Annotated in this window: 72 protein-coding genes (2 of these 72 only partly in view); 23 read left to right on the forward strand and 49 right to left on the reverse strand. The window is 43.6% G+C overall.

Annotated elements, in window-relative coordinates:
- From dnm_RS11410 to dnm_RS11455, 10 genes are all read right to left on the reverse strand, one after another.
- A protein-coding gene (locus dnm_RS11410) for an enoyl-CoA hydratase-related protein (protein ID WP_207682773.1) crosses the window boundary here: on the reverse strand, nucleotides 1-62 show its beginning. It extends 721 nt beyond the left edge of the window; 62 of the gene's 783 nt are visible here — the first part of the coding sequence; its start codon is at nucleotides 60-62; its stop codon lies off the left edge, out of view.
- 75 nt (nucleotides 63-137) lie between these two features.
- Nucleotides 138-1820 (reverse strand): AMP-binding protein, encoded by a 1683-nt coding sequence (locus tag dnm_RS11415; RefSeq protein ID WP_207682774.1) that lies wholly within the window; start codon nucleotides 1818-1820, stop codon nucleotides 138-140.
- Between the two features lie 90 nt (nucleotides 1821-1910).
- Nucleotides 1911-3059, reverse strand: coding sequence for an acyl-CoA dehydrogenase family protein (locus tag dnm_RS11420; protein WP_207682775.1), 1149 nt, complete (start codon nucleotides 3057-3059; stop codon nucleotides 1911-1913).
- Between the two features lie 910 nt (nucleotides 3060-3969).
- Nucleotides 3970-4560, reverse strand: coding sequence for a TetR/AcrR family transcriptional regulator (locus tag dnm_RS11425; RefSeq protein ID WP_207682776.1), 591 nt, complete (start codon nucleotides 4558-4560; stop codon nucleotides 3970-3972).
- A 300-nt stretch (nucleotides 4561-4860) separates the two neighbouring features.
- Complete coding sequence (locus tag dnm_RS11430; RefSeq protein ID WP_207682777.1) at nucleotides 4861-6180, reverse strand: histone deacetylase family protein; 1320 nt, start codon at nucleotides 6178-6180, stop codon at nucleotides 4861-4863.
- A gap of 316 nt (nucleotides 6181-6496) precedes the next feature.
- Nucleotides 6497-7750: a PAS domain-containing protein gene (locus dnm_RS11435; protein ID WP_207682778.1), complete on the reverse strand. Its 1254-nt coding sequence runs from the start codon at nucleotides 7748-7750 to the stop codon at nucleotides 6497-6499.
- Between the two features lie 924 nt (nucleotides 7751-8674).
- A complete protein-coding gene (locus dnm_RS11440; protein ID WP_207682779.1) occupies nucleotides 8675-9943 on the reverse strand; it encodes a response regulator in 1269 nt (422 codons plus the stop codon).
- A 17-nt stretch (nucleotides 9944-9960) separates the two neighbouring features.
- Nucleotides 9961-12675: a 7TM diverse intracellular signaling domain-containing protein gene (locus dnm_RS11445; protein WP_207682780.1), complete on the reverse strand. Its 2715-nt coding sequence runs from the start codon at nucleotides 12673-12675 to the stop codon at nucleotides 9961-9963.
- A gap of 324 nt (nucleotides 12676-12999) precedes the next feature.
- The gene (locus dnm_RS11450) at nucleotides 13000-17070 is read right to left on the reverse strand and encodes a response regulator (protein ID WP_207682781.1); all 4071 of its coding nucleotides are present in this window, start codon (nucleotides 17068-17070) and stop codon (nucleotides 13000-13002) included.
- Nucleotides 17057-18523, reverse strand: coding sequence for an ABC transporter substrate-binding protein (locus tag dnm_RS11455; RefSeq protein ID WP_207682782.1), 1467 nt, complete (start codon nucleotides 18521-18523; stop codon nucleotides 17057-17059). Before dnm_RS11455 ends, dnm_RS11450 begins: the two co-directional genes overlap by 14 nt.
- Before the next feature lie 899 nt (nucleotides 18524-19422).
- On the opposite strand from dnm_RS11455, the gene mobB reads away from it, so the two are divergent.
- A complete protein-coding gene (mobB, locus tag dnm_RS11460) occupies nucleotides 19423-19911 on the forward strand; it encodes a molybdopterin-guanine dinucleotide biosynthesis protein B (RefSeq protein ID WP_207682783.1) in 489 nt (162 codons plus the stop codon).
- A gap of 1013 nt (nucleotides 19912-20924) precedes the next feature.
- Nucleotides 20925-21605 (forward strand): Crp/Fnr family transcriptional regulator, encoded by a 681-nt coding sequence (locus dnm_RS11465; RefSeq protein WP_207682784.1) that lies wholly within the window; start codon nucleotides 20925-20927, stop codon nucleotides 21603-21605.
- A gap of 268 nt (nucleotides 21606-21873) precedes the next feature.
- Here dnm_RS11465 and dnm_RS11470 read toward each other — a convergent pair whose 3' ends face one another.
- The 7 genes from dnm_RS11470 to gmhB all read right to left on the reverse strand — a co-directional run bounded on the left by dnm_RS11470 (nucleotide 21874) and on the right by gmhB (nucleotide 31386).
- The gene (locus dnm_RS11470) at nucleotides 21874-23349 is read right to left on the reverse strand and encodes an IS4 family transposase (RefSeq protein ID WP_207679109.1); all 1476 of its coding nucleotides are present in this window, start codon (nucleotides 23347-23349) and stop codon (nucleotides 21874-21876) included.
- A 520-nt stretch (nucleotides 23350-23869) separates the two neighbouring features.
- Nucleotides 23870-26773 (reverse strand): PKD domain-containing protein, encoded by a 2904-nt coding sequence (locus dnm_RS11475; protein WP_207682785.1) that lies wholly within the window; start codon nucleotides 26771-26773, stop codon nucleotides 23870-23872.
- 45 nt (nucleotides 26774-26818) lie between these two features.
- Entirely contained in the window at nucleotides 26819-26944 is a 126-nt protein-coding gene (locus dnm_RS31250) for a hypothetical protein (protein WP_276571876.1), read from the reverse strand.
- 212 nt (nucleotides 26945-27156) lie between these two features.
- Nucleotides 27157-27330 (reverse strand): hypothetical protein, encoded by a 174-nt coding sequence (locus tag dnm_RS11480; protein WP_207682786.1) that lies wholly within the window; start codon nucleotides 27328-27330, stop codon nucleotides 27157-27159.
- 126 nt (nucleotides 27331-27456) lie between these two features.
- A complete protein-coding gene (locus dnm_RS11485) occupies nucleotides 27457-28704 on the reverse strand; it encodes a PKD domain-containing protein (protein ID WP_207682787.1) in 1248 nt (415 codons plus the stop codon).
- A 623-nt stretch (nucleotides 28705-29327) separates the two neighbouring features.
- Nucleotides 29328-30494 carry a radical SAM protein gene (locus dnm_RS11490; protein ID WP_207682788.1) on the reverse strand — a complete coding sequence of 389 codons (1167 nt, stop codon included), beginning with the start codon at nucleotides 30492-30494 and terminating at the stop codon, nucleotides 29328-29330.
- A 322-nt stretch (nucleotides 30495-30816) separates the two neighbouring features.
- The gene (gmhB, locus tag dnm_RS11495; RefSeq protein ID WP_337833604.1) at nucleotides 30817-31386 is read right to left on the reverse strand and encodes a D-glycero-beta-D-manno-heptose 1,7-bisphosphate 7-phosphatase; all 570 of its coding nucleotides are present in this window, start codon (nucleotides 31384-31386) and stop codon (nucleotides 30817-30819) included.
- A gap of 902 nt (nucleotides 31387-32288) precedes the next feature.
- Here gmhB and dnm_RS11500 point away from each other — a divergent pair.
- Nucleotides 32289-36290, forward strand: a complete 4002-nt coding sequence (locus tag dnm_RS11500; RefSeq protein WP_207682789.1) for a two-partner secretion domain-containing protein — start codon at nucleotides 32289-32291, stop codon at nucleotides 36288-36290.
- 57 nt (nucleotides 36291-36347) lie between these two features.
- Here the strand turns inward: dnm_RS11500 and dnm_RS11505 are convergent, their stop codons facing one another.
- The 4 genes from dnm_RS11505 to dnm_RS11520 form a co-directional block, all read right to left on the reverse strand.
- The gene (locus dnm_RS11505; RefSeq protein ID WP_207682790.1) at nucleotides 36348-37175 is read right to left on the reverse strand and encodes a septal ring lytic transglycosylase RlpA family protein; all 828 of its coding nucleotides are present in this window, start codon (nucleotides 37173-37175) and stop codon (nucleotides 36348-36350) included.
- 219 nt (nucleotides 37176-37394) lie between these two features.
- On the reverse strand, nucleotides 37395-39743 hold the full coding sequence (lon, locus tag dnm_RS11510; protein WP_207682791.1) for an endopeptidase La: 2349 nt from the start codon (nucleotides 39741-39743) through the stop codon (nucleotides 37395-37397).
- Nucleotides 39744-39796: 53 nt separating this feature from the next.
- The gene (locus dnm_RS11515) at nucleotides 39797-40243 is read right to left on the reverse strand and encodes an Hsp20/alpha crystallin family protein (RefSeq protein ID WP_207682792.1); all 447 of its coding nucleotides are present in this window, start codon (nucleotides 40241-40243) and stop codon (nucleotides 39797-39799) included.
- Nucleotides 40244-40366: 123 nt separating this feature from the next.
- Nucleotides 40367-40507: a hypothetical protein gene (locus tag dnm_RS11520; RefSeq protein WP_207682793.1), complete on the reverse strand. Its 141-nt coding sequence runs from the start codon at nucleotides 40505-40507 to the stop codon at nucleotides 40367-40369.
- Nucleotides 40508-40942: 435 nt separating this feature from the next.
- Between dnm_RS11520 and dnm_RS11525 the strand changes: the two genes are divergently transcribed.
- Nucleotides 40943-41851, forward strand: coding sequence for a M14 family zinc carboxypeptidase (locus dnm_RS11525; protein ID WP_207682794.1), 909 nt, complete (start codon nucleotides 40943-40945; stop codon nucleotides 41849-41851).
- Nucleotides 41852-42041: 190 nt separating this feature from the next.
- On the opposite strand, the gene dnm_RS11530 is transcribed toward dnm_RS11525, so the two are convergent.
- From dnm_RS11530 to dnm_RS11550, 5 genes are all read right to left on the reverse strand, one after another.
- Nucleotides 42042-42323, reverse strand: a complete 282-nt coding sequence (locus tag dnm_RS11530; RefSeq protein ID WP_207682795.1) for a hypothetical protein — start codon at nucleotides 42321-42323, stop codon at nucleotides 42042-42044.
- A gap of 102 nt (nucleotides 42324-42425) precedes the next feature.
- Nucleotides 42426-44063 (reverse strand): hypothetical protein, encoded by a 1638-nt coding sequence (locus tag dnm_RS11535; protein ID WP_207678195.1) that lies wholly within the window; start codon nucleotides 44061-44063, stop codon nucleotides 42426-42428.
- A gap of 132 nt (nucleotides 44064-44195) precedes the next feature.
- The gene (locus dnm_RS11540; protein ID WP_207682796.1) at nucleotides 44196-45116 is read right to left on the reverse strand and encodes a hypothetical protein; all 921 of its coding nucleotides are present in this window, start codon (nucleotides 45114-45116) and stop codon (nucleotides 44196-44198) included.
- A gap of 66 nt (nucleotides 45117-45182) precedes the next feature.
- Nucleotides 45183-46283, reverse strand: coding sequence for a transposase (locus tag dnm_RS11545; protein ID WP_207677902.1), 1101 nt, complete (start codon nucleotides 46281-46283; stop codon nucleotides 45183-45185).
- A gap of 198 nt (nucleotides 46284-46481) precedes the next feature.
- Nucleotides 46482-46979 (reverse strand): hypothetical protein, encoded by a 498-nt coding sequence (locus tag dnm_RS11550; RefSeq protein WP_207682797.1) that lies wholly within the window; start codon nucleotides 46977-46979, stop codon nucleotides 46482-46484.
- Nucleotides 46980-47227: 248 nt separating this feature from the next.
- On the opposite strand from dnm_RS11550, the gene dnm_RS11555 reads away from it, so the two are divergent.
- The 15 genes from dnm_RS11555 (at nucleotide 47228) to dnm_RS11625 (ending at nucleotide 66783) form a co-directional block, all read left to right on the forward strand.
- Nucleotides 47228-49012: a DUF2817 domain-containing protein gene (locus dnm_RS11555; RefSeq protein ID WP_207682798.1), complete on the forward strand. Its 1785-nt coding sequence runs from the start codon at nucleotides 47228-47230 to the stop codon at nucleotides 49010-49012.
- Between the two features lie 671 nt (nucleotides 49013-49683).
- A complete protein-coding gene (locus tag dnm_RS11560) occupies nucleotides 49684-50925 on the forward strand; it encodes an ISAzo13 family transposase (RefSeq protein ID WP_246555998.1) in 1242 nt (413 codons plus the stop codon).
- Between the two features lie 516 nt (nucleotides 50926-51441).
- The gene (locus dnm_RS11565) at nucleotides 51442-54012 is read left to right on the forward strand and encodes a methyl-accepting chemotaxis protein (protein WP_207682799.1); all 2571 of its coding nucleotides are present in this window, start codon (nucleotides 51442-51444) and stop codon (nucleotides 54010-54012) included.
- 14 nt (nucleotides 54013-54026) lie between these two features.
- A complete protein-coding gene (locus dnm_RS11570; protein WP_207682800.1) occupies nucleotides 54027-54173 on the forward strand; it encodes a hypothetical protein in 147 nt (48 codons plus the stop codon).
- Between the two features lie 87 nt (nucleotides 54174-54260).
- Entirely contained in the window at nucleotides 54261-55016 is a 756-nt protein-coding gene (locus tag dnm_RS11575) for a substrate-binding periplasmic protein (RefSeq protein ID WP_207682801.1), read from the forward strand.
- A 377-nt stretch (nucleotides 55017-55393) separates the two neighbouring features.
- The gene (locus tag dnm_RS11580; protein WP_207682802.1) at nucleotides 55394-56617 is read left to right on the forward strand and encodes an ABC transporter substrate-binding protein; all 1224 of its coding nucleotides are present in this window, start codon (nucleotides 55394-55396) and stop codon (nucleotides 56615-56617) included.
- 206 nt (nucleotides 56618-56823) lie between these two features.
- A complete protein-coding gene (locus dnm_RS11585) occupies nucleotides 56824-59400 on the forward strand; it encodes a methyl-accepting chemotaxis protein (RefSeq protein ID WP_207682803.1) in 2577 nt (858 codons plus the stop codon).
- Nucleotides 59401-59911: 511 nt separating this feature from the next.
- Nucleotides 59912-60709: a 2-amino-3,7-dideoxy-D-threo-hept-6-ulosonate synthase gene (locus dnm_RS11590; RefSeq protein ID WP_207682804.1), complete on the forward strand. Its 798-nt coding sequence runs from the start codon at nucleotides 59912-59914 to the stop codon at nucleotides 60707-60709.
- 210 nt (nucleotides 60710-60919) lie between these two features.
- The gene (locus tag dnm_RS11595) at nucleotides 60920-61915 is read left to right on the forward strand and encodes a 3-dehydroquinate synthase II (RefSeq protein ID WP_207682805.1); all 996 of its coding nucleotides are present in this window, start codon (nucleotides 60920-60922) and stop codon (nucleotides 61913-61915) included.
- Between the two features lie 6 nt (nucleotides 61916-61921).
- Nucleotides 61922-63043 (forward strand): prephenate dehydratase, encoded by a 1122-nt coding sequence (pheA, locus tag dnm_RS11600; protein WP_207682806.1) that lies wholly within the window; start codon nucleotides 61922-61924, stop codon nucleotides 63041-63043.
- Between the two features lie 222 nt (nucleotides 63044-63265).
- Nucleotides 63266-64081: a shikimate dehydrogenase gene (locus tag dnm_RS11605; protein ID WP_207682807.1), complete on the forward strand. Its 816-nt coding sequence runs from the start codon at nucleotides 63266-63268 to the stop codon at nucleotides 64079-64081.
- A gap of 441 nt (nucleotides 64082-64522) precedes the next feature.
- Nucleotides 64523-64711 (forward strand): hypothetical protein, encoded by a 189-nt coding sequence (locus dnm_RS11610; protein WP_207682808.1) that lies wholly within the window; start codon nucleotides 64523-64525, stop codon nucleotides 64709-64711.
- A 57-nt stretch (nucleotides 64712-64768) separates the two neighbouring features.
- Entirely contained in the window at nucleotides 64769-65362 is a 594-nt protein-coding gene (locus dnm_RS11615; protein WP_207682809.1) for a hypothetical protein, read from the forward strand.
- Nucleotides 65363-65718: 356 nt separating this feature from the next.
- Nucleotides 65719-66255 carry a bifunctional pyr operon transcriptional regulator/uracil phosphoribosyltransferase PyrR gene (gene pyrR / locus dnm_RS11620; RefSeq protein ID WP_276571877.1) on the forward strand — a complete coding sequence of 179 codons (537 nt, stop codon included), beginning with the start codon at nucleotides 65719-65721 and terminating at the stop codon, nucleotides 66253-66255.
- Nucleotides 66256-66276: 21 nt separating this feature from the next.
- Entirely contained in the window at nucleotides 66277-66783 is a 507-nt protein-coding gene (locus dnm_RS11625; RefSeq protein WP_207682810.1) for a MogA/MoaB family molybdenum cofactor biosynthesis protein, read from the forward strand.
- Between the two features lie 395 nt (nucleotides 66784-67178).
- On the opposite strand, the gene dnm_RS11630 is transcribed toward dnm_RS11625, so the two are convergent.
- From dnm_RS11630 to dnm_RS11640, 3 genes are all read right to left on the reverse strand, one after another.
- Nucleotides 67179-68159 (reverse strand): adenylate/guanylate cyclase domain-containing protein, encoded by a 981-nt coding sequence (locus dnm_RS11630; RefSeq protein ID WP_207682811.1) that lies wholly within the window; start codon nucleotides 68157-68159, stop codon nucleotides 67179-67181.
- Between the two features lie 121 nt (nucleotides 68160-68280).
- On the reverse strand, nucleotides 68281-68673 hold the full coding sequence (locus tag dnm_RS11635; protein ID WP_207682812.1) for a DUF1987 domain-containing protein: 393 nt from the start codon (nucleotides 68671-68673) through the stop codon (nucleotides 68281-68283).
- A gap of 12 nt (nucleotides 68674-68685) precedes the next feature.
- On the reverse strand, nucleotides 68686-69213 hold the full coding sequence (locus dnm_RS11640; RefSeq protein WP_207682813.1) for a SiaB family protein kinase: 528 nt from the start codon (nucleotides 69211-69213) through the stop codon (nucleotides 68686-68688).
- 1029 nt (nucleotides 69214-70242) lie between these two features.
- Between dnm_RS11640 and dnm_RS11645 the strand changes: the two genes are divergently transcribed.
- Nucleotides 70243-71202 (forward strand): SH3 domain-containing protein, encoded by a 960-nt coding sequence (locus tag dnm_RS11645; RefSeq protein WP_207682814.1) that lies wholly within the window; start codon nucleotides 70243-70245, stop codon nucleotides 71200-71202.
- A 60-nt stretch (nucleotides 71203-71262) separates the two neighbouring features.
- On the opposite strand, the gene dnm_RS11650 is transcribed toward dnm_RS11645, so the two are convergent.
- From dnm_RS11650 to dnm_RS11690, 9 genes are all read right to left on the reverse strand, one after another.
- The gene (locus dnm_RS11650; protein WP_207682815.1) at nucleotides 71263-73641 is read right to left on the reverse strand and encodes a protein kinase domain-containing protein; all 2379 of its coding nucleotides are present in this window, start codon (nucleotides 73639-73641) and stop codon (nucleotides 71263-71265) included.
- Nucleotides 73642-73816: 175 nt separating this feature from the next.
- On the reverse strand, nucleotides 73817-75280 hold the full coding sequence (locus tag dnm_RS31255) for a tail fiber domain-containing protein (protein ID WP_207682816.1): 1464 nt from the start codon (nucleotides 75278-75280) through the stop codon (nucleotides 73817-73819).
- A gap of 814 nt (nucleotides 75281-76094) precedes the next feature.
- Nucleotides 76095-78161: a peptidase U32 family protein gene (locus dnm_RS11660; protein WP_207682817.1), complete on the reverse strand. Its 2067-nt coding sequence runs from the start codon at nucleotides 78159-78161 to the stop codon at nucleotides 76095-76097.
- 465 nt (nucleotides 78162-78626) lie between these two features.
- Nucleotides 78627-79025, reverse strand: a complete 399-nt coding sequence (locus dnm_RS11665) for a hypothetical protein (protein ID WP_207682818.1) — start codon at nucleotides 79023-79025, stop codon at nucleotides 78627-78629.
- A gap of 102 nt (nucleotides 79026-79127) precedes the next feature.
- A complete protein-coding gene (locus dnm_RS11670) occupies nucleotides 79128-79880 on the reverse strand; it encodes a TIGR04219 family outer membrane beta-barrel protein (RefSeq protein WP_207682819.1) in 753 nt (250 codons plus the stop codon).
- Nucleotides 79881-80625: 745 nt separating this feature from the next.
- Complete coding sequence (locus tag dnm_RS11675; protein ID WP_207682820.1) at nucleotides 80626-81120, reverse strand: universal stress protein; 495 nt, start codon at nucleotides 81118-81120, stop codon at nucleotides 80626-80628.
- Between the two features lie 255 nt (nucleotides 81121-81375).
- A complete protein-coding gene (locus dnm_RS11680; protein WP_207682821.1) occupies nucleotides 81376-83430 on the reverse strand; it encodes a TRAP transporter permease in 2055 nt (684 codons plus the stop codon).
- Between the two features lie 574 nt (nucleotides 83431-84004).
- Nucleotides 84005-85000, reverse strand: a complete 996-nt coding sequence (locus tag dnm_RS11685) for a TAXI family TRAP transporter solute-binding subunit (RefSeq protein ID WP_207682822.1) — start codon at nucleotides 84998-85000, stop codon at nucleotides 84005-84007.
- A gap of 370 nt (nucleotides 85001-85370) precedes the next feature.
- Nucleotides 85371-85856: an Lcl domain-containing protein gene (locus tag dnm_RS11690; protein WP_207682823.1), complete on the reverse strand. Its 486-nt coding sequence runs from the start codon at nucleotides 85854-85856 to the stop codon at nucleotides 85371-85373.
- 722 nt (nucleotides 85857-86578) lie between these two features.
- Here dnm_RS11690 and dnm_RS11695 point away from each other — a divergent pair.
- Entirely contained in the window at nucleotides 86579-87445 is an 867-nt protein-coding gene (locus tag dnm_RS11695) for a glycosyltransferase family 2 protein (RefSeq protein WP_207682824.1), read from the forward strand.
- A 397-nt stretch (nucleotides 87446-87842) separates the two neighbouring features.
- Here dnm_RS11695 and dnm_RS11700 read toward each other — a convergent pair whose 3' ends face one another.
- The 6 genes from dnm_RS11700 to dnm_RS11725 form a co-directional block, all read right to left on the reverse strand.
- Nucleotides 87843-88661, reverse strand: a complete 819-nt coding sequence (locus dnm_RS11700; RefSeq protein WP_207682825.1) for a PEP-CTERM sorting domain-containing protein — start codon at nucleotides 88659-88661, stop codon at nucleotides 87843-87845.
- Between the two features lie 948 nt (nucleotides 88662-89609).
- Nucleotides 89610-90590, reverse strand: coding sequence for a PEP-CTERM sorting domain-containing protein (locus dnm_RS11705; protein ID WP_207682826.1), 981 nt, complete (start codon nucleotides 90588-90590; stop codon nucleotides 89610-89612).
- A gap of 470 nt (nucleotides 90591-91060) precedes the next feature.
- Nucleotides 91061-93193, reverse strand: a complete 2133-nt coding sequence (locus dnm_RS11710; protein ID WP_207682827.1) for a sigma 54-interacting transcriptional regulator — start codon at nucleotides 93191-93193, stop codon at nucleotides 91061-91063.
- Nucleotides 93194-93526: 333 nt separating this feature from the next.
- Nucleotides 93527-94189, reverse strand: a complete 663-nt coding sequence (locus tag dnm_RS11715; RefSeq protein ID WP_207682828.1) for a PEP-CTERM sorting domain-containing protein — start codon at nucleotides 94187-94189, stop codon at nucleotides 93527-93529.
- A gap of 1043 nt (nucleotides 94190-95232) precedes the next feature.
- Nucleotides 95233-96264 carry a sigma 54-interacting transcriptional regulator gene (locus dnm_RS11720; protein WP_207682829.1) on the reverse strand — a complete coding sequence of 344 codons (1032 nt, stop codon included), beginning with the start codon at nucleotides 96262-96264 and terminating at the stop codon, nucleotides 95233-95235.
- A gap of 203 nt (nucleotides 96265-96467) precedes the next feature.
- Nucleotides 96468-100784, reverse strand: coding sequence for a DUF3418 domain-containing protein (locus dnm_RS11725; protein WP_207682830.1), 4317 nt, complete (start codon nucleotides 100782-100784; stop codon nucleotides 96468-96470).
- A 550-nt stretch (nucleotides 100785-101334) separates the two neighbouring features.
- Here dnm_RS11725 and dnm_RS11730 point away from each other — a divergent pair.
- Nucleotides 101335-102867: a class I adenylate-forming enzyme family protein gene (locus dnm_RS11730; protein ID WP_207682831.1), complete on the forward strand. Its 1533-nt coding sequence runs from the start codon at nucleotides 101335-101337 to the stop codon at nucleotides 102865-102867.
- A 107-nt stretch (nucleotides 102868-102974) separates the two neighbouring features.
- Here the strand turns inward: dnm_RS11730 and dnm_RS11735 are convergent, their stop codons facing one another.
- The 3 genes from dnm_RS11735 to dnm_RS11745 form a co-directional block, all read right to left on the reverse strand.
- A complete protein-coding gene (locus tag dnm_RS11735) occupies nucleotides 102975-104204 on the reverse strand; it encodes an alginate O-acetyltransferase AlgX-related protein (RefSeq protein WP_207682832.1) in 1230 nt (409 codons plus the stop codon).
- Nucleotides 104205-104694: 490 nt separating this feature from the next.
- Nucleotides 104695-106047 (reverse strand): MBOAT family O-acyltransferase, encoded by a 1353-nt coding sequence (locus tag dnm_RS11740; protein WP_207682833.1) that lies wholly within the window; start codon nucleotides 106045-106047, stop codon nucleotides 104695-104697.
- A 137-nt stretch (nucleotides 106048-106184) separates the two neighbouring features.
- Nucleotides 106185-107498: a GNAT family N-acetyltransferase gene (locus dnm_RS11745; RefSeq protein WP_207682834.1), complete on the reverse strand. Its 1314-nt coding sequence runs from the start codon at nucleotides 107496-107498 to the stop codon at nucleotides 106185-106187.
- Between the two features lie 1084 nt (nucleotides 107499-108582).
- On the opposite strand from dnm_RS11745, the gene dnm_RS11750 reads away from it, so the two are divergent.
- Nucleotides 108583-109917: an FAD-dependent oxidoreductase gene (locus tag dnm_RS11750; RefSeq protein WP_207682835.1), complete on the forward strand. Its 1335-nt coding sequence runs from the start codon at nucleotides 108583-108585 to the stop codon at nucleotides 109915-109917.
- A gap of 665 nt (nucleotides 109918-110582) precedes the next feature.
- On the opposite strand, the gene dnm_RS11755 is transcribed toward dnm_RS11750, so the two are convergent.
- Nucleotides 110583-112694: an ABC transporter substrate-binding protein gene (locus dnm_RS11755; protein WP_207682836.1), complete on the reverse strand. Its 2112-nt coding sequence runs from the start codon at nucleotides 112692-112694 to the stop codon at nucleotides 110583-110585.
- Nucleotides 112691-115343: the 3' portion of a mechanosensitive ion channel domain-containing protein gene (locus dnm_RS11760; RefSeq protein WP_207682837.1), read on the reverse strand. 1253 nt of this gene lie beyond the right edge of the window; 2653 of the gene's 3906 nt are visible here — the last part of the coding sequence; its start codon lies off the right edge, out of view — the gene reads right to left on this strand; the stop codon is at nucleotides 112691-112693. Before dnm_RS11760 ends, dnm_RS11755 begins: the two co-directional genes overlap by 4 nt.

Below are 115343 nucleotides of genomic sequence, written 5' to 3' on the forward strand. Positions count from 1 at the left end.
CGATTGAGCGTGAGCGTCACCACGCTGTCCTGCTCTTCTACCAGCAAAATATCATCCTTCATTCATATTCTCCTTATAAAATTAATTGAGAATTGAAAATTGATAATTCTCAATTCTCAATTCTCAATTCTCAATTATTATGCTGTTTGGATTTTTGCATCTTCTTCTCTGCCCAGTCGCTCGGTTGCGTCCTTGCGCAGCTTATATTTCTGAATTTTTCCGCTGGCAGTGGTGGGATATTCATCAACAAAAATGAAAAAAGTCGGAATCTTATGGAATGCGATCCTGTCCTTGCAGAAGGTTCTCATTTCTTCGTCGCTGGAAATTTCACCGGATTTCAGCTGGATATACGCGGCCACTTCTTCCCCGTATTTTTTACTGGGAACACCGACCACCTGAACATCCTTGACCTGGGGGTGTGTGTAAAGAAATTCTTCGATTTCCCTGGGATAGATATTTTCACCGCCCCGAATGATCATATCTTTTATTCTTCCGGTAATCTTACAGTAACCATCTTCATCCATAACCGCCAAGTCGCCGGTATGGAGCCAGTTGTCTTTGTCAATGGCGTTTACCGTGGCTTCGGGCATTTTGTAGTAGCCCTTCATGATATGGTATCCGCGGGTGCAGAGTTCGCCCTGGGTATTTCTGGAAACTTCCTCATTAGTCGAGGGATCAACGATTTTTACCTCCACATTCGGCAGTGCGCGGCCCACCGTGCTGACTCGGAGTTCCAGAGAATCTTCACGACGGGTCTGGGTGATTCCCGGGGAAGCCTCGGTTTGTCCATATACAATGGTCATCTCGCTCGCGCCCATGTCGTTGACCACCTGCTTCATAATCTCAATGGGGCAGGGGGAGCCGGCCATGATACCTGTCCGCAAATGAGAGGTATCATACGATTTTTTCTTCATTTCTTCCAGTTCTGCAATAAACATGGTGGGCACACCGTGCAGGGCGGTGCAATCGAATCTTTGAACGGTTTTAAGTACCGTGTCCGGTTTGAAAGCAACCACCGGTGCCATGGCCGTTGCCGAAACTACACAGGTGAGTGTTCCCAGCACACAGCCAAAACAATGAAAAAAAGGCACGGGAATACACATGGTGTCATCTGAGGAAAGATTCATACATTCGCCCAGGCTTTTTGCATTACCAATCAAATTTGTATGGGTCAGCATAACGCCCTTGGGAAATCCGGTGGTTCCCGAAGTATATTGCATATTGATGACATCGTCCGGTTTCAGGGAATCCTGTCGGGCCTTCAGGTCTTCGTCACTGATATTCTTACCCAATTCCAGGATATCGTCCCAATTGAACATTCCGGGATATTTTTCTTTTCCAAGAAACACGACATTTTTCAGCATGGGCAGTTTGGCACACCGGAGCTTGCCCGGGTCGCTGTCTTTAAGTTCGGGACATACCTCATGGATCACCTTGAGATATTCATCTGCTTCCCTGACCCCGCCGATCAGAAGCAGCGTAGTAGCGTCTGACTGCTTCATCAGGTATTCCAGTTCAAAGCTGCGGTAACTGGTGTTCACCGTGACCATTACCGCACCCATCTTTCCGGTGCTGAACTGGGTATATAACCATTCCGGAACATTATTGGCCCACACAGCGAGGTGTTCACCTTTTTCAATACCAAGCGCCATGAAGCCTTTTGCGACATCATTGCATAAGTCTCTGAATTGACGGTAATTCAGATCGATGTTCTGTTCATCATAAAGTACGGCTTTGCTGTCACTGAAGTGTTCCGCCACCAGGTCAACCAGCTGACCCATTGTGGTTTTTCCGACTTCAAACTGTGGTATTTGTCCCATAGATATTTCTCCTTAATTTATTCTGAAATGTCTGAATGTTTTTCTGTCATCTGAAGATTAAACATTCAGACATTTAACCTCCCTAATATTCTAACATCCGATGTATCGTGAAATAACGATTCTCTGAACTTCTGATGTTCCTTCGCCGATATCCAGAAGTTTCTGGTCCCGATAGAATCTTTCCACATTGTATTCTTTCATCAGGCCGTAACCACCGTGAATTTGCACAGCATGGTTCGCCACTCTTCCCATCAGTTCCGAACAGTACAATTTGCCCATGGCAGCTTCTCTTTCAAAGGGCCTTTTGTTATCTCTCAGCCAACATGCCTTATATAAGAGATTTCTGGCGCATTCGATTTCCATGGCGCTGTCCGCCAGTTTGAAGCCTACGGCCTGAAATTTACTGATGGGCTGCCCGAACTGCTCCCGTTTTTTGGCATACTTCAAAGCTGCTTCATAAGCTCCCTGCGCACCGCCCAGGCCCATGGCTCCGATAGAGAGCCTGCCGCCGTCAAGGGTCTGGAGCATCTGATGAAAACCGTCCCCTTTTTTGCCAAGGACATTTTCACTCGGGATTCTGACATCATCAAAATAAAGTTCTGCTGTATTCGAAGCCCGCCACATCATTTTCTTGTGCATGGCAACAGACTTAAACCCTTTCATTCCGGGTTCCACAATAAAGCAGGTGTATTCCGGCTTTCCATTAGGTCTTGTGCCGGTGATGGCCTGGACAGTTACGCCCAGGGTGAGTTCACAGGCTCCATTGGTGATGAAAATTTTCGATCCGTTCAGTATCCATTCATCGCCGTCCTGCACAGCAGTTGTTTTGCTTCCGCCTGCATCGGATCCCGCTGTCGGTTCGGTAAGACCAAATCCCCATAAGGCTTCGCCTGAACAGAGTTTCGGGAGATATTTCTTTTTTTGCGCTTCTGTTCCAAAATAATAAAGGGGACCGATTCCCAGAGAGTTACCGGCTGCAATGGTTGCGGCCTGGGATCCGTCCACCCTTGCAACCTCCTCAACCGCAATGATGTAGGAAACATAGTCCATCCCCTGGCCTTCGTATTCTTCGGACACGAACATGCCGAACAGACCAATTTCTCCCATTTTTTGGGTGAGTTCCACGGAAAACTCCTCTTTTTCATCCAACTCCGCAGCAACAGGGGCAATTTCACTCTGGGCAAATTTTCGGACTTCCTTCCGGATCATTTCCTGTTCTTTTGTTAAGTCAAAATCCAACGGTAAACCTCCTTTCCAAAAAGCTGATCAAACGGTTAGTTAACTCAGGTTGCCGCAGACGCGGCAACTGAAAATCAGGCAATCACATTATACTCAGAAGCTGCCGGAACAAAAAATCAGTAAGTTATGTTTACAGGCGGCAACCCGGGTGATTATTCTTGTTATCATAATAATTCGGACAAATTTTATAACCTGCTGTTTTCATAAAATTTACACATTTTCATTCCGAAAGCTTAAATTTTATAATTCCAAGGCGTTATAATTTTATATTTCGCCATTCTTCACTGAAACTGAAAAGCAGTTCACAGTTTTTTCGATCTGTGGAACAATTTTGCAAATTGTTCTGTGGCAAAAAGTGAACTGACAAATGAAGGATTCCACAATTATTCATATTTTTAAGCCATAGTAAATGAAAAAAACACTTAATAACGACAAACATGATTTATATGAAAGTGTCAGGTGTCAGGTGTTAAGTGTCAGGTGTTAGATGTTAGGTGTTAAGTGTTAGGAAAAACAGCAAAATTTTTGTCATTCGTTGTGACTGGCAGGTCATGCCCGTTTATTTGAAAGTGATAATCAGCAAATCAAAAGCGTTCTGAGTTCCGCTTTCAGACGGTCTGTTTTTTCCCGGATTTTTTACGAAATATTTTTTTCAGTTCAATAGATGTATTAGGGTAATGCCAATAAAATGAATCCCGTTCATTTATAAAGTGTATATAACCTCCTGTTTTTTATATTACATAAACAGAATGAAAATCTGATATCTGTCCTGTATGAATGATAACTCCGGGCGAAGCGTTTGTAAAACACTGCAGAATTATTGAATATTAGTGGAAAAAGAGCCAGATACCGGAATCATTGATATTTGAAAATTCAGAGAATGCACGAGAGTGTTTTGCTTTGGTATGTATTACGTCGCCCCGGACCAAACCTGCCCCTGTTTCAGTCCGTTGATGATAAATTTTTCATAGATAGCAGCAATTTCATCCACAGTAAGACGTCCGGTCGGTTTGAACCATGATGCTCCGGACGTACATAAGGTTAAAATCGCATAAGACAGGATTTTTACATCGTCTTTGACAAATATTCCCTGTTCCCCGCCCTTTTGGATAATATTTTGAAAAATACGCTCATACTCGTAGCGTTTCTTCACAATGATCCGGTAATGATCCTGAGTCAGCCCGCGCAATTCGCTGTTGGCAATAAAGTTTTCTTTCTGCCGATCAAGATGGAATCGCACATGGCTCTGAACTGCTGTCCGCATTTGTTCTTCCACGTTTCTGATGCCTGAGATACTGTTTTTCAAATAAGCTGTCACATCATCCATTGTTGATTTGAGAATGCTGAAGAGCAATTCTTCCTTGCTTGGATAATGATAATACATGCTCGCTTTCTGAATACCGCTTCCCCGGGCAATATCGCTGACACTGGTGGCAAAATATCCTTTCTTGAAGAACAGGTCAATTGAAACGTATTTAATCTTTTCTTTCATATTGCCCATTATCAGATAACTCCTTGCTTACGATCTGAGAAAATAATTTTACCGACCGGTCGTTAGATTTCAGATGATCTTGTTGTCATAAAGCAGAAAGATTGTCAAGATAAAATTTGTATGCTTATTGATTAAACGAAATAAAGGAATACCAAATAAGATAAGGTAGTACCTGACCGCAGTGAATCTGACGGATGACAGACTCCCGATATTTTTAAAACCTCGGAACTCTTCGGCAGCCCGAACCGTCATAATCAATGCGGTCGGGTATTACTTTGGAATCAGAACAGCCCTTTACTGATACAGTCTTTATTTAAATTTACGGCAAAGATATTTATCCTCTGTCCGATCCTGAAGAAAGACCATATCAAAACCCTTTGCATCTGCGGACTCATACCATTGATAACCGGTTTCCCTGCAATCTTTACAGGCATTAATGGGAATATGCACACCGAGTATATGATATCCCTGGTCTGTTGACGAGTCAATCCGTATTGTCCCGCCGCAGTCATGACAAATACGAACAGTCTCTTTCTGGGTTTCGATGATATTATCTGTATCATAAAAAATTCTCCGGGGGCGCTCATCAAATTTCTTTATCCCCTGAAGTTCCTCTTTTATCTGCTCCCTTTGCTGCCACATCGTCAGCACTTTTTCAGCGGTTTTTTCAATATAACGGGTCACATCCTGTGTCTGCCGGATACGGTCCGCATTATATTTAGGTTCTTTTACTTTGCCATAATCAAGGCCGGCCATTGCGAGAATAATTCCCAGATTGACATAAGGAAGGGCACCCTCAATAGAGTATCCCCCTTCAAGAACAGCGATATCGGGTTTCAACAGCGACGTCAGCTCTGCATAGCCCTGGGCGGAAAAATTCATATTGGTTATAGGGTCTGAATAATGGTTATCCTGCCCCGCGGAGTTTATGATAATGTCCGGTTTGAAATCATCCAAAATCGGCAGGACAATGTTTTTAATGGCATATAAAAACCCCTCTTCGGAAGTATTCGGCGGAAGCGGGATATTGACCGTTGTTCCTGCCGCATTCGGTCCCCCCAGTTCATTTCTGAATCCTGACCCGGGATAAAGGGTCCGTCCGTCCTGATGGATGGATATAAACAGCGTATTCGGATCATGCCAATAGATATCCTGTGTGCCATCACCATGATGACAGTCCGTGTCAACAATAGCAACTTTTCCGATGTTATACGCAGCGCGAAGAAATTCAATCATTATGGCTTCAATATTGACATTACAAAAACCTCTTGCCCCGTGAACAACACGCATGGCATGATGCCCCGGGGGCCTTACAAGCGCGAACCCTCTGTCTATTTCCTTTTCGAGTACGGCCATACCCGTAGTTTTTGCACCGCCGGCGCTGATGAAATGAGATTCTGTTGTGACATTCCACACATCCGGGACACAGAAATGAACACGCTCCACGTCCTGAACTCTTACAAGGTCGGGTTTGAGTTCCGTAATTCCCTCAATATCAAAAAGTCCTTCTTCAAAAACCTGATCCTGGGTGTAAAGAAGGCGTTCTTCCCGTTCAGGATGAGTAGGGCTTATGGCCCAGTCAAACGCAGGAAAAAAAACAAGTCCGGTTTTTTTTTTGGCAGTTAGCATGATAAGTTGCTCCGATTTTGAATAATTTTTTCAAAATAATTTGATAATTATCAATTATCAATTATCAATTATCAATTATCAATTATCAATTATCAATTATCAATTATCAATTATCAATTATCAATTATCAATTATCAATTATCAATTATCAATTATCAATTATCAATTATCAATTATCAATTATCAATTATCAATTATCAATTATCAATTATCAATTATCAATTATCAATTATCAATTATCAATTATCAATTATCAATTATCAATTATCAATTATCAATTATCAATTATCAATTATCAATTATCAATTATCAATTATCAATTTTTTTGTTCTATCTTTTGGACAAGCCTGTTTAACGTTTCCCTGGCATCGTCAAAATTGTAGGTATCAGCCTGTTGTATCAGTTCCTGAAACAACGCGCCGGTTTCCGGGTCGAAGCGATCAGGGGAAAAACAGGATTTGATTTCCGCAAGGCAGCATTCTGATTCGACCGGATCAGATTCCTGAAGGCTTTTTCGAAGTTTTCGAAAAAAAACAGAGAGATTTGATATATCAAATACTTTATTTCCGATTTCAGCGGATTTGGTAATATCATCTTCAGTGTGAGTTAAAACAGGTATCTTTTTACAAGACACCATTACCTGTTCAAGGGCTTTTTCCACCGGGTATAATAAATCCAGTATTTGTTCTGTATTTTTATTGCGACATGCCTCCTCCAGAATTTTTGCGGCCTTGCAGAGTTCCGTTGCCGAAATAGTAGCGGCGGACCCTTTCAAAGCGTGAGCTTTTATTAAAGCAGTCTCAAATTCCTTTTTTTCAATGAGGTTGCGAAAATCTCGGACAAAATTTTTTCTATCCTTGCAAAAAAATGAAAGAATATCCAAATAGAGTTCCCAAGAACCATCGAGTCGTTTCAGGCCCTTACGAATATCCAGACCTGGCAGGGAATCCGGAATTTGTAATTCCGGGTGTCTTAAAAAGTCAGCCGGAATTTGGATATCATTTTTTGCTTCATATTCCGTACGCCGCTCATACTCAGAATTTTCTTTTTTTCGAAATTTTTCTTCCGTATTAATTTTATTTGTAATATTGATTGCAACTCCTCCGAGAAGAAAAGGCTTTCCATGCTTGAAAATGGGAAATTTAGAGGTAAGATAATGTTGTATTTCATCTTTGACAGTTAAAACTTCCACGGTATTTAAAGCTTTTCCTTTTGACATCACAATGTTATCATTACCTTTCAAACGTTTTGCTAATTCCGGGGGCCAGAGTTCTTCATCTGTTTTGCCAATGCAATCAGCCGGATAAACATTAAGCATTTTTTTATGGGCTTCATTGCAATAAAGATAACGTCCGCTATGATCCTTCATAAAGGCCAGGGCAGGCAGATATTTCATAAATGAATAAAAAATTTTCCTGCACTCATGCAGTACCAGCTCAGTCCGTCTGCGTCTGGCGGTCTCTTCTCTTAATTCTTTCTTTAGCTTCGCCTGTTCAGCGGACTGCTTATCAAGTTGTTTCTTTAAATCAGCTATCCAAAGATGTAGCTGGTTGTTCCCAACATTATTCATTATTTTGTCCTCACCTGAATATTGATCAGAGATATTTTTTTCAAGTAAGCCGCAAAAATCAACAGATCAGATTGTTCAGGGCTTTTTCGGATTTAAGCCGGTAATGACAGGAGAAGCATCGTCAGGTGCGGAACCCGATACCTGTTTTTTGTATTTGTTCTGTCAATTCTTAATTTTCAATTGATTTTTTTTGTAATTGCTGATTTCTTCGGATATTTCAATTCTGGTTCAGGACTGTCTGAGGCAAAGTTGAGCCTGATTTTTTTAAGACAGCCCTCCTGATTATTATAAGGGAGTAAAGCTTATGAGGCATTTGTTCGGCTTTTCAATCCGTTTGCATGTTATTTTCTGTTTCCGTCATAACGAAATTGATATGCAAATTTGTCATTTTTTGAAATGATCATAATTTAATATATGTTACTTTTCTTTGAAATTAAAATCAAGCCATTCTTTTTATTCGATGATCAAGTTTTTTGACCCGATTCGGACGAAAAGCCTGTCATTCCTGCAAAAGCAGGAATCCGTTTTCCGCAGATTTTACGAATCCGGAGACAGTGGATTCCTGTTTTCGCAGGCTTCGGCGTAAGTTCAGACCTCGACGAGTTTAGTCAGGTCGTCGAACGGAATGACAGAAAAAAATTTGATTATCGAGTTTGAGGAAGCAAAATTAACACTTTTCCGGTCTTATCAAAAATCGTAATCTCTGATCTGCACTTTCATCAATTTGGATTCAGAAACATCAGAGGTAAAGCAGACTCTGATATTTTTACAGCAAGATTTCGATTCCGTCGGTTCGAAGTCCTTATGTCATTTTACAAAATTTTAAAACAGCTCGCTGACATATTTTGAAAAACATCTCCGAGTGTCCCATAGTTTCAAGTTTCAAGTTCCGAGTTTCAAGTTTCGAGTTTCAAGTTTCAAGTTTCAAGTTTCAAATCTTTGAGAAATTTTGCTTAATGTGTGCCTGGCATCGTCAAAATTATAATCTTTAATCAGCTTTTCCAAATCGTCCCATTCTGTTTCACAGCTGCCTGATGTGAAACAGGCACTGATCTTTTTAAAACAGTGTTCCGATTCTACAGGATCAAAGTCCTCAAGGTATTTGTCTAGCTCCTGAAGCATTTCCCGGATATCTTTGTGGGAGACCTCTTTTACTGGCACTTGCTTGCTGCTCTCAGTTTTGACAGCATTCGCAGAATCCTTTTCGGTCACGGAAAAAACAGATATTTTTTCAAAAGCTTCTCTCACTTGTAAAAGAGCATCTTTCACAGGTGGCAGTTTTTTAAGTATTATTTCTCTGTCCTCAGCTTTGCATGCCTCTTCCAGCACTTTTGCGACAGTTCTGAGGTTGATAGCTGAGACATTGCCTGCTGCTCCTTTTAAACCATGGGCTTTCAGTCTGGCATTTTCAAAATCTTTTTTCTCAATAAGCTTGTGAAACTCTTGGATAAAGTTTTTATGTATATTACAAAAATCACTGAGAATGTCCGCATAAATCTCCCATGCCCCTCCGAGCCGGTCCACGCCTTCTTTGATATCAATACCGGGAAAGATCGGAAATTGGAAGTCGGAAGCCGGAAGCCGGATATCAGATTTTTTGTTTATTTCAACATTTCTCAATTGTGGAATATTTCTTCTCAGTACAGCAAACAATTCTTTGTGATCAATAGGTTTTGCGATATAATCATTCATTCCGGCTTTAAGACATTTTTCCCGGTCCCCGGTCATAGCATGGGCTGTCATGGCGATAATAGGAATAGGAAGCCTTTTGAAACTTGAAACTTGAAACTGGTTCCGAGTTCCGAGTTCCGAGTTCCCAGCTTCCTCTTCCCACTTCCGAATTGCTTTTGTGGCTTTTATTCCGTCCATTTCAGGCATTTGGATATCCATAAACACGGCATCATAATTTTTCTTTTTGACGGCTTCCACAGCTTCAAGACCGTTGAGTGCCGTATCTGCTGAAATACCAGACAGTTTCAGAATTTCAATGGCGACTCTCCGGTTCACAGGATGATCTTCAGCAAGCAGGATATGAATATCTGAAAAGGCTTCAAAACTGATGTCGCCGGTATTGATTCTGGCGCTGACTTCCTGGTAAGCGGCAATTTTGTATCCGAATATTTCCATAATGCTGTCAAAAAGTAATGATCGTTTGACAGGTTTGATCAGACAGTTTTCAACACCGATTTCCATAGCCCGCTGAATCTCTTTTACTCCGCTAAAAGCGCTGATAATAATAATAGGGGGGGATTGACAGTTTTTTTAATTTTTTCCGAAGCAGTAAGGCCGTCCATGCCGGGAAGTCTCACATCCATGATAATGAGACTGAACGGCTCGTTATTCAGAGAGGTTTCGTACAAATGCAGACCTTCTTCGGCGGACCGAGCTGTTTGTGCCCGGAATCCGAAGGATTCAAGAGATCGTTTTAGAATTTGCAGGACAGTCAGATTATCATCAACAACAAGAACCTTTCTGTTTTTCAATTCGCATGGGACAAAGGGGTCATAAACAGATGTATCGGAAACCGATTTAAATTTGGCTGTAAAATAAAAGGAACTGCCGGTTCCCGGCTCGCTTTCCACCCATATGTCACCATCCATCATATTAATAATTCTTTTGCATATCGCCAGACCAAGTCCTGTTCCGCCATATTTTCTCGTGACGGACCCGTCACCCTGAATAAAAGCGTCAAAAAGCTCATTCTGAATTTTCGGAGCAATACCGATACCGGTGTCCCGAACACAAAAGAGCAAATCAATTGTATCATGGGCAGAATATGATTTCTCTGACACCTGATTTTTTTTTTGAACTGAGATACATATTTCCCCCTTATCTGTAAATTTTAATGCATTGGATGTCAAATTTACCAGTATCTGCCGCAGGCGCAATGGATCGGCAATCACCTGAAGGGGAACATCCAACGCCACATCCACGATCAGTTCAAGGTTTTTGACTGAAACTTCTCCGATAAACAAATCGCCAACCTCTTCGATAACATCCCTGATCAGAAACGGAATGGCTTCGAATTCGAGTTTGCCTGCTTCAATTTTGGAAAAATCAAGAATATCATTGATAAGTCTGAGCAGGGCTCTGGCAGAAGTACGGATAATATTCAGGTATTCCATTTGTTTGCTGTTTGGCATGGCTCCTATGGCCAGTTCACAGGCACCGATAATACCGTTCATGGGGGTACGAATCTCGTGGCTCACATTGGCAAGAAATTCACTCTTTGTCTCACTCGCGGCTTCGGCTGTTTCTTTGGCAGTTTTCAGTTCTTCTTCTGAACGCTTTCTCAGTGTGACATCTCTTGCAATGCCTTGAAACCCGAACACATTTCCCTCATTATCCTTCATTAGGGATATTGAGATGTCAACCTGCCTTTTTGTGCCGTCCTTTCTTATCACCTTAAAATCAATGTTGGCGGACTTGCCCGTGATATAGACTTTATGAAAGGTTTTATATATTTTTTCAGCATCCTCACGATCCATGTATTTCTGATTATTCATTCCCATCAGCTCTTCCCTGGAAAATCCGGTGAGATCGCACATCGAATTATTGAAAAAAATCAGGTTACCCGAGATATCAACCTCATAGTAGCTGTCATTGATATTGTTAAGAATGGTTCGATATCTTTTTTCACTTTTACGCAACGCAGAAGTCCTTTCCAGAACCCTTGTCTCCAACTCCTGTTTGGACTTTCTTAATGCTTTAAGTGCGTTATTTTTCGCATGCTGTATGCTGCCGATCTTATCCATGATTCCCAGGGAAAGAGGGAATATCAGTATTAAAAAGCCGATCTGATAGCCCCATTCAGTGAAAAAATGATACGGTGTTATTGCATAAAATCTGAACACAAACAGCATCGTTCCGATAAGAAAAACAGTCCACGAAACAGTATAAAAAAAAGCTGAAGGAAATCTTTTATATAAGGAAATTATGTTGCTCAGAATCATCATGGCGCATGAGATACCGATAAGGAAGAGAGAAACCCGGACCACATAAAAGTAATCTGTGAGAAAAGCTGCGACCATACCTAAGACATTGAGGCAGATCAGATATTGCATTATTTTATCAATATGCGGAAAAGAGTGTTTCGTATTCAGAAGGGCACGCGTAAACACAAGCGCCCATGCAATACATAAAAATACAAAAAAAGGATAACTTTTGTTGGCCCACCATACCGAATCCGGCCAGAGAAACTGCACAGCCATTCCGTTTTGAACCAGTGAAAACAGAAAAAAGCTTGATATGAACAATATCATATACAGGTATGTTTTATCACGCAGGGAGAAAAAAATAAACGTATGGTAAAAGATAAGTGTGAACATTATACCATAGCAAAGCCATAACATCGCCAGTTCATTCTCTTTTTTTTTGTCAAAAACTTTGGGCGCCCATCCTGTCAGCGGCATTACCAGAGAACCGTCGGACCTGATCTTCAGATAGTAAGTATGCGTTCCCGGCGGCTGATGTATGGGAAAGACAAATGTTCGGTAATTTAAAGCGCGTTTATGAAAAGGATGATGATCCCCTGTCTCAGTTATACAATATCCCTTTTCCGAAGGGATATACAATGTCAGATAATCCACAGACGGATAACCATATTCAAGGTACCATAATATACAATGGTCGCTGTTATTTATGGTTTTTAATCTGAGCCAGTATGCTGACCGGCTGAATCCGAAATTGAGTTTGCCACTATTGGAATTTAAAAACATCGGCTCATATTTTTCAGAAGCGATTTGCTCAATATTAAGGGAATTGCTTTTATCTTCATAGTAATCCACATATTTTTCAAGCCGTTTTTTGGCAAAGTTGTCACTAATGGCAAGCTGATTTGCGGCACCAGAGGAGACAATAGGAAATATCATAAGATAAAAAATAAGAATAAGGGTAGCATAAATGATTTTATAGTATTGTGCCATGTTTTTTCAAAATCTCATCATAAATATTATTATGCTCTGATTTGGATTTTTCCAAGCAAATTTTTTGTAAAAAACTGTCAGAAACCCCAAATTAGCCCTTCCGGCCGAAAAATTGGCCGAGACTGCTCCGGTTATGTGTTGCTTTAGCTAACAGGCAATTTTTATGCCAGAAAAAAACCTGAATCGGAACACCATAATTTCGTATTATTCATAGCTTGCTGCTATAAGAAGCCAAATTTTTCAACGTAGTTTTTCCGTTGTCCGGGGACCTGTAAAATTAAAGTTTAAAAACAGAAGATTATAAATATTCTGATTTCCCATTTTTCAGCCCTGATGTCTAATTTTGCTTAATATCCTTATTGCGTTATCAAAATTATAAGCACTGATCTGATGTTCCAGATCATCCAGTTCTGCCTTGAAACCCTCAGAGGAAACACAGGCTTTAATTTTTCTGAGGCAGAATTCTGATTCCACCGGATCGGATTTCTGAAGTGTTTTGTCAAGCTTTTTAAATAGTTCAGGGAGATGTGCCTGTGATATCTCCGGATCCGGTTCCTGTTGATCTGTTTTGGCTTCGACGGATTTTGGGCCGTCATCTTCTGTCCGCAATAATATATACATTTTTTTAAAGGATTCTGTTACCTCTGAAAGTGCATCTTCCACAGGCACCAGCAAAGTCCGTATATGATCTTTGTCATTGGTGGCACACGCATTTTCCAGCACTTTTGCCGCAATTCTGAGCTTTATGGCGGAAACATTACCAGCAGCGCCTTTTAAAGCATGCGCTTTTATTTTGGCAGCTTTAAAATCTTTGTTTTCAATAAGTTCAAAAAATTCAGAGGCAAAATGCTTCTGGAAATTGCAAAAATCCTTGAGAATATCCGCATACAAACCCCAGGAGCCTCCCATGCGTTCCAAACCTTCTCCTGTATTCAGGCCGGGAAGCTTGGGAAGCTTGAAACTTGAAGCTTGAAGCTTGAAACTTGAATTTTCCTTGCCCTGTGTTTCACGGGCTTCATCCTTTATTTGAAGGTTTCTTCTCAGTGCGGCGAACAGCTCCTTGCGGTCAATGGGTTTGGATACATAATCATTCATTCCGGCTTTCAGACATCTTTCCCGGTCACCGGACATGGCGTGGGCAGTCATGGCAATGATAGGAGTTTGAAACTTGAAACTTGAAACTTGAGACTGGCTCTGGGTTTGAAACTTGAAACTTGAAACTGGAAACTGGCTCTGGGTTTGAAACTTGAAACTTGAAACTGGAAACTGGCTCTGGGTTTGAAACTTGAAACTTGAAACTGGAAACTGGCTCTGAGTTTCGAATTTCGAGTTCCGAGTTCCGAGTTCCGAGTTCCGAGTTCCGAGTTCCGAGTTCCGAGTTTCGAGTTCCGAGTTCCGAGTTCCGAGTTTCGAGTTTCGAGTTTCGAGTTTCGAGTTTCGAGTTTCGAGTTTCGAGTTTCGAGTTTCGAGTTTCGAGTTTCGAGTTTCCCAGTTTCGAATGATCTTCGTGGCTTCAATTCCGTTCATCTCAGGCATTTGGACATCCATAAAAATGGCATCGTAGTTTTTTTTTCTGACAGCTTCTGTGGCTTCAAGACCGTTGACCGCCGTATCTACCAAAATGCCGCTCGCTTCCAGTATCTCGGTGGCAACTCTCCGATTAATCGGATGATCCTCGACGAGCAGAACACTGACACCTGAAAACTCTTCGGGACTGATAATATCCCTGTCGGTTTTCCGGGAAGAAACAGACGGGTATCCGAATATTTCCAAAATTGTCTCAAAAAGCAGAGATTGCTTAATGGGCTTGGTCAGATAGCTTTCAATGCCGACTTCTCCGGCACGTTGAATATCTTTCTTTCGGATGTAGCCGCTGATAATGATAATAGGCGGGGCTTTGATACGCGCATTCTGTTTGATTTTTTCCGAAGCGGCGATGCCATCCATCCCGGGAAGTTTGAAATCTATAAGAATCAGACCAAAATGTTCCCCGTCAATACTTTTTTCATACATAACCAGGGCCTCTTCGGCCGACTCTGCTGTTTCTGTCCGGCAGCCAAAGGATTTCAGAAACTGCTGTATGACCACCCGGGCGGCTGAATTATCCTCAACCAAAAGCACTTTAAGATTTTTCAATTCATTCGGAACAACCGATTTATGAGCAGGCTCAGTGTATGTCCGCCTGACTTTGGCGGTAAAATAAAAGCAGCTGCCCGTGCCAGGAGTACTTTCCACCCATATTTTTCCGTCCATCAGTTTGACAATTTTTTTACATATTGCCAGACCCAGCCCTGTTCCGCCGTATTTCCTGCTGATGGAACCGTCCGCCTGAATAAACGCGTCAAAAAGTTTGTCCTTAATTTCCGGTGCAATGCCGATACCAGTGTCCTGAACTGAAAAGAGAAGTTCAATCGTCTCCGTATCGCTGCCGTCTTTCTGGGACAAAGGCTGATAACGGGAGGATGCTGCAAAGCGGTTTCGAATGGAAATACATATTTCACCCTTATCGGTAAATTTAAACGCGTTGGATGTCAGATTCACCAGAACCTGGCGCAGGCGAAAGGGATCAGCAATAATCTGCTTTGGCACATCTGAAGCGATATTTACAATCAGCTCTGTGTCTTTTTCAGATATCTTCTCAAAAAAAATGTCGCAGACCTCCTCGACAACATCTCTGATAAAAAAAGGAACACGCTCAAAAGTGAGTTTTCCAGCTTCAATTTTTGAAAAATCAAGAATATCATTGATAAGCCCCAGAAGAGACCTGGCAGAGGTACGGATAATATTCAGATATTCCCGCTGCTTACGGTTCGGATTGGTGCTGAACAGCAAATCACAGGTCCCCATAATGCCGTTCATGGGGGTGCGAATTTCATGGCTCATATTGGCGAGAAATTCACTCTTGGAAATGTTCGCAGCTTCGGCATCCCTGGCCAGTTTCTGAACATTTTTGATAGATTCTTCCAACTGGTGATTCACGGATTCAAGCTGGGCAGTCCGTTCGATCACCCGCTGTTCGAGTTCTTCATTCAGTTTGCGGATCTCTTCCTCAGCTTTGTATTTTTCAGTTGTATCCCGGATGGACTCAATTGCTCCCCAGATATTGCCTCGCTCGTCATAGAGTGCCGAAGCTGTCGCTGACAGCAGACGATTTTCACCTTTTACTGTGGGGCACCATGCCGACCCCTTGAGAATATCCCCATGCCCTTTGATGCTTACATATTTATGATTGTAGTTTTGAGAAATACCTTTTAATCCTTTCTCAAAGGCAATATCAATTAAAATAAAGCGATTTTTACCATAAAAAGGAAAAGCATATTGCATTCCCCCTTTTCCGATCATCTCCGTTCTCGGACACCCGGTCATTTTTTCCATGGCTTTGTTCCAAAAGACAACTTTTTTATCTTTGTCAACAATAAATGTCGCATCAGGCAAAAATTCAATGATCGTTTCCAGTTTTCTGGTATTTTCCTGTAATTGTTCAATATGACGTTTCAGACGCTGTCGCATGGCTTCGAAAGTTGTCGCCAGCACCTTGGCCTCTCCCCAGCCTTTTATGCTGATTTTTTGTGACATATCTCCGGCGACCATTTCCCGGGCGGTTTCGGTAACATACTTTAATGGCTTGATAATGATTTCCAGAATCACATAAATGATAATCAGAGCAACAGCAATGCCTCCGGCATTCCATACAATATTAAAAACCAGAACTTTCCGGGCATTGTCCATGAATTGTCTGACAGGAATCTGGTATTCATAAATGACGCCTCCTATTTGTTTGCCGCTTATCTCATTATATATGGGGAAAACGTCGGTGACGAGGGATTCCTGGGAAACCGGGTCGGGATAACTTGGTAAAGAAAAATTTTTATGCGTTTCAGATGCTGACAATTTTTCGAAATAGGGTGTCCCGCTGAAATCAAAAAATTCCGGGGCAACTTTTCCGTTTTCCATTCTTATAAGTTCCTTGCCTTTTATGGAAACAATGGAAAGCGTCTGATAAGAAGAAAGCTGTAAATTTTTCATGTAATTTTCCAGATAAATCTGAATATCTTTTTTAAGAAAAGATGCCTCCTCTTCAAGATCAAGTCTGATATCCACAAGATACATGCGTAAGGAAGGGAGGTGTGCAATAAAGGTGATATCTGTTCTTCTTTTAATAATATGGTCATAAATTCTGTTTCTGGCGTTCTCCTTTGCCATAATATAATTGAACAGCACTGCAATGATGCCTGATATGATAAAAGCAGGGATGATCCAAACCATAATCAGCGGTTTTAATCCCCAATTGCTCAGTCTTTTTTTCAGATATGAAAAAAGTCTTTTTTTTTCAGGAGCGTTATATGGATCATCTCTGCAAAAAGAGGCATTTTCTGTTTTTTTATGGTGTTCCATTAAATCTGATCTCCTTTAAATTCAAAAGATAACCGCTTGCCGAAAGCGGACTCCCGGCAACGCGTTTATGAACAGCTATAATTGTGGGGCGAATGTAAATCGGCATCATGTAATACTGATGATAAAGATATTTCTCCATCTCTTTCAGTGACTGCTCCGTCATTTTCAAATTTTTCTGTTTTGCAGCCAGAAAGAACATTTCATCGGCTTTGGGGTCCGGCAATATCCAGCGATATCCTCCCCGAGAAACAAAATTTTCTCCGAAGTGAGTTGCCACGGAGTTGGTGTAAATTCCGGAATGCATGATATTGATGTCCCAGATTTCGTTTTCCATGGGCTTTTCCGGCCCCCTGCCCTGTTTAATAAAGTGTTTATAAAATTCATAACGGCTGCGATATTCCTGAAAGTGCGCCCTGACCCCACCCTCTTCAAGCATGGCACCAATGGCGTAGGCCATTTTTTTTTCGCTGGCAAAATATCCGATGGTGATGGAAAGCGAATGATTGGTGTCATAGCCCGCGGCGCGAAGCAATTCTTTGGCGTTTTCAGGCTCATAAGGATAAGGCTGAAGATTTTCTTCTTTGTCGAATAATGGAAAAATAAAGGGCGTCATCCGGGCCGTTTGGTGAGAGATGTATTTTAAAAGTGTTCTCCGATCTATAAGCAGATTAAGGGCTTTGCGAATTCTGATGTCCCGCAGCGGGCTGTTCGGTTTTCTCATGTTGAACACGGAATTAAAGCAACTGAGAGGCCTTTTGACAGCCATATGAATATCAGAGGATTGTGCCATAATATGGATCATTGAAGGCATTACCGCGTCAAATATATCTGCCTGGCCCTGTTTCATAAGATGATGCGCGGCTATAGTATCATATTTTTTAGCGCCGTACATTATGACAGTGTTTATTCCCGGTCGGTCTTCCTGCCAGTATGAAGGATTTTTCTCAAGAATAGCGGTTCCGGTCTCTTCCGATAGCTGTCTGAGTATATACGGACCGGTTCCCCAGGGGCCCGCCTTCAGCATGTTGCCTTGGTTTCCAGGAGGATAGATCCCTTTTGAATGCTTAAAATAACCCTTTGAATATATGTAAAAAGAGCGCAGATAAACAAGAATCAGACCCGTCAGACCGTTATCTTTAAATTGTATTTTCAGATGATAAGGGGACATTGCTTCTATATTTTTAACCCCCATACGCATATCTATCGTGAAATAGGGGCTGGCAGTGCGCTGATAAGCATCCCAGTTCATAATGACTGATGAAGCGTCGAAACAGGTTCCGTCCTGGAACACAACGTTTTTTCTGAGATACACATCCATATAAGTATCATATATCTGATAAGATTCAGCCAGGCAGGGAATAAAGTTGTTTTGGTTATCCACATAAATCAGCGGTTCAACAACCTGATTGCCTATCACCCAGGGCATGGCAACATGGCAGATAACCCTTAGCATGTCCGATTCGGCTCCCCATAAGATCGCAGGAAAATTTATAAGAAAGATTCCCAAAAAAAGCAGCTTTTTTTTCCAAAATAATACGGTAAATGGATGCATGAATATTATTTTTTTATTAATACAGTAAATTATAAAATTCTTAACCTTGCTGTCACTTGCCAGGCTACTTTCCCTTGTTTTCAAATCCTGATGTGGGAACATACCTGCTTATCCCCTTGTTTTCCATTGGCCTTCTTGTTCACAAACTCCGATCTGAAATATATTTTCATTGCTTATACTCGATTTGTCCGAATCGGATCAGAAAACTTGATCATCGAGTTATAATCGGCTAAAATTATAACAAATGAATATCATTTATTCAAGTTGGAATGCTCAGAAAACATATTAACGCTTAAAAAAAAAGAATATACAACAGACTTTAAAAGATATGCTCACGGACTTTATACATAAAAAAAATATACACCTTCCTCATTTACTTGACAACACTGTTTTTGTGATTTAGATTTCTCAGATTCGTAATATAAAACAAGTTATGGTTTACGAATCATCCTGATATTCCCTCATCTGAGTAATCGGCTGTCAGATTTCAGCTATATGGTCTCAGAATAAGTACTTAACCATAAGTTTTCGATATTAGCCTGGGAAAGAAACCCGGCTTTTTTCCGGAATGATCAGCCTCCGCTGAAGGAAAAAGCCGGGTTTCTCCGCGGTTCACGGAAAAAAGATGTATCAAAAACTTTTGATCAGGTACTTATCATGACAGAGCAGTGTTTCGCCCAGGAAGTGGGAGAATGAAAGCTGTGGAAATATGTATCCGATAACTATTAAAATTGAAGGATATTTTTAGGTATTCGTAAACTGTTTGTTCTTAAAACGTAAACTTAACAGAGGTAATTTAAATGCCGCCGATTATTTCCATTGTGGGGAAATCCCAGTCAGGTAAGACCACGCTCATTGAAAAACTGATTCCCGAATTAAAGAAGCGAGGATACGGGATTGGTATTATAAAACATGCTTCTCATAAATTTGATATTGACAAGAAAGGGAAAGACAGTTGGCGTCATAAGGCAGCCGGGGCAGATACAGTCATTGTCGCTTCCCCCGGTGCCATTGCAATGGTAAAGGATCATCATTCCGAAAGTCTGGAACACCTTGAAATGTATTTTCAGGATATGGACATTGTTATCACCGAAGGGTATAAAAAAAAAGACAAACCTAAAATAGAGGTTTTTCGTGCGGCCGCACATAAAGAACTCCTCTGTAGGAATGATAAAACGCTGGTCGCCCTTGTTACAGATACAGACGCTGATCTGAATGTGCCGCGCTTCAGACTGGAAGAAATTGAAAAATTGGCTGACTTTATAGAAAAAGAATATATTAAGGGTTAAGTGTCAGGTGATTTTTGGAAGAGAAAATACCGTCTTTTCCATCTGATCGCAGACTGATAAATTCGGAGTGCAAAAATTTTATTTTTGCGTTCCCATCTGTTCGTAGATTTATAAATCCGGAGTGCAAAAATTTTATTTTTGCGTTCCCATCTGTTCGTAGATTTATAAATCCGGAGTGCAAAAATTTTATTTTTGCGTTCCCATCTGTTCGTAGATTTATAAATCCGGAGTGCAAAAATTTTATTTTTGCGTTCCCATCTGTTCGTAGATTTATAAATCCGGAGTGCAAAAATTTTATTTTTGCGTTCCTATCCGGTCGTAGATTTATAAATCCGGAGTGCAAAAATTTTATTTTTGCGTTCCCATCTGTTCGTAGATTTATAAATCCGGAGTGCAAAAATTTTATTTTTGCGTTCCCATCTGTTCGTAGATTTATAAATCCGGAGTGCAAAAATTTTATTTTTGCGTTCCCATCTGTTCGTAGATTTATAAATCCGGAGTGCAAAAATTTTATTTTTGCGTTCCCATCTGTTCGTAGATTTATAAATCCGGAGTGCAAAAATTGGCATCCTTCATATTTGCCCAAAAGTACTTTACACTTTTGGTGATTTGAAAAAAAGTCCATTTTTTTTCAATCTACAAATTTTGTAGCTAAATAAAAGTAATATTTACAAATAGATATTGTAAAATCTACAAATTTTGTAGTTTTTTACACACTTCAAACATGATTAGCTAAAATTAACTACAAAATTTGTAGTTTTTTTTGTAATAGGTTGTTTATATTATAAAAATAATCAAAATTATCATGAATTAAAAAAAACATAAAAAATTCATTTTAGCTGAAAGTGTAAACTACTAAATGAAGGATGCCCAAAAATTTTATTTTTGCGTTCCCATCTGTTCGTAGATTTATAAATCCGGAGTGCAAAAATTTTATTTTTGCATTTCCATCTGTTCGGAAAAAATTTTAAAATCTGCTGATTCCGGATAAAAACAGCAATTATCGAAATTTTATGAGGAAAGTTTTTCATATAATATCACATATCCCTCTTTTTGAAGGGCTTCCTGAAAACCAGTTGCAGGAAATCGAAAAAATTGCTGTTGACAGGTACTTCAAGAAAGGTGAAATCATATTTTCAGAAGGCGATGAAGGCAGCGGTTTTTTTGTTGTTGCTGACGGTAAAGTAAAAATTTTCAAAGTTTCTTCGGAAGGAAAAGAACAGATTCTCCATATCTTCGGTGCAGGAGAGCCTTTTGGCGAAGTCCCGGTTTTTAGCGGGCAGTCCTTTCCGGCAAATGCGGAAGCCATCGCAAAAACGCATCTTGTCTTTTTTCCCAGAACTGCTTTTACCGAGCTTATCATTAATAACCCGTCGCTCGCTCTGAATATGCTTGCGGTTTTGTCAATGCGGCTTCGCCAGTTTACGATTCAGATAGAAAATCTTTCCTTAAAAGAGGTTCCGAATCGTCTCGCTGCTTATCTTGTGTATCTTGCAGATGAACAGGGGACTCCGGATGCTGTGACTTTAAATATTTCAAAAGGACAACTGGCAAGTCTTTTAGGCACAATTCCGGAAACCCTGTCACGAACTTTCGCAAAAATGACAGATCAGGAGCTGATTGAAGTCAATGGCCGCAATATCAGGCTGACCCGTCGAAAAAATCTGGAAGCGCTTGCAGAACAAGGAACCTGAGCATTTTTGATCTGCCTCATGTCAGTCGGAGAAAACAACAAAACAATAAAGCTGGTAAAATGTGGGGTTTCACAATATCTTTATTTCCTTATACACTTTCTCATTTTTTATGGCATTTGCTGTTTCATTTGCGAGATAAGTACCCGGTCAAAAATTTTTTATACATCTCTGCCCCGGATTTTTTCTGATCTCATTTGCCTGACCGGCGATGTTGTTTTTTACCTATTCCGGGGTGAAAGCCCATAGGTGTAAAGTTAAGGATACTTAACTAACCTGCTAACGGTATGATTTCAAAAAATAAATTCACATTTATCAGATTGAAAAGACGGAAAGACAGAGGCATGCCTTTACCCGGCTGCCCGAGTTCCGAGAGGTTTACCTTTACATATTTATAGTTTTCAAGAACTGCTCCGTCGATAAGTACATCAAGGGAGTTTTTTCTGCTTTTCTGCCTCTCTTTCCGGCATGTGTCAGTTATTTTTGCTATCATTTTCCTGACATGTTTTGCCGCTTTGTCAGCAGAATCCGAAAGCAGCACTGTCAGACCGGCTATGTTTCTTCTGAAATATTTCACTGTCTTGTCAATACTTACCTCTTCGCCGAGTATCCGCCATGCCTCTGATCTGGCATTCGAATAACAGTAGGATATGAACATCACAACTATCGCTTTTCCCAATACTTCGCACCTGAGCCTGTCCTCATTGTTTCTTACTTCTGTTTTATGAATGTTCAATACCGATTTAAACTGTTTGAAAAATAATTCCACAGACCATCTGATCGGATAAAATGCAAGGATGGTTCTCACATCCTCCGTTTTCTCAGCAGGAATATTTGTCATCATAAAGTTCCACTCACACAGTCGCAGTGATTCTTTCTTGGGGGTTCTTCCTTTCTTTTTGGCATTCTGACACATTTTTCTCCGTTTTTTGTTTGCAACTTCTTCCGGAACTCTGACTGCGAAAAAGCGTATCTTTATCTTTTTCTCTTTGTTTCCCGTATAACATTCGAATTCAAATATTGTCTCATTGCCGTTCAGCTTTTTCAATATCTCCGAGATTCCGATTCTCTCATATTCTTCCCCTTTCTTTATATACAGACCGATTCCGGAATAATTAAAACGGGATATGAAAAAGGCTTCTTTGTCATCAGTTATTTTCAGCATGTCCGCAATTGAATATCCCAGATCGAAAATAAGCAGATCATCCGCGCTGATCTGATCGCCCAGTGTCTTCGAATAACTCTGATCGTTACACGTTTGTTTTTTTATATCAAACAGCTGAATCACTCCGGTTTTGTAATCATACATTAACTGAACTTTGCAACCCGCAATGTTATATCCCGGAAATGCGGATTTCAGGCCCGGGGGCAGCTCCCATGACGAACTGTCAATAATATTCACTCTGCCGAACTGATTTAATACGTCAATATTGATATTATGTCCGTTTTCAGTCGCCGTTCTGAAAAAAAATGAAAAAACTTCTGTCAGAAAATCAATGGCATACTGATTAAAACGGTCATTTATTCCCGCCCTTGAAATACATTCGGACAGATTTTCCGCTATGGCACCCAGAGTTATTGTGGTCGTTGTCAGCGAACCGAAAGTCAGCGATATGAAAAATTCGAATGCGTCCAATTTCCGTTTTCTCTTTATGAAACCGGTTTTTTCAGCTATTTTTCTGATCTTTCCTTTTTTGAAAAACTTTTTAACTGTTCTGACATCAATTTTAATCTGTTTATTTATCATTGCACAGTCCTCCCAAATATGATCTTATGAGATTGTCGGATATTTTGTTTTTTTCACACAGTCCGGAATATCAGCATGTGCTGAGAGATGCAATGAAAAAGTAATTTGCGACACGGCATTTCTTGCATTTTATTTAAACAACAACCATATGTTATAAAAGGATATTTTTACAATTCAGCAGTTCCTTAACTTTACACCTATGGGTGAAAGCCTCCCCAAATTTTTTTTCAATCATTTCATACTCTCCTGTTACAGTTTTGTCAGAAATTGCAAAAAAGGCTCACAGAGCCTTTGAGACCGAAGGGTAAAAATACCATATAACACCATGAAGAGGCAAGGTAAAAGAGTTTTTCAGCAGATGTTGTCTTAATCCAAACGGGCCGTGATTAGAGCCATCTGACAAAAAAAGGAGTGCTAAACTTACAGATTGGCAACTTTTGCTAAAATGTAATTTCAGCACTCCTTTTCTTCATCTAATCCAAGATTGCTAAAATGTAATTTCAGCACTCCTTTCCTTCATCTAATCCAAACGGGTTATGATTACGGCAATGCCCAAGAAAAATATGGCAACTAAACCGGAAACAGGAGAAAAATCCTGCGAGCTGTGACCTGCCGTGTCAACAAAACAACTGCTGCCACTGTCATCGTCATCATCGTCATCAACTGTTTCATTCTGATCGGTTTCGTCTGAAGGCGGTGCGGTCACGTCATTTACATTAACGACACTGTTATCTGTAGCCTGCAACCCGGCCTCATCCGTGACAGTGAGGCGAAAAGTCAGGGGGTCTCCGGCTGTTTCCACGTCCGGGACTGTGAAGCTCGGCTGAATAACCGAGGAGTCGGACAGTTCCGCAACCGTTCCATCAGTCTGTTCCCAAAGGTAGCTCAGTGCATCGCCGTCGGGATCATAGGAAGCGGAAGCATCAAGTGTGACCGTGTCCCCCTCGTCGGCTGTCTGATCAGAACCGGCATCGGCAACAGGCGGGGAGTTCAGCCCGGCGATGCTGACAACTGAGGTGGCCGCGGCCTGCGAGCCTGCCTCGTCCGTGACCGTCACACGGAATGTCAGCGTTTCTCCGGCCACGTCCACATCCGGTGCGGTGAAATTCGGACGGACAGCGGCCGCATCGGAGAGACTGACCTCCGTTCCGCCGGTCTGCTCCCAAAGATAACTGAGCGTCCCGCCGTCGGGATCATAGGAAGCGGAAGCATCAAGTGTGACCGTGTCTCCCTCGTCGGCTGTCTGATCAGAACCGGCATCGGCAACAGGCGGGGAGTTCAGCCCGGCGATGCTGACAACTGAGGTGGCCGCGGCCTGCGAGCCTGCCTCGTCCGTGACCGTCACACGGAATGTCAGCGTTTCTCCGGCCACGTCCACATCCGGTGCGGTGAAATTCGGACGGACAGCGGCCGCATCGGAGAGACTGACCTCCGTTCCGCCGGTCTGCTCCCAAAGATAATTGACCGTCCCGCCGTCGGGATCATAGGAAGCGGAAGCGTCCAGTGTGACCGTGTCCCCCTCGTCGGCAGTCTGGTCCGAACCGGCATCGGCAACAGGCGGGGAGTTCAGCCCGGCGATGCTGACAACTGAGGTGGCCGCGGCCTGCGAGCCTGCCTCGTCCGTGACCGTCACACGGAATGTCAGCGTTTCTCCGGCGATTCCCACGTCCGGGGCGGTGAAACTCGGACGGACAGCGGCCGCATCGGAGAGACTGACCTCCGTTCCGCCGGTCTGCTCCCAAAGATAACTGAGCGTCCCGCCGTCGGGATCGTAGGAACCGGAAGCGTCCAGTGTGACCGTGTCCCCCTCGTCGGCAGTCTGGTCCGAACCGGCATCGGCAACAGGCGGGGAGTTCAGCCCGGCGATGCTGACAACTGAGGTGGCCGCGGCCTGCGAGCCTGCCTCGTCCGTGACCGTCACACGGAATGTCAGCGTTTCTCCGGCGATTCCCACGTCCGGGGCTGTGAAACTCGGGTGAACAAGCGAGGGGTCAGACAGTTCCACGGAGATACCGCCGGTCTGTTCCCAAAAATAGCTGAGACTTCCGTCATTGGGATCATAAGAACCAGAAGCATCGAGCGTGACCGTGGCTCCTTCGTCAGCCACCTGATCCGAGCCGGCATCTGCAATGGGAGGTTCCTCCTTCTCTGTCACGGTGATATTGACAGATGCAGTCACAGTATCTCCATTCGTGTCTGCGACAGTCACTTTAACAGCATATGTGCCTGGATCAGAATAGGTGTAGGTCAGACTTTCGCCGTCACCAGGTATTGATCCGTCATCAAAATCCCATGTATAAATGTAAGGTTCAGCTCCGCCGCTTGCAGTGGCTGTAAAATCAACATTCAGCGGTGCATAACCCGTGGTCTGAATTACGGAAAGAGAAATCGTCAGCGGGGCTGCGATATCTGTCTGAACGCTGTCCGAGTAAAGCGTGTCACCATTTGTTCTGACGACAGTGAGGCGGTAATAGGAGGTTCCCGTAAGCGGTGTTTCATCATTGTAGTTTGTGACGGTTACATCATCCTCACTCCATATATCCTCATCATCCGGGTACTCAGGAGCTGGCGAGGTATTTCTGAGAAGTATGTAGGATTCAAAAGATGTTCCTGTATATTGAGACCAATTTAAAGAAACGCTTCCGTCCGCATTCATCGCAGCGGACAGCATGGGAGCCTCATCACTACAGGTCATAATTTCCCATTCCCAATTGCCCATGCCTCCGATATCATAGACATCGGTAAAACCTTTGGCATCGAGGAACTCAGCAGCCAGGGAACTCCGCCTTCCGGTTCTGCAAATGACAAGAATACCGGTGTCACCGGGCAGTTCCTGATACTTTTCCTGAAACACTCCCGAATCCCAGGGATAGTTAAGAGAATCAGGAATATGGCCGTATTCACCGCACAACTCATCCGGTTCCCTCACGTCAACAAGCATCAGGTTTTCATTCGTATCAATCATGTCTTTTGCTTCCTGCGGCGTAAGACGGGTAACACCTGATGTATGAGTAATATTGACAACACATTCGTCCGTGGATTGCAGTCCCTCCTGGTCTGTGACCGTCAGCTTAAAAGTCAGTGAATCTCCATCCGGAGATACATCCGGGGCAGTAAAAAAAGGCTGAACAGCCCCCGCGTCCGAAAGCATTACCGGAATGCCAAAAGTCTGAGTCCATTCATAAGAGACAATATTCTTATCCGGATCATCGGATTCGGAGCCGTCCAAAGTAACAATATCGCCTTCACCGACCACCAGATCATGCCCCGCGTCAGCTTCGGGAGAGGCGTTTTCATAAGTTACACTTGTAATAGAATAGTTGCTCTCTTGCAGCGCACTTCTCATTTGTTCGACATTCGTTATCGCATCGTCAAAAACTACGTCAGCAGTAAGATTCCTTGTGTTAATAACCGCATCTGTCACGCCATTAATACCCTCAAGGATAGACCTTATCCTGGTTGATGCTCCTCAGCCGCCGCATTCGGGAATAACAAGATGTACTGTTCTCTCGGCTGCCAATGCTGACTCCCAGGCAATAAGGCAGAAAAAAACTGTGAGCAGAAAAAGCAACAATGTCCTTGATTTGTTCATCATATTACCTCCGTGTTGTTTATTTAAAAATTTCTGATTATAACGGATTTGGGGGAGGCCGGTCAAGCCCTGTAAGGGCGGCATATTTGTAGCAGCAGGTTTGCAAGCCCCCGCCAAGCCCCGTGGGTGCGGCATATTCACCTGGTTGCTACAAATATGCCGCCCCCACGGGGCTTGAACGGCCCGGCATGATGAATGCTACAAATATGACGCCCCTACGGGGCTTGGCCAGCCTCCCCCAAATCCGTTATAATCAGAATTTCTTCAATCCCGCTCTTCCCGTCGCTCTTTACATCTTCATCAATGAAAATATCATCGGCATCCCCTTCTGCCAAAATCTGGTTTCTCCATCTCTGGTTCAGGACAAATTTGGCGGGAGATTCATTCATTGATGATAAAAAAACTTAAAGCCTGAGCCGCCGTGGTTGTGGTTGTGGTTGTGGTAAATTCCGCGGAGCGGTTCGGATTTATCATTCGAACCAGGCCTGCTACAGATCACTCGGATTTGGGACAGCCTACCATTCAGCGGTCTTAATAAAGCACCAGCCCGTTCCCTTTTCAACTCTGATGACACAGGTATCTGTATCTTTCAGATTGTTTTTATTGGTAACTGTCAGTTCAAAAGTGAGCGATTCGTCATCATCCTCGTCATCAATATATGGGGCAGTAAACGTGGGCTTATCTGTATCTGATTCTGACAGCGATACCGACGTTCCTGCGGTTTGTCTCCATTTGTAAGTCAGCTCATCCCCGACAGAGCCGGACCCGTCCAGCGTGACAGTATTCCCTTCATCCACTGTTTTATCCGGGCCTGCATCTGCTGTGGGAGTGTCCTGTCCTTTCACTTTGACAACACAGGTATCAGTATCTTCCAAACTGTTTTTGTCTGTAACCGTCAGCTCAAACGTAAGCGATTTTTCCTCATCATCACCGATGTCCGGGGCAGTAAAACTGGGCGTATCACTATTTAGGTCGGACAAGGTTACAGAGAGTCCGGCAGTCTGCCGCCATTGATATGTAATCTCATTCCCTGTGGAATCAGACCCGTCCAGCGTGACGGTCTCTTCCTCATTTATTGTTTTATCAGGCCCGGCATTTGCATGGGGGGGATTTTTGATAATTTTGATGGCACATACATCCGTATCTGTCAGACCATCTTTATCGGTAATTGTTAATTGGAAAATAAGGGATTCTTCTTCAGCCTCATCAATATACGGCGAAGTAAACGTGGCGTTAGCTTCATTTGGATTTGACAGGATAACCGGCTCTCCGTCAATCTGAGTCCATTCATAAGTAATCTCATTTCCAGTGGAACGGGAACCGTCCAGCGTAACCGTGGTCCCCTCGTACACAGTCTGATCTGATCCGGCATTGGCATTAGGAATAATTTTTTTCACAACCTCAATGATGCATGTATCCTTTTTTGTCAGATCAGTGTTATCAGTAATTCTTAACTGGAAAATAAGAGATTCTTCATCATCATCAATGTCCGGAGCAGTAAATATCGGGCGTTCGGCATTCGGGTCTGACAGGCCTGCCATCTCTCCGTCAATCTGAGTCCACTGGTAAGTAATCTCATTTCCGGTTGAGCCGGACCCGTCCAGTGTGACCTCATCGCCTTCATACACTTTCTGATCATCTCCGGCATCTGCTTTAAGGGTGATCTGTGTATCACCCTGGGCATACAAAATGAGTGGAAATGATATCACCAAAAATGCTGACAAACAAAAAATAAACTGAAGCACGGTCTTTTTTTTGAGCATGTTTTTCCTTTCTGTTTTTCTCCGGCTTGCTTCCGGATAAAATTAAGTCCCTGTCCATATTTTCCCCGTATCACAGAAAAATTTTCAGGTTGAAAAATTCCGAATACTGAGAAGTTTTCGAACTGCTGAATATGTTTGTTTCAATTCCCCGGACACAGATGTGTCCACAGGTGAAAGAGGGTGATGGAATCCTTTTTCCTTGGATTAACAGATATAAATTTAGCTGTAACTGATTTGATATATTTCCTGATGATAACGGATTTAGGGGAGGCTGGCAAAGGCATATTCGCAGCATGATTTACTACAAATATGCCGCCCCTGCGGGGCTTGGAGGGGCAGGCAAACCTGCTGCTGCAAATAAGTATCTAACCATAAGTTTCCGATATCTTCCCGGGGAAGAAACCCGGCTTTTTTACCGGAAGGATCCGCGGACCGTGACGGAAAAACCCGGGTTTCTCCGCAGTTCGCAAAAAAAAAGATATATAAAAAACTTTTGATCGGGTACTTATGCCGCCCTTACAGGCATGGTCACAGCCCGCCTCCAAATCTGTTATCATCAGAATATTATAAGTTACACCCCGGACAATAAGGGAAGGGAAACGGTCATACACAGATTCTGAAAATCATACAAACCGGTTCATCAGCTCATCTGTAACCGCGTCAACATTCTCCTCTGTGATTTGAAGCTCGTCGCAGGTCTTTTCCGCTCTTCTGAGCCGTGCGGGGTCTTCCATATCCCTGATACCGGAGAAAACCCCGATCCGCCGCCCAATCTGATACACGCGCTGACGTTCCGGATCCATATTCAGAAAAGTTTTCACTATATTGATCATATCTGCTTTGTCATCAGGCAACTTCCCCTCCACATCCTGAAAAAGATTCAGAATGTGGTCGCTCTTGATCATACTTGTGATGCCATTGAGATTTTCAAGAAACAGAAGAATCTCTTTTGCGGTCATCAGGTCCGTGCATTTTTCAAACCGGCCGGCCTGATAATCTTCATACATGGCGGCTCGCCGAGGAATTGCCAGGGTCCGAAGCCGTATGAAATCCGCGTTTATCTGATTTAACGCGTCGGCCGTTTCCAGAGCATGTTCCTTGGAAAGCTGTTTTCCCCCAAGCCCCGGCATCACATACTCGGAAAGTTCCATCCCGGCCTTTTTTACCTTTTGCCCGGCCTTGATATGCGTTTCCTTTGTAACCCCTTTTTTAATCAGTTTGAGAACCTTGTCAGAGCCGGATTCAAGACCAATATGAATCCGGTTCAGACCGGCCTCCCTGATCGCCTTCAGGTCCTCATCTTTTATCCGTGCGACAGTGTGGGAGCGTGCATATGAGGTGATCCTCTCAACCCAGGGAAATCGCTGTTTCAGGTGCGTCATAATTTCCACCATATCCGAAGGCTTTATGATGAGACTGTTCGCGTCCTGGATAAACACGGATTTTAACCCGCCGCCAAGCCACTGAAGCGCGGCATGAAACGCGGGAGATTCCCCGGGATCTGTGTGTTCCATCACCTTACTGAGTTCCGCGCGATCCATCCGGCCGAATTCATCTGCCAGTTGCCGCAATATCTCCACGTATTTGTGAACCGTGTCAATATCCTGTTTGACATGCTCCACCGGACGTAAGGAAAATTTGCTCCTTTTATACACAGGACAAAATGTGCATCGGTTCCACGGGCAGTTCCGGGTTACCCGTATGAGAAGACTGTACGCTTCGCTGGGAGGTCTTATGGGGCCTTGTTCAAATCCTTTGTAGGGTTCAGGTTTTTTACGTTTCGGACTCATTTTAACTATCCTTACTTGTTATGGGTTACTGATCACGAACGGATAAGCAACGGGTAAAGTTTTAGGTTTTAGGTGTTAGGTGTTAGGTGTTAGGTGTTAAGTGTTAGAAAAAACTGCCGGGCAAATAATTTGTCCGGTATGTGTTTGTTTTCTGATGATAACGGATTTTGGGGAGGCCGATACTCGTTTCGACAGGCTCAACGAACATTTGTACTTACCGTCCTGCCCCGAAGGCTCCGCCCCCTGAGCCTGTCGAAGGGGGATTTCCGTGTGTTCCGCGGTTTTCCCGGTGCCTCCCCAAAATCCGTTATAGGTACTTATTTTAGTGCGTTTCCGTCCATAATATTAACTGATGAACTGCTTCGTAAAGATTTTCTGCAATATAATCAGGAAGCATTTTTTTTTCCGCCAGGATCTTTTCCGCTGTCATTCCATTGCCGGTTCTGACCAGAACAGCACGCCCGCATCCCGCGTTCCGTGCGCATTCAATATCCTTTGCACTGTCTCCTATCATGCAGGCGTCCGAGAGATCAATGTGATATCTTTTTTGTGCCTGCCGGATCAGTCCTGGTTTCGGCTTTCGGCAGTCACACCCGTCATCAGGAGCATGGGGGCAGAAAAATATATCCTTTATCTCCCCTCCTCCGGCTCTGACAGCAGCGCTCATCATGGTGTGGATATGTTCAAGTTCCTGCTCTGATACCATATGCCGATTTATCACTGACTGATTTGTAATGATAATCGTGATAAACCCGTTTAAAGTCAGTCGGTGTATAGCGGCTATGCTCTCCGGGATAAACTCAAATTCTGACCAGCTTTTGATATACTCGGGAGAGTCCCGGTTGATGACCCCGTCTCTGTCCAGGAAAACAACTTTTTTCAGCATATTCATTTTTTTGTTTACCGTGAAAATAAATTCTGAAAACCCGGGTTTTTATTTTTTCTGATAGCAAATAGTTTCATAAGCGGGGGTGAAAAAACCGGGTTTTTTATGACCGTTTATATGAAAGTGTCAGGTGTTAAGTGTTAAGTGTCAGGAAAAACTATAAAACTTTCATTATTCGTTGTGACCGGCAGGTCATGACCGTTTATTTGATAATAATCATCTGATGATTGGTAAGATTAACAGGTTACGGTTTTCAGCGATTCGGGAAATGGTTCCGAAGATTAAGACAGTTTCAATCTGATGAATTTTCCTGTAAAAGATAAGTCTGGCTATCATATAAAGAGAAAAACATCAAGCTTTTTGATCTCCCTGATGTTGCAGTTTTTTAATGCTCAGAAACCCGGGGAACTGTAATATGATTTTAACCTTTTGAAAATTTAATTTTTAAAGACAGAACTGTAAAAAATGATTTTCGGGTGTTAAGGGCATTACTTTTTTTAAAACGCATTGAAATATATATTGTATTATGCCATTATCAATCAGAAATTCAGAGTAAAAAATTCTGATTATAACGAATTTTGGGGAGACCGGTCCGTACCCTGAGCTTGTCGAAGGGGGCGTTTCGACAAGCTCAACGAGCGGCTTCCGTTTCGACAAGCTCAACGACCGGGGCCGGGCGGATCGGCGGGCAATTTTCGTTTACCCGCCCCGGGCCTGTCCGATAAGACCTTTCGGAGCATCCGGAACATACGTCTTTTTTCCGTGTGTTCGGCGGTTTTCCCGGGGCCTCCCCAAAATCCGTTATAATCAGCGATAATTAAATGTCGTGCGAAGTGTCGGAAGCTCAGGCCAGACTGTTTGACATAACAACAAATTTAAAGAAAACAAACGTGAATAGGAATGCAACAATGAATTATCCCGGACAGCTCATCATTACTGTTATTTTATTTATGACCATTACTGTTCCGATCTGTGTCGGCGGAACTCATCCGCAGGGCATAATACTGGACGGAACCCTCGGCAGTTCCGGAAAACTGAGCCTCCCGGGGCCGGATTATGAAATTAAGGCTGAATTCGGAAAACAGGCCGGGGCAAATCTGTTCCACAGTTTTCAGCAGTTTAATATTCATAAGCATGAAAGTGCGACCTTTTCCGGACCGGATTCGGTTCAGAACATCATCAGCCGTGTCACTGGCGGAGATTCTTCATGGATTGACGGTAAGCTGTGTTCCGCCATTCCCAATGCGGATTTATACCTGCTGAATTCAGCGGGCGTGATGTTCGGGCCGAATGCATCATTAGATTTAAAAGGCTCTTTTCATGTCAGCACTGCCGATTATCTGCGCGTGGGAGAAAAGGACAAATTTTATGCCGCTTCCCATGAAAGCGATGTGCTGTCTGTCTCAGCGCCGGCTGCTTTTGGTTTTTTTGATAATGATGTGGCTCCCGTCACTTTGGAGGGCAGGGGACAGATTACCGAACAGGAACGGAACAACAATCCGGCCGGTCTTAATGTTTCCGAAGGGAAAACCATATCCCTGATCGGAGGAGATATTGAAATAACTAAGGGAACATACTGCAAAACCGGGACTCAGAAAACAGATGACTGGCTGATGCCTTTATCTGAGCAGGTGACAGATGAAAAAGGCGATCCTGTTCTTGATGATGACGGCACCCCTGTGCTTGTCACTGATGATGACGGTAATCCTGTGCCTGCATGGAAAACAGAACTCCTGGGGAGCGTCAGCGCACCAGGCGGACAGATTAACATTGCCAGCGTCGCCTCTCCGGGCGAGGTGAAAATTGGAAAGCCGGAACCCCGAACCCCGAACCCGGAAACACGCGCACAGGTCTCAAATTTCAGGTTTGAAGTTTCAAAAGGGGGAAAGATAACGATTTCTGACAAATCCCTCATAGATGTAAGCGGAAACGGCTCAGGAAGCATTTTCATCCGGGGCGGACAATTTGTCACAGAAGACAGCGCTGTTCATGCCCGGACTTTGGGAGACGGACATGGCGGCGAAGTTGATCTCCGGGTTGACGATCTGTTTCTCATCCGGGGTGCTGAGATAGATGTCAGTACCGAAGGGTCAGGCCGTGGTTCGGATATTAAAATTCAAGCCTCGGGTTCGGCTGTTTTTTCCGGGGAAAACAGCGCGACAGACATCAGCAGAATTCATGTCTGGGCCAACGACAAGGATAAAGACGCCGGAGACTCGGGAAAACTTTTAATCGAAGCAAATGACATATCATTCACAAACGGTGCCTATGTCAGTACCAATTCATTCGGATACGGGAGGGGCGGCGATATCACCTTTAAAGCCGCAGAATCTGTCACTTTCTCCAAAGAGGCAATACTGAACAGCAAACGATGGCCCTGCTATATCAGCATAGCAGCTATCGGTGCCGGAGATGCCGGAAATCTTTCAATCGAAGCAAAAGACATATCCTTCCGGGAGGGGGCTTATATCGGTGCCTATTCATATGTCGGGGGAACAACGGGAGATGTGACACTCAGGGCATCCGAATCCATTGCTTTTTCCGATAAGGACAGCAACAGTTATGTTGATGTCAAATCCATCCTGGCTACCGCAAATAGCGGGGTCCGTGCAGGAAATCTTTCTCTTGAAGCGCAAAATGTCTCATTTACAGACGGTGCCTCTGTTTCCGGGCAAACAAGCGGAACATGCGACGGCGGCAATGTGACGATCAGGGCTTCCGAATCTGTCACCATTTCCGGTGAAAACAACTGGGGGAATGTCAGCAAAATAGCGGTTGGCACTTCCGGCAAAGCAGAGGGTGCGGGGGATGCAGGATACATCCTCATCAAAGCAAAAAATGTTTCATTCACAGGGGGGGCCGATATTTCCACTTCATCAGACGGAAGAGGCAGGGCCGGAGATATATCTATCATTGCTTCCGAGTCAGTTCTCATTGCCGGTGAGGGGTCAAAAGATAATATCAGCGGAATTTATTCCGGATCGAAATGCAGAGAATCTTATGCCGGAGATGCCGGAAAAATTAATATTACAGCACAGAAGCTGACTCTTTCCGATAAAGGCAGAATATCCACATCAGGCAGCGGCGGCAAAGCAGGCGATATCAGCCTGAATGTCGGGCAGTTTCAGACTGACACGGGCGCTTCCGTGTCTTCGGAAAACACATATCTGAATACTCATAAATTTTCTGATATCCCGGAACGAGACGATCATATCCTTATACCGGGCGATGTGATTGAAGTTAAAGATGTGGGGGACGGAAGGGAAGGAAGGTACATCTATACGGGCAAAGAGATGATCGGATTCAATACAAGCCATACGATTTCGGATATCACGGAATTAGACAAACTTGACGATCAGTATGCTGTTTCAGAAGGAGACCTGGCCGAGCTTGCCGATGCCGGGGGACTGAGGCGATTTTTCTATGTGTATGATGCTTACTATAACGTGAAAAAATGGGTCGAATTCGGAGATGATCATACCGTTGTCTTACCTGACATGACGAAACTGGATGAGGCCACAGGCTGGTTTGACGCTGAAAATCCCCCTTATTCATCAGGAGATGTGATCAGGGTGGAGGATGCCGGGGACGGGAAATCAGCTACTTTTATCTATGCCTGCATAGATATCCCTCTCAGGGAGAAAACATGGGTAAGAGCTGTAAGATTCAACCATTTTACTGTTGACGATATCACGGCGTTAAATGAACTCTCCGAAAAATTCTTTATGACAGACGGGGATGTGGTTACAGTTAAGGATTCCGGCAATGGGACGGACTCACGCTTTCTCCGCCAACCCGATGAATGGATAGAATTCAACACTGTACATGAAGTTTCGAATGTGGCAGAACAAAATAATCTCATTACGGTTCAGCCGGGCAACATAGCTGAAGTTGATGATGCAGGCAACGGAAAACCGTGGCAATTTGTGTATTCGGGAAGAGCTTGGATGCCATTGAACGATGTTCATAGCGTTGCGGATGTCGGGGAACGGGACAGGCTCCCTGTTCACCGGGGAGATGTGGTCAGGGTGGCTGATGTTGGCACCGGGAATCCGAAGACCTTTTTGTATGCCGGAGATAAATGGATAGAATTTGTCAAAAGCGACGCCGGGACCATTACTATGAATGCCGATACCGTCCGTATGAAAGAGAGCCGTATCAGCACATCGAGCGAGGGACACGGCAATGCGGGCGATATCAGCCTGACAGCAGCGGGTCAGCTTGAGCTTGATGCGGGAACCTTTGTTTCCTCAACAATCAATTCCATAGACTTCGGCGGCGATGCCGGTACGATTACCATTGATGCAGATGATTCAGTGAGATTGCTTGACAATGTCTCCCTGACCACAGAATCCGGAAGCGCCGGCGGGGGTAAAATATCGGTGAATACCGGGAACTCGGTTTACCTGCTCAATAGCAAAATCACCAGCAGTGTGAAACATGGAGAAGGCAAAGGCGGTGATGTCACGATACATTCAGACGGTGTTCTCCTGAATCACGGAGATATCACTGCCAATGCCGGGGAAGGAGATGGCGGCGCCATATTCATCCATACGGATAATTACGTCAGATCCTCGGATAGCAAGGTGACAGCCACATCAAAGCGCGGCAATGACGGAACCGTAAAAATCGAGTCCCCGAATGCTGACCTCGGCGGCGATCTGGTCATCCTGCCCGGAACCTTCCTCGATGCGACCTCTTGGATAAAGACCCCCTGTGCGCAAAGGTCCGGGGAAAATGTGAGTCGTTTTGTGATAAAAGGCCGGGATGCCGTGGCCAACCCGCCTGATGATTTGCATCCGGGGCCGCCCCCGTGGTTCGGGGATAATAAAGATGAACAAGATAAAGAATCTGAGAATGAACAGACAGGGACAGACAAAGGATTTCACAAAAAAATAATCAGCCATTGATTTTCAGGTCAGCCTGAAAATCAGGGACAGTGCCATAAACGACAAAAAGCCAGATAGTTATTCAGCCACCATAAACGCATCTTTAAATCCGTTTTTTTTCACATAACTTTCATATTGCCCTGCCAATTGCAGACTTGAACATCTGCCCACCGTCACCCTGTACAGACGCTTCCCTCCTCTGTGAGTGTAATACGTCGTTATATTAACATATTTGTATAACTGATAAAGCTGCTGCCGGAATTTTTTGGCATTATCCAGATTGCTGAACGCGCCCACCTGAATCGTAAATTTTCCCTCATAATAGTTCACAGGAATATAAGACCGGGGAAGGCTGTTTTGCTTTGCAGGCTCCGCAGCCACACCAAGGGCAATCACTTCCACCGGGGCAGTCCCGGGGCCATAAACTCCCAGTTTTTTCGCAGCTGCTTTGGAAAGATCAATAACCCTTCCGGCAACAAAAGGCCCCCGGTCATTGATCCTGAGATCAAGTTCTTTGTTGTTCTTAATATTACGAACCCTGACATAAGTGCCAAGGGGCAGGGTCTTATGAGCCGCTGAAATTTCATTCATGTTGTAAACTTCACCGTTTGAAGTCTTTTTACCATGAAAATCCTTACCATACCAGGACGCAAGCCCGCGCTGTCTGAAGCCCTGGGCACTTGCCAGTGGATGATACCATTTTCCCATGACTTTGTAAGGTCTGGTGGTGGCGGATCTGATAGAAGCGGAAGACGCTAAATCAGATGATGATTTTTTCGTTTTAGCGGGACTCGGAGTAAACTTTTGCGCCCTGGCCGAACAGCCGTGCAGGAAAAGAAAAAAGAGAATACCAAAGGAAAAAAATCTGCATAAAAAAGAGAATCTCGTTTTTATTATTAAAGCCATTATAAAAGTATCCCCGTCAAATCTTGACCACAGATTTATGCGCACCCCAAAATGACACTGATTAAAAGATCAGAACGGTTTGGCGATCTTTTAATCAGCATTCATCTGCAATATCTGCAACATCCGTGTTCATGCAATGTTATTTCATGTTGTTCTGTTATTTTGAAAAAAACTGAGACAGACAAGCCAGGATAAAAGCGGGTGTTTAAAGGCATCTGCTCATTTTTCAAGAGCGAGTTTCAAAACATCCCACATATTATCAGCAAAATGGAACCGGATTTCCTTCTGAACTTTTTTCGGAATTTCTTCAATATCTTTCTTGTTCCGTTTTGGCATAACAATGGTTTTTATTCCCGCGCGATGGGCAGCGAGAACTTTTTCCTTTATCCCGCCGACAGGCAATACCTGCCCTCTCAGCGTAATTTCACCGGTCATGGCAAGTTTTTCCCGGACAGTCTTGTTCGTCAGAAGCGACACCAGCGCGGTGAGCATGGTGACACCTGCGGAGGGTCCGTCCTTGGGGATTGCCCCTGCCGGCACATGAATATGGATATCATGGGCTTCAAAAAAATCTTCGGAGATATCCAGAGAGGCCGCATTGGTCCGAATAAAGCTCAATGCTGCTGTCGCGGACTCCTTCATCACATCCCCTAACTGACCTGTCAGCGTAAGCCCTTTTTTTCCCTTCATAGCCGTGGCTTCAACAAAAAGAATCTCTCCGCCGGTCTGGGTCCACGCAAGCCCCGTGGCCACACCGGGAGTCAGCGCTCTTTCCACGACTTCGGAGGTAAACCGCACCGGTCCGAGATAACTTGCCACATTTACGGACTTAATGGCCACGGACTTTGCAACTTCTTCCGCGATTTTCGTAGCGGCCCCGCGACAGATCCCTGCAATTTCCCGTTCAAGATTTCTGAGGCCCGCTTCCCGGGTATAATCGGAGATAACACGCTTTACCGCCCCTTTTGTAAAAGATATCTGATTTTCTTCCAAACCATGTTCTTTGCGCTGCCGGGGGATGAGGAAGTGGTTCGCGATTTTAATTTTTTCATCATCTGTATAACCCAGCAGCTCAAGCACTTCCATCCGGTCCCTCAGGGCAGGCGGTATGGTGTCAAGAATATTTGCCGTGGTAATAAACATGACTTTGGACAAATCAAACGGCACATCCAGATAATGATCTGAAAAAGAGAAATTCTGTTCAGGATCCAGGACTTCCAGAAGCGCTGAGGACGGATCCCCCCGAAAGTCACTTCCCACCTTGTCTATCTCATCCAGCATAAACACCGGATTATTGGATTCTGCCCGTCGGATACCTTGAATGACCCGGCCGGGAAGCGCACCCACATAAGTGCGCCGATGTCCTCTGATTTCAGCTTCATCCCTTACACCGCCTAAGGAAATACGAATGAATTTCCGTCCCAGTGCCCGGGCAATGGAACGGCCCAGGGAGGTTTTTCCGGTACCCGGAGGGCCTGCAAAGCACAGAATCGGCCCTTTGGAATTCGGATTCAGCTTGCGTACCGCGAGATATTCGATGATACGTTTTTTGGCTTTTTCAAGTCCGAAATGATCTTCATCCAAAACCTTTCTGGCTTTTCTGATGTCAAGATTGTCTTCGGTGCTGTCATGCCACGGAACTGCTGTGAGCCAGTCAAGATAAGTGGATGATACCGTATATTCGGAAGAAGAGGGGTGCATACGGGAAAGGCGGTCCAGTTCACGTTCAGCTTCTTTGAGGGCCTCCGGGGGAAGGTTCTTTTCTTTGATTTTCACCCGGTACTCATCCACCTCAACGCTGCTGTCATCCTTTTCACCCAGCTCTTCCTGAATCGCCTTGAGCTGCTGTCGCAGATAATATTCCCTCTGCTGTTTGTCCATGTCCCCCTTGACCTGGGTTTGTATTTTATTTCCCAGCTCTGAAATTTCCAACTGGTAGTTTGCCAGCCGGGTGGCTTCTTTCAGCCGGAGTTTGACATCTTCAATTTCCAAAATTTTCTGCTTTTCTTCGACCGCGGAATTAATGGTGGATGTGATCATATCCGCCAGAATGCCAGGCTCATGTATGGAATTGGCCATGGCACCGATTTCCTTCGGAAGTCCCGGGGAAAGCTCGACGATCCGGGTGAACACCCCCACAATGTTGGACATCAGGGCTCTGGTTTCCATGTCTTTCTCCCCTTTGTCCTTAATATGTTCCACATTGGCCTGTAGGTAAGGTTTATCCTCCACAAATTCTTTTATCCTGAATCTGCTCAGGCCCTGCACCATAAGCTGGGCTTTGTTGTCTTCGGTTTTTGCCATTTTAAGAATCACGGCGCTTGTGCCAACAGAATACAAATTATCACGGGACTGCGCCATGTCCGGAGCCGTAGTTTTAGAGCCTACAAGTCCGATAATACGGTCTTTGGACATTGCCTCATCAACCAGCTGAACCGATTCTCCCTGCATGACATAAAGAGGTAAAGCCATTTTGGGAAAAAGGACCACATCAAACAAAGGCAGAATCGGAAGGGTTTCCGGAATTTTTTCAGTGCTGACTTCTGGGAATGGCTGCTGTTCTGTCATGGATACCTCCGAGTATTGATGATTAAAGACTGACTTTTTTCAATTTTGAATCTTCAGTCTGTAATGGGTATTTTGTAGGTTCTGTCATCATACCGCAGTTTGGCAATTCTGAGCTTAAGAAAGCCGTCTGAATAGGACGCTGTCACTTTTTCCGTATCTATAGGCGCAGGCAGAAACAAAATGCGCTCAAACTTGCCGTACTGAATTTCTGCGAGTCTGTAGGTCGCATTTTCCACGCGGGGAAGTTCGGCACGTCGTCCGTAAATTTTAACAGCTTTGGTGCTGACTTCTATTTCCAGTTCCTCTTTTTTGACACCTGAGATTTCCGCGAGGATAAATATTTCCTCAGGCGTTTCATAGATGTCCATCTGAGGTTTCCACACACGCTCGGAAATCCTGAACATCGGATTTATCGAACGGAACATTTCCTCAGCCGTTTTTTCAAATCTGGAATCCAACCGGTCAAAATCGCTTCCAAATCGTATTTTGATATAATCCATCTTTAACTCCTGCATGTTAAGATATATCTCTTTTCACACCACCTCAGCAGACGGTGTTACCCGCTTCTTTTACAGTTACCGTATGGGTTTTAAAGGAAAAACAGGATATTCTCTTGCCGAGTATTAAGAAAATGCCTCGACTCGGTCTCTGATGCATGCGACCAAAGTTTCAAGCTCGGTCACCTCGAGCTTTAAAAGGAAGCTCAGATCAGCATCCGTCTTCAAAACCCTTTGAAGAATTTCGATCAGTTTTTCTTTTGTCATTATGTTCACTCCTCTCATTCCAAAAACTTCCTTTTTACAATTAGATAAGGTGTCTGAGACATCATTGCCTGGCGACTCCCTTTCACTCCGGACAACATACTGGCCCGAGCTTACCCGTATCAGTTGGGGCGTTGGAACGGTATTTTCAATGCTTCCAAAATGTTGAACGGCTTTCACACATCGGTTGCTTCAGTTTCGGATTTCTTTGATAATTTCAAAAAAAGAATTTTTAAGCAAATTGTGCAAATTGTCAAGTACTTTTGATCATTGATCGTCACCCTTCTGAATTGCCGGGGATATTTGGATTTCTTTTTTTTATTGACAATTTATATTTTTTTTAAATATAAATGATAGTTCGGACAGCTTTTGAAAAGCTGTCCGAGCCATTGAACACCCAAAAATTTTAATCTGTTGAATTCTGATATTCTGGCAATTGTGAAACATATAGATTCTTCCATCCATCAGACTTATCTGCTGATACTCTGCTTTTTCCTGTTCATGACAGGTTGCCAAAGGTTTCAGACAACAATTATCCCTGAAGAAAAAGTTTTCAAAGCGCCTTGTCTGAAAACTGTTTCCCCGGCCGTTCAATATCATATCATCGGATCATCCGTAGAAAATCGTGCTATCGGGTATCTTGTACTTGGTGAAGGTCAGGATGTAATTTTCATAATAGCCTCTATACATGGTAACGAGACAGCAGGCACACCGCTTGTGCTTCTTTTGGCTCAGTACCTTCAGGATCATTATGATTTGTTAGAGGGTCGGAAACTTGTTATATTACCCGTGGCCAATCCGGACGGAATGTTCAATAATAGCCGTTATAATGCAAATGGGATTGATCTGAACCGTAATTTTCCGACAAGGAACAGAATTAACTCTCCGCGTTTTGGGAGAGCCGCATTTTCTGAGCCGGAAACCCGTATCATTGACCTGCTTATTCAGCAATATGATCCGGATCGGATTGTCAGCCTCCATGAACCGCTCGCATGTGTTGACTATGACGGACCAGGAGAAACCCTGGCCGAACACATGGCAGAATGTTGTAATTTATCTGTTAAAAAACTGGGGGCAAGACCCGGGTCACTTGGCAGTTATACCGGTGAAACCCTCGGCATTCCCACCATTACATTGGAACTGACGGAACACGCCAAGCAATTTGATTCAGAATATTTATGGGAACTTTACGGGGAGGCATTGATTTCGGCTGTGATATATCCGGATATCGTCGAGCTTTATACTTTCCCCCGGGAAAGACATGATGAATCCGGAGAAGAGGTATTCTTCAACAACTCTGATTCCCAAAAAGCTTTTGAAAATGAAGCGGTGACTCCGAGTAAGTAGGCTCGGAATTTCGTCTTCTGATGATAATTTGTTTGAAATAATATTTTTTCCCCAATTTTTGAGGAAGACTGACGGCAGGAGGGAGATCGAGGCTGTCCTAATACATTGTCAACAGATTAAAACTGGGGCGTCTAAATTCACTCCGATTTCTTGACTGCTTTTTGGACCATCCCTCTGACCTAAAAAAACTTTATCCGCATGCCGCCTCTGAAATCTTAATTTCCGGGAGCGATTCAGCTCGATTTTCCAACTCGGTCAGGGGGCCGGTTATTTTTTTACAATTACTTGAAATATTTATATTTATAATTTTTTTTGCTCGTTTTTCGGACTCCGGAATAAACTCAGAATTTTCTGCTGTTTTATCCGAGAGTATTTCAAGACTGCCAGGGTTTGCCAGGATTTTACGACGTTGTTTGGTTAAAGAAAATAAAGACTCTGAAAATTCTTGTTGCTCTCTGAGACTGATATTCATGACTCTTCGGGCATCTTCTCTGGTCAGTTCACCACTGGGGCGTCTAAATTCACTCCGATTTCTTGACTGCTTTTTGGACCATCCCTCTGACCTAAAAAAACTTTATCCGCATGCCGCCTCTGAAATCTTAATTTCCGGGAGCGATTCAGCTCGATTTTCCAACTCGGTCAGGGGGCCGGTTATTTTTTTACAATTACTTGAAATATTTATATTTATAATTTTTTTTGCTCGTTTTTCGGACTCCGGAATAAACTCAGAATTTTCTGCTGTTTTATCCGAGAGTATTTCAAGACTGCCAGGGTTTGCCAGGATTTTACGACGTTGTTTGGTTAAAGAAAATAAAGACTCTGAAAATTCTTGTTGCTCTCTGAGACTGATATTCATGACTCTTCGGGCATCTTCTCTGGTCAGTTCACCACACATGGCGGGCATGCGCAGAGCTATGCGATTGGCGTCTTTTATCTCTCCGGTTCCATGTTGCTTTGAAACTGCGAACAGAGACTCTATATTATCAGAAGTTATTGGCATTCCTATATTTTCTAATTTAAGCTCCTTGGCAATTATGATATGTTTGTCTAACCAATTAGTAAAACCTGTACGCACAGATGATCGCGGAGGAATGGCTTCAAGCAGCTTTTTACTTTCTTCATAAGTTTCCAGGTTAAGCCCCTTAGTTTTAAGTATTTTCTGGCATTCTGAAAGAGTACCTGAGTCGCGAAGAAAACATTCTATAAAATTTCTGCACCTCGGAATCTGATCAATGCCTGCTCGCAGCTTTGAAAGGACGGATCCCTTTGGGGCACGACCTCTCGGAGAATGTCTGAGCAACTGAGCCGCCCAATTCACCAGGCGGCGGAGGTTCATAAATCTTGATTTTGTTGAAACCTTCGGAGGTGCAAGACAGGCAAGAACAGTCTGTTTGAATTTTTTTGAAACTTTACCGACCGCAGAGATAAAGATATCAAACATCGGATGATTCTGATATTCATGTTTTAAAAGATTAGCGACAGTGTGTGATATATCGTCAATGCTGACACTGGGAAGGCCTTGTTCCGCCAAAAGCCTGGTAGCTTTGGCAAGGTCTGTTCCTCCGTCTTTGAGATATGCTACCGGCATTCCCCCGATACCGATAACTTTTTTCAAAAAATCAGCTATGGCCTCACCAGTCCAGGATACTGCTACTGAAACAGCAACGCAGTTTACATCTTTAAGAGTAGGAGCGGTTTCATTCAAATCATGATGGTTAGCATTCAATGACAGCAAAGTAAGAATTTTACCTTTTCCTAAGGCAATACTGATATCTATTATATAAACAAAGCCGTTGGAAAACGGATTGCTGTTAATTTCAGCCCCGCGCAGCGGGACGGCATTTCGGAGTCTTGCTACGGATAATCGGGTGACCCAGTTAATAATTGTCTGAACACATGGGACTTTTGTTATTCCCAAGTAATCAGCAAGAACTCTGAGAACTCTCGGTACCGCTCGGAAACTTATATGAGCAACTATAAAAAGCTTCAAACAAATATAGATAAGTTCTTCTTTGTTGTGAACAGGCTGAGTATTTTTCTGACGTTCTTTTTCCAGTTGTTTTCTGGCTTCATCGGCATCTTTCTTGTATTTATCACGCTCTTTTTTAATACGGCGCTTTTCTTTTTCATGATAACGTGCATTCTTGCCACGTTCAATCGCTTTTTTCTTCCAGTTATCTCTGCTTTTTATCAATTTGGACTTTGAACTCATAATAATCCTCGTAATTTTATTAATATTGACATAATAGTATGGTAAATATGTTAAAATAACAATCAAACTATATATTATCAAGATGAATCTATAATTGATTACATGAAGAGGTCCAAATTGTAGTTAAAAAAATTAAGCCAAAAAGGCTGTTTTTAGACGCCCCAGTTCACCACACATGGCGGGCATGCGCAGAGCTATGCGATTGGCGTCTTTTATCTCTCCGGTTCCATGTTGCTTTGAAACTGCGAACAGAGACTCTATATTATCAGAAGTTATTGGCATTCCTATATTTTCTAATTTAAGCTCCTTGGCAATTATGATATGTTTGTCTAACCAATTAGTAAAACCTGTACGCACAGATGATCGCGGAGGAATGGCTTCAAGCAGCTTTTTACTTTCTTCATAAGTTTCCAGGTTAAGCCCCTTAGTTTTAAGTATTTTCTGGCATTCTGAAAGAGTACCTGAGTCGCGAAGAAAACATTCTATAAAATTTCTGCACCTCGGAATCTGATCAATGCCTGCTCGCAGCTTTGAAAGGACGGATCCCTTTGGGGCACGACCTCTCGGAGAATGTCTGAGCAACTGAGCCGCCCAATTCACCAGGCGGCGGAGGTTCATAAATCTTGATTTTGTTGAAACCTTCGGAGGTGCAAGACAGGCAAGAACAGTCTGTTTGAATTTTTTTGAAACTTTACCGACCGCAGAGATAAAGATATCAAACATCGGATGATTCTGATATTCATGTTTTAAAAGATTAGCGACAGTGTGTGATATATCGTCAATGCTGACACTGGGAAGGCCTTGTTCCGCCAAAAGCCTGGTAGCTTTGGCAAGGTCTGTTCCTCCGTCTTTGAGATATGCTACCGGCATTCCCCCGATACCGATAACTTTTTTCAAAAAATCAGCTATGGCCTCACCAGTCCAGGATACTGCTACTGAAACAGCAACGCAGTTTACATCTTTAAGAGTAGGAGCGGTTTCATTCAAATCATGATGGTTAGCATTCAATGACAGCAAAGTAAGAATTTTACCTTTTCCTTCACTACCGTACACTTTTTATAATAATCTGATTTTATTTTATAAATTGTATGTGACACAGGTTCCGTTTATGATTGATGACTAGAGAGTCGGATTGAACATTTGAAAGGCAACCGGAACAGGTATGTCGTAATTTAAAAAATATTCCAACAGGCTCAGACCTAATTGAAAGAGACTCAGATCACATCGGTCGGCACGGTGAATAATTCTGTCCCAGCCCTGTTCCGTTGCCAGTGTTCCCAGGAACACAATCCAGATGTAGGCAAGACACGCTCCGATCATAAGGCGGCGCAACCGGTCAGGGTCGGAAATATGACTTTTATGAATATTAAACCCCCGGCTTTTCTGGTCGGAAAAAAATGTTTCGATACGAAACCGTTTGGAATAATATTGGCAGGCTTCCCAGGGCGATCTCATATTCGTAACCAGATATATCGGTTCCTTATTTCCTTTCGCCCACCAGACGACAACCGTCACCGGTCCGTATTTTTTATTTGTGAACAAAACATTGCGTATGTACCGATAGCTGTCCGGAACCGTGAACACACCGAGAACATTAAGACGATGCTCCTCTCCGTCCCAAAAAATTTTGGTATTATATGCCGTTCGGCACACATACAGCCATCCCCGTTCGGCCAGATTTTTTTGCAAACCGACACCGTCGAACTCTCCGTCACCAAGAAAAATAACCTTCTGCGCGGATTCCGGTATCACGTTGGCAACCTCCCCGACCAGTCCGACATGGCTTTCTTCCGGGAAATGACCTTTCTTACCTCTGACCACCGTGTAAGCAAGGGGCAGGGCACGTTTTTTATAAATCACACTGATCATCAGGGTTACGCATCCCCGGCCGACCGTGCTTCCGTCCATTGCCAGCACAATTTCGGAAAGTCCCAGACTGATCAGCAGCGCCTGTGCGAACGGCAGAAAAAATGTTTCAGATTCAATGCTGTCATTGGAAATCCAACGTTTTATACGCTTTTCCACACTCGCCGGCGCGGCGTTCTCATCCGGAACTTTGCCTGCAATTTTCGGAAGCTGGCAGCTCCCGCTCCCCGTGATGCCGCTGATTATCGCGGCCAGCGTGTTCAGGCGCCGGGCCTCGTTTCCCTTCGGCTGTTTCGGATACATATTGTCCAAAGCCTTTCTGATCTCACGATATCTGTTCACATTGTCGCTCATGACAGCCTCCCTGTTATCTGTTATTTTCTGAAAGCTGTCATACCATTATTATATTTTTCTGTTAAGATTTTTTTGTGTCATAATCTCAGATGAGTAATATTTACTCAGAAAAAACAGCCGATGGTGAATCTTAAAAAAATTTAAAAAACAAACAGTTATTTAAATTTCAAACCAACTATGGTCGTCTTTATATAATAATTAAAAATAGTTAAAAAAAGTGTACGGTAGTGAACCTTTTCCTAAGGCAATACTGATATCTATTATATAAACAAAGCCGTTGGAAAACGGATTGCTGTTAATTTCAGCCCCGCGCAGCGGGACGGCATTTCGGAGTCTTGCTACGGATAATCGGGTGACCCAGTTAATAATTGTCTGAACACATGGGACTTTTGTTATTCCCAAGTAATCAGCAAGAACTCTGAGAACTCTCGGTACCGCTCGGAAACTTATATGAGCAACTATAAAAAGCTTCAAACAAATATAGATAAGTTCTTCTTTGTTGTGAACAGGCTGAGTATTTTTCTGACGTTCTTTTTCCAGTTGTTTTCTGGCTTCATCGGCATCTTTCTTGTATTTATCACGCTCTTTTTTAATACGGCGCTTTTCTTTTTCATGATAACGTGCATTCTTGCCACGTTCAATCGCTTTTTTCTTCCAGTTATCTCTGCTTTTTATCAATTTGGACTTTGAACTCATAATAATCCTCGTAATTTTATTAATATTGACATAATAGTATGGTAAATATGTTAAAATAACAATCAAACTATATATTATCAAGATGAATCTATAATTGATTACATGAAGAGGTCCAAATTGTAGTTAAAAAAATTAAGCCAAAAAGGCTGTTTTTAGACGCCCCAGATTAAAACTTATTAATTTTTTTAAAAATTTTTGATATTTTGATATACTGATAGTGATAAAAAATTTTGTTAAGGAGAATAGTCATGATGAGAAATAAAATAATTTCAAAAATGAATGTTGTATTTATTTTCATTATACTATTAATTATTTTTAGTGGGTGTGTTATTAAAAAATTTAAATTTGGAGACTCCTCCGTACCGCAATCCGAAAAAAACTCTGCTCAAACAAACGCTTCGAAAATAAATAAAAAGTCATTTTTTAAATCTCCTCGGATAAGGGAATACAAAGTTGGGATGTCCCTAGAAAATCAGCCAATTGAATGTTTTGTTATTGGTGAAGGCAAGGACGTCATTCTTATCTTGGCATCTATGCATGGCAATGAGCAGGCAGGTACAAAACTCGCCTATCGTCTCTATAGTTATTTTCGGAACCGAAAGCATTGGAAACTGCTTCGGGAACGAAAAGTTCTAATTATGCCTGAAATAAATCCGGATGGTGTAAAACACAATAGTCGCTACAATGCAGGGAAAGTGGATATAAACCGTAATTTCCCAGCAGCAAATCGTAAAAATGGTGGGTATAACGGGCCAAAAGCTTTTTCCGAACCAGAAACCCGTGCCATTTTTGAAGTCATTATGAAGTATCATCCCAAACGTATAATCAGTGTTCGAAAAGTTTTGGGCTGCATTGACTATGACGGACCCGGCGAGGGCTTGGCCAACCATATGGGAAAATACTGTGATTTGTCTGTTCAAAAATTAGGTTCTCAGCCTGGCTCATTCGGAAGCTACGCTGATGAAACTTTAGGTGTTCCATTTATAACATTCGGAATGCCCAGAGAAATATCTGAAGAGCCTGAAAAATTATGGAGAGATTATGGGGATGCACTTCTGGCGGCAATAGTATATCCTTCTTATTTGAAAGGGAAGCCGCCAGAGAGAGTTAAAGCTCAGACAAAAGCTGAAGCCAGAAAATCAGCAGGGAAAACCTCAGAAGTATCAGGAAAGAAATCGAATTTTGAAAATGCTGAAGCTAAATTTCAAGAAGCTGTGGAGTTGTTTAAAAAAGGATGGTATCTGTCAGCTAAAAAAAAATTTGAAGAGTCACTGCGCATCAATAAAAATTGCCCAAAGTGCAGGGAGTACATAAAAAACTGCAAAGATAACTATTCGAATATCCATTACAGCAGAGGAGTCAGCCACTTTAAAAAAGGAAAATGGGAAAAGGCTGTTGAGGAGTTTGAAAAGGTCAGAAAAGTTGATCGCAATTATAAAAAAATAAGCTACTATATTAATGAAGCCAACCGTAGAATTAATGAAGCTGACCGCAGAGCGAAAAAGTCCCTTGATAAATCTCAGTTAAAGAAAGCTATGGCCTTATTTAAAGAAGGAGACTACCTGTCAGCTAAGAAAAAATTTGAGGCGTTAGTGCCCGACAAAAATTGCAGGGAACACATCCGCAAATGCAAAGAAGCATCCACAGCGGTTAAAAAAGGGAATCAGCATTACAAAAACAAGAAATATCAGCAGGCACTGACTTATTATAAGAAAGTTGTTGAACTAAATCCTAATGATAAAACCTCAGTTGAACGTATCAGAAAATGTGAGGAGGAAATATACAAAGATGAACATTATGGGAAGGGTGTTTCATATCTTGCAAATAAACAACCAAAAGAAGCTGTTAAAGAATTTGAACTGGTTCAGAAAGCTGATTCTGACTACAAAAATGTAAATCAGAAAATTGACGAGGCAAAGAAAATGATTGATGAAATCAGAGTTCAGGAAGATAAAGCAAATGTGTTAGCCAAACATCTGAATAACGGAATTAATTTCTTCAACAACAAGAAATACGGGGAAGCTATTACTTAAAGGTTTCCCGAAAATTTAACTTAAACTTGCAAAGCCTTATTTAATAGGTGTTTATAAATTCGTCATCCCGCAAGAGCCGATTTTAACCGACTTTTATATTTATCGACACCTCCTATTTTGGTTAACTCATGGATAACACACGCTGTTTTTTTATTTTTCAGAATTTTTGCGACCCTCCGCTGCTTTTCGAGTATTGTGCCGTCCGTTCCGATCCCCGGAAGACCGGCATTCAGCAGAAGCCAGGCACAGTACACGAGACTGACATGCGATTCGACGGAGGAGAAATGCTTTGTGGCGATGTCTCCGAATCCGAGATGCATTTTGACATGTTTGAAATTTCTGATTATAACGGATTTAGGGGAGGGCCGACTAAGCCCTGTAAGGGCGGCATGTTTGTAGCAGCAGGTTTGCAGGCCCCCCGCCAAGCCCCGTGGGGGCGGCATGTTTATAGCAGCCAGGTTTGCAGCCCCCCCGCCAAGCCCCGTAAGGGCGGCATATTCGCAACATGATTTGCTACAAATATGCCGCCCCTGCGGGGCCTTCCCGGCCTCCCCTAAATCCGTTATAGGAATGAGCATGAAATAATATGCCCATTTTGATTTTTATATGTTAAAAAATTGCGTAATCCTGTAAAGTGTATTTCAAAATCACTTTATCAAAAGGAGATTATTATGCAACCCTATTCCTTAGAAGTAGAAGAAATCATGCGGCGATACTATGAGAGTCTGAATGAAAAAGACCGCCGGCGATATGCCGGTATTGAAGCTTTGAAATTGGGACATGGCGGACAAAATTATATTGCCAAAGTCTTGGGTTGCAGCAGGCGGACTGTGCGCAAAGGAGCGATCGAAGTAAGCGGCCTGCCCGGACACATCGTAGCAAAACAAATTGGAAAATCTCCTGCTGAATCTTCTGAAATACGTAAAAAAGGTGGCGGACGCAAACAGTATCTGACTGAGCACCCTGAAATAGACGAGCAGTTTTTGAATGTGGTGCGTGAGCATACAGCAGGAGATCCGATGGATGAAAAGGTACGATGGACAAATCTGAGGGAGTGGGAAATCGCGGAGGCTCTGGAAAAAAAATACGGAGTAAAAGTGAGTCGTAACATTGTCCGTCAATTGCTCAAAAAGCATGACTATCGGTTGCGTAAAGCTCAGAAACGCAAACCTATGAAAAAAAACGTACCAGATCGCGACGCTCAGTTTGACAATATTTTGAAACTCAGATCAGAATACCGGAAGGCCGGTAATCCCGTTATCAGCATGGATACCAAGAAAAAAGAATATCTTGGAAATTTTTACAGGAAAGGCCGACTATATACGCTGGAGGAATTGCAAGTTTTCGATCATGATTTTACAAGTTTTGCCGAAGGTGTCATAATTCCGCATTGTTTTTATGACCTGCGACTCAATATCGGGTATGTTCAGGTGGGAACAAGTCATGATACCAGTGAATTTGCCTGTGACAGTTTCCGTCATTGGTGGTATGGTTACGGTTGCCGAATATATCCAAATGCCACGTCAGTTTTGATATTGTGCGATGGTGGCGGCAGCAACAGTTCCCGACATTACCTTTTCAAACAAGATTTACAAATTCTGGCGGATGAAATCGGGATTGAAATCCGAATCGCTCATTACCCGCCCTATTGTTCCAAATTTAATCCGATCGAACATCGCCTGTTTCCTCATATTACTCGTGCGTGTCAGGGAGTAATCTTTTCAAGTTTGGAGGTGGTGACTGATCTGATAGCCAAAACACATACCAAAAAAGGTTTAAAAGTCTTTGTCCATGTTATTGATAAAGTCTATGAAACCGGTCGAAAAGTTGCTGAAACTTTTAAATCAGAAATGCGAATTGTATTCGACAAAATTTTACCCAAATGGAATTATCGTGCAATTCCAATAAATTAAAATGGGAAAGTTATTTAATACCGATTCCATAATCAGAAAATGTTTTATTCCCTGAAAATTTATATTTTACTGCAATCCTCACTCGTTAATGACGCAATTTTACAGATTTCCTTCAGAAATTTGTGGTTCCCCTCCCGGAAATGTTTTCTTGACACATAACTATTGCTACTATAAAAATTAGTAGTGTCAGAAATATCCTGACTGTTCCTGCGGGATTAGCAAGGCCGGCGGGGACCAGTCCGGATTTATCAATTTCAACGGGGCGGCAACGGGCATACCCTCGCAATTTTTCAACCTGCTGATTTTCATGATTATAACGAATTCAGAGGAGGGACAGAGACTGCACAGGCCCTGTAAGGGCGGCATATTTGCAGCATACAAGCCGGCCATATCCCCGGCCAAGCCTAACTCCTTTATAATCAATGATTTTCAGACAAATACAGATTACTTTTCCGACTCATGCGGTCGGCAATTCTCAGTACGGACTGAAACAATCTAAAATTAAGGAGGTACAACATGTTGAACAAATTAAGTTTATGGCTAAAAATAGCAATTACTTTCGGAGTGTTGTTATTTTTTTTGGTTGCGGTGTCGCTGGTCGCGTGGAAGGCGTTGAGTGATACGGCCGACGGCTTTACCACATATCGTGAGCTTGTACGGGATACCAACATATCAGGACATCTTCTGGCAAATATCCTGACGGTGGACACAAATGCCAAACAGTTTTTTATCCGGGGGGGAGCTGCTGAAAGACAGCATTACAAGGAAGCATGGGATAAAATGAAGGGATTTCTCAGGCAGGCAGAAAAAGATATCCGAGACCCGGAACGATCCGCCATTATTGCCCACGTCGGCACAGAAGCGCATGAATACAACACCGCATTTGAGAAGATGGCGGAGTACATGAAAACTCGTGACAAAAAAGTGAAAGAGGCACTCATTGTCAACGGCGAACTTATGGAAAAAGGGATGACGGAGATCATGCAGTCGGCCAGACAGGATGATGACATGGATGCCACCTATTATTCAAGTCTTGCTTTGCGGCAACTTTTGCTGATCCGCCTGTATGTCTTCAGATTTCTCAATACCGACGATAGTTCGGCCGCGGATCGCGTACTCGCGGAGTTTTCAAACTTACAGGAAAATATGAGAAGACTCGGTAAATTTATGGAACATCCTGTCTGGCTCAAGCTGCTCAAAGGAGTCAGAGAACAGGCCGACATTTACATAAAAACCTTTACTCAGATCTGTCAGATTACAGAAGCTCGGAATAAACTCATTGTCGAAACGCTCAACCGTCTTGGCCCTCTGATTGCCAAACGGGCAGAGGAGATTAATCTTTCGGTAGGCACTGAACAAGACGAACTTGCCCCGGAACTTGCAGAGTCCAACAACAAAAGTCTCCTTATCATCAGCATCATTGCCCTCACAGCTCCTGCCATAGGAATTCTTATTGCCATTTTAATTGTGAAAAACATGAACAAAGGTATCAGAAACGCCATCCATGTCACAAAAGCAGTGGCCGAAGGTGATCTGGCCTATGATATTCAACTAAGCGGAAAGGATGAAATAAGTGATCTTCTGGGCAATATGAAGCATATGGTCGAAGGGTTAAATAACAGAGCGAATGTTGTTAAACAAATATCCCATGGTGATCTGACAGTAGAAATCAGAACCCTTTCAGATAAAGATATCCTTGGGCAGTCCCTTGGTCTGATGGTTGATACGGCCAGGGAAAGGGCTAAAATGGTTGAACAGTTTGCCAACGGTGATCTCACGGTGGAAATGAAACCCCTTTCAGACAAGGATGTCCTTGGAAAATCCCTTTCCCTCATGCTGGACGCTGCCTGGGACAGAGCAAAAATGGCGGAAGAGGTTGCAAACGGCAATCTCACGGTAAATATGAAAGTGCTTTCGGATAAGGATGTTCTTGGAAAATCCCTCTCCCTCATGCTGGAAGCCGCTCGGGAAAGGGCTGAGATGGTCGGACAGTTTGCCAGAGGTGATCTCACAGTAAACATGAAAATGCTTTCAGATAAGGATGTTCTCGGGCAATCCCTTTGCCTGATGGTGGAAGCCGCCCGTGAAAGAGCTGAGATGGTCGGGCAGATAGCCAACGGCGACCTGACGGTAAAGATGAAAATGCTTTCGGACAGGGACATTCTCGGGCGGTCGCTTTCCCGTATGGTGCAAAGGCTTTGTAATATCGTTGCTGAAACCATGACCGCTGCGGACAATGTCGCTATCAGCAGCCAGGAGATGACATCCAGTTTGGAGGGAATATCTCAGGGGGCCTCTGAACAGGCGGCTTCGGCCGAAGAAGTGTCGGCTTCCATGGAGCAAATGGCATCAACCATCAGTCAGAATGCGAACAATGCGCTGGAGACCAGAAATATAGCGTTGAAATCCGCTGAGAATGCCCGGACTGGCGGAAACTCAGTCACCAAAACCGTAACCGCGATGAAGGATATCGCTGAGAAGATTTCGATCATCGAAGAACTTTCCCGTCAGACTGACATGCTGGCGCTGAATGCCGCTATTGAGGCGGCCCGGGCCGGAGAACACGGCAGAGGGTTTGCGGTGGTGGCATCCGAGGTTCGCAAGCTGGCAGAGCGGAGTAAGGGGGCGGCTGTCAAAATTGCTAAACTGTCGGAAACCAGTGTGAATATTGCGGAAACAGCAGGCGAGATGCTGGGCAGACTTGTACCGAATATTCAGAAAACCTCGGAACTTGTCCAGGAGATCAGCGTCGCATCCCATGAACAGAACAACGGGGCAGAACAAGTCAACAAAGCGATTCAGCAGTTGGACAGGGTTATTCAGCAAAACGCCTCAACTTCTGAGGAAATGGCTTCAACTTCTGAGGAACTGGCAAATCAGGCGGAACAACTCCGGCAGCAGATCAGGTTTTTCAGAATTGCTGAGGATTCTGTGAAAACTAGCGGTAAAACCGGGACAAAGAGACAGGGCAAAAAGCCAGAGAATGAAAATAAACTCAGATACAGATATGTCAGAAGTACAGACCTTGAGAGCGATTTAAGGAGCATGGAAGAAAATGGCAGTGATTCAGAATTTGAAATGTATTAACCGGAGAAAAGATAATGAGCGGGGGTTATCTGTTAAAAGGCTTTCCCGATATCCTCCTGGAAACAGAGGGAGGATACCGGCTCGGATTTGTCAGTCCGACCCGAACTGATCTGCCCGAATGCAGATCATGGCTCTGCTTTTTCATATTTTGTTTTAACTGACAGATCATGAAGGAACCTCAGAAATAACGTAAGTTAGACAGTGGATATTCATCTCACACAGATAAAACTTTATGGGAGGATAACAACATGCAAAGAAAACTAAAATTCAGTGTTGTAATGGCTTGTGTCATCGCGGCAGCTATCTCTTTTCATATTTTCGGGGGACCGGCCATTGCCCAGACCCTTGATATCGGGAGCATGTACAAACCCCCTCTTTCAAATGAGAAAGGGACAGGCATGATAGACCTGATCATCAAAGAGGTTTTCTCCAGAATAGGGATAAAGGTTGAAATTATTCTGGTAGCAAGCACTCATGCTTTGGCAAAAGCCAATAAAGGGCTTTACGACGGAGATATTATGCGGGTCGGAGGGGCAAGCCGGAATTATCCCAATCTCATTCAGGTTCCTGAAACAATATATGACTTTGATTTTGTCGCATTCAGCAAAAACCTGAATATTCCCTTGACCGACTGGGAGGGGTTGAAACCTTACAGAGTTGCTGTTCCGGCAGGATGGGTTGAGACAGACAATCATGTGACTGAGGAAAACACAAAAACCCTGGTCAGACTTGGCAGCCCTTTCAAGCTGTTTAATACCCTGAAGAAAAATAAAACAGACCTTATTATCTACGAGCGTTTAATGGGATATGAACTTATCAAAGAGCTTGGCCTGTCAGATATCCATGTTCTTGAGCCTCCGCTTTCAAGCAAGAAGATGTACTTGTATCTGCACAAGAAGCATAAGGACTTAGTACCCAGGGCGGCTGAAGCCACAAGAGCAATGAAACAGGACGGAACCTTTCAAAAAATTGTTGATAAAACCCTGAGTAACTATTCAAAATAGGTATCGGGGACCAAAAAAGTTCGTAAGTACCTAACCATAAATTTTTAATATCTGCCTGTGAAAGAAACCCGGCTTTTTTTTCCGGAATGATGTGTCTCGGATAAAGAAAAAACCCGCTTTTCTCCGCACTTCGCGTAAAAAAAGATGTATAAAAAACTTTTGCTCAGGTACTTAGGGATTTCCCCAAAAATAAAATACCCACCTTGTGCGGTGGGTTGCGCTTCGCTTCACCCACCCTACATTTTTTGTATCGGGTATATTATTTATTTCGTGTTCCCTTATTTCCGCGTTCAGGCGGCTTTTCGTACCCGGAAAACTTCTGTTTTCACTCAGGCCGCCTGAACGCGGACCTACGAACTTTGTAAGGAGGACAGATAATGAAAACAAAAAGTTTTGTACGTTTGGCAGGTTTTTGGGCTATTGTTCTATGTCTGGCATTGGCTGTTATGTCTGGAAAGTCTCAGGCTGAACAAGAGAAACTCATAAAGATTGGGATACTTGGCCCTTTAAAATCTCCGGCAGGAAAGGGAATCCGCTGGGCTGCGGAGATGGCGGCTGAGGAAATCAATGCTCAGGGAGGAATTCTTGGAAAACAGATAAAATTATTTTTTTCAGACAGTAAATACAGACCAGAGATAGGCGCATATGGATACACAAAGCTTGTAAAACAGGATAAGGCTATCGCCGTGATCGGTTCAGCTTCCAGCAGTGTTTCGCTTGCCGTGATGGAACAAATGCGGCGTTACAAAGTGCCTTTTTTGCCCACTGGCGCGGCAAGCCCTGAGATCACTGATAAGGTGAGTGCAGATTACGACAAATACAAATATCTTTTCAGAGTATGCCATAGTTCTCTTGAAATGTCTTATTTTACTACATATTGGCTTATTAACGGATTTGCCAAAACTCGCAACCTGAAAAGCGCCGCCCTGATGATCGAAAATGCCGTATGGACAGGCCCTATCGCTAAAAAATGGGAAAAAAGTCTCAGAGAAGCGGGAATAGAAATTCCGGTATTTGAATATTTTGATGAAAAAACCACGGACCTTACGCCGATTCTTTCCAAAATCATAAATAGTAACGCTGAAGTGATATGTGTGTTATCTTCGCATGTGAATGCGGCCGTTTACGTTAATCTGTGGGCGAATATGAAAGGGCCGATCATGATGGGTATCACAGCTTCAAGTTCTACAATATGGGAATCCACCCGCGGAAAAGCATTAAGTCTGATTGATATGCTTTATCCGGGGATTATCGGCTTAACTTCCCACGATAAGCCGTTTTGCGAAAAATATGTAAAAAAATATAAAATAACACCGGAATATACATCCCCTTACACATATGACGCCATGTATATCCTTAAATCAGCCGTTGAAAAAGCAACGTCCGCGGAACCGGCGGCGATTTTAAAGACACTGGAAAATACAGACTGTAATGGCGTGATGGGCAGATGGGTTTTTGACAAAGCATCTCATCATCCTAAATTCGGGCCGGGATATCGTCAATTAATGATGGTACAATGGCAGGTTCCGGGAAAGCTGTGCATTATCTGGCCTGAAAATATAAAGAACTGTGATTTTATTCTTCCTCCGTGGTATGAGTAACGTTTTTACTGGGAGGCGTAATTATGTTGCCACTTATTCCGGATGCGAAAAATGATTTTCACCTTCCGAATAACTGAATGTGCTTACTCCTGACCGCCGCAATTTTACATATCCGATTTCTGAGTTCTTGCTAAAATGTAAGTTCAGCATACCTTTTAACACTCAGACGGAACAACGTCGGCCAGAAGAAGGAGGAAAAAAATAAAATGCTCAAAAACATAAAACTCAGAACCAAACTTCTGGCAGCCTTTTTGGCGGTAGGTCTCATTCCGTTTATAACTGTTGGAATCATAGCATTTGTTAATTCTCAAAAGGCGCTGTCCGACCAGGCTTTTAGCAAACTTGAGAGTGTCAGAGAGCTTAAAAAGGCCCAGATTGAGGATCTTTTCAGCGAGCGCAAAGTTGATATGGATGTTCTCATTAAAACAGTGGCAACACTCAGGCAGGCAGCTTTTGAGAAACTGAGAACTGTCGAGGAGATCAAAAAGGCCCAGGTGGAGGAATATTTTAAAAAATGTCTGAGTGATATAAGGGTCATATCCAGGAATGCCACAATTGCCGAGGCATTGGACAGTTTTGCTTATGCAATTGACGAACATGGTCGTCTCAATGAAAATTTATATCAGTTTCTTGAAGAAGAAAAATACGGAAGTTCCCTGAAACAGTTTAAGCATGAATACGGCTATTATGATCTGTTACTTATCACAAAGGATGGAAATGTTGCTTATACCTTAAATAAAGAATCTGATCTGGGACAGAATCTGATCAGCGGTCACTTAAAAGACAGTGTTCTCGGAAGATGTTTCCGGAACGGGCTGAAGGGTCTGTCCGTACAGGATTTTGAGCTGTATCCTCCTTCTGACAATCAGTATATTTCCTGTATTTCAGCCCCGGTTTTACAACACGGAGACACGATGGGGGTGATCGCTCTCAAATTAAACAAAGATGCTCTCAATACAATCGTCCGACGGCGTAAGGGGATGGGAAAGACAGGGGAAACTTATCTTGTGGGCAAATGGGAGAACAGAATCAGCTACCGAACTGACCGGATACTCAGAAAAGGAAAAATGGGTGAGGCAAAATCAGACAATGATGCTGATAAGGCGTTCTCCGGTGAAACCGGGTCAGAGATCAAAATCGGCAGTGCCGGAAAAATGGAGATCATCAGCTATGCTCCGCTGGAGATTCCCGGACTGAACTGGGCCATACTCACCACAATGCGCCTGGAAGAAGTCATCGCTCCCAAATTTGAAGGGGAAGATGAAGATTATTTTGCCAGCTATATCAGAGACGACGGATACGCTGATCTTTTTCTGATTCATCCCAAAGGGCATATCTTTTATTCGGCTGTCCATGAATCAGATTATGATACAAATATCCTTAACGGCAAATATTCTGATACGGGACTGGGCAGGCTGGTTCGGCAGGTATCAGAGACCCGAACATTCGGGTTTGCCGATATTCAGCCTTATCCTCCTTCTGGCGGAAAACCGTCAGCCTTTATGGCCTGTCCCGTAATTCACAACAGTGAAATTAACATGGTGGTCGCGTTACAGATTCCCGTTGACGTCATTAACGATGTTATGCAGGAACGCTCCGGCATGGGAAGAACTGGCGAAGCTTATCTGGTGGGACCTGACAAACTTATGCGTTCAGATTCCTATTCAGAACCGGAAAACTATTCTGTGAATGCTTCTTTTGCCCATCCGGAAAAAGGAAGCGTTGACACGAAAGCAGTTCAGGAGGCACTGGATAAAAAAACAGGCCGGGACATCATCAAAAATTATATTGGCAGAGAAGTTCTCTCTGCTTATACGCCGCTGAAGGTATGGGATACAACGTGGTCGCTGATTGTTGAGATTAGGACGGAAGAAGCTTTTGTTTCATTAAGAGAACTTAAATTGCTGATGAATGCGGTGGTAATAATTGTCGTTCTGTTTATTTTTGTGTTTACTGTTTTGCTTGCCCGATATATTATCAAACCTGTCAACCAGGTGATTACCGGTCTTGCAAAAAGTTCGTATCAGGTAGCCTTTGCCGCGAGTGAGGTTTCCGCAAACAGTCATATACAGTCCGAAAATGCCTCGGACCAGGCAGCAGCCGTGGAGGAAACTTCGGCTTCTTTGGAAGAGATGAGTGCTATGAGCCGGGAGACTTCGAAACTTAGCCTGGGGGCAAAGCAATTGATGAATGAGAATATAGAAAAGTCAGGGCGGTCATTAAAAGCCCTTATTGAGCTGACAAGGAAAATGACTCAGATTGAGGCGGACAGCGGGCAGATGGGACAGATTATAAAAAACATTGATGAGATTGCTTTTCAGACCAATCTTCTGGCGTTGAATGCGGCAATAGAAGCGGCTCGGGCCGGAGAAGCAGGAGCTGGATTTGCGGTTGTGGCTGACGAAGTGAGAACCCTGGCCCTTAGGACAACAGAAGCCGCTAAAAACACTCAGGTGTTGTTAGAGTCTGCTGTGGGACGGGTCAGTCAGGCAACGCGTTCAATCAGGGATATTAATAAAGATTTTGAAGGGATTATTGAGTCCGCAACCACAATGGGCGAGAAAACAGCCGCTATTACCGAGGCAAGCAGGGAAGTAAGCAGGGGGATTGAACAGATCAGCCTGTCTTCAAGCGACATAGAAAAAGTAACCCAGCAGGTTGCAGCCAGTTCTGAGGCGTCCGCGGCCGTGTCCGAGAAACTCGCAGCCCAGGCAGAGGTGATGAAAGCATTTGTAAATGAACTCGAGGAGCTTGTGGAGGGAATATTGAGAATTGAGAATTGAGAATTGAAAAGCACCGGGTGAAAATTTTTGGCAAAGGGTTTTTTCCGCCTGTGAAAAAAAACGCTTGACATCTAAAATGCAATAGTATAAAAGTTTTTAAAAATTAATTTGAAAAGGAAAGGTTTTTTCAGTGACACAGATTTTTGCAGACAACTTTTGGTATTTTAGCTACTATTATTTTACCAGCACTGGTCTGTCTGGGGGTCGCTGAACTTTACCAAAACATCATAAAGCGATAAAAGCCGTGGGCAGACTGAAGCCCACGGCTTTTTTTTATTCAAGAAAAAGGTCGTGGAGAAAAAAACTTCACGACCTTTTTTTGTTTTTTTAGGTGTTAGGTGTTAGGTGTTAAGTGTTAAGTGTTAGGTGTTAAGTGTTAAGTTGTCAGCTATTAAGAAAGAACAAAGCTGAAAGTTCCGAAGACTTGTTACTTAACCAACACATAACACTGACACCTGACACTTAACACCTAACACCTAACACCTAACACTTATTAAAAAAGAGGCACATCATGACGATCTTAGGCAAACGAATTCGGATGGAACGTATTATGAACCGGAATACCGGAAGAACTGTTATCGTACCTATGGACCACGGCATTTCCGTAGGCCCCATTCCCGGTCTGACAGATATGAAAACCACCATACAAAACATTGCGGATGGCGGCGCTAACGCCATCGTGGAACACAAGGGACTTGTGGAAGAAGGTCATCGCAAGGGTGGTTCTGATATTGGTCTTATTATTCATCTCTCCGGCTCCACAAGCCTCTCGATTTATCCCAATGCCAAAACGCTTGTCTGTTCGGTTGAAGAAGCGATAAAACTCGGTGCGGACGCTGTATCCATTCATGTCAACCTCGGAAATGGTCAGGAAAAAGAAATGCTGAATGATTTCGGGAAAGTCGCTTATGAAGCCCGCACCTGGGGAATGCCGCTGCTTGCCATGATGTATCCGAGAGGAGAAAAAATCAAGGACGAGTATGATGTCAATGTGGTCAAGCACGTCGCGCGTGTGGGAAAAGAAATGGGAGCAGATATTATAAAGGTATCATACACAGGTTCCCCGGAGTCATTCAGAGAAGTCACAGAAGGATGCGCTGCCCCGGTCGTCATTGCCGGAGGTCCCAAAATGGATTCGGACAGAGATATCCTGGAGATGGTGAAAGGATCCGTTGATGCAGGCGGTGCCGGTGTCTCCATAGGTCGTAACGTATTCCAGCACAGAGACCCCAAGCGCATGGTACAGGCCATTTCAAGTATTGTGCATGAAGGCGCTACTGTGGATGAAGGATTGGAGATTTTGGGCTAGGTTTGGAATTTGTGATTTGTGATTTGTGATTTGTGATTTGGAATTTGTGATTTGTGATTTGTGATTTGTGATTTGTGATTTGTGATTTGGAATTTGGAATTTGTGATTTGGAATTTGTGATTTGAAGTTGCAGGAGATGACCAATCCCCAGTCACAAATCACAAATCCCCAATCACAAATCACAAATCCCCAACTCGGAGGGATAAAACCATGCGAAAGATATGGATAAAGGTTGACCCGTGGGACAAGAAAATAGTGACAACAGCACTTGAAGGCGGTGCGGACGGCATCATGGTTCCACAGGGATACTCTGAAAAGGTAAAAGAACTCGGCAGGATTGAAACTATCTCCGAGGACGGTGACTTAAAACTCGGTGAAGATGTTGTTTTTTTTAATATCACCAGTGGCGAGGACGAAGAGGAGATTGTCAGGCTCAGTCAGAGCAGACAGGTTATTCTTCAGTGCAACGACTGGACCATCATTCCGTTGGAGAACCTCATCGCAAAAGGCGCGGCTGATGTTATTGCACAGGTTCAGAATCTTGAGGAGGCAGAAACAGCTTTCGGAATTCTGGAAAAAGGCGTGAATCATATCCTGTTTCAGCCGGCCGATGCAATGGAACTGAAAAAAGCACTTTCATTGCTTCGTTCAAATGATGAGAAAACCGCCCTTGATGTAGCTGAGATTGTTGAGGTCCGTGCGGTGGGAATGGGCGACAGGGTATGCGTGGACACTTGCACTTCAATGATCCAGGGCGAGGGAATGCTAGTGGGGAACAGCAGCAGCGCCCTGTTTCTGGTTCATTCGGAAAGCGTGTCAAATCCTTATGTCTCGCCCCGGCCCTTCAGAGTCAATGCTGGCCCGGTTCATGCATATACACGGGTTCCCGGAGGAAAAACCCGGTATCTTTCCGAACTTTCAGCGGGAGACCCGGTGCTTGTCATTGATTTTAAGGGAAACACCACCGTGGGAACGGTAGGACGCATCAAGGTGGAAAAGCGTCCGTTAATGTTGATTTCCGCAGCCTATGGTGATAAAAAGATAACCACCATCCTGCAAAATGCGGAAACCATCCGGCTCACAAGCCCGGAAGGCGATCCCATGTCAGTGGTAAGTCTTAAACCCGGTGATAAAGTGCTTGTGGCTTATGAAGAAGGCGGCAGGCATTTCGGCCACAAGATAGAGGAAACCATAACGGAAAAATAAGATATCATGGAACACCCTGAAAATACACAAAAAGAAAAAGCTTCCGATGACTCGGAGTGGCGTATTGATTTGCTTAGGAACACCATTGATGAGATTGACGAAAAACTTGTCCGTCTCATCAATGAACGCCTGGAAGTGGCGTTGGAAATCGGGAGAGCCAAGGCCCAAAAAGGGGCCCAGGTTTTGGACAGCGCGCGGGAGTATCGTGTTTTAAAACGCGTTGAAGACTTAAACAACGGGCCTATCAGCAAAGATGCGCTGCACCAGGTGTTTAAGCAGATCATGGCTGCATCTCGTGAAATTCAGAAACCACACCGGGTCGCGTACCTGGGGCCTGAGGCGACATTCACGCATATTGCCGCGATGAAGCACTTTGGGCGCACAGTTTCCTTTGTTTCGCAGCCGAGCATTCGCGATGCATTCAACGAGGTGGAAAAAGGATCATGCCATTACGGGGTTGTGCCGGTGGAGAATTCCATTGAGGGGGCAATCAATCATACATTGGATATGTTTTTTGAATCAGAACTTAAAATTTGCGCTGAGAAATATCAGACCATCTCCCATGATCTCCTGTCCAAAACTGGCACATTAAATGACATTCGGAAGATTTATTCTCATCAGCAGGGGTTTGCCAAGTGCCGAAGCTGGTTACAGAAATATTTGCCGGAAGTCGCGCTTGAGGAATGCGGCAGCACGGCATCTGCATTGCAGAAGACGCTCCAAACCCCGGACGCGGCTGCGATTGCCAGCAATGAAGCCGCACATCTGTATGATCTCAATGTTGTCGCGTCCAGAATTGAGGACGCTGTGAGAAACACCACCCGGTTTCTGATCATCGGACGGGATGATGTTCCCCGGACAGGCAGGGATAAAACTTCTGTCATGTTTGTGACACCGCATGTGCCGGGCGCGTTGTTCGAGGTTTTAAAACCCATGGCAGATTACAGTGTCAATATGGTGAAACTGGAATCCCGCCCCACCAAACACGAAAACTGGAGTTATTTTTTCTTTGTTGATATTGAAGGGCATATCGAAGATTCCAATGTAAAAGAAACTGTTGAAAAAATGAGAGAGATTTGCCTGTATATGAAGTTCCTGGGGTCATATCCGAGGGCTATTGAGGGGTGAGGGGGGAGAGGCGAGGGGCGAGAGGTGGGGTGATGAAAATGTTTCCAAGGCTCTGAAAAAGCTGATCCCGTTTTTGTTCCCCTCATTTTTTAACTGCCTGATTTTTAAGTCATAAAAAATTTACGGAATAAAAATGGGATCGCAATTGTCAGCCCGGTTTGTGACATTTTCATCACCCCAGGCGAGAGGTGAGGGATCAGAAGTGAAAAGAGAGTTTATATTATGATGATAAATGCCTATACTTGTCTTTATGGGATACTGGGGAAACCGGTATCCCACAGCCTGAGTCCGCTGATGCACAACATCGCTTTTTCTCATATTGGCTGGAATGGCGCATATCTTGCTTTTGAGGTGAAGGATCTTGGCGCGGCCATTACAGGAATAAAGGCTCTGGAAATTAAAGGCATAAGCGTTACTATTCCCCATAAGATTGCCGTCATGGAATTTTTAGACGAATTGGATGAGATGGCGAAGAACATCGGGGCGGTGAATACGGTGGTAAATCACCAGGGGATGCTTACCGGGTATAATTCGGACGGCCTCGGCGCCATGGCCGCGTTGTCTGAAAAAACGAGCATCAGGGAAAAGAATGTTGCGATTATCGGAGCGGGCGGGGCAGCACGTGCAATCGGTTTCGGAATATGCTCGGAACGCGGAAATGTCACCATTGTAAACCGATCAGCAGATAAAGGAGAGCGTCTGGCTGAGGCCCTCGGGGCTGATTTCTGTTCTCTTTCGGATATTGAAAAAATCAAATGCGATATTCTGATTAACACCACACCCCTGGGGATGACGCCGAACACCGACTCAACGCCGATACAAAAAAGATATCTTGAAAAAGGGATGATTGTGATGGATATTGTTTATAATCCCTTAAAAACCCGTCTGCTAAAAGATGCTCAGGAAGCAGGATGCGTCACCATTGACGGTGTTGCCATGTTTGTGTATCAGGGCGCATTTCAGTTTGAATTGTGGACAGGGAAAAAAGCCCCGGTTGAGATAATGCGAAAGGCCGTATTGATGAAACTTGAAACCTGAAACTCGGAACTCGGAACTCGGAATTTGAAATTTGAAATTTGAAACTTGCTGATTTTAAAGGAGTTAGGGGAGGGCCGACCAAGCCCTGTAAGGGCGGCGTGTTTGTAGCAACTGAAAATCTGTAATAATTATAAATATCTGACCCCAAAAAGTTACTATCAGAGACCGCTGCACTGGTTCCGTTCAGTGAGATTTTTCAGGGAAATTTATCGGATTTGTTTGAAAAAACAGCAGCTTGGCTGACTTTTGGTCTGTTCATATAACCATCTGTTTTTACTAACTTTCCCATTGAACGGAACCAATGCCGAGACCGCCGAGGTTTTGAAAACCTCGGCGGTCTTATGTCAGAAAATTTATGATCAGGTTCTTATCTGCACATAAGAAAATCTGCCGAAGCCAGTTTCAAGTTTCCAGTTTCAAATTTCAGGCAAGGAGGTTTCCATGAATGTTTATGAAGCTGAAATATGGGAGGTTGATCGTGTAACCAAGATGGTTTATTCAGGCATATGTTTCAAAGAGGGTGATAAACCTAAATTGCATAAATTAAAGAGGCTGTTCATACCGGATGGCAGGCTGATCAATAATAATGACGAAGAACCTCTGCTGACGGGCGGCATCATTCAGAAATAGACTGGTAATGAATTGTCAGGTTATTTTCAATAATGCAGGAAAGGAGATGAGAAAAGAATGGCAGAGCACAAAGATATTCAGGAACCGGAAGATTATACTGAAGCAGATTATATGGAGTTTGAGAGAAAACTTTTTTCACCGCTGGTACAGAAATCCGAGTTGGAAGATATCTGTATGACGCTTGCCCATCTTCCCACAAAACAGGCTCAGGATATCCTTATCCGATTTCGAGAATCACGTCGGGCCAGTGAGGTGGAATGGTTGGACTGTGCAGTGGAAGAAGGAGATTTTCTTTATCTTTCCCCGACAAATGAACAGGAAGAAAGAGATTATCTCGCTCTGAAAGTGATGCAGGAAATGTGGGATGAAACCATTGAGCTGCAAGTGAAGCATGATGAGGTCAGATTGGAACTGGATATGTTGGAGATCAGGTATGAAGCCATAAAATCGCTCGTTAAGAAAGGGGAAATTGAAGAGACCGAAGCCATCGGTCTTGAGAATTACAAAATTTTCAGAACCTCTGAGATGGAGACACTGGCCCGTGATATTTCCGTGAAGGAGAAAATATTTGACCAGATAAAGGCTTCCATCAGGACAGCAAAATATAAAGAGGTTGATCCGACATCTATGCGGCATGTGCATTTTACCTGAAACGGCTGCTCTGGCAGGGCCAAAAATTGCCCGCTTTGTACAATCGTTTTTCAGAAAAAAACTGCATATCATACCTTGGCCCGGTCAGACACAGACCGCTTCATCTCTGATACCAAATCATAAAATTTCATCTGCCTTGCTATTTCTGCTTTTGCAGGAATTGTTATTTTATAATGAGATTTTTTTCTTTTATTATTAATAATTTAAGCAAGACAAAGCACAATCTGCCAAGTATTTATGGATAATCCGTGGGCACTCACCAGCACTTAATTTAATTATCAGATAATATTTCATCTTGATATTTAAACAGCGTGTGATATAAGAGAAGAATTTCAGATGCACATAATGAGGAAGACATGATGAATAAACACCATAAAATTTTGGATACGGCAGAGATTGATCGCATACTCACAAGAATTACTCATGAGATCCTCGAAGTACATAAAGGGGCTGACAACCTTGCCCTCATAGGAATTCAGACCCGGGGCGTTTATCTTGCAAAACGTATATTTTCAAGGATTTATGAAATTGAAGGGGTTGAAATACCGACAGGTCATATGGATATAACACTGTACCGGGATGACTGGACCCGTATCAGTCCCAACCCCATTGTGCAGACCACGGAAATATCTTTTTCTGTGGATGAAAAACAGATTGTTTTAATTGATGATGTTCTTTTTACTGGCCGAACTGTGCGGGCCGCACTGGACGCGCTGATAGATTTTGGGAGACCGGATCGTATTGAGCTGCTTGTGCTTGTGGATCGGGGACATAGAGAGCTTCCCATTCAGGCCAATTATGTGGGAAAATTTGTTGAGACAAGACGTTCGGAAAGAGTAAATGTTTTGCTTGCAGAGCATGATGACGAGGACCAGGTTATTATTGAAGACTGAGGATAAGACTGAAGGTTGATTATGGGAACCAGAGAACACAAGGAAAACGCTGCAAAGCATGTCAAAGTCGGAATTATCACCCTTTCAAGCACGCGAAGCCTGGCAAATGACAAAAGCGGGCATTGGATCAGTGAACAGGCCGGAAAAAACGGGCATAAGGTAGTGTTTCATCAGGTTATTCCGGATGATACCGAAACCATTGCCGATGCGATTCTTTATGTTATTAACAACTACGAACCCCAGGTGCTTTTGCTGACAGGGGGAACAGGCATCACTAAAAAAGATGTTACTGTCGAGGCTGTGCGGCCTTTGTTTAAAAAGGAACTTACAGCATTCGGCGTTCTCTTTGCACAACTGAGTTTTGAAGAGATCGGTTCGGCAGCGCTGTTATCCCGCGCGACCGCAGGCACGATTGATAATACAATCCTTTTTTGTATGCCCGGAAGCCTCAATGCATGCAAACTTGCCTGTGAAGCCCTTATTTTTCCCGAACTGGGACATCTTGTAAGGCACGTTTGCGAAGGATAACCATTTTTTCTCACAGTTAGTTCCAAGGGCATGATACTCGGATCACAGCCGTTTTCGGACGGTCTGACGGGAGATTCGGTCGCTGTGACGCGCCCAAAAATGACGGTGACATTCCCGGACAGAGAGCCGGATTCACAGTAAATCCGTTTTTCCCGGATCAGCCTTTGATGCACAGGCTTTCAGGAGACTTTTTTCAACGCTGTGCTGATACTGAATTGGGTTAGGAAGTTTGGTTTTGAAAAGCTGAAAAGGCGGTCTGGAAAACAGTGAAAAATGAAACCTGGGGAGCGTAAAAGACAAACATATCTTCGAATAGGTAGAAATTTCATAAAAAAATGCTGAAAAAAAACCCGAGGATAGAAAGAAAATTTTTTTGATATTCAACTGTTTTTTTATTATTTTAATTCAACCTCCAACCGACGGATAATTGATTCGATTTCTTCTTTGGGAATTTTTGAAAAATCTATCTTCAGATTCACTCCTTTTTCCTCATCGTCTATTAAAAGCACATTGTCTTCACCTTCTTTTTTCAAACGTACAACCTTATGCGCCAGTATTTTCTGGTGAAACCCTTTCAGGTGGAGTTCTTTTGGGGGATCGCAAATGACTTTGTCTTTTACATACCCCCATGTTTCATGGCTTATGAATATTTCATCCTTCTCTGCCGCGGTTTCCAGTCTTGACGCGAGATTCACAGGGGTTCCCACAATGGTGTAATCCATCCTTTCTGATGAGCCGAAGTTTCCCACCGTGCAATATCCCGTGGCAATTCCCATTCGGCAATGCAGGGGTTCCTGATAACCCAGATCATACAATTTTTTTTGCAGATCTTTCATTTTTTCCCGCATTTCTATTGCCATGCTCACGCATCGCAGAGCATGGTCCTCATCGGAAGTAAATTCAGGATCTCCGAAAAAAACCATAATCGCGTCCCCCATATATTTATCAAGGGTCCCTCCCCATTTGATGACGATCTGGGTCATTATTTCAAGATAAAAATTCAAAAACTCTGACAGAGCTTCTCCTTCCATATGAGAACTGGTATATGTGAAATCTTTGAGGTCTGAAAAGAAAACAGTAAGCTTCTTTCTCTGGGGTTTTATTTCAACATTCCCTTTTTCATGCGTAATTTTTTTAAACAACTGAAAGGAAACATACCGGCCCAGTCTTTCCAGTATCCTGTTTAGTTTTCGCTGCTGATTATCACTGACCCGCGTTACTGTTTTGGTCTGGCGAAGAAGCTTTTTGTAGTTTTTTAAGAGACCTTTGTATTCTTTCAGAAGGGTTTCTTTACCAACCGCCTCACCCTTTAAAAGCGATTCAGCGGTTTTTAAGGTGTCCTCTTCTTTAGAAAAGATGGAATTCTCTTTTTGCATATTTGCTCCCAAAATTAACAAATAATTCTCGGAACCCATAATTATCATTTCATACTGATAATTATTATGTGCCGAATTTGCCGGGGATTATGATTTTAAAGCAATTGCGAAACTTGCAGCGTCATCTTTCAGGAGCTTTTTCAACGAGGTTGAATGTTACAGATTCCAAATCTTCCTGAAATTCTTCCCCGAACTCCAGGGCGTCTTCGTCGTCCTCTTCGTATATCCAGTTCAGGGTTATACGTTTTCCGTCACTTGCCGCCTCATCCAGTACGTCACAAAAATCCATCAGAACCTTTGAGGAGCTGCTGTTGAAATAAATAAGTTCCATATTGACAGTGATATTCTGCTCACCGATATTTTCAAGGTACTCTTCCAGCCATTCAAAAACAGGCTGATAAAAGACCGAGGTATTTTCCGGGTAAGATTTGCCTTTGATGCCAAGGGTGTGTTGCTCACAGTCAAAAGATATCTCAGGGGTATATTTCGTGGCTTCAATGATTAAGCTGTTCATTGTCTCCTTCTCCTAAATTACTATTTTCATAGAAAAAAAAGAAAGTTTGTCATCAATCGTCTTAAAATTGAACTCAATGGGTTTGCTGGCCTTTTTTGCCATGTCAATGAATCCGAGTCCGGCACCGCTACTTTCCGGAGGCGGTCCCTCCCTGCGCTTTCGTCTGTAATACTTCTTGAGTTCATCCTTGTTCATATTTTGCAGCTTTGTGAGATTTTCACGGAGTTTTCCGATTTTATTGTTGTCAACCATGTTTCCGCATAATACAAAATAATGCTTATTTTCATAACCCACTGCAATAATGCCGAGACTGAAATCTTCTTCCCTTTCATCAGAATAGCGCATAATATTCTGCGCATTTTCAACAACTGTGGAAAACACCCTGAGAACAGTGGATTTTCCGGCTTCTCCCATGGTCATGTGCTGTTCCAGGGTGGTGCCTATTTCCGCCACCAGGTTTTGGGAAATAGGACCGCTTAAACAAAAAAAGATGCCCCGCTTGCCGAGATCTTCCTTAAATTCATAAAGATCTTTTAGCATATAAGCCCCCCTTGTATTAACTGTTTATAACCAAACTTATATTAATCACATGATCTCCTGTATATTATTTCAGAAGGTTTTGTCCTGAAAAAGCTGAAATAATCTGATGTTATTTATCTTTTTCTTCCTGCTTCACAGCGGTGGTTTTACTGAAGAAAAATTCAGTCGGTGCCACATTCTCCACAGGCTTGGAGTTCGGTGGGACTCACCGTATGTATTAAATACTTTCAATGTATTATGGTTAACAAAAGACAGATACCAGTTCAGTTCCTCTCTTTTCTATATCGTTCTCACGCGACATGTGAACAACTTCGTTTTTTATGATGTTAAGGGCTTTTTCCAAAAATAAAATACCGCCCTGCATTTTCCCTGTGTTTCCAAATCAGGCATGTTATTTTTTTTGGAGTTCCCTAACGGCAAAGCAGGAAAAACGAGGTCAATGCCACCTCTGGTAAAATTATAAAAAAGAAATTAGCCAATTCGATTTCTATTTGCAAGAGTTAGTTTCAGAGAATGTGTTCCCAAAATGAAATAAATCTGATAATTCGTAACAGCAGATGATGTCTGTTTCTGATATCTGTTTAATTATATTATTTATTTAAAACGATTACACAATGTTTATGTTATGCGGATGTTCAGCATGTCACTTTGGCAATATCTCCGGTCCGGGATAAAGAATTTCATCACACTGAAAAGGGTTGATTTTAAAAACGCTGTGTTTTATAAAATACCATCTTCCGAAATAAATATGCTTATATAAAAATATTATTAAATCAGTTGGTTTGTTATATCAGCCTCATAAAATATCTGTAAAAACATTAAAAAATGAATGAATTATTTATTTTTTAATGAATGGGGATTTTTTATTTTTTATAATCATATTAAACATATCCCCCCGGCCCCCTTCAAGGGGGGATAAAATGTCACATCATCTTCCTCTTTGAAGGGGGCAGGGGAATGGAATTTTAAGGGTCGAAGAAAGGCGGCCTTCAGAATCTGCTCGGGCGGATTTTGTAAACCGGGAAAAAGATGAAAACCAATAGGTACTTATGGCATGTACCCAGATTTTTTACCGCTGTTGGCCTCAAACCTTGTATCATCATACTTGCAATCCTGGCAACCTATTTTATTCCGGGAGATGTGTGTCGCGGGGTTTCATTTATACCAAAGGAGACAGCACATGTAAAGAGCGCTGGTAATCTCTATGAAAAACCCGCAGAAAATTCCTCGGTAACGGATAAGCTGAAAGAAGGTGACACCGTCACATTTATTCTGAGTGAGGGCGAATGGTGCATTATAAAACTTTCAGATGACCGGTTAGGCTGGGCTCATAAAAGCCTTTTTGCGGACAAACCTCAGGTTTCGGAAAAAAAAGAGACAGCAGAAGAAATCCCTCCCGGAGTTACTCCTGTCCAAAAAAAGGTCAGGCTGAAGTTTAACAGGGGCCGTGTCCGGGAAGAACCTTCACTTCGGGCGGGAATAAAGCTTACACTTGAAAAAGGAGAGACTGTATCTGCTATTGGCGCAAAAGAGGGATGGTATCTTGTCAGACTTGATAATGGCACCGTGGGCTGGGCGCATCAGGGGCTTTTTATCGAATCTGATGAGCCTTTGTCCTCCGAAGATGCCTCTGGTAAAGATTTTGCTAAGGAAATTAAGGAGATTAAGGTTGATATTACACCGGGAGGAGAAGAAAAAATTGTCTTTGTGCTGAACGGGTTTTATCCGCCTGAAACCTTTGTTATTGAAGAGTCCGTACCCAAAGTGGTCTGCGATTTTTTCGGCCTGAGACTTGGCAGCGGTATTCGTCGTCAGACTGAGGTGAACGGTGACCTTGTTCAAAAAATACGAATCGGTGTTCACAAAGGGGCCGAGCCCAAAACAAGAGTCGTGATGGATCTGGTGTCCGACCGGGACTACGAAGTGGAACAAATATTTTTCAGAAAAGAAAATCTCTATACATTAACATTCAAATCGGTCAGCAACTAATGATCTGAAATCCGAAACAAATTAAAATTGTTTCGGATTTCGGATCTGTCTGTGATATTATTAGTTGGCTGAGTCAAGAATGGCGTAAGTGTCAATCTCTTCCACATAATACCATTTTAAAGCGCTCATCTGATAAAAGACAATGATTCTGGATTCGCCGTTATGTTCCACTTCACGCAGTCCCGATTCACCCCTGACAATTGCTTCCGCCACTTCCGGGACAGGGAAAGGTTCCAGTTTCAGGGCCGGATCTGTGGAATGTTCCTGAACATCCGCCTCTAACTGGCTACTGACAACAATACGTCCTCTGTCATCCAGGAGAAAGCTTTCTATGACACCGACCGAGCCTTCTCGTTTGAGATTATCCTCAATGATGTCACTGAAAGTCACATCCATGCCTAGGACGCCGTAGAACTGATTCTCCTTGTCATAAAGCGATATGGCGCAGGGCAGTACCAATCCCAGTCCCTGTATGTCAGCATAGGGATTTCCCCATTGAACACCATGTTTGTATGAGCCAAGTTTATACCAGGGGCGGACCCGGGGGTCGTATTCAGGCCCGTAAGACCCTTTGCCAGGATAAGAGTACATCACTCCGATTTCCAATCCGATATATGCCCATCGGATGGGAATACCATGAACAGTCAGCAGGCGATGAGCTTCCTCCTGTGTGACAGGCGCAAATCCGGGCCTGCTTTCCAGCAAGGTCTTTTTAAAATGGTGTCTGAGGGGGGCCAGTTTCTGCATAATCGTTGCCACATCTTCCCGCCGAACTCCCGGGGCCGGTTTTACGACCGGGTATTCGATGCTCACCGGGCGTTTATATAAATGTGAATAATTCAGATCAGGCGGCGTTTTCTCAGGGATCTGAAAATCCTCAAGCCAGTAGAATCGCTCATTGTTCGACGGCCCTTCCTGGATCAGATACATGGCATTATTCGCCAGGCTGGCTGCCAGATCCTCAAGACGGAGAAAATGGCTGTCAATAAAATGGGCATGGGCAGAGACCTCTGCTTGCAGATGGGAGAGTTTGCTTTCCCGAATCTGGGCTGCCTTCATGGCGACTTGTTCCCGATGCAGTCCCCATATTGTGACTGTTGAAGAAATCAGAAGTATGCCCAGTATCAGAATCAGCGTGAGCTGACGGTGTTTGCCCATCCAGCGCAGCACCTTCCGGGGAAGGTTGTCGGGCAATTCTGAGACTTCGTCTCCTCTGAGGTAACACCGGAGATCCTCAGCCATTTTTGAAATACTCGGATAACGGTTCTGAGGTTCGGATTCGGTTGCCCTGTGAACAATGGCTTTCAGTTCAGGATCAATTTTTCTATCCGGAAGCATATGGATCATCCGGTTGAGATAGCCGCCTTTTGCCCATTTCAGTTTTTGCTTGGCATCTCCGATCCGGGGAGGTCGCAGCGTAATCAGTTCGAACAGGACTGTGCCGAGTGAAAAAATATCACTGGCTGTGTCAACATCCCGTCGTCCGTGGGCCTGCTCGGGTGACATATAACTCGGGGTTCCTAACACGCCTTCGGGCTGGGTGCCGATAATCTCGGTTCCGCCGGACCGGGACATGCCGCTGGTGAGGATCTGCTGATCCTGTTCAGGCATATCCTGTTCATCATCCCTGAGCATTTTTGCAATCCCCCAGTCCATGACATAAACTTCGCCAAAATCACCCACCATGATATTGGCAGGTTTGATATCCCGGTGTACCACACCTTTACGATGGGCATATGTGATGCCGTCACAGGCTTTGAGAAAGTGTTCAAGAAATGTTCGCTGTGTCAGTTCCTGAGGCAGTTTTGCTTTGGGATTTTCTGTGTAGGTGGTTCTGACTTTGTTCATGAGTTCAAGCAAAGTTTTACCTTTGACGAGCTTCATGATGAAAGAAACATTTTTTTCACCTTCCGCGGGCCGTTTGACAGTATAAAGCGGCACAATATTGGGATGATCCAGCTGGGCCGTAATCTGAGCCTCTCGTAGAAAAAAACTGAGAGCGGCAGGTGTCACACTTTCTTTTTTCAGGACCTTTATTGCAACCTTACGAAGAAGCTGCGTATCCCTGGCAAGCAGAACCTCTCCCATCCCTCCTTTGCCAATTGTTCCCATTTCAACATAGCGTTCGGCAGTTCCGCTGATGGTGTCAAACACTTCCTGTGAGAAATCTACGATGGTCAGTGTCACTTCGCCGCCAGTCAGTTCGCTGCTGCTGATTCTTTCTTCCGGAGGTGCAGGTGCGACAGGCGGTCTCACCTGTGACACAGGCGGTCTCACCTGTGACACAGGCGGTCTTTCTGCCTGCGGCACAACAGGCTCTGGCGGATAGACAGTGAAAATATGCTTACATTTTGAACAGCGAAGCTTGGAACCTTCCGGCCTGATGAGGCTGTCATTAATATTGAAAGCAACCTGACATTTTTCACATTTTACGATCATGGTAAGTCCTTTGACAAAAGTGGTGATTGGGTATTTGTGATTGGTGATTGGGTATTTGTAATTGGGTCATTATGATTTGTGACCGGGGCGTTGTGATTTAAAACAAATGATCTGTAAATCACCAGTCACCAATCACAAACCACAAATCACAAACCACAAATCACAAATCACCTAATCATTCCTTCAGTGCTTTGATTTCGCTTTTCAAATCTTCAATCTGCGCTTGCAGTGCTTTAATCTGGGCCTGTTGTTCCTTGATGGCTTCTACCAGCAGGGGTGTCAGTTTTTCATAGGAAACAGCTTTGTAACCCTCATCGTCTGTGTTCACGAGTTCGGGGAGAACAGGTTCTATATCCTGTGCGATAACACCGACCTGCGTGCCTTTGTCAAAGCCCATGTCCGGGTATTCATCTGTTTTCCATTCATAAGTGACCCCTTCAATCTGCGATATTTTTTCCAGGGCATTCTGAAGCGGCCGAATATTTTTTTTCCATCGCACATCCGAAGGTGTCCAGGAATCTCCTGATGTGTAAGCATCGCCGTTCACATACATGCTGCCATGAACATACAGGCTGTGATCTTCATAAGCCACGGTATTGATGCCGACATTGCCGTTTATTGTCAGTGTGTTGTTATCAAATTCCCCGTAAACAAGAGGGGTTGATGTGTTTGAATTGGCAATGCAGAGCTTATTTGATCCGATTTCATTGGCTCCTGCCTGATACCCCAGAAAAACATTGCCTTCGCCCGCGTTGCCGTGACCTGCATAATATCCCAGGGCAGTATTATTGCTGCCTGTTATGTTGTTATAACCGGCATGGTGTCCGATGAAAGTGTTATAACGTCCGGTGGTATTTTTTTTGCCGGAACCGCTTCCGACAAAGGTATTGAAATTACCTGTGGTATCACTGGAACCGGCCTCTCCGCCGATAAAGGTGTTATAGTCGGTATCTTTGGGAACGCTGCCGCCTGCATTTGAGCCGACAAAGGTGTTGGTGCTGTCTATTGCCAGCACATTCTTTCCTCCGACTTTGTAAGTCCCGCTGATATTGATATCTCCGTCAACATCCAGTTTATGCGCCGGAGCGGTTGTGCCAATGCCGACATTGCCAGTGATAAAATAGGCTTTGTCATCATCCAGTTCAAAAGGGGAAGCCCCTGGCGGGCCTGTGTCCCCTTTTGGCCCCGGAGGCCCCTGAAGTCCGGTGTCCCCTTTTTCTCCGGTGTCCCCTTTTTCTCCGGTGTCCCCTTTTTCTCCGGTGTCCCCTTTTTCTCCGGTGTCCCCCTTGTTTCCTTTCTGACCAAGGGCTAAAATATCCCATAAACCAGTTGCGAGCGGAGGTGTTTCAGAACCGGATGAAACATGGCCCAGCAGACAAATATAACTTGTGCCGTTATATTGGACACTGTCATATTTTTTATATTCTTCACCCGCTTCCCAAAGTCCTTTCCAAACAATTACATATGACTCAGGCAGTGAAGATTTCATACCTGCTGTTACTTGCAGCGCATAGACAGCCTCTCTCAGATTAATTTTTTCGTCGCTGTCAACATCGCCAAGAATGCCTGCAACCGAAGTTTCAGCGATCCACAGAGAAAGTATAATAAATGCTGTAAACATAACAGACTTCTTCATCATTCCTCCTTATCCTTTAAAATTAATAACTCCCATAATCAGCAGATGGGAAAAAAGCCCCTCAGCAATCTTGCTCCAACGCTTCGCGTAGGAATGCAGCGTGAACGCTTTGCATTTCAGTCGTGTCCTGCCGGCATTCCCACGTGAAGCATGGGAATGAGATTGTCTGTGAAATTTCCATATACTGATAGTATTAGGTGTTAGGTGTTAGGTTTTAAGTATTAGGAAAAACTATAAAACTTTCATCATTCGTTGTGACCGGCAGTTCATGGCCGTTTATAAAAAACACTTTTTTTGATTTGATTGACGATATTGATCCTTTTCTGACGAGGTGCTGGCTGAGATAAAGGTGTCATTGTTGAAAAACAAAATTTTTTTTGCCTTATTAAGTGAGTTGTCAGTTGCCAATTGTCAGGAATCGTTGTAAAATTTTCATGTTTTGTTGTAACTGTGGAAGCATTGACCGTAAAAAATCCGGACGACTCATCCTAAGCTGTTCCTGCACTATATTAGCTTAAAGACTTTATCAGATTATTTCAACCCAAAAAATGTTTGTCTGTCAAAGCTGACTGTTCACCACAGACAACTCATTAAACTTCGTGTTCAAGTTTTTTTCCGTCATTCCTGCGAAAGCAGGAATCCACAGTTCACCACAGACAAGAGATTAAACTTCGTGTTCAAGTTTTTTTCTGTCATTCCTGCGAAAGCAGGAATCCACAGTTTCCGGAACCGTGATGTCAGCCGAAAACAGATTCCTGCTTTCACAGGAATGACAAGGTTTTTTGTTCGAACCGGGTCAAAAAACTTGATCATTGAGTTAAAGAAGTTTTAAATCCCAATTCCAGACACCCGGTCTTCTTTTGAGTTTCACTGTTTCCGGCACAGGTTCGACAAGGTGGACAAACAGACTGTATCCGGCCTTATGAAGTCTGTTTTTCTGGGTTTTTATATCCATTTTCCAATTGGGATAGATCCATATATTGGCATCATATTCTTTGATCCACGCGTCTTCGCCTTTGGGACTGGTAAAAGGTCTGTCGGTTTTTAAATTTTCCAGGGGGATTCGGGAAACACACAGGGGCCAGTTCCCCCAAATAACGATTCCCAGTGGCAGAACGCTGTGTTTTGGTAATTGCAGATAATCTTTTCCGCTAAGTTCCGGGCTGACAATCACACCTGAAAATCCCATGAGTGACATGGCGCGGACAGCCAGAACATTGGTGATGTTGCAGAACGGTCCTGCCCACAGATTCAGGTTTTTTTTCTTTTTCCCGTGTCGCTGTCCGAAACCGGAAAAAAAAGCCATCTGCCAGGGTGAGTTCAGTACAAAATTTTGCCCTCCTTTTTCCAGAACAAAAGCGATCATTGCTTTCCATTTTTCCTCTTCTTCCGGCCATATCACAGGTGGAAGCCACCACCAGACAGATTGAAATTTTGAAATCGGAACTCGGGGGTTGGAATTCGGGGATAACCAGACACCGTCGGTCTGACCTTTAAATTTTTCCTTTCCAAACTCCCGCCTGACCCGAATTTCAAGAGTTGCAAGCTTTTTAGGGGATACTCTGGGGAATCTGGCGTGAAAATTCAAAGGAGCGATTTGCGGTGTTTCGATCACTTCCTTTTCAAGTTCGGATAACATTTCTTCAAGGGCTTTTTCCCGCCGGTCTGTCAGGAAAACCGGGGCCGCATATGAACCTTTTTTTGAGGAAGAAAATTTGAGATGCAGCTGTCCGCCTTTGGGCACATATTTTCCAACCCGGTGGATACTGTGTCCTGATTCACCTTCATATCCGATACGCAACACATCACCGGATAAAAGTTCCTCCCGGGCGTTTATATAAGGATTTTGTTTTGTACCTTTTACTCTGCCGATAAAAAGTCCGGATCCGGTTTGTCTCTTAATATCTATGGGGTTCTGGGGTCTTTGGGGCAGAAAATAATAATGGGTTCCCGGTCTCCCCAGGGCCTGGGAAAGCAATCCCAGGGCGGTTTTTTTCATCTGGGGATCGTTTCCGTGATCCCTTAATATCTGGTAAGCCTTGACCGTATAATACACATAATGGGGGCCTTTTTTACGGCCTTCGATTTTCCATGCCCGCACCCTGGGAACAGACAGAAGCACTTTGATCAGCACATCCAGACTCAGATCCTGGCAGGAAAAAAATTTTTGGGCCTGATCCTCTTTTTTCTTTTCCCGCTTCCCGGGGCTGACTTTTTTTCTTTCCCGGAAAGATGAAGAAGACTGATCATTTTGGGTATAAAGCCTCCGACAGGGCTGGACACACCTGCCCCGAAGTCCGCTTCTGCCCCCAAGATAACTGCTCCAATAGCACCTTCCGGAAACACCGTAACAAAGGGCGCCGTGTACAAATACTTCCAGGTCAGGACCTTCAGGACATGCCTGAGCCATGAGTTTTATTTCATCAATATTCAGCTCTCTGGGTAAAACCACACAGTCAATTCCGGGTCTCATATTTTTTTGTATCAGTTCCATTGCCCTGGGGAAACTGACGGCGGCAAGGGTTGACAAATGAATTTCCCCTGAAAAGCCTGTTTGTTCAGCCAGTTGTAAAAGAGACATATCCTGAATGATAAGGGCATCCGGTTTCACCCGGCGGTTCAGCCGAAGCAGAAGTTTTCCTGCCTCATCCAAGTCCTCTGTTTTCATAAGGGAATTTAGGGCAACATAAACCTTTGTTTTTTTCTTATGGGCCAACTGCGTCAGGGAAGTCAGTTCCTCTGCGGAAAAATTTTTTGCCTCCATCCGCGCTGAAAAGCTTTTCAAGCCGCAATAAACCGCGTCTGCTCCGGCTGCCAAAGCAGCCAGAAACGATGCCTTGTTTCCGGCCGGAGCCAGAATAAAGGGAACATGCTTTTTTGTCATGACATATATTTTTTTTAAAGTGTTTTTAGTGCCAATGGTTCGGACAGTTTTTGGGAATTAAGACCGTATAAGATTCAACCTTCTGAAAATTATGCAAGAAAAAAACAAAGGGAGATCAGATAACAAGGAAATATCTTCCTTTTCTTATCTGGCTTCCTTGTGGTATCTGACCGAAATGATTATGACGGGTCAGTCCGGTGAGGGCCTCCGAGGTTCTGAAAACCTCGGAGACCCTCACCCTTCAGAATTTATTTGGTCGTGTAACAGATTTTTAGACAAGTTGTAAGAATAAAATCATACTGGTTCGCAGTTCCGCCTGAAGGCGGAATTACGAACTGAAAAAGTCTTATTATTTCTTATGTAATAAAAAACCGTCCGAACTGTTCTGTTTTTTGGTGTCCGGTGTTTAATATTTGGTCATTATTCTCATTAAATACCAAGTACTAAACACTAAACACCAAAGATTTAAATCGTGTATTTTCGCTTTAACACTTTGAGTTCTTTTTGCAATCCCCTTACTCTGATTCGCAATTCTTTGAGTGCGGCTTTTGTGGTTGACATGAGTTGTTCTTCATGATCCTTTTGATATCTTCTTTCGAGTCTGGCCACTTCATCTTCAAGCTCCTCTTCGCTCAGATCAGGATAGGTCTGCTCAATGAGCGGCACAACTTTTTCATCGAAATGCTGCTTCATCTCTTCCAAAACCCACTTCTCCATTTCTTCCTGATTGGGGAATTGAAAGGTGTCAAAACATAAGTCTCTGTAGTGTTCGCTGATGATGAGTTTTGCACATGTTTTGGCAATACCTTTTAAAGAATATTCTCCGAAATACCCGTAGTACCTTATGATTTTATTTGCTAACATGTTCTCAGGTGTTTCGTTTTTTACATCTGAGTTTTTTTTCTGTGGTTCACGATCAAAATTATTTTCGGCCGACATTTTAAAAATTTTCCTTATCTGTATCAGTTAAAATTGAAATCCCGCTTCAAAAAACGGTCCGTTGAAACTGGTTTCTATTTCTACATCCTCTTCGTCGAAAAAGATGCTTTCATATCTGTAACCACCTGCTACAAACAGAGGACCAAAAACCTCTGCTTTCACCCTTCCGATCAGACTGTATAAGTGGTTGTCACTGTAGGTTACGCCTCTTAATTCCGCCTCCGCTGTCAGCCCTTCAATGGGCCGGAACCGGGCAGCGACATATAACATGGGAACTGGCAGGGTGCCGCTTTTCGATTCTGCATTGTTGATATCATCCTGGCGGACTTCTGTCTTAAAATCAATAACTCTCAGATTCAGCCCCACATCAATATTGAATGTTCCCAGCGATACCAGACCGACTAAGGGAATACCATAATATAAGGCAATATCATAATTATGGAGCGTAAGCTGTGAATAAAAATCTGTGTTTCCCTTAAAAACCTTATCACCGAATTCAAAATCCCCTGATTTTCTGCCAGTGCCGTCAAACTCCGTTTGTGTTGTCATAAGGTAAATATTTGGAAAAACGGGGATGTCTAATTTCAGTCTTCCCATGATCCGAAATTCGCTATCATATTTCAGGTCGCTTTTCAAATCAAGCAGATCATCTGATTTATAGGAGATATCACCCTGCGGCGACTGGTTACAGCCGCCAATTGCAAGTTCCATCCCTACGGCATAAGACACAGTCGGGACCGTGAACAGAAAAACCAGACTTAACAGTATTAATTTTTTCATCATCATCTCTTTCTGCATCGGAAGCTTTGAAAATTTTAGCAAGCTTATGGTTAAATTATTCAGGATTCAATCCTAAAAGCACATTATTTAGTAAAAAACAACAAAAGAAGCAATATTTCTCAAAAAACCATAATAACCATGAATCATAAATTTTTCGAACTGTTTGAGAAATTATTTTGTAACTATTTAAAATTATTAATTTTAATAATTTTATGTCATTGAGGTATATAAGAATTGTTTTAATAGGATTATAATGATCTGAGATGATTTTGGTACAATCAGCAGATCGAAAAAATTTTCAGGGCCTCGCAGGGCGGGCAGGAAAGATGGGGAAGAAACCCGGGTTTTTTCTGGCGAAGGGGATACATTGTTCTATGAAAAAATCCGGATTTCATTGTCGCACACAGCACGGAAACTTTTCGATCTGCTGACAATAAATTATCACTCGATGATCAGGTTTTTTGGGTTCCCGAGCAGAAAAAGTCTAAACCGCTTTTCAGATTTTATGAAGGACATCAAAAAAACTTATTTTGAATATCGGGATTGCCTGACAGATTTTGATGAGGGAAAAATTCAGGACATCAGCATAATGAAAAACATCCCGGAATCTGTCCAGGGAACGGATGAATGGGATACGCAAAACAGAAAAAAACAATGCTGTCTCGCGCTCTTCCGTACTCCGTGGAAAAAAGCGATGAACCGGTTTCTGAAATTTCGAAAATGCCTCAATCCATTTGAATATTGGTTATTTCAGGTGAATACGCCTTTTCAAACGTTCCATATGTTTTTCATCCCTGTAAGAAACAATTGTCACAGGTGAACGCCGAAACATCTTCTCTGCAACCGAACCAACTAAGATATGTTCAACATCTGTGCGTCCTTTGGGTCCCATTACAATCATATCCGCTTTTTCTTTTATGATTATTTTTAATAATTCATCAATGGGATTTCCGACTTTGAAAATGATGCGGATTCTTTCCCATGGAAAAGAAGATTCTTTTATGATTTGTTCCATAACCTGCTGTCGTTCTTTCTTGATATCTCTGACATAATTGTCGCCATTCACTTCATAGCCTAAGGATACAATACTCCCGACAGCTTCAACGTCACGCGAGTTGATGATGTTTGCCACAATCAGATCCGCATTCAAAGTTGTTGCCAGTTTTGCCGCATAATTGAATATACCTTTTGCATATTCCGAAAAGGCGATTGCTACCAGTATTTTTTTTATCTCTTCCATAATATCTTCCTTTGAATTTGTGATTTGTGGTTTGTGATTTGTGATTTGTGGTTTGTGGTTTGTGATTTGTGGTTTGTGATTTGTGGTTTGTGATCGGGCTTAATGTTTGATCAACGACAAATCCCCAAGCCCCAAGCCCCAAGCCCCAAGCCCCAATCCCCAAGCCCCAATCCCCAATCCCCAATCCCCAATCCCCAATCCCCAATCCCCAAGCCCCAAGCCCCAAGCCTCAAGCCCCAATCCCCAAGCCTCCAATCACCGATTTGGTATCCTTGGCCGCTGCATCAGGTAAAGAAGTCCGTAGATGAGCAGACCGACGGGATACATCCAGTAACGCTGATCATGGGGGATGCCGATCCAGGATGAAACTGCATCAGGTCTCATCAGTATAAAGGTGACACACAAAAACAGTGGTATTTCATAGAATCTGTTCCGCGCCACAAACCATCCTTGGGTTGCCGAGGCAAATGCAAAGTTGCCAATACATGCCATGACAAAAATAAGAATTCCCCGGGGCCAGCTGTTGACATTATGAAGTATCAGATCGCTGTTGAAAATAAACATGAATGGCAGGATTGCTGTACGGATATCATACATAAACCCCTGAAGCCCTGTGGGAATCGGCGGAGACTTGGCAATGGCCGAAGCCGCGTAAGCCGCAAGCCCCACCGGGGGCGTGTCGTCTGCAAGTATTCCAAAATAAAAGCAGAAGAGATGAGCTGCCATCAGGGGAACGGCAAAATCCTGGAAATTGGCAATGGTGACAATGGCCGGTGCTGTGAGAGATGCCATAACAATATAGGTGGCAGTGGTGGGAAGTCCCATTCCGATGATAAGACTTGCAATGGCAGTAATCACCAGCATCAGATGGATGTTACCACCGGAGATAGTGTCAATAATCTGAGTGATCAGCCCGCCAAGTCCCAGAGCCACAACACCTACGATAATACCTGCTGACGCGGTTGCAAGAGCCACGGAAACCATGTTCCGGCCTCCTGCCGCAAGTGCTGAAAATATATCTGTAATGCTTTGCTTAAATGCAGGTCCGAGAGGTTCTTTGTTCATGAAAGCCCTGACCGGATTCTGAAAAAGCATGATGATCGCCATTACCCATATGGCGTTAAAAGCGGCAAGTTCCGGCGAATGCCTGGCAATAACAAGTTCATACAAAAGAAATAACAAAGGGATAAGATAGTGAACACCACTCATCAGGGTTTTTCCAAATGCAGGGAGTTCACTGCGCTGCATTCCCTTTAGGCCCAGCTTGGATGCTTCAATATGTGTAATAAAGAACAGAGCCGCATAAGAAGCAAAGGCAGGTACGGCAGCCGCTTTGATCACCTCAATGTAGGGTACGTTCACATATTCGGCAATAATAAAGGCCGCAGCTCCCATGATGGGGGGCGCGAGTTGTCCGTCTGTGCTTGCGGCAACCTCCACGGCCGCGGCTTTGGTAGAAGGATACCCGACTTTTTTCATCAGGGGAATGGTAAATGTACCGGTTGTTACAATGTTTGCAATGCTTGATCCGGACACAAGGCCGGTAAGCCCGCTTCCCATAATGGCAGCCTTTGCCGGCCCCCCTTTGAATCCGCCCAGAAGACTCAGGGCCAGTTGGATAAAATAGTGGCCTGCCCCGGCTTTGTCCAGCATGGCACCGAAAAGCACAAACAGAAAAACAATGGTTGCGGAAACATCCAGAGGAATGCCGTAAATCCCTTCTGTTGACATGGTCATCTGTCCTATGTACCGGTTCAGTGAAACGCCTTTGAATGCTATAATATCGGGCATATAAGGACCCAGAAAAGCATACAGGGTAAATGCCAGGGCAATGATGGGAAGGGCCGGGCCGATCACCCGGCGTGAAGCTTCAAGCAAAAAGATGACCAGCAATGCACCGAAAATAATATCCCTCATGATAGGGGTGCCATACCGTGTGGCAAGTCCGGCATAGTCAATTGCAATATAAAGCCCTGAAAAAGCAGCAACAATTCCTATGACATAGTCACATATCGGAATTCGGGTTGTGGTGGAAAGAAATTTAAGACCCAAACGCGTCTTTTTAAAAAGAGGATAATTCAGAAAAACGATCAGAAGGGCAAAGGCGAGGTGGATGGCTCTGATAAATGTGGAATCCAGGATAAGCCAGCTTGCTATGGATAACTGAAAAAAGCTCCAAAGAACTGCAATGGTGGGAATCACATATTTGGAGGCTCCCTTGGGCTTTCTTCCGATACCTTCTTCCTCTTCGGCCATCCGCTTTGCTAAATCCAGACCCTCATCTTTTGCGTTTATTTCATTTTTGGTCATGTTTATACTACCCATCTTTAATTTGTGTCTGTCTGTTCGTTTCAGTCCATGCCTCAGCAGAGGCGACATTCGTACAAGTGTTTTTGGTAGTCCTGCACAAGTAGTGATGAATGAGATTCAGTGTCCTGACAACCGGGGAACTGAACGGGATTCATCACTACCTTTGCAGGACTACCGTGTTTTTTTTGTTTGAATCCGCGTCCCGGACGAGAGGCAATATTAAAAAGGAACGCTTGTGGCGAATATTTCTTTAAAAGGGTGTTTGAAAAGTCCTAGCAGGATAATACCGTTCGGCACGATTTTTGCTTACAGTTTATAACTGAGTGAATTCATACAGTTGGAAAACTGAAATCCCGAAATGTCTGCCGGGCGATTTTCGGAAACAGTTTTTCCAACATACGGAAATGCCGGTCATTTTCGTCCGGTTATGCAAAAATCATACCGAACGATATTGCCGTCAGGACGGTATATTTGTAGCATTTAAAGATGCCCATCCCTACGGGACTTTTCAAACACGCTCTAAAGCGACGGGTAAAAAAACCGCCGCTCAGAAGGTAGGAATTATGTATCATATTTATTTCATCAGGCCGGCTTCCTTATAATACTTTACCGCGCCGGGATGAAGGGGAGCCGTCAGACCTTCCAGCATTCCCTCTTTGGTCAGTACCTCATAGGCTGGATGAAGTTTTTTGAAATTTTCAAAATTTTCAAAAACCTCTTTAGTAACCGCATAAACAACATCATCTGACACTTTTGCAGAAGTGACGAAGGTGGCTTTTACACCAAAGGTATGAACATCAGCATCGTTTACAGCACCCGGGTAAAGTTTGACAGGGACAAAGGACTTTGCGTAGTAAGGTTTTTCAGTGATGAATTGATCTATACCCGAACCAGCCACAGCAACAAACCGTACTTTTGTAGCGCCCGCTGTGGCTTCTTTGAACGCGCCGCTAGGATGTCCCACAGTGTAAAAAAAAGCATCAATACGGCCATCCTGAAGAAGTCCGGGAGCCTCGGCGGCCTTTACACTTTCAGTTTTTATATCTTTTTCATAATCAAGCCCGGCCGCAGTCAGCGCGTCAATGGAATTCTGACGCTGACCAGATCCGGGGTTGCCGATGTTTACCCGTTTGCCTTTTAAATCTTTAATATTCTTGACACCTGAATCAACAGTAGCCGCCAGTGTCACAGACTCAGGATGGATACTGAAAACAGCCCGAAGGTCTTTCTGCGGCCCTGCTTTTTCCCATTCTGCAAGACCCTTAAATGCCTGATACTGCCTGTCTGATTGCACAACACCGAATTCCAGATCTCCGGCCATGACAGCGTTTACATTAAACACCGATCCTGCCGTAGATTCGACAGTACACCGAATCCCGTATTCTTTACGCTTATTGTTGACAATTTTAGCAATGGCACCGCCTGTGGGATAGTAAACACCTGTAATTCCGCCAGTACCGATGGTTACAAATTTAGTGGTTCTTGCTGCTTGTGCGCCTGATGGCACCGACCCCATAAGAAGAACAAAACCGAACAAAAACGCCACACCGAAAAATAAAGCTTTTTTCATCTAAAAAAACCCCCTTATGTTTGATTGTTACGAGTTGTCTGTTTCTATATATCTTTACATTTATTCCTACCTTCTTTTAAGTTGTTCCGTAAGGGATTTCCCCAAAAATAAAATACCCACCTTGTGCGGTGGGTTGCGCTTCGCTTCACCCACCCTACATTTTTTGTATCGGGTATATTATTTATTTTGAGTTCCCTAACTGCTTGGAGCGTGTTTTTAAAGTCCTGCAGGCACAGCATATTTATAGCATGATTTCTGGCATCTGAATATCTGAATAATCTCACTTTTTATTTCATTTTAAAAAGCTCCTTTGCCGGACGGGGTTTGCAACCCCGTCCGGCAATTAAAAACCCGGCTTTTTTATGAGCGTTTATTTCAAAAAGCGTACAGGTAATGCCCGATACGCTTTTTTATGGACCATTCGGTCCGTATAGTGATATCCGCGATTAAAATTGAACACTCTGGCAGTAATGGATTTTTTTTCTGATGTCCAGAGCCAGCCGCAGCTCAGTTTTATGTGAGGTACAATTCTGACTTGCTGACCGCAGTCGGTTTCATATCCCTTATAGTTTTCATCTTTCAGATAAAGGCTTTGCAATTCTTCAAGCGTGGGAAGACGCCAATTGTCATACCGGGCCTCAAGCGTATCCGGAAACGTGTATTTCACCCATCTCTCCGCCTGTTTCCAATTGATATCACCTTGGTTGTCGGTTTCTGACCACATGACTCCCAACTGATGATCTGTAACCGTGCCGTCTCCGTTATTGGTGAAACGCTCACCAGCCAAGACCGTTGCACAGTTGAAAAATAAACAAATCGTAATTATTTTTATAAATGACGATACTGATGCGTTCATCTTTTTCCCTTTTTGTACGATTCATTTCTTAGTCTGTAATAAGCTCTCTTTACTTAATGAATGGGATTTAGCAAAATGGGAGTTATATGTCAAGGATTAAAAATACTTAAACTCAGTAGATCGAAAAGTTTCCGGATGGTGTGCGGGACAGCAAAGAAACCCGGCTTTTTTTTCAGGACGGGACGCTCTCCCGCCGGAAAAAGCCGGGTTTCTCCCCATATGCATCAGGCTAAGATTACAACCTACTGTTTTTATTAACTCTGATTTTGCAGGACGGGGTTTGCAACCCCGTCCGGAATATTTTCCGGATCGCCGCCCGTAAACGTTTCGGACGGGGTTGCAAACCCCGTCCGGCAGCCGTCCCGCATTCTTAGCCTGATGCATATGGGGTTTCTCCCCCGTCCGCCCTGTGACAGCCTGAAAACTTTTCGATCTACTGAAACTCGATGATCAAGTTCTTTGTCCTGAACCGACCGGAAAGCCTGTCATTCCTTCTTTCGTAGGCTTCGGCGTGATTTCAGCCGAACGAAATGACAGAGAAAAACTCAGTAGATCGAAAATGCTCACCGAAAGTTCGTCCGGGGTTGATGAATTCCGGACATTTCCGGGAAATTTCCCAATTGTCCGACAAAACTCACGCCGAAGCCCCCGGGAGCAGTTCGGGAATATTTTTGATCTGCTGAAACTTGATCACCGGGTATAAACAACAGCAGATTTTGGAAATGAAAAAAAAAAACAATCCATTGGTAAGCGTCATCATTCCGACTTATAACCGAAGCCGGATACTTGAGGAAGCTGTTCATTCTGTCCTGTCCCAGGATTTTACGGATTTTGAGCTGATTGTTGTTGATGACGGTTCAACAGATAACACAGGGGATATTCTCAAAGAACATCAGAAAAATCTTATGGTCATTCGGCAGAATAACAGAGGGGTCAGCGCTGCAAGAAACAAGGGGATTGCCGCAGCGTCAGGATCATTGATTGCTTTTCTTGATTCAGATGATCTCTGGCTGCCGAAAAAGCTTTCCGGCCAGGTTGAATTTTTCAATTCAAATCCGGAAGCCCTGATTTGCCAGACAGAAGAAATATGGATAAGAAACGGTGTGCGGGTGAATCCGAAGAAAAAACACAGGAAACCTTCGGGAATGATTTTTGAGCCGTCGCTTTCCCTTTGCCTTGTCAGTCCGTCCGCAGTGATGATCAGGCGCAGTCTGTTTGATGATGTGGGGCTGTTTGATGAGAATCTGCCCGCGTGTGAAGATTATGATTTATGGCTCAGGATCAGTTGCAAATATCCGATATTTCTTATGGATACACCGCTTATCATAAAACGGGGAGGGCATGAAGATCAGCTTTCCAAAGCTCCGGGACTGGACAAATTTCGGATACAGTCTTTAAAAAAGATCATTCAAGGGGGCCTGTTTTCAGAAGATCAGCACAGGGCAGCAATAAAAATGCTCAGGAAAAAATGCGCTGTCTATGCAGGAGGATGTCTGAAAAGGGGGCGTGACGATGAAGCCATGTGTTACATCCGGCTTGCCGAAAAAAAATTCTCGTTTCCAGACGGAGCCTCACTGCCATTAAGTTAAGCTTCCGGAGTGCGAAAATTATTTTTCGCACCCTCGCCGGAAACTGTTTTTTTCACTTCGGATGCTCCTTAACTTAATGGCAGTGAGGCGAAGCCTCAGAGGGGGTTTGAAAAATCCCGTAGGGACGGCATATTTGTAGCAATGACAGGCCCCGTGTTTCCGAGTCCCGCGGGGGACGGCATATTCTGTAAACATGCCGTCCCTACGGAACTCGGACAAGGACAGATATTTTCATACTGATAATTGATGTAATTATCTGAAATCAAACAAATCACCATCAGAGAGGGAGTTTCCTTAACTTAATGGCAGTGAAGCGGAGATTGGGAACAAGTGGCATAAAAAAAGGCAGAGTCGTAAAGACTCTGCCTTTGTGTTGGTGAGAGTTAATTTTTTTTTATTAATTCTTTTTGTCAAACCTTTTTCTCATTACAGCCACACCGACCAGCCCTGCACCAAGTAAGAACATGGTTGCGGGTTCGGGAGTTGCTGCGGATCCGCCTCCGCCACCTGCTTCAACCGCGGCGAGAGTACCCTGTCCCATCAGGTTGTCATTGCCGCACTGCATTGTGAAATGAGTGATGAACTCAACCGGCACATCAGAAGCAATAAAGCTGAGATCAAGACCGCTCACAACATTGTGATTTCCGCCCTCAAAACCCGTCTCAGCGTCGGTCAGACCCGTCTGATAATTAAAGGTGTTATTGCTGGAAATAAGGGTACCCCCGGCATCGTAACGCCAAGGATTTGATCCCTGGTTCTGCCATTCAAGAGAAGTAATGGTAGTTGTCGTATCTGTTAATTGATATACATCATAGGTAGAAGTGTTAAAGTTCATATCCAGAACATAGTCGTAGCCATAAGTCTCCTGAACTGTGAAATTACCCTTCTTTTCTCCGTCAATATCTCCGAATATGGCTGAATCTGCGTCCACATCTATGAACACATCACCAGAATAGAGATCCTGGTTGCCGTTTACGAAATCATAACCACCGACCATGGTCAGGCTTGTACCATCCAGAAACCAGCCTTCCAAGTCCCAGCTCTGGTTTGCCTGCATACCGACTTCTGTTTCCTGGTCTTCCCGGTTTGAATACCAACCTGTGCCCTCATAGTTTTCATCTGAAATGGTAATCTGGGTGCCGTATGCAAAGGCACTCCCCGCACTTAAAAAAACAGCCAGAGCTAAAACGATTAAAATTTCTGAAAATTTTCTCATTTTAATTCCTCCTTCTTAGTTTTAAAATAAATGACAACTGGTTCATTAAACAAATGAATTCCATACGTCAGACTTTCAAGTATCTTTATTGCCTCCTTTTCAGATTTGATATTTAAAGATTCTGATTTCCTTCAGAACTTTCTGACTCAGCAATCTTTAAATTTTTTAGTTCTTACTTTATTTACATGCAAACAGCGTGCCTAAAAAAAAATATATCTTATAACCTTTTAAAATAATATTTTAAATTAATGTTTTTCAGGGTTGTTGGGAAGCGTAAACCCCTATAACCCAAAATGGCATTTTTTCGGTTTTTTTAAAATAAAAAACAATAATAATAGGATATTGTGTCAATTATAACTAAAATTAAAATTATGGTTAAACGTATAGGGGTTGGCCTGTCAAAAAAGATGTTTTATTTCAGATATGTGCTTTTATATCAGCTTCTTAAGGTTCGGACAACGCTTTCTGTTCAGGCTTTTTTATGACCCTCGAAAGTGTGATCGGATTGAAGATAAAACCGCTATCGCCGAGGGGTCGAGAGGCTGGGCAGGTAATGAAAACCAGACAGATTTCATTTCGTCAGGATTGATTCTTATTTCACCGAGATGATACAGCCTTATTTTTGGGTATGTCCCACCTTTTACACAAGGACAGATTTTATGTGTAAGAGGCGGGAACATATCCGTTTTTTTCGCCACAAAGGCACGAAGGCACGAAGTTTCACGAAGTCTCTTTGTGATTCCTTTGTGTCTTTGTGGCTGATTCTTTCGGATGTGTAAAAGGTGGGATACACCCACAAAAGAAGGCAGAGTCGTAAAAGACTCTGCCTTTGTGCTGGTAAGAATTAAGCTTTTAACTTAATTCTTTTTACCGTGAAAATACATTTTGAAAAGCCGGGTTTTTTATCTGAAAATATTTTCATGACCGGAGGCGAAAAACCCGGCTTTTTCATGAGCGTTTATTAAATCTTTTTCTGAGCAGTGCGAGTCCGATCATACCGCATCCGAGCAGAAACATGGTTGCAGGTTCGGGAGTTGCTGCTGATCCTCCGCCGCCGCCTGCGGGAGCAGCAATATTTCCTGCCATCATTATGCCGTCATTTCCGCATTCCATGGTCCACCAGAACTCAAAAGCCCCGCCGCCTTCCAGACCGAGAGCGTCCAGAGCCATTACCGCATTGACTTCATAAGCGGCTTTTTTATTACCGGCTTCATTAATAACAGGTCTGTCATCTATCCAGACGTTTTTGGTTCTTACCTTTCCATTTTTATTCACATACTCAACTTTGGTCTTGGTTTTAGTTTTCCACTCCCAGGTAACATCTCCCTGATATCCAAGGTCTTCTCCGTATTCTGCGATATGGACTGGCAGATTATTGGCCCCGCCAAAGGGATCAGCCCCCCCGTCAGTGGTGGCTCCGCCAACTTTGTTGGCATTTCCATAGCCTTCATACAAACCCGTTGAAAAGATTGCAAGATCATAAAGGTGACCTTCCTGAACCGGACTCCAGTCGTACCCGTCATCCCCGCCATCTTTGTATAAATTGGAATAACCTGCCAGGTCCTCGTTTATATCACCTTCATGACTGTTCAGCGCCAAACCGAAAACATTTCCTGATGTATAATCAGCTTCCAAACCTGATCCGTCATAGCCATCTGTATGACTTCCGCCAACATTGATATATAAATCACCTGCCCCGACATTTATGTCATGATAAATGCCTCCTGTCTGTGGCAGGCCAGTTATCATATTGAAATATAAATTGCTGTCATCGTAGGCATAGCCCATTCGATACACTTCGTAGGTGGAACCGCCAGATGCGTCATTAGAACGGTCATACTGATATGTAAATTCCAAAGCCCAGGCATTAGATATTAACAAAGAGATAAACATTATTCCTGAAACTAACAACATTGCTATTTTTTTCATTTTTGAGCCTCCTTAATTAAAAAAACGCCAATTGATTTATTGAGTTAATTCAAAACTTAATACTTTTGATCTATTATATTTGACACCTCCTTTCGTCTGATTTTAAATAAATTTTATAGTTGCCTCGGCAGTGATGCATATTCAATGAATTATACTCAGATTATTAATAATAATTCGTTGTTTTTCACTCTTTAAAAGAGAGGAGGAAAGAGAGGGACACACGAATTACCATCAATTAATGAGGTGAATATTTCATTACAATATGCACCACTACCATAAACCGCCTTCATGCTTTATATGTAGCAAGAACAATGCCAAATTTTTCAAAATTAACTTTTTTTTATTAAATAATTATAATATTAGTTGGTTATAAGGATATTTGGGAAGGAATGGTAAGATATGAAGGAAACTATAAAAGTGTTCATATTGAACAATTTGTTCAAATAAAGTGTCCGGATTGAACAATTTGTTCATTTATTTGTGTCAATTCCATATTTGCGCAGTCTGCTATAAAATGTCCCTCTGCTGACATCAAGCAGACGGGCAGCTTTGGTCTTATTCCATTTTGTCCGGTTCAGAGCTTCAAGAATGCTTTCTTTCTCCGAATTTCGGACGGGCTGCTTCTGTTCAGCGACTGTGACACTTTTTTCAGCGTCAGCCAGCAACTCCGGCGGCAGATGACCCGCGGTGATGGTTCCGCCCGGACAGAGAACACAGGCATATTCAATGGTATTTTTTAATTCCCGAACATTACCCGGCCAGGAATGGCGCATGAAGATATTGAGAACTTTATCTGATATGCCGGTAAATTGCTTGCCATTGTTTTTGGCTTCAATATCCATAAAATATTTCATCAGGAGCGGGATATCGCCAGCCCGGTCCCGCAAAGGCGGCAGGTGAATATTGAACACTTTCAATCGGTAATAAAGGTCCTCACGAAACCGGCCCTGCCTGACCTGTTCCGCTAAGCCAACATTGGTCGCTGCGATGATGCGCACGTCTGCTTTACAGGTTTTGCTGTCCCCCACCCGCTCAAATTCCTTATATTCCAGAATACGAAGCAGTTTTGCCTGCAAATGCGGAGCCAGCTCACCGATTTCATCCAAAAAAATTGTCCCGCCCTGGGCAGTCTCAAATCGCCCGGCCCGGTCCCTGATGGCCCCGGTAAATGCCCCTTTTACATGGCCGAAAAGTTCACTTTCCAGAATATTTTCAGCTAACATGGCGCAGTTTACCCGGACCAGCGGCTTTTCCGACCGAAGGCTGCCGTAATGAACAGCCTCCATCACCCGCTCTTTGCCTGTGCCAGTCTCACCGGTGATCAGCACCGTCGTCTCTGTATGGGCGAATTGTTCCAGCAGGGTATAAATACGCTGCATAGGTTCGCTCCGGCCAATGATGTTTTTAAAAGAACCGCGTTCCTGAAGCTTTATTTCCAACTCCACCAGCCGCGTGATGTCCCGGATCACCAGCATCGCGCCGATCACATTGTTCCGATGGTCCAACAAAGGCGAGGTCGTCAGGCTCAGACGCTTCTTCTGTCCGCCGCTGCCAGGACATTCCATATTATGCTCTGAAACGGTTTGTCCGGTATCCAGCAACCGGCGCAGAACACTGACACATTGGCCCGGACATTGATCGGGCATCTTTCCTAATTGCTTACCTGGTATAATATGACCTGCCAGGGCACAGATATTTTTCAGGGGAGTGTTGATCTGAATCACACGTCCGCCCGCGTCCACGGTGATAATGCCTTCGGGAATACTGCGAAAAACAGCTTCGAGTTTTGCCTGGGACGCTTGTTTTTCCTGCATGGCCTGTCTGAGAGAGTCCTCAGCCAGCCGTCGCTCAGTCGTATCCCTCCCTACTGACTGGAACTCAATAAGACTGTCCTGGTTATTAAAAATCGCCCGGACAGTTCGCTGATGCCATCGGATTTCACCGGCAGCATTCATCACCTGGTGTTCTGTTGTTGCCACAGAATTTTTCGGGGTAAGCACTGTAAGATGATTTTTCGCCTTTTCCCGGTCTTCCGGAGGAATAAAACTCAGAAAATTCTGTCCGATCATTTCTTTCTGTGTTTTATCAAAACAGCGGCAATAAGCATCATTCACAAAGGTAAGTGTGCCGTCAGGACGGAATCGGCAGATCAGTTCAGTCTGATCTTCAACAACGGCACGGTATCTTGTTTCACTTTCCCGTAATTGTGCTTCCATGCGCCTTCGTTCCAGATGGTTCCGCACACGTGCGTTGATTATCGAGGGATTGAAAGGCTTTATGACATAATCCGAGGCTCCCAGTTCAAGCCCCCGTATCTCATCAGCAGCTTTATCCATGGAGGTTATGAAGATAACAGGGATGTCCTGAGCCTTTTTATAGGTTTTTAGTTCACTGAGAACCTCATATCCGCTCATATCAGGCATCATAATATCCAGCAAAATCAGATCAGGGGGCGATTCGGCTGTAACACATTCAAGGGCCTCCCTGCCACTCGTGGCTCCGATGAGTTTATAGTCTCCTGTCAGCGATGATGCCAATATTCTGATATTGTCCGGTTCATCATCTACGATCAGTATTTTTTGTTTTACAGAGTGATTATCCATAGTTTTCCCCTTTTTAAGATAAAGAAGTTCAGGAAGCAGATTATAAAAAATAGTTTTTTATGTCAAATGGTTAAAAATTGAATTAAGAATAGGAGAAAATGATGGTCCGGAAGATGGAAGAATTATGAAAAATAAACACTTATGAAAAACCCGGGTTTTTCGCCCCCGGTCATAAAAATATTTTCAGATAAAAAACCCGGGTTTTTAAAATTTATCTTTACGGTAAAAATGATTTTTTGGGGAGAAAAAACAGATAAAAGGGGGAAGAAGATAAAAAAGGCAGGGCCATGAATGACCCTGCCTGTATTGTTTGTGAGTTCGGCCTCAGTTAAGTTAATTGTTGTTAAACTTTTTTCTGAGTCCCACAAGACCGATTAAACCGACACTAAGAAGAAGCATAGTGGCAGGTTCGGGGGTTGATCCTTTATTAACAATGAGGTCCTGTTGGTCAGCATTAAATGTGACACTGTAATGATCGTTAAGATGAGCAACCATACTGTCAGTAAACTCGACTTCTGAGACAGCACTCAGATAAGTCTGAGCATAACTCTCACCAGCAGTACTGTTTAATTTGAAGTTGTCTAACCCGAGATCATACTCACCTCCGGCATCCAGAACAACTTCCCATATGGCTATCTGAAGACCCAGCACGTCGCCTTCTTTGCCATAGTTATCCATAAGCCATGCAGCCTCCAGAGCACCGTCAATAGCGCTGAGTCCTGCTATTTCCACCTCACTGTTTTTACTGTACCATTGACCAGGTTCGATGCAAAAAGCCAGCATTTCTTCGTCACTGCTTTCAAAGCTCACTGTAAAAGATCCGGCTCCGCCGCTATAATTACCACCGTCCGGGGCGATAGCGTTTACATAGTCAATATTAACTGATCCTGCATGATTATATGTGGCATATTGAGTCGTGGTGTATGCCTGCACACCAAAAGGGAGTAAAAAAACTGCCAAAGCCAACGCCGTTAAAATTTTTGCAAATTTTTTCATGTTGATACCTCCTTAAGTTTTTAATAATTACTTGTTTATTGAACGAACATCACATACTGCTTTTCATTTTTATTGTGTGATCACCTCCTTACTTTACCGTGAAAATACATTTTGAAAAGCCGGGTTTTTTATCTGAAAACATTTTCATAACCGGGGGCAAAAAACCCGGCTTTTTTATGAGCGTTTATTTTAATTTTAGGATTGCATGACTTTCATCAGTTGCGGTTTCCGCTGATTCAGTTTCCCAAAATTGTATTTAATGATTTCAAAAATTTTAAAAAATTTTGCACATCAAATATAATAGATATATGCAAAATCCGTACCTAAAATAAGAAAACATTTATAATAGTTTGAAATAATATAGTATTTTTTTATTTTTTAAATCAGAACGGTATGCAAAGCCTTATAACTAAATTTAAATTTTTAAAGAATTTATAGCGATTAAATATATTAATATTAGGATGTTAATTAGAATTACGACAAAAGTTGTTTTTTTAATTAAAGTTATAGGGGAATACATCGTCAGATATAGCCCATTTTTGTAGTTTTTTTTAAACCCATGGGGAAAACTCTCTGTTTTTATAATAACATACATATACATCTGCCAATAAACAGCTATATCCCGCGGCACAACAAGACATGAAAATTAGCTTTACCTGCCACGCCTGGTGCCTGATACGCGTGGAAACGCGTACCACCCCTTTTGGATACAGTACATATCAGACAGTATGTGCAGGAATGCGGGATTGAGTCTGGGATAGGCAAATTAGGAACAGATGCGTTCCCCAAGCCGGACCTCGAACAGAATTTGCGGAAATGTGGGAATAAAGCAGATTCAGCGCGTTCGACTTGCTGACAAGTTTTGACTGTTTAGCTGCCCGACGGTCGTAAGTCCTCATAACATAATGAAATGATTGATTCAGACAGCAATGATATGTAATTATAATTAATTACAACTGTTCATTTCAGACGTTTATTAAGATACATTTCAAAGTCTTGGAAGAACTTACGACATACGAGCCGGCTATGGAATCAGCAAGGAATTACCTGTTGGAAGCATTGTAAAGCATTCCTGTTTCCGCTCTGAGTCTCTGATTTTTGAGACGTTTGCTCAAAGCAGGCTGAGAAATCCCCAGTATTTTGGCAGCAATGGACTGATTGCCATTGGCCCGTTTTATGGCTTCGTTCACGAGCATAAGTGTGGCCTGCTTTATCGTAGGTAATTCTCTTAACTGCGAAAAGGGAGAATTTTCATCTGATCCGGGGTCCCCCGGAGCAGCCCTGTTTTCCTGCTCCTGGGCAATATGCGCTCTGAACGAATCCAGTGAAAGTACTTTGGACTTATGCCGGCTTACTGCTTCAAAGACCATTGCCCGCAGTTCTCTGATATTTCCCGGAAAAGAATATGTTCCCAGCAAAGTGAATAATTCTTTTGGCGGTGTCGGCTTTTTCTTTCCCAAATTATATGCTGCTTCTTCCAGGAAATGATCCACCAGAAGCGAGATATCTTCGGAACGCTCGCATAGCGGCGGAATATTTATATGATGGGTGCGGAGTCTGAAATTGAGGTCTTTGCGAAATTTACCTATCCTCTGAAGCTTCCAGATATCCTGATTGGTGGCTGTGATAATATAAGAATCTGTGTATCTGGGTTCGTCTTCTCCCAGCGGCAGATACTCGCCATCCTGAATGAGCCGCAGCAATTTTACCTGTGACGCGGGGGCCAGATCACCGATTTCATCCAGAAAAAGGGTTCCGCCTGCTGCCAGTTCAACCATTCCCCGGCGAGGCTGATCTGCGCCTGTGAATGCTCCTCTTGCATGGCCGAAAAGCGTGTCTGAAAACATATTGTCATCAAGACCGGCCACATTAACCACAACTAAGTTGCCCCGGGAAATTCTGACCTTGTGTATGCATCTGGCAATCATTTCTTTGCCCACGCCAGTTTCACCCGTTATCAGTATCGGTTGTGTTGTATAGGCGATGGACTCAATATATTGAAAAATTGCCAGCATTTCCGGATTGTTGGTGATAATTTCCGAGAAGGCTTCCGATTTTTTTAGGGTATCTAACATAATGATTTTCTCTGATAAATTTTGGGTCCTGATTATTTTTTTACCGGAAACCGGTGTGTCTGTATCAGATTTCAGGCAGATGATGACCAGAACCAAATTTTGGGTTAAATTTTCTGCCCTTTTTAAAATTAATATTTATTAAAAAAAACAATAATAAGTCAATGGGGTGAACGGAGTATTCAGCGGTAGAAATATTCTACTTTTTATAACATCCTTTCTATTTCTTCTAATCTTTTATCAAGCCGTTTTTTGGAAACAGGAACAGCAGTTTTAAGTTCCTGGGCAAAAAGAGAAACTTTGTACTCTTCAATCAGCCAGAAAAATTCCTCTGTCGCTTTTCTCTTTTCTTCTGAAACCGAGGGGGAAAGATCTTTTAACAAGGTGTTCAGGCTGTCATTGTAAATTTTGATATCCTTTGCCTTGGTCTGATCTTTTTCAAGATTTACAAGCCCTCTTTCTGCCCGGATTGTTATTGCTTTGATGTACCTTTCAAGATGAATCATGCGGTCCGTATCATATAAATCCGTGAATTTTTCCGGCACAAGTCTGGAAAGTTCCCCTCTCAGACCCTGTAAAAAATTTATGGCACCATTGTTCGCCCGGCCTGATTTTTCCAGTTCGTACAACGCTGATCTTGAACAATGATACGCTTGTAAGATACGCTTGGCACTGTTTAATTTTTCTTTACCCAGGGAAAACATTGTGGGCGACACAGATTCCGCATGAACATAAAATTTTTTTTTTGTTCTTATATTTTTACAAAAAAGTTCATTAATAATGCTGTCATACAGCCTTTTTTCAAAAACCCTGGGTCCTCCGAAATATTGGGTCTGATTTTTTGCTTCCCCGGAAAGTGCGAGATTCTTTTTTAAAAATTTCAGATCCTTTGAAAAATGTATGGTAAAAAGTTTGACGATTCCTTTTTTATGGGATGCCATGGCTTCGTTGCGTTGGGGAAAAAGACGCAGATTTACGCATTTCTCATCCGGTTCCAGCCCGGGATAAACAATCCATTTGTCATTGTTTTTTTCTTTCAGCGGAATATTCTCAGGCAAGTCTCTGAAATCCCATGAGGTTATCCCTGTCCTCTCCCAGTCTTTTTTAGCGGATTCAAATGCATCCGGGTCAATCCTGTCGGAGATATTTTTATTTAAAATGGTTTTATCCCTGCCGGCGCAAAGTTCTTTCCCTCCCGGCCCTGTGATGGATATGCGCATTCTGAGATGGTCCGGCAACGCATCCGTATCCCAGACAGAAGCAGGAATATTCACACCAAAACGACGATAAATAAAATTACCCAGAGCAGTAATTAACGAAGAATTCGGAAGACGGACATTCGAGTTTTCAGTTTTCAGTTCCGAGTTTCCAGTTCCGAGTTTCAAGTTTCCAGTTTCAAGTTTCAAGTTTCCAGTTTCAAGTTTCCAGTTTCCAGTTTCCAGTTTCACCTCAGGCATTTCATTTATGATCACATCAACAGTATTTCCTACAGGGACAAGTTTTTTTCTGTATGCCTTGGGAAGCCCCTTTATCAGTGCGGTTATTTTTTCCTCCAACAGCCCGGGAACCAGCCAGTCCATAATTTCCGCGGAAAGCGACGGCACCACGGCCGAAGAAACCTTGAGGGTCACACCGTCATCATGCTTTCCAGGCTCAAAGCTGTAAGCGCAATCCAAACGATTGTCCCCCACAGCAATGCTGTCAGGATAAAGCGACAGTTCTTTTTCATCAGGGGAGTAGAGAAAAAGGTCTTGTTTTTTCATTTTCAGAAATTCTTCATTTCCTCTTTTTTTCAGACAATTTTTCAATGATATGATATCGTAAATCCCGCTGAGTTTCTTTTTGTAGAATTCGTAAATGTCCTGCTCATTCACCAGAATATCCCGCCTTCTGATTCTGTTTTCCATATCTCTGACGTCACTGATGAGTTTTTCATTGTGCTTCATAAACGCAAAAGGCTGTTTCAAATCCCCTTCCACCAGGGCGCTTTGGATAAAAATATGGTTTGCGTCCTCACGGTCAATTTTTCCATAAGACACAGACCGTCTGGGAACAATGACAAGACCATAAAGACTTACCTGTTCAAAGGCAACCACCTCCCCTCTGTTTCTTTCCCAGTGCGGCTGAAGATAAACTGATTTGCACTGCTCCTTCCCCAGGTCTTCCAGCCAGCTCACATCAATATTTGCGACCCTCCTGGCAAAAAGTCTTGACGTTTCCACCATCTCGGCCGCTACAATCCACTGGCCGGCTTTGTCAAATACGCCTGATCCCGGAAAAATCATTACTTCTTTGTCTTTTGCGGCCTTAAACATATTTTTTTCCTTTTTCAGGGCAATATTGGACAGAAAGCCGCTTAAAACAGACCGGTGAATTCCTGCGTATCTTTCATCTGAAACCGGGATATGGGCATTGAAATTCAGAATCTGAGAATTTGAATTCCCAAAATTCTCTTCCAGAATACTCGTAATCTGGGCATGGATGTCACGCCACTCCCGCATTCTTTTAAAAGAAAGAAAATGTTCTTTACAAAATTTTTTCATTTTATTGCCGCTTTTCGCGGTTTGCCAGGCAGCATGATACTGATTCCAGATATTGAGAAGCGTGATAAAATCGGATGTCGCATCTTTGAAAATCCCATGGGCCTGATCCGCTTCTTTTTCCTTTTCCACAGGTCTTTCTCTCGGATCCTGCTGAAGCGTGAGTGCAGAAGCGATAACAGTTATTTCACCAAGGCAGCCCTCTTTTTGTGCTTCAATAAGCATTCTGGACAATCTCGGATCAATCGGCATCTTCGCCATAAGCCTGCCTTTTTCCGTAAGCGAAAAGCGGTTTCCCGACTTCTGAGCTTCAAGTTTCGAGTTTCGAGTTTCGAGTTTCGAGTTTCGAGTTTCGAGTTTTAAGTTTCGAGTTTTAAGTTTCGAGTTTCGAGTTTCGAGTTTCGAGTTCCGAGTTTCAAGTTTCAAGTTTCGAATAGCCCCGAGTTCACGGAGGAGAGCAAATCCGTCTCTGATATTTTTAGAAGCAGGCTTGTCAATAAAGGGAAACTCTGAAATATCGCCCAGCTTCAGCGCAATCATTCTCATGATGACTTCCGCCAAATTGGACCTGAGAATCTCCGGCGGGGTAAAAAGGGGGCGGGCATGAAAATCCTCTTCGGAAAACAGGCGGACACAGATACCATTTTCCACTCGTCCGCACCTGCCTTTTCTCTGATCCGCGCTGCTTTTTGATACGGGGGTCACGGGAAGGGACGTGGTTCTTGAGCCGGGAGAATACTGAGCAATGCGTGCAAGCCCTGTGTCAACGACATATTTAATTCCGGGTATGGTGACAGATGTTTCTGCAACATTGGTTGAAACAATGATTTTTCTTCCAGCCATATGTGAAAAAACCCTTGACTGCTCGCCGCCTGAAAGTCTTGCGTACAAAGGGAGGATGTTTATCACTGCTTTATATTGCTTAAATTTTCCTTCAAGAAGTTCGCAGGTTTCACGGATATCCTGTTCCGTGGGCATGAAAACAAGAATATCCCCGTACCGGCTTTCTCCGGCCAGCTTGTAAACAGCGTCCGCGGCCGCTTCCATATAGGTTTGTTCATCACTGTCTTCTATCGGAGAATGTCTTACCTCCACCGGATACATGCGGCCCGATACCTTTATTATAGGCGCGTCATCAAATGCCTTTGAAAATTTTTCTGTATCAATGGTGGCAGAAGTAATAATGAGTTTCAGGTCTTTTCGTTTTTTTAAAAGTGTTTTTAAAATTCCCAGGACAAAATCAATATTCAGACTTCTTTCATGGGCCTCATCTACAATGAGCGTGTCATATTCATTCAGATAAGGGTCTCTTTGGGTTTCGGCAAGAAGAATGCCGTCTGTCATGACTTTTATATGGGAATATTCATTGGTCCGGTCTTTGAAGCGTATTTTATACCCCACGGATTTGCCAATATCTTCTCCCAGTTCTTCAGCGATTCTGCGGGCAACTGTTGTCGCTGCGATTCTCCTGGGCTGGGTGCAGCCGATTTTACCTTCGATACCTTTTCCCGCGGCAAGGCAGTATTTGGGAATCTGAGTTGTTTTTCCGGAGCCTGTCTCACCGGATATGATGACCACCTTGTTTTTTGAAATGGCATCAATGATCTCCTCCTTTTTGGCGGCAATAGGCAGATTTGTACCATAATCGTCAATTTTACTGATGAGGGCGGACAGATTTTCTTTTCGCTTTATTTTTTTTCTGGCAGAAGCCCGCACTTTTTTTTCAAGGTGAAAAAGTTTTTTTTCCATATTTCCGGAGGAGGATCTGCCTTTTTTAGCAAATTTTCTGATACGGGCGATTTCACGTTTCAGGGCATGTCTGTCAGCGCCCAGTACTTTGGGCAGAACAGACTCTGTTCTTTTAAGCACGTCTGTCTGTTCTGATTTTATCTTACTTCCTGTTTTCATTTTATTTTTATGATATATAGGAGATTTTTTAAGTGCGTCTGTCTGTTTTGGTTTTATTTTACTTGCTGTTTTCATTATTTTTTATGATATATAGGAAATGTTCTGAGAGTATGTTTGAAAAGTCCCGGCAGGGACGATATTTTTATAGCAATTGTCCGAACCATTATACAAAAAAATGGGTTGAAAAAATTTTGAACAACTTATACTATTCTTAAAAAAACATTGTCAACCTGGCCTTACCAGGAGCAAAATCTGCTTTGTGCGAAGCTCTGTTTTGTTTTCACCTGGACATGCACCTTATTTTATATAATTTATATTATCGTATTTTTTTTAAGGCGGCAAGATTAAATTTACAACCGTGAAGTTATTTTTTAGTGACCGAAGAGAATTGAGAATTGAAAATTGAAAATTGAGAATTGAAAATTGAAAAAAAAAGTACAGGAAAATCAGATAAAAAGTTGAATTTTTTCCTTTTCTTATCCTGGTTCCCTGTACTTTTTGTAATTTTTTATAATTTCCTGATACAATAAACGCCCATGAAAAAGCCGGGTTTTTCGCCCTTGGTCACGAAAATATTGACAGATAAAAAACCCGGCTTTTCAAAATATATTTTCACGGTAAAAAAATGTTTCAACGATTTCTATCCATTGCAAAAGCATATAACACCCGGATTGCTGTGACTAACGAGCAGTTCCAAGTTACTTACGGAGAGCTTCTTCAGATGGTTGAGGCGCTGCGCCCTCTTTTTGCTGAAAAAAAGAGGGATGGACAAAATATTCTGATTCTTCTGGCATTGCCGGGGGGGCCTCATTTTACGGCTGTGCAGCTTGCCGCTTTTGCGGAACATGCTGTGGTGGTTCCAATTCCGAACAAGTCCACCACTTATGAGATGCACAGTTATCTTGGCCTGATACAACCGGATATTGTGGTTGTCGAATCGCCTGAAGCGGCTCGGCAGATTCTGAACCCATTGGCGAAACACATGACAATCCTTTCTTTGAAAGAAACTTCAGAAAAAAATGAAGCACACCGCGTTCTGAACTGGGAGGATATCATGAATGGCGGGCCAGGAACCAGGAATCCGATAAACCCGGGGAATTCAAAATTTCCAGCTGATACCGTGCTTATCCAGTTCACCTCCGGCTCCACAGGCAGGCCCAAAGGAATTCTCATCAGCAATGCAAACCTGCTGGCCTGCCTGAACAACAATCACGCGTTTTTATCCAGTTTCGCGGGCGAGGATGTCTTCTGCCCCGTTCCTCAGTTTCACGCTTTCGGGGGGGCTGTGGTATTGGAACATCTGCTTCACGGCTCCCCGGTTCATCTGTCAAACCACTTTCTTCCGGGAAATGATCTGGCCCGGATGCAGCAATATGGCTGTACAGCCATTCTGGCCGCTTCCAGCTATTTCAAATTGCTTCTTGAACTGAATATGCTCATGCCGGAACTTCTCCCTGCCCTTGTTTCCGTGACCATTGGCACTGCCCCTGCGGATCAGGGACTGGTGCGAGATATCCAAAAAAAATTTCCTGATCTCAGGATATATCTGCGTTACGGTCTCACTGAAACTGTGGGCACTGTTACCCGGCTCACCATTGAACCGGGAGAAAACTTTTCTTTTTCAGGACTTGTGGGATCACCCGTTTCCGGCGTTGAACTGGGTCAGGAACTGACACCTCCGGATCAGGGAGAAGCTTTGGAAATTCGTGTCAGAAGCGGAGTGGTCGCAGCGGGTCAGCTCTTGGAAAAAAATCTTTGGAAATCCCTGACAGACGCAGACGGCTTTTTTTCAACAGGAGATATGGGACATCTGGATGCGGAAGGCCGCCTGCATCTGAGGGGGCGCATCAGTTCCTTTCTCAAGCACAAGGGGTTCCGCATAAATCCTTTTGAGATAGAGACCTTGCTGCGGAATACCCCGGGAATCCGGGAAGCCGTTGTTTTGGGAATTGAGGATTCCTTTTCCGGGCAGCAGATCATCGCCTGTATCGAGACGGCTGCGGATGCCAATGCTCCGGATTTGAAACAGCTCAGAAATATCTGTGCCGCCAATCTGTCAGCATACAAGCTTCCGCAGCGCATTGTGATCATGGATGCCATTCCCCGAACCCCTGCCGGAAAAGCCGACAGATTTCATCTCAGGTCACTGCTCAGATGATTTTTGAAAAAGTTCGTAGTTCCGCAGTTCGTAGTTCCGCCTTTAGGCGGTGCGACACCGCCTAAAGGCGGAACTACGAACGGATATATTCATTTCTGGAAATCGCCTTACCTCATAACCGGGGATGACGAGCATTTTTGTCTGACCATCATCATTGAGTTTTGATCCGGCAAATCACTGATCACTTGATCAAGTGCTTTGGCAATAATCTGGTGAGCCGCATAAGTTCCGTGATATGTATCATGAAAGAGCCTTTCCGTGCCTGAGTAATTTTTGAAAAGGGGTAAGACATCTATGAAATTCACAGACTGGGATTTTAAAACCGAAGCAAGTTCATTGTATGCCAGATACTGATTTCCTGATAATTCCTCAGCCGTGGGTATCAGCAGGCAGACCAGTTCGATTTTATTTTTCATAACTAACTGTCTTGTTTTCTTAATCAGTTCTCTGACCAGTGGCAAATTTTCAAGAGGCTGCTGCCTGCTCAGACCCAGTTGTTTCGCCATGACATTTGCTTTTGATTCAAATTTGGTTTTGAGAATGGATAAGAATGCCAGCATGGGTGTTGATTCCCATATCTGAAATTTTTTGAATTCCTCGTACCGGGCATCATGTTTTTTTAAGTAGTTAAGCAATTCAGGATTGTCAGGCAAATCATGAAGCATTTCATTTGGCGGAATTTGCAATTGCAACTGACCATTATCCAGAACAAAGCGCGACTTCAGCAGCGGCATGGATATTTGTTCCCGGGACATCAGCGGGAGGTAGTGGCTGTCAAGGGATCTGGACATATCCGGGCTGATACCCATGACAACCACATCCGGCTGAAAGCGTCCGATAGCCTCTTCTGTGGCCAGATATACCTGATCCAGTGTGTAGCCTGACGTCGCCAGATTCAGCGTTTCAATCTCCTTATTTTCCAGACACGCGCTGATGGTCTGATTGTTTTCAATATAGAAAGAAGACCCATGTATCCTTGAATCACCGACAAAGGCAACCCGCCATTTTTTTCGTTGTCCTGGAACAAATTCTGTGTTGGAGCGGGAACCGAAACGGTCATGCCGGACTTTCAGATAAGCAGCATTTGCCCGATTGCGCCATCCGCGATGCTCATCCGGTTCAATGTCGAAATAATCATTGAAGAAATCATGAGTTTGCCTGATTTCCTTCAGAGAAAGATAATTTCTAAAATACCAGGTTTCCGGGATAACAGAGGGCAGAACCGGTGCCACAAGCATTTCCAGAAACACCAATAATCCGCAGATCAATAAAAATCGTCTGATGTGTCTGAAATAATCATACATTTGTCGCCAAGATATTTTTTTCTCCTTTCCCATAAAATCCCCTCCTTTTTAAAAGTTCAATATTTTAAGACCGTGTTTGAGAAGTCCCGCAGGTACAGAACATTTGCAGCATAAGTGTCCCGTACCCTCCCGGATCCTTCGCAATGCTGTTGACTTAAGAGTCAGCGGGTTTTCCGATATTTTCTCCGGAGTGCGAAAAATGCTTTTTCGCAGGCGCAAAAATATAATTTTTGCACTCCGGATCCGTTCGGAATTACCTATGTCAACAGCATTGCAGGTCCTTCGGGGACGGCATATCCGGCGCGACACGAACTGCAAATATGCCGTCCTTACAGGACTCGGAAACACGGGGCATGCCCGCCTGCTACAAATATACCGTGTCCTCGGGACGTTTCAAACACGCACTAAATTATCAGTTTTAAGTTTTAAGGGATTTCCCCAAAAATAAAATACCCGGAACGTAGGGTATGTTATTTATTTGGAGTTCCCTAAGTTTCAAGTTTCAAGTTTCAACTTTCGAGTTTCAAAACTGAAAATAGATAAAACTGACAGATTTTTCCCCGAACACAACCATCAGGTAAAGCGTAATATAAAAAAATCCGTACCGGGCAACGCCCGGATAGCGGAAAAACCGTTTGATATCGTCATTTTTGTAAAGAAGCAGATCAACCAGCAGTAAGGGAGAGACATAAAAAATGATTCTGGCGAACATTTCTGTTGCAGCGGATGTTACCGCGAAATTTGCAAACAGATGATATATCCACGCTCCGATCTGCTGTATTGAATTGCCCTGAAAGAATATCAGTCCGAACGCTGAAGCATGTAACGTAAGTATTACAGACAGAAACCGCAAGACCGCGGCCACAGGCATCGGTCGGGAATGCCGGTGGCGTTTCATTTTGGAAGCCAGAGCTGCATAACCTGCTAATAAAAGACCATGATATCCGCCCCATAAAATATAATTCCACGCCGCGCCGTGCCACAGTCCCATGATCAGAAAGATAATGATGATCAGCAGCTTATCGTTAATATGTTTTTTCTTTATTCGCATCAGCGCAAGGGGAAAATACAAGTAATCACGAATCCATGTGGTCAGGCTGATGTGCCATCTGTTCCAGGTTTCCTGAATATTGGCTGCGAAAAACGGGGAACGGAAATTGACCATGATGTGAAACCCCATGAGTTTGGCCGTGCCTCTGGCAATGTCCGAATACGCGGAAAAATCGCAGTATAACTGGAACATGAACGCATATACAGACATCAGAATCAGCCCCCCGTCTCCGGCTGACCCGTCCGCTGAAACCGGGGAGCCAATGAAAGTTAAGATAACACCCAGGTTGTCAGCAATGAATATTTTTTTGAATAATCCCCAGTAAATCAGGAACAGTCCTTCGGAGATGTCCTCGTGACAAATGGTTCTCGGACTGAGTATCTGAGGCAAAAGGTTTTTCGCACGTTCAATGGGACCCGCAACCAGTTGGGGAAAAAACGAAACATAAAGCGCGTAATCTAAAAAATTACGAGTCGCCGGAACCTGTTTGCGATAAACATCAATGGTGTAGCTCAGGGTCTGAAACGTATAAAATGAAATCCCGACCGGTAAAATAATCTTCCATGTGGGGGACTCAAAGTTTATGCCAACCATGGAAAAAAAAGCGATAAAATTTTCGAGAAAAAAGTTAAAGTACTTGAAAAAGAAAAGAACAGACAGGTTCACGCCGACGCTTATCATTAAAAAACGCTTCCTGTCTGCTTTATTTTCTTGCTGATCAATCTTGATGGCGCATAAGAAATCAGTCAGTGTTGAGACCATGATCAGGCTTAAAAATCGCCAGTCCCAGAATCCATAAAAAACATAGCTGGCTGCCAGCAGCATCCGGTTTTGCCTTTTGTGACTCAGGGATAAATACAACACATAAACAATGATAAAAAAAAAGGCGAACCTGAACGAATTAAAATTCATGTCGAGCCTGTTTGAAGTTTAGGGTTGATAAAATTATAATAATCTGAATATTATAAATTTATTTTGTGTTTTACCAGTTCAGCCATGGCCGGAACATTGTTGAAATTGTCGCTGGTCATATCCTGAACTTCAATCTCAATGTCAAAGGTCTCCTGAAGAATCCTGACCACACTGATGAGACTGAGCGAATCAATCAGGCCGCCGTCAATCAGGGACAGGTCGGATATATTCGAGGTTTCCAAAACGTCGGAGGATTGCGTTTCTTTTATAAATTCAGTTACGATTGCTTCAACCTTCAGCCTGACCTCTTCTTCCCCGACAGCCTCATGCCCGGGCAGTTCCAAGCCGGGAAGCACATGGCCCAGGCCCCGCCGATAATCTGTTACATCTAACCCGTCCGAGTATCCCGGGGGCGTGGCGACAAAGTTGCCTGCGAGATGGTATTCATCGCCGCCCATGCCCCGCTTAAAGCTGGTGATGCCCGGGAGATTCTCCGGGTCTATGCCGCCAAGATCGAGCCATCGGCATTTTTGTTCCTGGAAATGGAGAATGAGCTGCCAGTTGAGGAAATTATAAGCTCGAAATTTGGCTGCCTGAGGATCGCTCCAGGATACCAGGCAATGACTTGTGGAGGCATAATTTATCAAAATCATGGCAGCGATTCGCTTTCCGTCTTTAACGACAAACACCACGGACATCACTGATTTTGCCTCGTTCCAAAGTTCCTGAACCAGTTCCGAAGATGGCCAGGAAATGCCTTTTTCAATTGTAGCCTGTTTGTATTTTTCCAAGAAAAAATCAAAGTCCTGTCCGGAATGACATACCTCTGTTCTGAGGCCGTACTTTTCAATCTTTCGTAAGGATTTTTTCCAGTCTCTTTTCATTTTTTTATGTATGACTTTGGAATCCTGGCTCAGGTCTATGCGGATGGATCTCCACAGGGGTTCATCAGACAGCTTGAACTCTGCCTCCTCAGCCCAGTTTTTGGGCAAATCAGAAGGCACCAGACAAGGGGTCAGGTGGAGAATCATGTGCTTTCCGTCAACCCAGTGACTGCGCAGAAATTCAATGGCATTGACAGCGTCCTGAGTAAAAGATTGTCCATTTTTTTCTATAAACATGGGGCCGTGCTGCATTCTGGCCACCCAGCCAATGACAGGAATCTCTTTGACCAAAGTTTGGGTCATGGCTATTGGCTGATCTTTGGTGATGATCACCTGCCGCACTGGTTCCCATTCAATGCACTTATTTACACTTTCTCCGTATTCCCAAGTCTGTTGAAGATCAGCCTTCCGACACTGTCCCATTAACCGATTCCATTCTGCTTTGTCATTGATGGTAATCAGATCAAAATTGTAGTCCATAAGCTCCCTTTTCTTCTGATTTAAATTTTAGTTCCTGAACAACTGCTACATGACCAAATATGTTCTGACGGATGAAAGACCGCCGAGGTTTTGAAAGCCTCGGCGGTCTGACATTCGGATCACCCGCCAGAATTAATTGGATCATGTAGCAAATTGGTTTTTCGCATTCCTTAATAAGTATTAATGTCCAAAAAAGGTTATCAGGGACATTTTTTTTATGCAGATTTTGCAGGATTGGAAAAAAAGAATCCGTGAAATCCGTAAAATCCGAGTTAATCTGTGGTTCAGATGTTAAATTTACAGACTGCCCCGATTTACTTTTTCACCTCCCAAATGCACTTTTTTTCCCAGAAAATACTTCCGCTACCCCATTGACTTATCAATTTATTTTATGAAATAATAAAAAAAATAATTTAAAAAAAATACCAGCACCAAATTTTTATGTCAATAAATTTGATATGCTGGATGTTCTCTGAGAGAGCAAACCCATGCTGTCTGAATCACTTATTTTTATCTGCCCGCTTTTTGTGCCGCATCTGTCAGGGGCATTCACGACACGGCGTTCCCTGAGCCTGTCGAAGGGGGAAACAGCATCGGGCAAAAACATAACAGCAAAAAGTGATATTTTCATACGGCCCAGAGCAACCTTATCTGTTTTTTGTCATTTGTCCAATGAGTTCCAAACAAAATGGGAAAGTTTGTTCAGATGTTGCTTCTGTTTTCTCTGTCTTGCGTTTATGTTATATTATCTTATCTTATATACAAAAACAGAGAACTTTCTTACATGCCGACTAAAAAAAATTGGGGAACTCCGAATGAATAATATGTCAATGTAGTGGCTGACCACATTGATTCCGGAACTGCACAAATTGATTGGCAGGGTGGAGCGAAGCGGAACCCAACACACAAGGTGGGTTCCGCTTCGCTCCACCCACCCTACATTTTTATCGGGTGTATTATTTGTTTCGAGTTCCCTAAGTTCGCAGTTCCGCGTTCAGGCGGTGTCACACCGCCTGAACGCGGAACTGCGAACTGGAGATGAATAGGATATTCACTGAAAACAAACAATGAAGAGGAGCTATTTATGGATTTTTTGGTAATAGGCGGGGACGCGGCAGGTATGAGCGCAGCGAGCAGGGCAAAACGGAACAAACCGGATTTGAATGTTACAGTTCTGGAAAGGTCAACGGATGTCTCTTACAGTGCCTGCGGGATGCCGTACAATATCGCGGACCCGGCCAGGGAAATTGATGATCTTGTGGTAAGACATGCGAAGGTTTTCAGGGAAAACCAGAACATCAATGTGCTGACAGGACATTGCGCGGAAACGATTGACCCTGCTGACAGAACCGTAAGCGGTGTGTCTTCGGAGGGAAAGGCATTTAAGCTTCCATATGACAAATTATTAATTGCCACAGGAGCCTCCCCGATTATACCGGATATTCCGGGAACGGACCTGCCCGGAGTGATGGCACTTAAATTCCTTGAAGATGGCAGAAAAATAAAGGGGTTTTTAAATCATGTGAAAAAAGTTGTTATAATAGGTATGGGATATATTGCCCTTGAAATGTGCGAGGCCCTGCGCTCCAGAAATATAGACGTTGACATGGTCAAACCCCGGCCTGTTTTTTTACCGTGGATGGAACAAAATATGGCCCAGGTGGTCAGGGAAGAAATTCAATCTCACGGTGTCCGTCTTTATCCAGGACATTCCGTTGAAAGAATTGAGAAATCAGCCGGCGGTCTTAAAGTGGTTTGTCCTGAACTTACACTGGAAGGAGACATGGTTCTGCTTGCCATTGGTGTGACACCCAACAGCGCACTTGCCGCGGAGGCTGGTCTTAAAACAGGGGTAAAAAAGGCCATTGCCACAGATAACAGACTTTGCACATCAGATAAAAATATTTTTGCAGCAGGAGACTGCGCGGACGCTCTGCATCTGGTCACGGGTCAGAAAACATGGATTCCCCTGGCATTAAGAGCGAACAGAGCAGGCTGGGCCGTGGCAGACAATGTTTGCGGCAGAGATGTTCAGTTACAGGGAATAGTCGGAACAGCGGTTTTCAAAGTGTTTGATTTTGAAGTGGCCCGCGCAGGTCTGAACGCGGAAGAGGCCGCGGCAGCCGGTTTTGAACCTGCCGAGGTGATGATTCGGACAAGCTCCCGCGCCCATGCCCATCCGGGAGCCTCCAAAATCTGGGTGTATATGACAGGGGATAAAAAATCAGGCCGTCTTCTTGGTGTTCAGATGGTCGGCAGAGAAGGTGCCGCACATCGGATAAATGCCCCGGCAGTTGCGCTTCACTCTGAAATGACTGTTGAACAGTTTGCCCAGTCTGATTTGGCATATGCGCCGCCTTTTGGGCCGGTCTGGGACCCGTTGCTTACAGCCGCAAATCAGCTTCTTAAAAAAATGTGACGGGTTACAAAACTCTGAACCACGGATTTGCACGGATTGCTCTGATTATAACGGATTTAGGGTGAGCCGACCAAGCCCTGTAAGGGCGGCATATTTGTAGCCGCGGGTTTGCAGGCCCCCGGCCAAGCCCTGTAGGGGCGGCATATTTGCAGCCGAGGGTTTGCAGATCCCGGTCAAGCCCCGTGGTGGCGGCATATTAAACAAATAAGTTAAAGAGTTGATACCTTAGTGCTGAATCCCATAATAATGTCCGGGCGGAATGAACAATAATCTTATGTGATCCGACCTGCCGCCTTCGCCGCAAAGACATAAAGACACGAGGAAAACACAAAAAAACTTCGTGAGACTTTGTGCCTTTGTGCCCTGGCGGCAAATAAGTACCTAACCATAAGTTTTCGATATCTTCCCGGGGAAGAAACCCGGCTTTTTTTACCAGAACAGTCCGCCGCCCATGACGGAAAAAGCCGGGTTTCTCCGCCGTTCACAGAAAAAAAAGATGTATAAAAAACTTTTGATCGGGTACTTATAATTCACCTGATTTTGCGCGGTCGCGGGCTGAGTCATGCAGAACAAATTTGCAGTCTGTCCGGGCACAGCTTGAAAAATTGCGCCGCAATCCGGATATTATTTATGGAATTAATCACTTAGGCTATTCTTAGGTTATTCTAATGAGCAGCTTCGGCCCCGACTTTTTTTTGCCTTTTCTTATCATGCGGCCTGTAAATGAATACCGACATAAAAGCAGATATGATGAGCAGTACATACACCGTGAAAAAAGCATAGTCAAGGATTGTCAGATATTCTACGGATAAAGCTGATAACCATCTGAGATAACAGACCGTGTTTATTATCAGCACTGACATGAATATCAGTGCATAGTTACGAAGCCGCTCAGGTCGTATAAAGTAAGGCAGACATAAAATCAAAAGCATTGCAATAACAGGAAAAAATTTTGAAAAAATAAAAGCAGCCAAGTTTTTTCTCTTAATATGGATTTCAGCATTGAAGCGAGAATAACTGATAACATTTGACAAACCGAAAAATTTCGGATTTCCGAGGTTCGAATCTTTTGCCGTAATGTCCTGATAAAATGATATTTCGCTGATCTTCCATTCTCCGACAGAACTGCTGACAGACTCCGGCAGAGACAGAACATCCGGAACATAAATCAGCCTGTCTTTTGTCTGATCAGTATGACGAAAACGTATGGGCATCATGTGCTGGTCAAACGGATAGGTATGGAAATCAAAATCATATTTGAAATCTGCTTTTACACGATATACCCGTCTGGTAATATTCTTCGTTCGTTCTTCTTTCAACGGCTTCCCCAGTCTGACAGGACTTACTGAATTTTCAAATTCGATAGTTGTATCATCAAAATATCCTGAATACCGGAACCCGAGATCAAATTCCAGAGTACATTCCGAATGTTTTGTATCCAGATTACTCACTCTGAGATTATCTATGCCTGCATATACCAGACGAATATTATTCATAGATATCCCATTAAGCAGTATTGTTTCGCCATGCAGAATCTTTTTTAAAAGATTATCTGTACGTCCGATATCACTCTGCTGATATTGCAGAAACGCAGGTACCGGCTTATGACGTAACCATATTCCTACGGCGTAATGTTTCCTGACATCCCCGTTTTCATCGAAATAAATATGTCCGGTGATGCCTCTGACCGCGTTATCTTCGCTGTAAAAGCTTGCCAGCACATCCCTTATTCTTCTCCGGTCTTCCCGTATATATCCTTTGCCCTGAATTCCGGCTTTTTTCACGGCTTCAACAGCAACCTTTATTGCGTCATAATAGCAGGCGCTTATTTCCGAGGGTGCTTCGTTATATTTTTCTAAAAAGTCCTGTTTGAATATATAGGTTTCTTCTCCGCCAATAGCTGTCATAAAAGGAGATACGAACCGAATGCCCTCCGAACAATACCCGAGTTGGGACTCTTTGTCGGGATATTTTTCCATTTCAATAAGAAAACTTCTTGCAAATGCATAAGAACCAATGACAGAACAGCTTTTTCCCTCATTTTTCAATGCGGTAATAATTTTTACGCCTTCGGCGCTGTGTGTCGCCAGAAAAAGAACCGTCGGATCATCTGTTGCTTTTAGTTCATTGACAATTTTTTTCAACTGATCATCTGATTTGTCATCCCTGTTCCATTCCCATTTTTGTTCAATCTTCATTCCAAGTTCGCTGATTGTCTGTTTAAAATTCCGGAAAAGAGATATTCCGTAAGTATCGTTGCTGTAGACAATGCTTGCTGATTGCTTTTTCAGAGCCGCCTTAATATAATTGGCGACAAATTTCGCTTCCATTGCATTATTGGATACGGTTCTGAAATACCATTCATTTCCCAAAGTAACAGATTCCTCTGTAGCCGATGCGGTGAGGACAGGAATTCCATTTCTTTTATAAATTTTTCCTGCAACAGCGGAAGTGTTGCTGCGATAATGCCCGAGTACAAGCAATGCTTTGTTTTGATCTGCAATTTCAGAAGCGATTTTTTCAGAAATTTCAGGATCGCCTTTATCATCAAAAAAAAGTAATTCTATTTCCCTGCCATCAATACCGCCCTGGCTGTTTATTTTATCCTTATATAGTTCAGCCCCTTTTCGCATGGCCTGTCCCCCGGGAGCCTCCATAGGACCGGCTACGGCAATGTAAATTATATCTTTTTTAAGGGGAGAGGCCGGCAGTAGGAATAAGAGATAAATAACAATATTAATGAATATTATAAGTAATATTAACAGGGTGTTTCTCATATTTCTCCTAATTTTTCAACATTAAGATATGGTCTGACAGCAAACTCGATGTTATTTTCCTGAAACTGCCTTACGATCTCTGTATGGATTTCTGTCCGCATTGTGTGGCGGAGTGAAATATCCAAAATCAGATAACGGAGCGCAAGGTTAAACGAGTAATTATCAAAAGTACGCAATCGCATGTTTTTTAACTTGGTATTAGGATTTTTATCAATGATTTCAGTAAGCAATTTTACTGCCAGCTTTAGCTGAACCATCGTGTTCCGAGTGGACAGAGGGATTTCGATATTCACAAAGTAAGCCGGAGACTTTGTGAGATTAATAACTTCACTCTGGGAAAGCTGAGAATTAGGTACTGTGATCATAAATTTGGTGGCATTCTGTCTTAATCGCGTATATTGCAGACCGATCTCTTCCACCTCAGCCTTTTCTCCTTTAAACAGAATGACGTCTCCTATATTAAACGATTTGGAAATAAAAATACTGATGCCACCGATGATATCACCGAGGGTCTCCTTTGAAGCCATGGCAATGGCAAAACCGCCAATACCCAAACCAGCGAGAATGGCCCCCACATTAAAGCCCAGCGTGTTTAATCCGGAAATAATAGCAACCCCCCATATGATAAATATAAGGATTGTTTTCATCAGGGGAAGAAGCGCTGCAAGGGTTATATTTTTTTCGCTCTCTTTTTTTCCATCAGCGTTCTGATAACGCCGCAGACTTCGGGCAACCAAACCTTTGACGAGCCAGGAGAATAACATCGCCGTCAGAAAAATGCCCGCGAGTCTGACAAAGACCCAGACCGCCTGCTGTCGGCGTGTTTTATAACGGTCCGCCCGCAATACACCGACCTCACCTTTTAAAAAACGAAGCTTCTCAATTGCAGTCCGGGGGTTTTCTTCCGGGCCCAGCTTTGCCAGTTCCTTATGGGAACGTCCCTTGACAGCCTGGATTCGACGTTGAATCGCGGCGTTTTCAGCATTCAGAGCCGCCAGATTGTCCTGATATTTGCCGATATCCGTCCCGATACCGGTAGCGGAGAGTCTCTGTTCAAAGAGCCGAAACCATTTATTTGCAGCAACAATTTCAATATGCCGCTCGAAGAAAAAATCAGCCACCCGGAAAACCGTATCAGCTTTTTTCTCTTCTGTAATGGGCGGAGGGAGCGGAAGGCGTCGCCCGGTTTTGGTTTCAAAATTGCCGAGGATTTCCTCAGCTTTCTGAGGCATCAGCCGGGCCTGAATTTTTACCCATGCTTCTTCTTTTTCAACTTCCAACTGCTCCATCTGCTTCCGAAGAAATGGCAGTAATTTGGAAACAGCATCTTTTTCCTGGTCTGCAAGCTGAATCAGACGTTCTGTTTTATGTGTTTGTCTTTTCAGAATTTTCTGTTTGGCATCCAGTTCTGTCAATTCCTGATAATACGCTTCCAGGAGCATGGTCAGGTGTTTGGCCCGACCCGAAGGAACAAAGCTGAGAAGGTATTCTTTGGGAGTGTCTTCAGATTCCATGGTGCGAACAGCCATCTGCTGAAGCGATTGCAGCTCGGTTTGGGAAAGCGCCTCCCGTTTGCGTTCAAAGTCCTTATTTAATTTTTCCAATTCTCGGAGCATGTCAATCCGTTTTCCCACTGAACTCAGGGTTTCGGTCAACAAAGTCTGTCTTTCCTCAAGGGTCTTATCCGGCTGACTGACGGTTTCAATTCGCTGCCGAATCTCGGTCTGGTGAGTCATCAGCTCGGACATCCTGGTCTCAAGCCGGGTAATCCGGTCCCGTTTTAAGGCTTCGGTAATGGTGTCCGGGATATCACGGCTGCTCAGTTGTTTGCGGCCCAGGCGTTTTTTCAGCTCCACCGCATTTGCATGATATTGCAACGAGAGTTTGGTGGCTTCGGATAACACTTTTGAATATTTCTCAATTTCCTGATTCTGCGCATTTAAAGCATTCAGCAGTTCAACGCGATATTTTTGCTGTTGCCTGATAACCCGGACCCGGGCTGACAGCAAATCCTGATACTGCTGCGGTTGGGAGGCATCTGAGGGTTTGACAGCCGTCTCAGCTTCTTTTTGCGCCCTCAGCCCGTCTGACCTTTCCTGTTGGAAGGCATCTGAGGGTTTGACAGTCGTTTCAGGCTTCTGTAAAACTTTTTTCTTGATTTCATCGGGTATTTTCATGCCGGCAAGGTGCCAGAGTTTCCTGAGAATGTTCTGTTTTTCGTCAGCGGATTCCTTCTGAACAGAACGCACCACAGGGTCTTTCAGGGATTCAAGTTTCTCTATGATATCTCGGACACTTGTCCGGGCTTTTTCATAAGCTTCACGAACTTTTTCCAACGCGGTCATATTGGTCTGAATTTTTTCCGCACTTTCATGAAATTTCTGAAGGATATCCTGAGCAGTGAGATTTTTGAGTTCCGCATCCCATTGGCGGGCCTTCTGAGCCGAGTCATAAGTTTTTTTCAACTGAGCCAGGCGGTCTTTGGCTTCTTCCCGGGCCTTCTCAGATTTTTCAATATCCTGAGCTATCTGATCAACCTGACCTTTGGCCTTCTGAATAGCTGATAACGCATCTGACACCAGTTTTGAAGTCTCCTCACTAATAATGACGAGCGCCTCGGATCGGCTGCCCTCCGGTATTTCTTCTGGT

Origin of the sequence: Desulfonema magnum, from assembly GCF_017377395.1 — a bacterium.
In the GTDB taxonomy this organism is placed as follows: Bacteria; Desulfobacterota; Desulfobacteria; order Desulfobacterales; family 4be13; genus Desulfonema_C; species Desulfonema_C magnum.

Bases quoted from the DNA above. Each gene is read 5' to 3' on its own strand.
- dnm_RS11415 (WP_207682774.1), bottom strand. From the start codon at position 1,820: ATGGGACAAATACCACAGTTTGAAGTCGGAAAAACCACAATGGGTCAG.
- dnm_RS11425 (WP_207682776.1), bottom strand. From the start codon at position 4,560: ATGGGCAATATGAAAGAAAAGATTAAATACGTTTCAATTGACCTGTTC.
- dnm_RS11430 (WP_207682777.1), bottom strand. From the start codon at position 6,180: ATGCTAACTGCCAAAAAAAAAACCGGACTTGTTTTTTTTCCTGCGTTT.
- dnm_RS11435 (WP_207682778.1), bottom strand. From the start codon at position 7,750: ATGAATAATGTTGGGAACAACCAGCTACATCTTTGGATAGCTGATTTA.
- dnm_RS11440 (WP_207682779.1), bottom strand. From the start codon at position 9,943: ATGGAAATCGGTGTTGAAAACTGTCTGATCAAACCTGTCAAACGATCA.
- dnm_RS11445 (WP_207682780.1), bottom strand. From the start codon at position 12,675: ATGGCACAATACTATAAAATCATTTATGCTACCCTTATTCTTATTTTT.
- dnm_RS11450 (WP_207682781.1), bottom strand. From the start codon at position 17,070: ATGGAACACCATAAAAAAACAGAAAATGCCTCTTTTTGCAGAGATGAT.
- dnm_RS11455 (WP_207682782.1), bottom strand. From the start codon at position 18,523: ATGCTAAGGGTTATCTGCCATGTTGCCATGCCCTGGGTGATAGGCAAT.
- mobB (WP_207682783.1), top strand. From the start codon at position 19,423: ATGCCGCCGATTATTTCCATTGTGGGGAAATCCCAGTCAGGTAAGACC.
- dnm_RS11465 (WP_207682784.1), top strand. From the start codon at position 20,925: ATGAGGAAAGTTTTTCATATAATATCACATATCCCTCTTTTTGAAGGG.
- dnm_RS11470 (WP_207679109.1), bottom strand. From the start codon at position 23,349: ATGATAAATAAACAGATTAAAATTGATGTCAGAACAGTTAAAAAGTTT.
- dnm_RS31250 (WP_276571876.1), bottom strand. From the start codon at position 26,944: ATGATGAACAAATCAAGGACATTGTTGCTTTTTCTGCTCACAGTTTTT.
- dnm_RS11480 (WP_207682786.1), bottom strand. From the start codon at position 27,330: ATGAATGAATCTCCCGCCAAATTTGTCCTGAACCAGAGATGGAGAAAC.
- dnm_RS11485 (WP_207682787.1), bottom strand. From the start codon at position 28,704: ATGCTCAAAAAAAAGACCGTGCTTCAGTTTATTTTTTGTTTGTCAGCA.
- dnm_RS11490 (WP_207682788.1), bottom strand. From the start codon at position 30,494: ATGAGTCCGAAACGTAAAAAACCTGAACCCTACAAAGGATTTGAACAA.
- gmhB (WP_337833604.1), bottom strand. From the start codon at position 31,386: ATGAATATGCTGAAAAAAGTTGTTTTCCTGGACAGAGACGGGGTCATC.
- dnm_RS11500 (WP_207682789.1), top strand. From the start codon at position 32,289: ATGAATTATCCCGGACAGCTCATCATTACTGTTATTTTATTTATGACC.
- dnm_RS11505 (WP_207682790.1), bottom strand. From the start codon at position 37,175: ATGGCTTTAATAATAAAAACGAGATTCTCTTTTTTATGCAGATTTTTT.
- lon (WP_207682791.1), bottom strand. From the start codon at position 39,743: ATGACAGAACAGCAGCCATTCCCAGAAGTCAGCACTGAAAAAATTCCG.
- dnm_RS11515 (WP_207682792.1), bottom strand. From the start codon at position 40,243: ATGGATTATATCAAAATACGATTTGGAAGCGATTTTGACCGGTTGGAT.
- dnm_RS11520 (WP_207682793.1), bottom strand. From the start codon at position 40,507: ATGACAAAAGAAAAACTGATCGAAATTCTTCAAAGGGTTTTGAAGACG.
- dnm_RS11530 (WP_207682795.1), bottom strand. From the start codon at position 42,323: ATGAATATCAGTCTCAGAGAGCAACAAGAATTTTCAGAGTCTTTATTT.
- dnm_RS11535 (WP_207678195.1), bottom strand. From the start codon at position 44,063: ATGAGTTCAAAGTCCAAATTGATAAAAAGCAGAGATAACTGGAAGAAA.
- dnm_RS11545 (WP_207677902.1), bottom strand. From the start codon at position 46,283: ATGAGCGACAATGTGAACAGATATCGTGAGATCAGAAAGGCTTTGGAC.
- dnm_RS11550 (WP_207682797.1), bottom strand. From the start codon at position 46,979: ATGAGTTCAAAGTCCAAATTGATAAAAAGCAGAGATAACTGGAAGAAA.
- dnm_RS11555 (WP_207682798.1), top strand. From the start codon at position 47,228: ATGATGAGAAATAAAATAATTTCAAAAATGAATGTTGTATTTATTTTC.
- dnm_RS11560 (WP_246555998.1), top strand. From the start codon at position 49,684: ATGCAACCCTATTCCTTAGAAGTAGAAGAAATCATGCGGCGATACTAT.
- dnm_RS11565 (WP_207682799.1), top strand. From the start codon at position 51,442: ATGTTGAACAAATTAAGTTTATGGCTAAAAATAGCAATTACTTTCGGA.
- dnm_RS11570 (WP_207682800.1), top strand. From the start codon at position 54,027: ATGAGCGGGGGTTATCTGTTAAAAGGCTTTCCCGATATCCTCCTGGAA.
- dnm_RS11575 (WP_207682801.1), top strand. From the start codon at position 54,261: ATGCAAAGAAAACTAAAATTCAGTGTTGTAATGGCTTGTGTCATCGCG.
- dnm_RS11580 (WP_207682802.1), top strand. From the start codon at position 55,394: ATGAAAACAAAAAGTTTTGTACGTTTGGCAGGTTTTTGGGCTATTGTT.
- dnm_RS11585 (WP_207682803.1), top strand. From the start codon at position 56,824: ATGCTCAAAAACATAAAACTCAGAACCAAACTTCTGGCAGCCTTTTTG.
- dnm_RS11590 (WP_207682804.1), top strand. From the start codon at position 59,912: ATGACGATCTTAGGCAAACGAATTCGGATGGAACGTATTATGAACCGG.
- dnm_RS11595 (WP_207682805.1), top strand. From the start codon at position 60,920: ATGCGAAAGATATGGATAAAGGTTGACCCGTGGGACAAGAAAATAGTG.
- pheA (WP_207682806.1), top strand. From the start codon at position 61,922: ATGGAACACCCTGAAAATACACAAAAAGAAAAAGCTTCCGATGACTCG.
- dnm_RS11605 (WP_207682807.1), top strand. From the start codon at position 63,266: ATGATGATAAATGCCTATACTTGTCTTTATGGGATACTGGGGAAACCG.
- dnm_RS11610 (WP_207682808.1), top strand. From the start codon at position 64,523: ATGAATGTTTATGAAGCTGAAATATGGGAGGTTGATCGTGTAACCAAG.
- dnm_RS11615 (WP_207682809.1), top strand. From the start codon at position 64,769: ATGGCAGAGCACAAAGATATTCAGGAACCGGAAGATTATACTGAAGCA.
- pyrR (WP_276571877.1), top strand. From the start codon at position 65,719: ATGATGAATAAACACCATAAAATTTTGGATACGGCAGAGATTGATCGC.
- dnm_RS11625 (WP_207682810.1), top strand. From the start codon at position 66,277: ATGGGAACCAGAGAACACAAGGAAAACGCTGCAAAGCATGTCAAAGTC.
- dnm_RS11630 (WP_207682811.1), bottom strand. From the start codon at position 68,159: ATGCAAAAAGAGAATTCCATCTTTTCTAAAGAAGAGGACACCTTAAAA.
- dnm_RS11635 (WP_207682812.1), bottom strand. From the start codon at position 68,673: ATGAACAGCTTAATCATTGAAGCCACGAAATATACCCCTGAGATATCT.
- dnm_RS11640 (WP_207682813.1), bottom strand. From the start codon at position 69,213: ATGCTAAAAGATCTTTATGAATTTAAGGAAGATCTCGGCAAGCGGGGC.
- dnm_RS11645 (WP_207682814.1), top strand. From the start codon at position 70,243: ATGAAAACCAATAGGTACTTATGGCATGTACCCAGATTTTTTACCGCT.
- dnm_RS11650 (WP_207682815.1), bottom strand. From the start codon at position 73,641: ATGATCGTAAAATGTGAAAAATGTCAGGTTGCTTTCAATATTAATGAC.
- dnm_RS31255 (WP_207682816.1), bottom strand. From the start codon at position 75,280: ATGATGAAGAAGTCTGTTATGTTTACAGCATTTATTATACTTTCTCTG.
- dnm_RS11660 (WP_207682817.1), bottom strand. From the start codon at position 78,161: ATGACAAAAAAGCATGTTCCCTTTATTCTGGCTCCGGCCGGAAACAAG.
- dnm_RS11665 (WP_207682818.1), bottom strand. From the start codon at position 79,025: ATGTTAGCAAATAAAATCATAAGGTACTACGGGTATTTCGGAGAATAT.
- dnm_RS11670 (WP_207682819.1), bottom strand. From the start codon at position 79,880: ATGAAAAAATTAATACTGTTAAGTCTGGTTTTTCTGTTCACGGTCCCG.
- dnm_RS11675 (WP_207682820.1), bottom strand. From the start codon at position 81,120: ATGGAAGAGATAAAAAAAATACTGGTAGCAATCGCCTTTTCGGAATAT.
- dnm_RS11680 (WP_207682821.1), bottom strand. From the start codon at position 83,430: ATGACCAAAAATGAAATAAACGCAAAAGATGAGGGTCTGGATTTAGCA.
- dnm_RS11685 (WP_207682822.1), bottom strand. From the start codon at position 85,000: ATGAAAAAAGCTTTATTTTTCGGTGTGGCGTTTTTGTTCGGTTTTGTT.
- dnm_RS11690 (WP_207682823.1), bottom strand. From the start codon at position 85,856: ATGAACGCATCAGTATCGTCATTTATAAAAATAATTACGATTTGTTTA.
- dnm_RS11695 (WP_207682824.1), top strand. From the start codon at position 86,579: ATGAAAAAAAAAAACAATCCATTGGTAAGCGTCATCATTCCGACTTAT.
- dnm_RS11700 (WP_207682825.1), bottom strand. From the start codon at position 88,661: ATGAGAAAATTTTCAGAAATTTTAATCGTTTTAGCTCTGGCTGTTTTT.
- dnm_RS11705 (WP_207682826.1), bottom strand. From the start codon at position 90,590: ATGAAAAAAATAGCAATGTTGTTAGTTTCAGGAATAATGTTTATCTCT.
- dnm_RS11710 (WP_207682827.1), bottom strand. From the start codon at position 93,193: ATGGATAATCACTCTGTAAAACAAAAAATACTGATCGTAGATGATGAA.
- dnm_RS11715 (WP_207682828.1), bottom strand. From the start codon at position 94,189: ATGAAAAAATTTGCAAAAATTTTAACGGCGTTGGCTTTGGCAGTTTTT.
- dnm_RS11720 (WP_207682829.1), bottom strand. From the start codon at position 96,264: ATGTTAGATACCCTAAAAAAATCGGAAGCCTTCTCGGAAATTATCACC.
- dnm_RS11725 (WP_207682830.1), bottom strand. From the start codon at position 100,784: ATGAAAACAGCAAGTAAAATAAAACCAAAACAGACAGACGCACTTAAA.
- dnm_RS11730 (WP_207682831.1), top strand. From the start codon at position 101,335: ATGTTTCAACGATTTCTATCCATTGCAAAAGCATATAACACCCGGATT.
- dnm_RS11735 (WP_207682832.1), bottom strand. From the start codon at position 104,204: ATGGGAAAGGAGAAAAAAATATCTTGGCGACAAATGTATGATTATTTC.
- dnm_RS11740 (WP_207682833.1), bottom strand. From the start codon at position 106,047: ATGCTGCTGGCAGCCAGCTATGTTTTTTATGGATTCTGGGACTGGCGA.
- dnm_RS11745 (WP_207682834.1), bottom strand. From the start codon at position 107,498: ATGGACTACAATTTTGATCTGATTACCATCAATGACAAAGCAGAATGG.
- dnm_RS11750 (WP_207682835.1), top strand. From the start codon at position 108,583: ATGGATTTTTTGGTAATAGGCGGGGACGCGGCAGGTATGAGCGCAGCG.
- dnm_RS11755 (WP_207682836.1), bottom strand. From the start codon at position 112,694: ATGAGAAACACCCTGTTAATATTACTTATAATATTCATTAATATTGTT.